Source organism: Streptomyces sp. NPDC059371, assembly GCF_042751995.1.
GTDB lineage: Bacteria > Actinomycetota > Actinomycetes > Streptomycetales > Streptomycetaceae > Streptomyces.
Window position 1 is genome coordinate 1 of sequence record NZ_JBHYXD010000017.1, and the last position, 97,527, is coordinate 97,527.

Consider the following 97,527-nt stretch of genomic DNA (forward strand, 5'->3'; position numbering starts at 1 on the left):
TTTCCTCCGGGCGCTTCCCTTCGGTCTTGCGTTTCCGACTCTATCAGACCGTTTCCGTATCCGATTTCCTCGGTGCTTTCCAGGTTCTCGCTTTCGCGTTTCCCTTTCCGGCGAGTCCGACTCTATCAGATCCTTTCGGGCCTGACTCCCAGTCAGCGGGGCTTGTCTTCCCGGCCGTTGGGCCGTTCCGACGAGTGAGACATTAGCGGATTCGCGGCTCCCGAGCTAATCGGGGTGGCGCTCTTTCGAACGCGGAATCCTCATTTCGCAAACATGCATGAAAACGAGCCGACGACGAGTCGTCGATCGTTGAATGCTGGTGCGGAATGGCTGTCCGGGGACCGACCGGAGTCGACGCTCACGTCGGACAACTCGGAGAACACTACGGATGGGCCCGAGTCGTGTCAACTGCGGTCCGGGCGGGCCGGCCGAGGCGTACGCTGACGTGCATGACTACGCGTACGTGCACCCAGCAGTGGTGGGCCGCCTGAAGGCGGCCGTACACACGTATGTACCCAACGGCCGCCGCCTCGGCGGCCGTTTTTGTTGCCCCTCCTGGGGAGCCGGCCGGCGAACGCGGCGGCCTCGACCAGGAGGTTGAGAGATGACGCGGATCTTCAGTGGGGTCAAGCCGACCGGGCATCTGACGCTGGGGAACTATCTGGGCGCCGTACGCCGCTGGGCGGAGGTCGACCAGCACCGGGCCGAGGCCTTGTTCTGCATCGTCGATCTGCACGCGCTGACCGTGGACCACGATCCGGGGCGCGTCCGCAGGCTCAGCAGGCAGGCGGCGACCTTGTTGCTGGCCTCGGGACTCGATCCCGAGCTGTGCACCGTGTTCGTACAGAGTCATGTGGACGAGCACGCGCGGCTGTCGTATCTGCTGGAGTGCGTCGCGACCGACGGCGAGATGCGGCGGATGATCCAGTACAAGGAGAAGGCCGCCCTGGAGCGGAGACGTGGTGGGAGCGTGCGGCTGTCGCTGCTGACCTATCCCGTGCTGATGGCGGCCGACATCCTGGCGTACGGGAGCGACGAGGTGCCGGTCGGGGACGACCAGACGCAGCACGTCGAGCTGACCCGGGATCTGGCGGTGCGGTTCAACCAGCGCTACGGGCACACGTTCGTGGTGCCTCGGGCCACCCGGCCGGAGGTCGCGGCGCGCGTCATGAACCTTCAGGAGCCGACGTCGAAGATGGGGAAGAGCGACGATGTCGGACCGGGTGTCGTCTATCTGCTCGACGAACCGGAAGCCGTCCGGAAGAAGATCATGCGCGCGGTGACGGACAGCGGGCAGGACGTCGCGTACGACCCGGAGGCGCGGCCCGGGGTCTCGAATCTGCTGGAGATCCTCGCGGCGTGCGAGGGCGGCGACCCCGAAGTCCTGAGCGGCGGATACGCGTCGTACGGGGCTTTGAAGAAGGACACCGCCGACGCCGTGGTCGAGCTCCTCAGGCCCGTACAGGAGAGGCACAAGGAGCTGTGCGCGGATCCCGCCCATGTGGAGGGGGTGTTGCGGGAGGGTGCTCGGCGGGCCAGGGAGATGGCCCGGCCGACGGTGGACTCGGCGTACGACGCCATCGGGTTGCTGCCGCCCTCGGCCGGTTGACCGAGGGCCGGTTGGAGCGGGGCCGGCTCAGCTGTTGCCGGAAGCGAGTTCGCGGCTGCGGTCGCGGGCCGCTTCCAGTGCCGCGATGAGTGCGGCGCGTACGCCGTGGTTCTCGAGTTCGCGGATGGCGTTGATCGTGGTGCCCGCGGGAGACGTGACGTTCTCGCGGAGCTTCACGGGGTGCTCGCCGCTGTCGCGGAGCATCACGGCGGCGCCGATCGCGGACTGGACGATCAGGTCGTGCGCCTTGTCGCGGGGCAGGCCGAGCAGGATGCCCGCGTCCGTCATGGCCTCGACGAGATAGAAGAAGTACGCCGGTCCCGAACCGGAAAGGGCGGTGCAGGCGTCCTGCTGCGACTCGGGGACGAGAAGCGTCTTCCCGACCGCGCCGAAGACCTCCTCGGCGTACGCCACGTGCTCGGCGGTGGCGTGGCTGCCGGCGGAGATGACGGACATGGCCTCGTCGACGAGAGCGGGGGTGTTCGTCATGACGCGGACGACGGGGGTGCCGGGGGCCAGGCGCTCCTCGAAGAAGGAGGTCGGGATACCCGCCGCGCCGCTGATGATCAGCCGGTCGGCGGGAATGTGCGGGGCGAGTTCGTCGAGGAGGGCGCCCATGTCCTGCGGCTTGACCGTGAGGATCAGGGTGTCGGCGGTCTTCGCCGCCTCCGCGTTGCTGACCGGGGTGACGCCGTGGCGTTCCCGGAGTTCCCGGGCCCGCTCCGGGCGGCGGGCGGTGACCAGGAGATCGGTGGGGGCCCAGCCGGCTCGGATCATTCCGCTGAGCAGGGCTTCACCGATCTTGCCGGTGCCGAGGACTGCGACTTTCTGAGGCATGGTTGCGGGTGCCCTCCGGGGGTTGAGTCGTCCGCGTTCATCCTCCCACCGGGTTCATGGGGGCGGGTGGGATGTCCGGTGGGCGGACGGCTCCCGGTCCGTCCGTCCGCCCGTCCGTCCGCCCGATCGTCCGCTCGTCCGCTCGCGGGGACCTGCGTGTCGTACGGCCTTGCGGGGCTCGTACGACGTCCACGGGTGCTACGGCTTCGCATGGCTCGTACGAGGTCTACGGCGTCCTGCGTCGCAGGGTCGCCGCTCCGAGTCCCAGCACCAGCAGCGCGCTCCCGGCGACGATCAGCGCGTCGCGCACGAAGGTCGCGGTCATGTCGGTGTGGTGGAGGACCTCGTTCATGGCGTCGACCGCGTACGACATCGGGAGGACGTCGGAGACGGCCTCCAGGACGGGGTGCATGTTCGAGCGCGGGGTGAACAGGCCGCACAGGAGGAGCTGCGGGAAGATCACCGCCGGCATGAACTGGACGGCCTGGAACTCGGAGGCGGCGAACGCCGAGACGAAGAGGCCGAGGGCCGTTCCGAGGAGGGCGTCGAGGAGGGCGACCAGCAGGAGCAGCCAGGGGGAGCCCGTGACGTCCAGGCCGAGGAGCCAGACCGCGAGTCCGGTGGCCAGGGCGGACTGGACGATGGCGATCGCGCCGAAGGCGAGGGCGTATCCGGCGATCAGGTCGCCCTTGCCCAGGGGCATGGCGAGGAGGCGTTCGAGGGTGCCGGAGGTGCGCTCGCGCAGGGTCGCGATCGAGGTGACAAGGAACATCGTGATCATCGGGAAGATCCCGAGGAGGGACGCGCCGATGGAGTCGAAGGTGTGCGGGCTGCCGTCGAAGACGTAGCGGAGCAGGACCAGCATCACGCAGGGCACGAGGATCATCAGCGCGATGGTGCGCGGGTCGTGCCGCAGTTGGCGCAGGGCGCGGGCCGCGGTGGCCGTCGTGCGGGAGAGGTTGAGCGCGCTGGGGCGGGACGCCGGTGCGGGCGCCTCCGGGGTGCCGGGGGCCATGGGCGCGGTGGGCGGGGTGGGGCTCGTGGCCGCGGTGGAACTCATCGGGCGGTCTCCTCGCGGGAGTCGGGGCCGGTGGCCGGGGACTGCGCGGCCGGTGACGTCTCGGTCGTGGTCGTCGCGGGTTCGCGCGCGGCGGCGACCGCCTCGTCGACGAGGTGGAGAAAGGCGGCTTCGACGGTGTCCGAGCCGGTCCGTTCGCGGAGGGCGTCGGGGGTGTCGTCGGCGAGGAGTCCGCCCTCGCGCATCAGGAGGAGCCGGTGACAGCGTTCGGCCTCGTCCATGACGTGGGACGAGATCAGGAGGGTGGTCCCGCGCTGCTCGGCGATGGAGTGGAAGAGGTTCCACAGGTCGCGGCGCAGGACGGGGTCGAGGCCGACGGTCGGTTCGTCGAGGACGAGGAGTTCCGGGGCGCCGAGGAGGGCGACGGCGAGCGAGACGCGGCTGCGCTGGCCGCCCGAGAGGTTGCCGGCGAGGGAGTCGGCGTGGGATGCGAGGTCGACGTCGTCGATGACGCGGGTGACGTCCGCGTGGCGGCGTTCCGCGGCCGCCCGGCCCGGGTCGAGGATCGCGGCGAAGTAGGTGAGGTTCTGGCGGACGCTCAGGTCGTCGTAGACGGAGGGCGCCTGGGTGACGTAGCCGATGCGGGAGCGGAGCGCGGCGTCGCCGGCGGGGCGGCCGAGGACGTCGAGGGTGCCGCCGACCTTGGCCTGGGTGCCGACCGTCGCGCGCATCAGGGTGGATTTGCCGCAGCCGGAGGGGCCGAGGAGGCCGGTGATCTGGCCGCGCGGGACGGTGAAGTCGAGTCCGTGCAGGACGGTGCGGGTGCCGCGGACGACCGTGAGGCCTTCGGCGCGGACGGCGGGCGGGGAAAGAGGCACGGGGGTTCCTGTGGGGTGGGACGGGGCGGACGTGGACGAATAATCATCGCGTGATGAATATTCCTCCCGTGCGGTGCGCCGGTCAAGGGCCATGCGGTCCCCGCCGTACGGCCGGAGCGCCGGGCGGCGCGGGCGCTCGGCGGCGCGCGTCGGCGCCCGTCGGCGCGACGGAAGGAGATCGTCCGCGGCGTCGCCGAACCATGCGCTCCCGCGTTCGCGTGACAGCGGCCCGGAGGGGCTGCGCGATCAACGGGCTTACCTGACAATGGATTTCACTGTGCGAAACGGCTTCGTGCCGGGTCGCCCGGGTCCGTCGTGCCCTCCCCCGGCACGGCACCCACGCATCTCCCGCTGTCGACCGGAGGTGCTGTCGTGTTGCGCAAAGCCGATCTGTTCGCGTCCATCGTCGTCTTTCTGGTGGCGCTGCCCCTGTGTGTCGGGGTCGCCATAGCGTCCGGTGTGCCCGCCGAGCTGGGGCTGGTGACCGGAATCGTCGGTGGGCTGGTCGCCGGGACACTGCCCGGAAGCAGTCTGCAGGTGAGCGGGCCCGCGGCCGGGCTGACCGTGCTGGTGTACGAGGCCGTGCAGTCGTACGGGGTCCAGGCGCTGGGCGTGCTGGTCCTCGGGGCCGGTCTCGTGCAGCTCGGGCTCGGGGTTCTCCGGCTCGGCCGGTGGTTCCGGGCCGTGTCCGTGGCCGTCGTGCACGGGATGCTCGCCGGGATCGGACTCGTGCTGATCGCGGGTCAGGTGTACGCCATGGGCGACGCGGCCGCGCCCTCCGGCGGGCTCGGGAAGATCGCCGGGATCGTCTCGCTGGCGGGTGCCGCCGATCCCGTGGCGCTGGCGATCGGCGGCGCCACCGTGGCCGTACTCCTGTTGTGGCCGCGGTGGCGGCGAGGGGCCAAGCTGGTACCGGCGCCGCTGCTGGCGGTGGGGCTCGCCTCGGCCGTGACCGGGGCCTTCGATCTCGCGGTGCGACGGGTCGAGGTTCAGGGGCTGTTCGATGCCGTGCGGACGCCGTCGGTCACGGATCTGGGCCGGCTCTCGGAAGTCGGCGTGATCGGGACCGTGCTGGCGTTCGCGCTGATCGCTTCGGCGGAGTCGCTGTTCAGTGCGGCGGCGGTGGACCGGCTGCATCGGGGGCCGCGTACCGACTACGACCGCGAGCTCATCGCGCAGGGCGCCGGGAACACCGTGTGCGGGATCCTCGGGGCGCTGCCCATGACCGCCGTGATCGTGCGGAGCGCGGCCAATGTGCACGCGGGGGCGCAGACCAAGGCGTCGCGGGTGCTGCACGGGGTGTGGCTGCTGCTCTTCACCGCCGTGGTGCCCGCGGTCCTCGGGCTGATTCCGGTGGCGGCGCTGGCGGCGTTGCTGGTGCACGCGGGATGCAAGCTCGTGCCGGTGCGGGAGCTGCGGACGCTCTGGCGCGGGCATCGCGGTGAGGTGGTCGTCCTCGCGGTGACCGCGGTGACGATCGTGGTCGGGAACCTGTTCGAGGGGGTGCTGGTCGGGCTCGCGCTCGCCGTGGCCAAGACCGCCTGGGACATCAGTCATGTGCACGTGGAGACCGAGGACAGGGGGGCCGCGGGAATGGTCGTACGGGTCATCGGCAACGCCACGTTCCTGCGGCTGCCGAAGCTGCTGGACGCCTTGGAGGCGTTGCCGCACGACCGTGTCGTACGGCTGGAGCTGGGCGGACTGCGGCACGTGGATCACGCGTGTGCGGCGGCCCTCGACGCGTGGGCCGCCGGGCGGGGTCACGAACGGATCGCCACCAGCAGCTCCACGACGTAGGTCTCCTCCACGAACCCCTCCGGGAAGGCCTGGAGAAGGTGGTTCCGTTCCTCGGCGAAGAACGGGCCGGTGGTCTCCTCGCCGAGGACCAGGAACTGCGAGTGGCTGCCGATGTTGGCGAGCCGGGTGTCGACCGGGACGCGCCGGCTCCAGCGGACCTGGCGGTGGTCGAAGGAGAGGCCCCCGCTGGGGTCGGCGGCGAGGGAGCGGGCGGGACGGTCGGAACTGGGGCTCTGCTCGGCCTTCCGGGCCTTCTCGTCCAGGCCGAGGAAGCGCTCGGCCCGGCGGGCCGCCGCCTCGATCCACGGGACGTCGAGCGCCTCGGTGTTCCACCACAGGGCCAGCGCGCCGCCGGGGCGCAGCACGCGCAAGGCCTCCGGAACCGAGTGGCTCGGCTCGGTCCAGTGCCAGGACTGGGCGTAGGTGAGGAAGTCCATGGAGGCGGTGGCGAGGGGCAGGGCGTCGCCGCTGCCCCGCACGATCGGGATGCCGGGGTGGACGCGCCGGAACTCCGCGGCCATGCCGGGGCCGGGCTCCACGGCGAGGACGTCCGCACCGCGGCTGTGCAGGAGTCCGGTCGAGATGCCGGTACCCGCTCCCACGTCGGCGGCCTTGGCACCGCTCAGGGACCGGCCCGCGAGTGCCTCGACGGCGTCGAAGAGGGCGGGCGGGTACGAGGGGCGGTTGGCCGCGTACTGTGCCGCGGCGGCGTTGAAGGAGTGGGCACGCGCGGCGTGTCGGGCGGCTCCGGGAGGAGTGGAGGGGGAGGGCGACGAGGAGGGCGTCATGGGGTCATGATCGCGGGTGCGCGCGGGGTCGGGGTAGAGGGTTTCCTGCCGTGCGGGGTCGCTGTGTCGGCGTTCGCGGGCTGGGGCGGCCGGGGCGGGGCTGTGCGGGTTCGCTGTGCCGACCGTCGCGGGTTCCGCGGGTGAGAGTGCGGGGCGTGCCGGTTCGCTGTGCCGGCCGTCGCGGGTGCGGTCCGGTGGGCGGTCGGGGCCGTGCCGGTACATCCGCCCGTCGCCGTTGGGTGAGGTGTGGTCGTCGGTGGCGACGGGCATGTGATGTACCGGCACGGCCCCTTCCGTGCGCTCCCGGGTGCGGGTGCGTCGTGGCTTGGGAGCTGTCAGGTGCGGTGGCGCTTCTTCGCGGGGTTGCCGGCACGGCGCTTGGTGCGGCGGAGGTACTGCGCCTTCGCCGTCTCGTACTCCTCGCGGTGGAGCTTCTCGCCCGGGGCCTCGGAGAGGGAGCGGAAGAAGTAGGCGAGGAGGGAGCCGACGAAACCGATGGCGAGGAGGCCGCGCAGGGACGCCTGGCGGTCGGGGTCGGGGCGCTTGGAGAAGGCGCCCGAGGTGTGGCCGAACGCCAGCGCGCTGCACACCGCGAACATCACCACGACCAGCACGGTCACGAGCGTGCCCACGTCCGCGATGGCCAGGCCCTGGTAGGCGAAGCGGAGCACGAAGCAGGCGGCCACCGCGGCGGCGAGGGAGCCGACGGCCACACCGATCCGCCGGCCGGTGTAGCCGCCGTCGTGCTCCACCCAGGTCGTCCCGAAGAAACGCAGGGGCTCGGGCTGGGGGCCCGCGGGCGTGCCGGATCCGGTTCCGTCGTCGGTGCCGGTTCCGGTGCTGGTGGCACCGCCGGTTCCCATGCTGGTCTTGTCACTCACCCGACGATTATCGCCCGACCGCCGCCGCGGCGGCCGTCACGGTTCCGTCGGCCGCCGCGGGTGCCCTTGGGCGAGGGTGTCGGTCAGGAGCACTTCGGGGCGACGTAGCCGTCGGTGCCCGTCTGGACGTACGCGTCGGACACGAACTGGCCGTTCGAGATGTTGTCCCAGATCGAGCTCGTGCCGTAGGGGCCGCTGACGGACTCCCCGGGGCACTGGCAGTAGATCGGGACGCGCGAACCCGCGGCGAGGGTGCGGACGATGCCGAAGTGGGTCCCGGGGCCGCTGCGGACGTTGACGTTGTGACCCGGTGCGAGCGGGTACGTACGGAGCGCCTGCGCGGTCAGCGGCTCGGCTTCCGCGACGTCCGCCGAATCCGTGACGGCTATCTCTTCCGTGGCCATTTCGATCTCCCCCATTGATTGGTTCGCGCCAAACTCATGACGCGCGCCGAGGCTAGCAAGCCGCCGGGGTTTCGTACGAAGGATCGACTAGGCTCTGCGCGTCGCGCATGCGGTCGAACCCACGGGGGTGAGTGATGCCGCCACAGCGCAGCACTGGTACGGAATCGGAAGCGGAGCAACCGCGTTACGCCGGCCAGTATCTGCTGGAGTCCAGACTCGGCTCCGGTGGCATGGGAATCGTGCATCTGGCGCGTTCTGCCTCCGGGTTGCGGCTGGCCGTCAAAGTCGTACACGCCGAGTTCTCCCAAGACCCCGAGTTCCGGGGACGGTTCCGTCAGGAGGTCGCGGCCGCGCGCCGGGTCAGCGGTGCCTTCACCGCACCCGTCGTGGACGCCGACCCCGGGGCCGAACGCCCGTGGATGGCAACGCTGTTCATCCCCGGACCGACCCTCGCCGAGCACGTGAAGCGGAACGGCGCGATGTCGACCGTCAGGCTGCGCCATCTGATGGCCGGACTCGCCGAGGCTCTGCGGGACATCCATCGGGCGGGCGTCGTCCACCGTGACCTCAAGCCCAGCAACGTCCTGCTGGCGGATGACGGGCCGAAGGTCATCGACTTCGGCATCTCCCGCCCCGCCGACAGTGAACTCCGCACGGAGACGGGCAAATTGATCGGCACTCCGCCGTTCATGGCGCCGGAGCAGTTCAGCAGGCCGCGGCATGTCGGGCCGGCCGCGGACGTGTTCGCGCTCGGGTCGGTGATCGTGCACGCGGCCACCGGGAGCGGGCCCTTCGACTCGGACAGCCCGTATTTGGTCGCGTATCAAGTCGTGCACGACGAGCCGGACTTGACCGGAGTGCCGGAGGAACTGCTCGATCTGGTGACGCGCTGTCTCGCCAAGGAGCCCGAGGACCGGCCCACTCCGGACGAGCTGATGGGCGCGCTGCGTTCGGTCTCGGCCTCGTACGAGACGCGGACCTTCATTCCCGAACAGCGCACCGGCAGCGGGGGGTCGGTCCCGCCGGGGCGGAAGCCGCGACCGCGGAACGAGCGGCCCGAGGGTGCCGAGGACCGTACCCATGTGGCGGCCCGAAAGAGGGGCGGGCGACGCCGACGTCTGCCCGCGCTCGTCGCGGCCGCCGGGCTCGCCGTCGTCGCAGGTGTCGTCGGCGTCTTCGGCCTCCCGGGCGGCTCGCAGAGCCCGGCCGCCGAACACCACACCGCTCCACCGTCCGGGAGCGCCTTCCGGCCCTGGAGTCTCGACCTGAAGGTCTCCGGCTCCAGAGCCGGAGGTCAGCCGCGGTGCGCGTACACGCCCCGAGCCCTGCTGTGTGTCCGGCCCGGTGTCCTCGCCGCGGCGGTCGATCCGGACGACGGCAAGGTGCTGTGGTCGCGGAGCGATCCGGGCACCGCGAGCGCGTTCAGCACCCCGGCTCCGGTCCTCTCCGGGGGACTCCTGCTGGTCGGCAGCGAGAACGGGCTCCGGCTGACCGCGCTGGATCCCGCCACGGGCGCCACGCGCTGGAGCCGCGACATCTCGCGCTACTCGGGCGGCTTCGTCCCGGTCGCCGGCGTCGTCCTGCTCACCGGCTCCGACTCGCGGGTCACCGCCCTGGACGCCACCACCGGGAAGGAGAAGTGGCGGCACGTCATCCCGGATATGACCACGCCTCAGTTCCACACGTACGGCGACGGGTTCGCCTATGCCGTGGCTCCGGCCACCGGAACAGAAACGCGGGTGGCCGCGGTGGATCCGGAGACCGGTGCCGTGAAGTGGCAGCGCCGCGTCGAGGGGAGGCTGGACCTGGTGGCCGCCCGCGACGGGAGCGCGTGGTTCACCACGGCCACGGTCGACCTGTACACCGACGCCGTCCTGCGCTACGACGTGGCGACCCGCACGCTCCACCGCACCGCGCTGCGCATCCCGCAGGCACAGGCACAGACGGTGCTCCGCGGGGACACGGCCTACCTGCTGGGGAGTGAGGGTTCACTGGTCGCCGTGGACACCCGTACCTCGAAGCAGCTCTGGCGGGTGGAGACGTCCGTCACCAAGGCGTCGGCGCCGGTCGTGTCAGGCCACCGTCTCTACCTCAGCGCGGTGGACGGGCGTCTCATCGCGGTCGACACGGACAAGGGCGTCCTGCTCGGGCAGACGAAGGCCCGCCTCGGCGACCGGCGCGGCTCACTCGTCGGCGCGCTCCCGGCCCCGCTCCCCGCCGGCGGCAAGATCTTCACCACCTCTCCCGACGGCACCCTCTTCACCGTCGACGGGCGGGATCCCTCGGGCTGGTGAGACGGGAAGGGGCCGCCCCGGCAGGGACGGCCCCTTCGCGCAGCTTCACCGGCCCGGGCCGGGCGGGCTAGCCCAGCTTCGAGACGTCGCGCACCGCGCCCTTGTCCGCGCTCGTCGCCATCGCGGCGTAGGCGCGCAGGGCGGCGGTCACCTTGCGCTCGCGGTTGGCCGGGGCGTAGACGCCGTTCAGGGACTCGCGGCGCGTGGCCAACTCCTCGTCGGACACGAGCAGTTCGATCGAGCGGTTCGGGATGTCGATGCGGATGCGGTCGCCGTCGCGGACGAGGGCGATGGTGCCGCCGGACGCGGCCTCCGGGGACGCGTGGCCGATCGACAGGCCCGAAGTCCCGCCGGAGAAGCGGCCGTCGGTGATCAGGGCGCAGGTCTTGCCGAGGCCGCGGCCCTTGAGGAACGAGGTCGGGTAGAGCATCTCCTGCATACCGGGGCCGCCCTTGGGACCCTCGTAGCGGATGACCACGACGTCGCCGTGCGTGATCTGCTTCTTGAGGATCTTGTCGACGGCCTCGTCCTGGGACTCGCAGACGACCGCCGGGCCCTCGAAGGTCCAGATGGACTCGTCGACGCCGGCCGTCTTCACGACGCAGCCGTCGACGGCGAGGTTGCCCTTGAGGACCGCGAGGCCGCCGTCCTTGGAGTAGGCGTGCTCGGCGGAGCGGATGCAGCCGCCCTCGGCGTCCTCGTCGAGCGCCTCCCAGCGCTCGGACTGGGAGAACGCCTCGGACGAGCGGACGCAGCCGGGGGCCGCGTGCCACAGTTCGATGGCCTCGGGCGACGGGGAGCCGGCGCGCACGTCCCACGTCTTGAGCCAGTCGGAGAGGGACGGGCTGTGGACGGTGTGGACGTCCTCGTTGAGCAGGCCCGCGCGGTGCAGTTCGCCGAGGAGGGCGGGGATGCCGCCGGCGCGGTGCACGTCCTCCATGTAGTACGTGCGGTCCTTGGCGACGTTCGGGGCGACCTTGGCGAGGCACGGCACCCGGCGCGAGACCGCGTTGATCTCGTCCAGGCCGAACGGGACGCCCGCCTCCTGGGCCGCGGCCAGCAGGTGCAAGATCGTGTTGGTGGAGCCGCCCATGGCGATGTCGAGGGCCATGGCGTTCTCGAACGCCGCGTGGGTCGCGATGTTGCGCGGGAGGACCGACTCGTCGTCCTGGTCGTAGTAGCGGCGCGTGATGTCGACGACCGTGCGGCCCGCGTCCTCGTACAGGCCCTTGCGGGCGGTGTGGGTGGCGAGGACCGAGCCGTTGCCGGGCAGGCTCAGGCCGATGGCCTCGGTCAGGCAGTTCATCGAGTTGGCGGTGAACATGCCGGAACAGGAGCCGCAGGTCGGACAGGCGTTCTCCTCGATACGGAGGATGTCCTCGTCCGAGATCTTGTCGTTCACGGCGTCGGAGATCGCGTCGACCAGGTCGAGGGTGCGGACCGTGCCGTCGACCAGGGTGGCGCGGCCGGACTCCATCGGGCCGCCGGAGACGAAGACCGTCGGGATGTTCAGGCGCAGGGCGGCCATGAGCATGCCGGGCGTGATCTTGTCGCAGTTCGAGATGCAGATCAGGGCGTCGGCGCAGTGCGCCTCGACCATGTACTCCACGGAGTCCGCGATCAGATCGCGGGAGGGCAGGGAGTACAGCATGCCGCCGTGGCCCATCGCGATGCCGTCGTCGACCGCGATCGTGTTGAACTCGCGGGCGATGCCGCCGGCGGCCGTGATGGCCTCGCTGACGATCCGGCCGACGGGCTGGAGGTGGGTGTGTCCCGGCACGAACTCCGTGAAGGAGTTGGCGACCGCGATGATCGGCTTCCGTCCGATGTCCGCACCCGGTACACCGGAGGCGCGCATAAGGGCGCGTGCGCCCGCCATATTGCGGCCGTGGGTGACTGTGCGGGACCTCAGCTCGGGCATCGTCGCTCGCTCCTTCGGAGAGTTAAGACTGAAGTCGAGCGTACGCCGGTGCTCCAGGATCCGGACAGGCCGTCCGCATCCCGGGACGTACGTCTCGCCCAGCGGCTGTCCCGGCAGGGCGTCCGCGCAGGTCGGCGGCGTCCGCCGAGGTGAGGTCGCCGCGACGGACGCCTCACTCGCTCATGGGTTCGTCAGGTGTCCCTGCACCACGGGCGCCACTCTGTCCACGATGCGCTCCAGGTCCGCCGAGGCAAGCGGCTCGACCTTGATGACGTAGCGCAGCATCGCGACCCCGACGAGCTGGGCCGCCGCGAGTTCCGCGCGCAGCTCCGCGTCCGGGACGTCGAGCCCGGCCGCGATGCGGCGCAGGAGCTGGGCGGCGACGAGACGGCGGAAGACGGCGGCCGCGGTGTCGTTGTTCACCGCCGAGCGGACGATCGCGAGCAGCGGGGTACGGCTCGTGGGGTTCTCCCAGATGCCGAGGACGAAGCGGGTCAGGCGTTCGCCGACGCCGTCGAGGGGGCCGTCGACGACCTTCTCGGGTGCGTCGAGCGCGGGGGCGAAGGCGACTTCGATGGCCGCCTCGAAGACCTGTTCCTTGGTGCCGAAGTAGTGGTGCACGAGGGCCGAGTCCACGCCGGCGGACTTGGCGATGCCGCGGATCGACGTCTTCTCGTAGCCGCGCTCGGAGAACTCCTCGCGGGCCGCCTCCAGGATGCGGTCACGGGTGGCGGGGCCGGCCTCGGTCTGGGTACGGGTGGGGCGTCCCCGGCCGCGGCGGGGGGCGGCGTCCGTCATCCGCGGGGCACCTTCACGGCCGAGGCGAGGTGGAGCCGGGTGAAGGCGAGGGCCTCGGCGAGGTCTGCCTCGCGTTCGGCGCTGGACATCGCCCGGCGGGTGTTGACCTCGATGACGACATGGCCGTCGAAGCCGGAGAGCGCGAGGCGGTCCAGGAGTTCCGCGCAGGGCTGGGTGCCGCGGCCGGGGACCAGGTGCTCGTCCTTGCTCGATCCGTTGCCGTCGGCGAGGTGGACGTGTCCGAGGCGGTCGCCCATGCGGTCGATCATCTGCAGGGCGTCGGTGCGGGCGGTCGCGGTGTGGCTGAGGTCGATCGTGAAGTGGCGGTAGTCGTCCTTCGTCACGTCCCAGTCGGGGGCGTACGCGAGCATCTCGCGGTCGCGGTAGCGCCACGGGTACATGTTCTCGACGGCGAATCGCACGTCCGTCTCGTCGGCCATGCGCCAGATGCCGGTGACGAAGTCACGGGCGTACTGGCGCTGCCAGCGGAACGGGGGGTGGACCACGACGGTGCTCGCGCCGAGCTTGTCGGCGGCGGCCTTCGCGCGCTGGAGCTTGGTCCACGGGTCGGTGGACCAGACCCGCTGGGTGATCAGCAGGCAGGGGGCGTGGACGGCGAGGATCGGCATCCGGTGGTAGTCGCTGAGGCGGCGCAGCGCGTCGATGTCCTGGCTGACGGGGTCGGTCCACACCATGACCTCGACGCCGTCGTATCCGAGGCGCGCGGCGATCTCGAAGGCCGTCGCGGTCGACTCCGGGTACACGGACGCCGTGGACAGCGCGACCTTCGCATCCGGGATCCGCACGACTGGTTCTGCCACGAGGGACAGCGTACGGGGTGCCTTCGGCGGTCGGGCGGGGGTGGCGGGCTTGGCCGAGGGGCTCCTGTCGGGCCCAGGTGGGGGTTTCCCGGGCCTGCCGCCCGGGGGTGCACGGGCCGTGTACGGGCCCGCCGGCCTGGGACGCTCCGGCCTCCGGCCGGGGGCGGGGTTCGGCTCCCGGCGGTGGGGGTGGGGGGCTTGGGGTGGGGCGGGCTTGTGATCGATGCCACGGCCCTGCCGGGCGTTCCGGGGGGTGCCCCGTCGCCGTCGGGGTCTGCGTTGGTGGGCGGGCTTCCCTTGCAGGGGGCTGAGCGCGCCGTTCCCCGCGCCCCTTCAGGGGGTCTGCCCTCGGGGCGTTCCTAAGGGGCCCGGCGCGGGGGCGGTCATCGCCGTCGGGGTCTGCGTTGGTGGGCGGGCTTCCCTTGCAGGGGGCTGGGCGCGCCGTTCCCCGCGCCCCTTCAGGGCGTCTGCCCTCGGGGCGTTTCTATCGACCCGGCGCGGGGGCCGGTCATCGCCGTGGGGGCCGGGGGCGTCGGTGGGCTTCCCTTGCAGGGGGCTGGGCGTGCCGGTCCCCGCGTCTCTTTCGGGGGGCCGGGCTCTCCTCTTTACTCCGACGCCATCTGGTCCAGGCGGCGCAGGATGACGCCCTCCCTCAGGGCCCAGGGGCAGATTTCCAGGGTTTCCACGCCGAAGAGGTCCATGGCGGCCTCGGCGACCAGCGCGCCGGCGAGGAGCTGGCCGGAGCGGCCCGGGGAGACGCCCGGCAGCTCGGCGCGTTCGTCGGCCGTCATGGACACGAGGCGGGGGACCCAGTCCTCCAGCGAGCGGCGCTTGAGCTCGCGCTGGACGTACAGGCCGTCGGTGGAGCGGGCGGCGCCGGCGATCCGGGCGAGCTGCTTGAACGTCTTGGAGGTGGCGACCACGTGGTCCGGGGCGCCGAAGCGGCTGAACTCCCCGACCGTCCGAGCGATCTGGGCCCGCACATGCCGGCGCAGCACCCGCACGGCCGACGGGTCCGCCGGGTCGGTGGGCAGCCAGCCCGCGGTGAGCCGGCCCGCACCGAGCGGCAGCGACACCGCGGCGTCCGGCTCCTCGTCCATGCCGTACGCGATCTCCAGGGAGCCGCCGCCGATGTCGAGGACGAGCAGCTTGCCCGCGGACCAGCCGAACCAGCGGCGGGCCGCCAGGAAGGTGAGCCGTGCCTCCTCGGCGCCGGTGAGGACCTGGAGCTCGACGTCGGTCTCGGCCTTCACCCGGGCGAGAACCTCGTCGGCGTTGCCCGCCTCGCGCACGGCGGATGTGGCGAACGGGAGCAGGGCCTCGACACCCTTGTCCTCGGCGGCCTCCAGGGCGTCCTGGACGGTCTCGATCAGCTTGTCGACGCCCTCGGGGTCGATCGCGCCGTTCTCGTCGAGCAGTTGGGCAAGCCGCAAATCGGCCTTGTGCGAATGCGCGGGCAGCGGTCGGGCGCCGGGGTGGGCGTCCACCACCAGCAGATGCACCGTGTTCGAACCCACGTCGAGGACACCGAGTCTCATGTACGGAACGCTACTGCCAGCACCGCCGTTCACGTGGGGCGGGGCGAAAGCCCACGTCGAACGGTGACCTGTGGGTGACCACGAGGGCGTCCGGAGCGGTCCGAAGCGACTTACCCTGGACGCGTGCCAAAGACGAAAAAGGCGAAGTCCGACAAATCGGCCACAAGCTCCGCGCAGGCGAAGGCCGCCAAGCCCAGGAAGCCCGAGAAGAAGGGCGACGAGAAGGGGCTCGACTTCGCTCGCGCGTGGGTGGAGTTCCCCGATCCCGCCGATGACGAGCAGGTCTTCCGGTGCGATCTGACCTGGCTGACCTCCCGGTGGAACTGCATCTTCGGGAGCGGCTGCCAGGGCATCCAGGCGGGCCGCGCAGACGACGGCTGCTGCACGCTGGGCGCGCACTTCTCCGACGAGGACGACGAGAAGCGGGTGGCCGAGCACGTGGCCCGGCTCACGCCGGAGATCTGGCAGCACCATGACGTGGGCACGGAGACGGGCTGGGTGTCCAAGGACGAGGACGGCGACCGCCAGACCCGCCCGTACGAGGGCTCCTGCATCTTCCAGAACCGTCCCGGCTTCGCCGGTGGCGCGGGCTGCTCGCTGCACATCCTGGCCGTCAAGGAGGGACGCGAGCCGCTGGAGACCAAGCCGGACGTCTGCTGGCAACTCCCGGTGCGGCGCACGTACGAGTGGATCGACCGGCCCGACGACACCCGGGTGCTCCAGGTCTCCATCGGCGAGTACGACCGCCGCGGCTGGGGACCGGGCGGCCACGACCTGCACTGGTGGTGCACGTCGGCGACCTCGGCACACGGTGCCGGCGACCCGGTGTACGTCTCGTACCGTCCGGAGCTGATCGAGCTGATGGGCGAGGCGGGATACGAGCGCCTGGCCCAGCTCTGCGAGGAGCGGCTGGCCTCGCAGCTCCCGCTGCTGGCCCCGCACCCCGCGGATCCGGTGGACTGAGCCCGGTCGCTACGGCGTGCCCGTTCCCGGGTCGCCGCCCTCGCCCGGCGGCGCCGAAGAGGTTCCCGGGTCCGGGGAGGGCGTGTCGGTGGCGGTGTCCGTCGGTGTCGGGTCGGTCGGTGTCGGTGACGGGTCCTGGCTGGGGGTGGCGGCCGGTGTGGAACCCGGTCCCGAGGGGGTCGGGGTGCTCGCCGCGGGGTCCGGCTTCCCGCCGGGGTGGGTCGCGCCCGCCTTGCCGTACCCGGTGATCGTGACCACCGCGCCCGCCGGGGCGATCGCCACCCGCGCGGTCCAGTGACCCACCGGCTCGCGCAGGTGATCGACGTACACCTTGACCGTCAGCGACTCGCCCGGATCGAGGGTTCCCGAGGACTGGCTGAGGTAGAGCCAGGCCGCGCCGGTGCGCGCGGACCAGCGGACCGGGGAGCTGCCGGACGCGGTCAGCTTGACCAGGGTCGTGTCGCCGCTGGTCCCGGCCGCCACCGCCAGATGTCCCGGGGTCGCTCCGCGGGCGCTGACGACCTCGACGGACACGTCCGAGGACCCGCCGCGCGCGGCGGAGCGGGCGCCGGGTCCCGCGCTGGCGTTTCCGGCGTTCTCGTAGCCGCCGGACTGCCCACCGTCCAGACCCTCGGAGTCCTGGGCCCCGCTCGTGCTGGCCGGGCGGCCGTCCACGTCCTCGCCGGTCAGGGGAGCGCCGCGGTAGGCGGCCCAGAGGGCGAGAACGGGTGCGGCGACCACGGTGGCGACGATCGTCGTCGTGACGGCCCGCGCGCGCAGGCGGTCTCTTCGGGCGGCGTGGTCCTTGGGGTCCATCGGAAAGCCGCGCCGGTCGAAGCGCGGGGCGCTGCTCCGCGCGCGGGGGGCGTGCGCCATCGCGGTGCGCAGGGCCGCTTGCGGGGCCTGGAGCACGGGAAGGGCCGCGGGCGTGACGCTGGTGCCGGGCCAGGCGCCGGGGACCGCGCGTTCGGCGGTGCGGCGGCAGCGGGGGCAGTCGTCGACGTGGCGGACCAGCTCGCCGCGCAGGGTGGTGCTCAGCACGAGCCTGCTGTCGCCGGTGAGCCGGGCGACGCTGGGGCAGGCGCCGGTCTCCACGACGGCGAGGGCCGCCCGGGTGCGTTCGACCTCGCAGGCGGCGGAGGCGAGCAGCTCGCGCGCCACGGCGAGGTCGATACCGAGGACGGCGGCGACCTCGTGGGCGGCGAGCTGGTGGCGCACCGCGAGTTCGAGCGCCTCGCGCTGCTCCGGGGTGGTCCCGGCGGCCTCCGGCCAGGCCAGCAGGGAGAGTTCGCGACGGCGGTGGTCCTGGACCTCCTCGGGCACGGGAGCGGCGCTCAGCACCTCGGCCGCGCGCCGGTCGGCGGCGGCCTTGTGCGCCGCGTCCAGGGCTGCCCCTTCACGGGCTCCGCCCGCGGCTCCTTGAGGGGTGCCCGTCCGGGGTGTGTGCCGCCCGGAGGCACGCGCCGCCTGGCGCTTGCGCCGGGCTTCCGTGAGCTTGCGCAGACAGGACCAGCGGGCGAGCGCGTAGAGCCAGGCCCTGCGGTCGCCCGCGGCCTCGGGGCCGCGCGGGCCGCGCCGCTCGGCGAGCGCGAGGGCGTCCCCCAGGGCGGCGGTGGCCGCGTCGTGGTCGCACAGCACGGACAGGCAGTAGGTGAACAGGCCGTCCAGATAGGGCTCGTACCGCGCGGGGGGACGCTGGACCAGGGTGCGGGGGGTCGCGCCACGGGGCGCGGCCGTCCGCTTGCGCGCGGCTCCGTGCGCCCGGTGTGCGCCGGTGGTGTGCGTGGAGGTCTCCGGACTGCTGCTCATCACCCGTGCGACCGTAGGTGCCCGGGGCCAGGCCCTTCCTCCCCCTTGAGCACATTTAATCCGTACGGGTGAAACGATCCCTCATAAGGGGACAGGAACCCTCGACCCCTGGCCTGGGCCGTCACCGGCGGCGATGGCAGTCCATGGCAGATGGGACGGCGCCGGGCCCGCTCCAGGACCGGTCGCGCGGGGGTGGGAACGGGGCACGGGGGCTCGCGGCCCGGTTCCGGGGGAGCGGCGACAAGAGCGGGCGCGGGGCAGGGGACGGGGCCGAACCGGGGCCGGGGCCGAGCCCCTGAGCCGGGGAGCGGGTGGGTTCGTACCGTCGCGTGCCGGGTTGTCAGTGGCTCCGGCTACGGTTCGGTCATGGTTGCCCGTACGAAATCCGCGAAGGACCGCCCGTCCTACCGCTGCACCGAGTGCGGCTGGCAGACGGCCAAATGGCTCGGCCGCTGCGCCGAATGCCAGGCATGGGGGACGGTCGAGGAGTACGGCGCGCCCGCCGTCCGTACGACGGCACCGGGCCGGGTCACCACGTCCGCGGTGCCCATCGGGCAGGTCGACGGCCGTCAGGCCACCGCCCGCAGCACCGGCGTGCCCGAGCTGGACCGCGTCCTCGGCGGTGGTCTCGTGCCCGGAGCCGTCGTCCTCGTCGCGGGCGAGCCCGGCGTCGGCAAGTCCACGCTGCTCCTGGACGTGGCGGCCAAGTCGGCGAGTGACGAACACCGCACTCTGTATGTGACGGGCGAGGAGTCGGCGAGCCAGGTGCGGCTGCGCGCGGACCGCATCAAGGCGATCGACGACCACCTCTATCTGGCCGCGGAGACCGACCTGTCGGCCGTCCTCGGTCATTTGGACGCGGTGAAGCCGTCGCTGCTCATCCTGGACTCCGTCCAGACCATCGCCTCCCCGGAGATCGACGGCGCCCCCGGCGGCATGGCCCAGGTCCGGGAAGTCGCCGGCGCGCTCATCCGCGCCTCCAAGGAGCGCGGCATGTCCACCCTGCTCGTGGGCCATGTCACCAAGGACGGCGCGATCGCCGGACCCCGGCTGCTCGAACACCTCGTGGACGTCGTCCTGTCCTTCGAGGGCGACCGGCACGCGCGCCTGAGACTCGTCCGAGGGGTCAAGAACCGCTACGGCACGACGGACGAGGTCGGCTGTTTCGAGCTGCACGACGAGGGCATCACGGGGCTCACCGACCCGTCGGGGCTCTTCCTGACGCGCCGCGCCGAGCCCGTCCCGGGCACCTGTCTGACCGTCACCCTCGAAGGCCGCCGTCCGCTGGTCGCCGAGGTCCAGGCGCTCACGGTGGACTCCCAGATCCCCTCCCCGCGCCGTACGACCTCCGGTCTGGAGACCTCTCGCGTCTCGATGATGCTCGCCGTCCTGGAGCAGCGCGGCCGGATCAGCGCCCTCGGCAAGCGGGACATCTACTCGGCGACGGTCGGCGGTGTGAAGCTCACCGAGCCCGCCGCGGACCTCGCCGTCGCGCTGGCGCTGGCGTCCGCCGCCAGTGACGTCCCGCTGCCGAAGAACCTCGTCGCGATCGGCGAGGTGGGGCTCGCGGGCGAGGTCAGGCGGGTCACGGGCGTCCAGCGCCGGCTGGCCGAAGCCCATCGTCTGGGCTTCACCCACGCCCTCGTACCGACCGATCCGGGCAAGGTCCCCGCCGGTATGAAGGTCCTGGAAGTGGCCGACATCGGCGCGGCTCTGAGTGTCCTTCCGCGCTCGCGTCGCAGAGAGGCCCCACGGGACGAGGAGCAGCGCCGGTAGACTTTGCCCTGGTCTCGCCCGTCCGTACGAACCGAGCGCGACCGGAAACCCGCGACCGGAGGAGTGCAGTGGCAGCCAACGACCGGGCAGCAGCTCCCGGAAAGTCCGGCGGGAGCTCCGGTGCCGATGGCCTGATGCGCGCCGCACTCAGCGCCGTGGCACCCGGTACGGCACTGCGCGACGGGCTGGAGCGGATTCTCCGCGGCAACACGGGCGGACTCATCGTGCTCGGCTCGGACAAGACCGTCGAAGCGATGTGCACGGGTGGTTTCGTCCTGGATGTCGAGTTCACCGCGACCCGCCTGCGTGAACTGTGCAAGCTCGACGGCGGCATCGTGCTCGACAAGGACATCACCAAGATCCTTCGGGCGGGCGTGCAGCTGGTACCCGACCCGACGATCCCGACGGAGGAGACGGGCACCCGGCACCGCACCGCGGACCGGGTGAGCAAGCAGGTCGGCTACCCCATCGTGTCGGTCTCCCAGTCGATGCGTCTGATCGCCCTGTACGTCGACGGCCAGCGCCGCGTGCTGGAGGACTCCGCCGCGATCCTCTCCCGCGCCAACCAGGCCCTCGCCACCCTGGAGCGGTACAAGCTCCGTCTCGACGAGGTCGCGGGGACGCTGTCGGCGCTGGAGATCGAGGATCTCGTCACGGTCCGGGACGTCTCCGCGGTCGCCCAGCGTCTGGAGATGGTGCGCCGCATCGCCACCGAGATCGCCGAGTACGTCGTGGAACTGGGCACGGACGGACGGCTGCTGACCCTCCAGCTCGACGAGCTGATCGCCGGCGTCGAGCCCGACCGCGAACTGGTCGTCCGGGACTACGTGCCCGAGCCGACCGCCAAGCGTTCCCGCACGGTCGACGAGGCGCTGTCCGAGCTGGACGCGCTCGCCCACGGCGAGCTGCTCGAACTCTCCACGGTGGCCAAGGCGTTGGGGTACACCGGCTCTCCCGAGGCACTCGACTCCGCGGTCTCCCCTCGCGGCTTCCGGCTCCTCGCCAAGGTGCCCCGGCTGCCCGGCGCGATCATCGACCGGCTCGTGGAGCACTTCGGCGGGCTCCAGAAGCTGCTCGCCGCGAGCGTGGACGATCTCCAGACGGTCGACGGCGTGGGCGAGGCGCGGGCCCGCAGCGTCCGCGAGGGTCTGTCCCGACTCGCGGAGTCCTCGATCCTGGAGCGTTACGTCTAGTCCTGGACGTTACGTCTAACCCTGGAGCGTTACGTCTAGTCCTGGGGCGTTACGTCTGGACCCTGGAGCGCCGCGTCCGGGAGTTCTTCGGGAGTCCTCGTCGCGGACCGTTACGGCGTCCGCCGCGATCCGGCGCGGGCGGTCGGTCCGGGCCCCGGGTTCACCGGGGCCCGCTCCCGTCGGTGGAGGGTGCCGCTCAGTCCTTGGACAGGACGAACGACGCCTGCGCCTTCCCCAGCCCGGGGGCCTTCGCCTCGACCAGGTAGGTGCCCGCGGGCGCCGACCCCGAAGGAGGCGTGGCGCACGCGGGGGCGCCGGGCTTGCGGTCCCACTTCACCGTGTGGACGGCCTGGCCGCCGGCCGGTACGCGCAGGAAGAAGCCCGCGGCGTCCTTCGGGCAGTCGTCCGAGGCCCAGATGTCATCGTCGGCGCCCGCCTGAGTGATCGTCAGAACCGCGTTCTTCGGGCCGACATCGACCTTGCAGTCGCTGCCCGAGCTGTTCCTGGCGACGATCTCGATCTCGGGCTGCTCGCCGGGCGCGTAGGTGTTGCGCACGCTCTTGAGCGTCAACTTGACGTTTGCCGGGGTGCAGTTGGGGACGGTGGAACCGGCCGGGAGCCGGTCGGCCGCCTCGCCGCCGTTCTTGGACCCGCCGTCGGAACCGCCGCCGGCGCTGCCGCCGGATCCCGTGGAGCCGTCGCCCGAACCGTCGCCCGAACCGTCACCGGAACCGCCGCCCGACGCCCCGGCGCTGCCACTTCCGCTCCCGCCGCCGTCACCTCCGCCGCTCGACTCGTCGCGGCCGCCCGGGTGTTGGCTGATCGCGGGGCCCGAACCGGAGGGGCCCGGCGTGATCGAGGGAGCCGGGTTCTTGCCGTTCGAACCGCCGGCGCCGTTGTTGCCGGCGCCGCCTCCGGTGCCGACCACCCAGACGGTGAGGATCGCCAACAGCCCTAGTACGGACAGCAGAACGGCCCTCCGACGCCAGTAGATGGTGGAGGGTAGCGGCCCGACCGGATTGCGCAGAGATCCCACGGCGCAAACTGTACGAGAGATCGGCGGTGCCGCAGGCCCCACCCGCCGCCCCCGCACCAACTTTTCCGGATCATCATCCCGGCAGACATCCGTTCCGGCGCCGTGGCGGTCACCGGATGCGGTCTTTCACCACCACCCGCCCCGGCGTCGTCCCCGCATCGTCACCGCCGCATGGCAGGATCGACAGTGCCATGACTGCACCCACCAAGCCCACCGGGCCCACCCGGAACGCCCCCGGCGAGGACCTCCACACCCCCGTCATCGCCTGGTTCGACGAGCACGCCCGCGATCTGCCCTGGCGGCATCCCGATGCCGGCCCCTGGGCGGTGATGGTCAGCGAGTTCATGCTCCAGCAGACCCCGGTCAACCGCGTCCTGCCCGTGTACGAGCAGTGGCTGGCGCGCTGGCCGCGCCCCGCCGATCTGTCGAAGGACGCGCCCGGGGAGGCGGTCCGGGCCTGGGGGCGGCTCGGCTATCCGCGCCGCGCCCTGCGGCTGCACGGCGCCGCGGTGGCCATAACGGAACGGCACGGCGGCGACGTACCGACGGACCACGCGCAGTTGCTGGCGCTGCCCGGCATCGGGGAGTACACGGCGGCGGCGGTCGCGTCGTTCGCGTACGGCCAGCGCCATCCCGTGCTGGACACGAACGTCCGCAGGGTCTTCGCGCGGGCCGTCACCGGCGTGCAGTACCCGCCGAACGCCACCACGGCCGCCGAGCGCAGGCTCGCCCGTGCCCTGCTGCCCGAGAGCGAGAGCACGGCGGCGCGCTGGGCCGCCGCCTCGATGGAGCTCGGCGCGCTGGTCTGCACGGCGAGGAACGAGACGTGCCACCGCTGCCCGATCGCCGCGCAGTGCGCCTGGCGGCTGGCCGGCAAGCCCGAGCACGACGGGCCGCCGCGCAAGGGGCAGACGTACGCGGGCACGGACCGCCAGGTGCGCGGCAAGCTGCTGGCCGTCCTGCGGGAGGCGCATGTGCCGGTCCCGCAGACCGCGCTGGACCGGGTGTGGGACGAACCGGTGCAGCGGGGCCGCGCGCTCGACGGGCTCGTCGCCGACGGACTGGTCGAACCGCTCCCCGGCGGTCTGTATCGGTTGCCCCTCACCTGAGACGGGCGCCATAGCCGGATCAACCAGGGCATAGAGCCACCTTCCTCTACCCCGCACCTACAGCCGTTACACAACCGACGGACAGCCGAGTGCTGGCCGCAGGCTGTCTCGGACAACCCCGTGACAACGCCTCCGTAGCTTCAGTGCCGTACCGCAGGAGTGCCGCCCCACCAGAGGCGGCGGTGGTGCACAGGCAACGGACAACCGGCAGCGGTCAGGTCGGAAACGGGGACGGAGGCGGTTGATCATGGCGCAGGGCGAGGTGCTCGAATTCGAGGAGTACGTCCGAACCCGGCAGGACGCGCTGCTGCGCAGTGCCCGCCGCCTGGTCCCCGATCCGGTCGACGCCCAGGACCTCCTCCAGACGGCGCTCGTGCGGACGTACGGCCGCTGGGAGGGCATCGCGGACAAGCGTCTCGCCGACGCCTATCTGCGCCGTGTGATGATCAATACGCGGACCGAGTGGTGGCGGGCCCGCAAGCTCGAAGAGGTGCCCACGGAGCAACTGCCGGACGCGTCGGTGGAGGACGCCACCGAGCAGCACGCGGACCGCGCGCTGCTGATGGACATCATGAAGGTGCTGGCACCCAAGCAGCGCAGTGTCGTGGTCCTGCGACACTGGGAGCAGATGTCCACGGAGGAGACGGCCGCCGCGCTCGGCATGTCGGCCGGAACGGTCAAGAGCACGCTGCACCGGGCGCTGGCCCGGCTCCGCGAGGAGCTGGAGAGCCGCGACCTGGACGCACGCGCGCTCGAACGTGAGGAGCGGGAGCGTTGCGCGGCGTAGGAGCCCGGGCCAGAACGGCCCTGAAGGCGGGGAGTTCGGCGGCGGCCGGGCTCGCCGCCCTCGGCCTTTTCGTGACCGCGTGCGCCACCGGCGGCACCGGTGCCCGCGACGAGGGTCCGGCGGGCAGCGACGCGGTGGCCAAGGGCAGCATCAAGCCCGTCGTCTCCGGCACTCCGTCCAAGGCCCCGAAGCGCGTGGACGCGGTCAAGCTCGTCAAGACCGATCCGGAGGTCAGCGCGGCGGTCAAGCGCGACCTGAAGCCGTGTGTCGCCGACGAGTACCCGGTCGACGTGTCGTACGGGGACCTGACCGGCGGGGCCTCGAACGACATCGTGATCAACGTGATGACCTGTGCCGACGCCGTGGGTGTCGGCAGTTACGTCTATCGCGAGGAGAACGGCCGGTACGAGAACGTCTTCAAGGCCGAGGAGCCTCCGGTCTACGCCGAGATCGACCGGGGCGATCTCGTGGTCACCCAGCAGCTCTACGAGAAGGGCGACCCGGTGTCGTACCCGTCGAGCGAAGAAGTGATCACCTACCGCTGGACCTCGGCGCGCTTCGTCGAACAGTCCAGGATCCACAACGACTACAGCAACGCGGTGGGCGGCTCCGGTTCGCCCGCCCCGGACGCGAACTGAGAACGCGGAGCAGCCGGATGGCAGAGCAGACCCACGTCCTGTTCGTCGAGGACGACGACGTCATCCGCGAGGCCACACAACTCGCCCTGGAGCGCGACGGCTTCGCGGTCACGGCCATGCCCGACGGACTCTCGGGCCTGGAGGCGTTCCGCGCCGACCGTCCCGACATCGCCCTGCTGGACGTGATGGTCCCCGGGCTCGACGGTGTGTCGCTGTGCCGTCGTATCCGGGACGAGTCGACCGTGCCGGTCATCATGCTGTCCGCGCGCGCCGACTCGATCGACGTCGTGCTCGGTCTGGAGGCCGGCGCCGACGACTATGTGACCAAGCCCTTCGACGGCGCCGTGCTGGTCGCCCGGATCCGCGCGGTGCTGCGCCGGTTCGGGCACGCGAGCGGCGGCGCGGGCGCGGCGGCCGACGGCGGTGCGCCGGTGGAGGGCGGAGTGCTCGTCTTCGGTGAGCTGGAGATCGACACCGAGGGCATGGAGGTGACCCGGGGCGGTACGCCGGTGGCGCTGACGCCCACCGAGATGCGGCTGCTCCTGGAGTTCTCGTCCGCGCCGGGGACGGTGCTGAGCCGCGACAAGCTGCTGGAGCGGGTGTGGGACTACGGCTGGGGCGGGGACACCCGGGTGGTCGACGTCCATGTGCAGCGGCTGCGTACGAAGATCGGCCAGGACCGTATCGAGACGGTCCGCGGCTTCGGCTACAAGTTGAAGGCCTGAGCACGCCATGCGGGGGATATTTCAGCGCTCTGCTCCGGGGAGGCCTCCGGCCGTGGGGCGGGTTCCGGTTCCGGGCGGGCGTGCGGAAACGGGGGGTGGCGTGGGCAGGGGTGCGCGCGAGGGAGCGGGTGCCGGCGGGGGCGAGGTGCTCGGCGGGGGCCGGAGACCGGGCAGGGCCGGCGGGCGGGGCATCGGCATAGGGATCGACCGGTGCGCGGATTCGGGTACGAGTATCCGTACGGGCATCCGCTGGAAGCTCAGCACGGCGATCGCCCTGGTCGGCGCGCTGGTCGCCGTCGCGCTGAGCCTGGTCGTGCACAACGCGGCCCGCGTCTCGATGCTGGACAACTCGCGCGACCTCGCCGACGAGCGCATCCAGCTCGCCGAGCGCATGTACGGACCGGGCCGGCCGCCGCCGTTCGGCGCCAAGATAGACGACCCCTCCATTCCGGCGGATCTGATCGCGAAGGTCTCGGAGGGGCGGCGGGCGACCTACGTCTCCGACAGTTCGAACGGCGTGCCGGACATCTGGGCGGCCGTCCCGCTCAGGAACGGCCAGGTGCTGTCCTGGCACGAGCGCTTCACGGACCGCAACGCGGACGTGATGAAGGACCTCGACCAGGCGCTGATCATCGGCTCGATCGCGGTCGTCCTCGGCGGCAGCGCGCTCGGCGTGCTGATCGGCGGGCAGCTCTCGCGCCGGCTGCGCAAGGCGGCGGCCGCGGCGAACCGGGTCGCCAAGGGCGAGCCGGACGTCCGGGTGCGGGACGCGATCGGCGGTGTCGTGCTCGACGAGACCGATGATCTGGCGCGGGCCGTGGACGCCATGGCCGACGCGCTCCAGCAGCGCCTGGAGGCCGAGCGCCGGGTGACCGCCGACATCGCCCATGAACTGCGCACCCCGGTGACCGGGCTGCTCACGGCGGCCGAACTCCTGCCGCCCGGTCGGCCCACCGAGCTCGTACGGGACCGCGCGCAGGCCATGCGCACGCTCGTCGAGGACGTCCTGGAGGTCGCCCGGCTCGACGGTGCCTCCGAGCGGGCCGAGCTGCAGGACATCTTGCTCGGCGAGTTCGTGGCCCGGCGGATCGCCGCCAGGGGGGCGGACGTCGAGGTGCGGGTGGTGCACGAGTCGGAGGTCACGACGGACCCGCGCCGGCTGGAGCGTGTCCTGCTCAACCTGCTGGCGAACGCGGCCCGGCACGGCAGGCCGCCGATCGAGGTCACGGTCGAGGGCCGGGTCATCCGCGTCCGCGACCACGGCCCGGGTTTCCCCGAGAAGCTCCTCGCCGAGGGGCCGAGCCGGTTCCGCACGGGCAGCACCGACCGCGCGGGCGACGGCCACGGGCTCGGTCTGACCATCGCCGCGGGCCAGGCCCGGGTGCTCGGCGCACGGCTGACCTTCCGCAACGTCCGGCCCGCCGGGGCTCCGGAAGGCGTGCCCGCCGAAGGCGCTGTCGCGGTGCTGTGGCTGCCGGAGCACGCGCCGACGAGCACCGGGAGCTACCCGGTGCTGCCGATGTCCGGGAAGTAGACACCGCGGTCACCAGGCCTGTCGCCACCTCGGCGGACGACCGGCCCCGCGCACAGGAGAAGGCCCCCGGGGCGGACAACGCCGGGGGCCTTCGGTGTGAGGAGTTCAGGGGCCGGGTGGACCGGCCCCGCGATCAGGTCAGACCGGCTCGGCGAGCTGGACCTGGGGTGCGTCGTCCGACGCGCCACCCTCGCCGGGCTTGGGCGCGCCCGCCCCCTTGAGGGCGACCTCCTTGACGAACACCGACGAGATCATCACGATCACGGCCACCGACGCGCCCAGCAGGAAGGCGGAATGCGTACCGGCCGACACCGCGTGCTGGTAGGCCTCGCGCGCCGCCGCCGGCAGCTTCGCCAGGCTCGCCGCGTCGAGCTGCGGGGACTGCTCGGTGATCTTCGAGCCCAGTGCGCCGGCCTTCTCGGCCATGACGTCCTTGACGCGGTTGTTGAACAGCGCGCCCATGATGGCGACACCGAACGACGAGCCGAGCGTACGGAACAGGGTGGTGGAGGAGGACGCGACGCCCATGTCCTTCATCTCCACGCTGTTCTGCGCCACCAGCATGGTGACCTGCATCAGGCAGCCCATGCCCAGGCCGAGGACGGCCATGTAGACGCCGGACATGAAACGGGTGGTGTCCGTGTCCATCGTCGACAGCAGGTAGAGGCCGATCACCATCAGCACACCGCCGATGACGGGGAAGATCTTGTAGCGGCCGGTGGCGGTGGTGACCCGGCCGGCGACCATCGACGTCACGAGCATCGCGCCGAGCATGGGCAGCAGGAGCAGACCGGAGTTGGTCGCGGACGCGCCCTGTACCGCCTGCTGGTAGAGCGGCAGGAACAGCGTGGCACCGAACATGGCGAAGCCGGTGACGAAACCGATGATCGACATCAGGGTGAAGTTGCGGCTGCGGAAGATGTGCAGCGGCACGATCGGCTCGGCGGCCTTGGTCTGCCAGTACACGAACCCGGCCAGCGCGGCGACGCCGAGGCCGATCAGCTCCATGATCCTCGCGGACGACCAGGCGTACTCCGTGCCGCCCCAGGTGGTGACGAGGACGATGGAGGTGATGCCGATGGTCAGCAGCGCGGCACCGAGGTAGTCGATGCGCGTCTCGGACCGCTTCTTCGGCAGGTGCAGGACGATGCTGATCGCGGCGAGCGCGACCGCGCCGAGCGGCAGGTTGATGTAGAAGGACCAGCGCCAGCCCCAGTTGTCGGTGATGGTGCCGCCGATCAGCGGACCGCCGATCATCGCCAGCGCCATGATGCCGGCCATCATGCCCTGGTACTTGCCGCGCTCACGGGGCGGGATCAGGTCGCCGATGATCGCCATGACACCGACCATGAGACCGCCGGCGCCGAGTCCCTGAATGGCCCGGAATCCGATCAGCTCACCCATGTTCTGGGCCATGCCGCTCAGCGCGGAGCCGATCAGGAAGATCACGATCGACGTCATGAAGGAGCCCTTGCGGCCGTACATGTCGCCGAGCTTGCCCCAGATCGGGGTGGAGGCCGCGGTGGCGAGGGTGTACGCCGTCACGACCCAGGAAAGGTGTTCGAGTCCGCCGAGCTCGCCCACGATGGTCGGCATGGCCGTGCCGACGATCATGTTGTCGAGCATCGCCAGCATCATCGTGAGCATCAGCGCGAGCAGGACCACGCGCACGCTGCGCTGCCGCTTCTCGCCCTCGGCCGGTTTCCCGGTCTGCTCGGCGGCCGGTTCGGCCGCCTTCGTCGTGTCCGCCATCGTTCCCACTCCCCTGAGTACCTCTGCCGTCGGACCGGCTACTTACTTGCCGACCGGCAAGCTCATCACATCCGGGAAAATAGTCCTCTAACTAGCCGGGCGTCAAGTAAGTAGGGCTAGTTTTACCTGCCGGTCGACAGGTAAGTTTCCAAGGAGCGTGAGGGAGACGAGGATGGGCGGCACCATGGACGGCATCAAGCGGCAGCGCCGAGGCGACACCCGGCAGCGCATCCAGGACGTAGCCCTCGAACTCTTCTCCGAGCACGGCTACGAGAAGACCTCGCTGCGCGAGATCGCCGAGCACCTGGACGTCACGAAGGCGGCACTCTACTACCACTTCAAGACCAAGGAAGAGATCCTGATCAGCCTCTTCCAGGATCTGACCCGGCCGCTCGACGAGCTGATCGAATGGGGCAGGCAGCAGCCGCACACCCTGGAGACCAAGCAGGAGGTGCTGCGCCGCTACAGCGAGGCCCTCGGCGGCGCGTCCCCGCTCTTCCGCTTCATGCAGGAGAACCAGGCGACGGTACGCGAGCTGAGCATCGGCGAGACCTTCAAGGACCGCATGATCAGCATGCTGGAGATCATCAAGGAGCCCGAGGCGCCGCTGACCGACCAGGTCCGCTGCATCAGCGCGCTCTTCACGATGCACGCCGGAATGTTCGTGCTCAAGGAAGTCGAAGGCGACCCCGAGGACAAGCGCAAGGCCGTCCTGGAGGTCGCGATCGATCTGGTGACACAGGCCCACGGGGGCGGAGCCTCCTAGGACCCGGCGCCCGTCAGGCGGGTCAGACCTTGACGCCCATGTTGTGGAGGAACGTCACGGGGTTGACGGCCGAACCGTAGTTGGGGGTCGTACGGATCTCGAAGTGCAGGTGCGGGCCGCTGGAGTTACCGGTGTTGCCCGACAGGGCTATGTGCTGACCGGTGGAGACGACCTGACCGATGCGCACATCGATGCGCGACAGGTGGGCGTACTGGGAGTACGTGCCGTTGGCGTGCTTGATCACGACGGCGTTGCCGTACGCCGGACCGTCACCGGCGCCGTTGCCGCCCGCCTTGACGACGGTGCCGCCGTGGGCGGCCATGACGTTGGTGCCCGTCGGCACGGCGAAGTCCTGGCCGGAGTGCTTGTGGGCCCACATGCCGCCGGCCTGGTTGAAGCTGGCGGACAGGGAGTACTTCGCGACCGGGTCGATCCAGGAAGCGGCCTTCTTCTTCGCGGCGGCCTTCTTCACGACGGCCGCCTTGGTGACGGCGGCCTTCTTCGCGGCGGCGGCCTTGGCCTGAGCGGCGGCCTGGGTGTGAACGGCGTTGGCCGCGGTCACGGTGGCGCTGCTGCTGACGCCCGTTTCGGCGGCGGTCGCGACCCCTGCGCCCAGCACGACCGAGGCGCCCAGACCGACGGTCAGAACGGCCGCCCGAGTGCGAGCCAGGGACGTAAGGGACTTGCGGGACGTGACGCGCTTCGACATGAAAACCTCGTGGAGACGGGGACAAGGGACTGAACAACCACTCCGGCGGACTGCCTGGTGCCGTGTGGGCCATTCATTGGTAACCCGCGCCCCCAGCCGCACTCAAACCCCCCATCTACGGTGCGAAGTAGTACTTCATCCCAAAACTTCCCGAACCTTGACACCTCGGACATCCGGCGAGGGATCTTGTCCCTTTGGCCCGGAAAACAGGGTTTAACCCCACTTCAGGCCTGCACATCCCTTGCCAAACCTGCTCGTGGCCCACCCGTCGGGACGACCTGCCGACAGTCCTCCCCACCCTGGACCAAAGGTCCTTTTTGTCCGTTTTCGCGTATCCACTATTCGCCCTAGTACCGGACAAACCGCCTGTGCGTCATGTCACCGGGGCACCGCCTCCGGGCTCCCCGGAATGTGACGCGGGCTACGCCGCCTGCCCCTGTTTTCAAGGGTCTTGGGGCGTCGCCGGACCCTTCACGGGCACCCCGCGGCAGTGCTGCGCGGATCGGCTGCCGGACCATACGGTTGTCCTTCCGGCCCAACGCTCTCCGGGGGAACGTCATGGACCCAGTAACCGTCGGCGCACGCCTGGCCTCGAGCGTGGCCGCGCCGCTGGTCAGGAAGCTCTTCGTGGCCGAGGGGCCGGGAGCGGGGCTCGTGGACAAGCCCGTACGGATCTCGGCGCTCGTCTCCTTCAAGGGCGAGAAACGGGTCGTGGGAGAGAGAGAACTGGCCAATCTCTCGGCCGCCCTGGTCGGACGGGCGCTGCACGGCGGGGAGCGCCCCTTCCCCGCCGACGAGGAACAGGCCGTCGTCCACGCCCTCGGCCGGACGCTGCACGCCCTGGGCGACCTCACCATGACGGACGTCCAGGCGGTGGAGCTCGGCCACCGGACGCTCGCTGTGCGGCTGCGCACGGCCGCCGGGGACCCCGGACGGGACCTGTCCTTCGACGCGACCCTGTTCTACGAGGGGCTGCTCGACACCGCCTGCCTCCACATCCTGCACTTCTTCACCCAGCGCTCGACGTTCGTCCCCCGCACCCTCGTGGAGCAGAGCCGCAGACAGCGCGAGCTCATCGCCAAGGTGGACGAGCTGATCGCCCGCACCCCCCTGACGGGCGGCACCGACCAGGCCTTCGAGCAGCGCTATCTCGCCCATGCCGCCACCCGGCACGGCCACCTCACCATCTACGGCATCGACCTCGTCAACTCCCCGGAACGCTGGCCGCTGGACGCCGCCTACCTCAGCCTCCAGGCCCTGCGCCCCCTGGAGGACGAGGAGACCGCCGCCCCGGAGGGCGTGGGCATCGCCGGCGCCTCGCTGCCCGCCGAACAGGCCCTCGCGGAACAGGACCTCGTCCTCCTGCGCGGGGTGGCCGGTTCCGGCAAGACCACGCTGGTGCAGTGGCTGGCGGTGACCGCGGCGCGCGGGGAGCGGGGCGACCGCGTCCCCTTCGTCCTCCCGCTGCGCACCCTCGTCCGCCGTCCCGACGGCCTGCCGGCCCCCGACGCGTTCCTGTCCGCCGTCCGGATCCCCTTCCACGCGGCCCAGCCGGACGGCTGGAGCGACAGGGTGCTCCGCCACGGCCGCGGCCTGCTGCTCGTCGACGGGCTCGACGAGATCCCCGAGCGTGACCGCGAACACACCCGCCGCTGGCTGCGTGAGCTCCTCGACGCCTACCCCGGCAACCAGTGGCTCGTCACGTCCCGCCCCTCGGCCGTACGCGAGGACTGGCTCACCCCCGACGGATTCACCGAACTCGTCCTCTCGCCCATGACCGGCGACGACGTGGCCGCCTTCATCCGCCGCTGGCACGCCGCGGCACGCCTGGACGCCCCCGACACGGACCGCCTCGACGGCTACGAGCGTTCCCTCCTCGACGCCGTGCGCACCAAGCCGGACCTCGGCCGCCTCGCCACCAACCCCCTGATGTGCGGCCTGATCTGCGCGCTGCACCGTGACCGGCGGGGCTATCTGCCGCACGGCAGACAGGAGTTGTACGACGCCGCGCTCTCCATGCTGCTCTCGCGTCGTGACGAGGAGCGCGACATGTTCGTCACCGGAGGCGGCCACGACGGCGTCCACCTCACCGAACTCCCGCAGATCCAGCTTCTGCAACGGCTCGCCTACTGGCTCATCCGCAACAACCGGTCGGAGATGGACAGGGACCGCGCCGAACGCATCGTCGCCGACGTCCTGCCCTCACTCCCGGCCGCCGCCCGGCAGGGCGACGCCGAGCGGATCCTGCGCCACCTCGTCGTGCGCAGCGGCCTGCTGCGTGAACCCGCCCCGGGAACCGTGGAGTTCGTCCACCGCACCTTCCAGGACTACCTGGGCGCCAAAGCCGCCGTGGAGGAAGGGGACTTCGGACTCCTGGTGCGCAACGCCGGGGAGTCCCAGTGGGCCGATGTGGTCCGGATGGCCGTCGCCCACGCCCGGCCCCGCGAACGGGCCGAACTGCTCGGCTCCATGACCGGCGCCGCGGCCCGGCTCGACGGCGCGGCGGCGACCCGTGTACGGCTGCTCGCCCTCGCCTCGCTGGAGCACGCCACGCAGCTCGCGCCCGAGGTGCGGGCGGCCGTGGAGGGCGACGCGGCCACGCTCATCCCGCCGAGGACGTCGACTGAGGCCCGCGCCCTGGCCGAGGCCGGCCCCCTCGTCCTGGAACTGCTGCCCGGACCGGAGGGGCTGACCGACGCCGAGGCCCACGGCGTCGTGGTCACCGCGTCCCTGATCGGCACCGGCGCGGCCATCCCCGTACTGGCGCGCTTCCGCTCGCATCCGGCCCGTTCCGTACGAGCCCAACTCGCCTGGGGATGGCACAGGTTCGACACCGAGCGGTACGCGTCCGAGATCATCGCCCGGCTGGACCCGGCCGGCCTGTACTTCTCCGCGCACTCGACCGCCCAGCTCCAGGTGCTGCGCGACCTGGGCGGCCGGCCCCGGCTGCAGATCGTGGGAGACATGGACCCGGGGGAGCTGCGCACCTGCCTGCTCCCGGACCAGGTGACCCGGCTGATGCTGCGGCACAACAACCGCCTGCGGGATCTGGGCTTCCTGACGGCACAGCGGCGGCTGGAGCAGCTCAACCTCGATCAGTGCACGGGGATCGGTGATCTCGGGCCGCTCGCGGAGCTGCCGCTGCGGGGGCTGTACCTGATGTCCGATTCAGGACGGCCCTTGGTCCCCGACGGTCTGGCGGGGCTGACCTCGCTGCGGGAACTGAACGTCGGACACCGGCTCCCCGGCCGGTCGCTGAGTGAGACGCTCCCCCTGGACGCGCCGCTGGAAGTCATCTGCTTCGGGCGGGACGTCCTCCGCGACACAGGGATGCGGGGACTGCGCCACTGGAGGTCCCTGCACACCCTGTGGCTGAGCCGGGAGCCGGGCGAGCTCACCCCCGACGACTGGTCCGAGGTCGCCGCGCTGCCGGCGCTCAGGGAACTGCGGATCCACCGGGCCGCTCTCGGATCCCTCGTGTCGGCGCCGCCGCTGCCGTCCGTCGAACACCTGGAACTGAGGAAACCGGCGGGGAACGAGGACCTCTCCGGACTCCGAGCCCTGCTGCCGAATCTGCGGACCGTCAATTTCGCCCTCAATTCGGACACCGGCACCGTGCCGGAACGGCTCGCGGATCAGTTGCCGGGCGAACACACGACAACTACCACCCACAACGTTCTGTGACTCCTCCCCGCCGAATTCCGGGACTTCTCCCGGACGCGGAAAAGGGGCTGCCCCGGGACCGAAGTCCCGGGGCAGCCCCTTTTCAGGCGGACCCGGAGGTCACGCCTCCTTGCTCAGGTTCGGACCGGCACCGCCGGCGGCCTGCTCGATCGGCGGGACGTCGGGAAGCGCCGACTTCTCCTCACCCCGGAAGGTGAAGGCCTTGGCCTCGCCCTCGCCCTCCGTGTCGACGACCACGATGTGGCCGGGACGGAGCTCGCCGAAGAGGATCTTCTCCGAGAGGATGTCCTCGATCTCGCGCTGGATGGTCCGGCGCAGCGGCCGGGCACCCAGGACGGGGTCGTAGCCCTTCTTCGCGAGGAGCGACTTGGCGGTCGGGCTGAGCTCGATGCCCATGTCCCGGTCCTTCAGACGCTCGTCGACCTTGGCGATCATGAGGTCGACGATCTGGATGATGTCTTCCTCGGTGAGCTGGTGGAAGACCACCGTGTCGTCGACACGGTTCAGGAACTCGGGGCGGAAGTGCTGCTTCAGCTCCTCGTTGACCTTGGCCTTCATCCGGTCGTAGTTCGTCTTGACGTCGCCCACGGCCGCGAAGCCGAGGTTGAAGCCCTTGGAGATGTCCCGGGTGCCGAGGTTGGTCGTCATGATGATGACCGTGTTCTTGAAGTCCACGACCCGGCCCTGGGAGTCGGTCAGACGACCGTCCTCCAGGATCTGCAGCAGCGAGTTGAAGATGTCCGGGTGGGCCTTCTCGACCTCGTCGAAGAGGACGACGGAGAACGGCTTGCGGCGGACCTTCTCGGTGAGCTGGCCGCCCTCTTCGTAGCCCACGTAGCCGGGGGGCGAACCGAAGAGACGCGAGACCGTGTGCTTCTCGCTGAACTCCGACATGTCGAGGGAGATCAGCGCGTCCTCGTCACCGAAGAGGAACTCCGCGAGGGTCTTCGACAGCTCCGTCTTACCGACACCCGAGGGGCCGGCGAAGATGAAGGAACCACCGGGACGCTTCGGGTCCTTCAGACCCGCTCGCGTACGGCGGATCGCCTGCGAGAGCGCCTTGATGGCGTCCTTCTGGCCGATGACCCGCTTGTGGAGCTCGTCCTCCATGCGCAGCAGACGCGAGGACTCCTCCTCGGTCAGCTTGAAGACCGGGATGCCGGTGGCGGTGGCCAGGACCTCGGCGATGAGCTCGCCGTCGACCTCGGCCACGACGTCCATGTCGCCGGCCTTCCACTCCTTCTCGCGCTTGGCCTTCGCCGCCAGGAGCTGCTTCTCCTTGTCGCGGAGGGAAGCCGCCTTCTCGAAGTCCTGGGAGTCGATGGCCGACTCCTTGTCGCGGCGCACGCCCGCGATCTTCTCGTCGAACTCGCGGAGGTCCGGCGGCGCGGTCATCCGGCGGATGCGCATCCGGGAGCCCGCCTCGTCGATCAGGTCGATCGCCTTGTCGGGCAGGAAGCGGTCCGAGATGTACCGGTCGGCGAGCGTCGCCGCCTGCACCAGGGCCTCGTCGGTGATGGACACACGGTGGTGGGCCTCGTACCGGTCGCGCAGACCCTTGAGGATCTCGATCGTGTGGGGGAGGGAAGGCTCCGCCACCTGGATCGGCTGGAAGCGGCGCTCGAGGGCCGCGTCCTTCTCGAGGTGCTTGCGGTACTCGTCCAGGGTGGTCGCGCCGATGGTCTGGAGCTCACCGCGGGCCAGCATGGGCTTCAGGATCGAAGCGGCGTCGATGGCGCCCTCGGCGGCACCCGCACCGACCAGCGTGTGCAGCTCGTCGATGAACAGGATGATGTCGCCGCGGGTGCGGATCTCCTTGAGGACCTTCTTGAGGCGTTCCTCGAAGTCACCGCGGTAGCGGGAGCCGGCGACCAGCGCGCCGAGGTCGAGGGTGTAGAGGTGCTTGTCCTTGAGGGTCTCGGGCACCTCGCCCTTGACGATGGCCTGGGCGAGGCCCTCGACGACGGCGGTCTTGCCGACGCCGGGCTCGCCGATGAGCACCGGGTTGTTCTTCGTACGGCGGGACAGCACCTGCATGACCCGCTCGATCTCCTTCTCGCGCCCGATGACCGGGTCGAGCTTGGACTCACGAGCGGCCTGGGTGAGGTTCCGGCCGAACTGGTCGAGGACCAGGGACGTGGAGGGAGTGCCCTCAGCAGGACCGCCACTGGCGCCGGCGGTCTCCTTGCCCTGGTAGCCGGAGAGCAGCTGGATGACCTGCTGCCGCACCCGGTTGAGGTCTGCGCCCAGCTTGACGAGGACCTGGGCGGCGACGCCCTCGCCCTCGCGGATCAGGCCGAGCAGGATGTGCTCCGTGCCGATGTAGTTGTGGCCCAGCTGAAGGGCCTCGCGGAGCGACAGCTCCAGGACCTTCTTGGCACGGGGGGTGAAGGGGATGTGGCCTGACGGGGCCTGCTGGCCCTGTCCGATGATCTCCTCCACCTGCTGGCGGACCGCCTCGAGCGAAATCCCGAGGCTCTCCAGGGCCTTAGCGGCGACACCCTCACCCTCGTGGATCAGGCCCAGGAGGATGTGCTCGGTGCCGATGTAGTTGTGGTTGAGCATCCGGGCTTCTTCCTGAGCCAGGACGACAACCCGCCGCGCGCGGTCGGTGAACCTCTCGAACATCGTTAATCGCTCCTCAGAGCGGTCAGGCAGTAAGGGGACGCTCCCCTCCCTGTCCTTCCGCAGCTTAGTCCCGCAAGCGGGGACCGCTCATTCCAACTGCCGACACCGTCCTTGGCCTCCTGACCCCGAACGCCGACATCTGCTCCAACCTGATGGTGCGAGACGATGTTCCCGCAGGCCAGGCAGATACCCTCTCCCGCTGTACGCCGATGGCGAACGTGAGATGCCCGAGCCCTGCGTGTCGCCCCTCCCACTAGGCATGTCTTACCCGTGCGCACTGACAGTCCATGCCGCGCGCACCGGTTCCCTCCGCTACGGGCGAACACCAATGCCCGGCGGAACGCTCCCGCACGCCCCATTTCCCGGAACTCTGCGTGCTCAAGGAAATGCCCAGCGTAACTCCGGGGGTCTTCCGGCTGTTGCTCCTTGCATGGTTCCCACCGTCCCTGTCCCCCGTCGGCCGTCCGATCCGGGTGATCCCGTCGATCCGGTGTGCCAGTGGTACGAGAACGAACTGGGCTGGGCGGCAGTGCCCGGAACGCCGGTACGGCTGGTCACGGGGCTGCGCTTCGACGTCCTGGAGGTGCCGGCGGAGGCGGGATTCCCGGCGCTGCGGCATCTGGGTCCCGCGTCCCCGGTGGCTCTGCACGGGGAGCGGATGCGGCTGCTGGTCGCCGCGGGGAGCGCGGAGGAGCTGCCGGGGCTGCTCGACTGGCTGGAGTGGGGCGCTCTCGCGCTGGATCTCACGGCGGTCGGCGCGGGCGGAAGCGTAGAGGCTCCCCCGCCCACGGCCGGTCCGGAAACGGGGAGTGGCCCACGAGGGGCCGCCCGCTGGCTGCGGCCCCCGGAGCCCGGCCGCGCGGTGGAACCGGCGTTGCCGACACTGTCGGCGCTGGGCGGCGGGGCCGCCGGCGGGGGCGTTGGGGGCGCCCCCGATCTCGTACGACTGGTGCAGACGATGGCGACACACTGCCACCGCGTGAGGCTGCGGCGAGCGTGCGCTCAGCCGTTGGCCTTCTCGTAGGCCTCGCGAATGGACGCGGGAACACGGCCGCGGTCGTTGACCTCCAGGCCGTTCTCCTTTGCCCAGGCGCGGATCTGCGCGGTGTCCTGGCTGCCACCGGAAGCGACGCGGGCCTTTCCGCGTCCGCCCGAAGCACGGCCTCCGGTACGGCGGCCACCCTTGACGTAGGCGTCGAGAAGGCCACGGAGCTTGTCCGCATTGGCTGTCGTGAGATCGATTTCGTACGTCTTGCCGTCCAACGCGAACGTCACGGTCTCGTCCGCCTCGCCACCGTCGAGGTCGTCGACAAGAAGGACCTGAACCTTCTGTGCCACCGGATTTCCTTTCATCGATAACTTCAGGGCAAGGAGGGCCTCGCGGCGTCCGCCGTTTCGCCGTCCCTTGTTATATGCAGTACTGCAGTACGTCGGAAAGCAAACCGCTTTTGCCGGAAAAACACAAACCCCTGGCAGAGACTCACTGGACTCCGCCCGCACGGAAACATGCGCGTTTCGGACATAGGGAACGTGGGCAACCCACTCCGCCGGAATAGCCGGTCGCGATCACAGATGCAGAAGCATCCGGCTGTTGCCCAAGGTGTTCGGTTTCACTCGTTCGAGACCGAGGAACTCAGCGACGCCCTCGTCATAGGAACGCAGGAGCTCGGCGTACACATCGGTGTCGACGGGTGTCTCACCGATCTCCACGAAGCCGTGCTTCGCGAAGAAGCCGACTTCGAAGGTCAGACAGAAAACCCGTCGAACACCGAGCCAGCGGGCGGTCTGGAGCAACTTCTCCAGCAACTGATGACCGACGCCCAGGCCCTTGACCGTGGGGTTCACCGCGAGAGTGCGGACTTCCGCGAGGTCTTCCCACATCACGTGGAGGGCGCCGCAGCCGACCACCTCGGCGTTGTCGTCGCGTTCCGCGACCCAGAACTCCTGGATGTCCTCGTAAAGGGTGACGGTGGGTTTGTCGAGCAGGATACGGCGGCGCACGTTCGCGTCGAGGAGTCCGCGTACGGCCGCGACATCGCTGGTCCTGGCCCGCCGGACGGTGACGGCTTTTGCGCTGACTTCGGGATGCTCCGCCGGAAGCTCTGCCGGAACCTCCGCGGGATGCTCTGCTGACATGAGCGGACGCTATCGCCCGGAGGCGTCCCCGTCGGCGGCGGGGTTCTCCTCGGTGGGCTCGGGCGCCGGTGGCCTTTCGGCGGCTTCGGGGGCTCGCGGTTCGGGCCCTTGCACGATGCGTACGGCATCGCTGAGGGCCACGCGCTGTTCCTCGCTCATCATCCCGAAGAAGGCGACGAGAGCGGCTGCCGGGTTGTCGCTCTGCGACCAGGCGTCGTTCATCAGGGCCGCCGAGTAGGCGGCGCGTGTGGAGACCGCCTCATATCGATAGGCCCGGCCTTCCGCCTCGCGGCGCACCCAGCCCTTCTGATGGAGATTGTCCAGAACGGTCATCACCGTGGTGTACGCGATGGACCGTTCCTGTTGAAGGTCTTCCAGGACTTCCCGAACGGTCACAGGGCGGTTCCACTTCCACACCCGCGTCATGACCGCGTCTTCGAGTTCTCCCAATGGGCGAGGCACAGTTCAGAACAATAGTGGGAGATGGTCAACAAAAAGGGCGTACGACTCGAAGGACGCAGGAAACGTCCGAGTCGTACGCCGGTGACGGCGCGGCGGCCTGGTGCGCGGCGGGCCCGCGCCGAGGGGGCTCGGCGGGAGCCGCGCGCGGCCGCCCGGGGTTCAGGCCCCGGCGTCCTTGGGGGCCGAGGCCTGCTGGGCGGCCTCCACGCGCGCGAGGGCGGCGTCGACGACCCCGTCCTCCTTGGCCTTGTTGGCCCCGCCCTGACTCTTCACGATCGTCACGATGAGCCCGATGAAGAACACGGCCATCACTACCGGGGGCACGAGCGCGGAGACGTAGTCCATGCCTCCAGAGTAGCCAGGGGGCGCCGTTGGGCTCAGCCGGGGTCCGCGACAGCCACTAGGCCGTGTCCGCAAAGTCGCGCCTGCCCAGCGACGCCTGGCACGCACTCTCGCCGCAGACGCCGCCGGACCCGCCCTCCGGGCGAACGACGCGACTTTCCGGACACGACCTAGCCCGCCGCGAGTTGCTGCGGCGGGTCGGCCGGAGGGGGGCCGGGCTTGCGCCGGGGCGGGAAGACCTCGCCCGGGGTGGGGATCGGCCGGTCCGGGCGGGGGGAGCGGACCGGCGGCTGGGGCTGGGGTTTCGGCTCGGACCTCCGGTCGGGCTCCTCTGCGGCCCGGCCACCGGGGAGGGCCAGCAGACGGGTGCGGGACGGGGGCACCGAGGCGATCGCGCGGCCCGCGAGCCGGGCCCGCACGTCCTGCTCGGCGAGGCCCCGGCAGCGCTCCAGGAGAACCGCCGCGACGGGGTTGCCGCGCAGCGCGCCGAGCGCGGCCAGGTCGTCGGGGTTCGGCCGGTATCCGGAGACGAGGACCTCCTCCAGAAGCGCCAGATAGCCGGCGGCGGTGCCCGGCAGGGCAGCCCGGTAGCGGGCGAGGTCGGCCAGCAGGAAGGCCCGGAGCCTGGCCCCCTCGTAGGCCGCCTCGTCGAGGGACTCGGCGAGGCGGAGGCAGTCCTGGACGTCCTCGGCCGAGACGGGGCAGGGGTGCAGGGCGAGGGCGAGGGCACGGCGGAGCACACGCAGCTCCTCCGCACCGAACGCCATGCCGCCGTGGGATCCGTAGGGCGTGGGCATGGGGCGACGATACGTGCTAATCAGACAAAATCCGCATAGCGGAAGAAATGTGGCGCGTCCTGCTTTCGCCGGACGCCGGGTGCCGGCCGGGGAATTCCGTCCCGGATTCCGGATGCGCGCCGGGGGCCGCGGTCCCGGATTCCGGATGCGCGTCCGGCGCCGCGGTCCCGGATTCCGGATGCGCATCCGGCGCCGCCGCGGTCCCGCCGGAGGGGCTCCCCGTTCGCGGGCCCCGAACGCACGAAGGGGCCCCGCGAACGCGGAGCCCCTTCGGTGCCGGCTGCCCGCATCGGGCGGCCGGAGGTCACATGCGCGAGACGTTCCGCTCGTACACCAGACGCAGCCCGATCAGCGTCAGCCACGGCTCGTGCTCGTCGATCACCGAGGACTCGCCGAGGACCATCGGAGCCAGTCCGCCGGTCGCGATGACGGTGACGTCCTCGGGGTCGTCGGCGAGCTCGCGCGCCATCCGGTTCACGACCCCGTCGACCTGGCCCGCGAACCCGTAGATGATGCCGGACTGCATCGCCTCGACGGTGTTCTTGCCGATCACCGCGCGCGGCCGGGCCACCTCGATCTTGCGGAGCTGCGCGCCCTTGACGCCGAGCGCCTCGACGGAGATCTCGATGCCGGGGGCGATGACGCCGCCGATGTACTCGCCCCGCGCGCTGACCGCGTCGAAGGTGGTCGCCGTACCGAAGTCGACCACGATCGCCGGTCCCCCGTACAGCTCGACGGCCGCCACGGCGTTGATGATCCGGTCGGCGCCGACCTCCTTGGGGTTGTCCGTGAGGATCGGCACGCCCGTCTTGACGCCGGGTTCGACGAGGACGGCGGGGACATCGCCGTAGTAGCGCCGCGTCACCTCGCGCAGTTCGTGCAGCACGGACGGCACGGTCGCGCAGATCGCGATGCCGTCGATGCCGTCACCGAGTTCCTCGCCGAGCAGCGGGTGCATGCCCATGAGGCCCTGCAGCAGCACGGCGAGTTCGTCGGCGGTGCGGCGCGCGTCGGTGGAGATGCGCCAGTGCTCGACGATCTCCTCCCCGTCGAAGAGGCCGAGGACCGTGTGGGTGTTGCCTACGTCGATGGTCAGCAGCATGGCCGGGGTTACTCCGCCGCTCGCAGGTCGAGGCCGATGTCGAGGATCGGGGAGGAGTGCGTGAGCGCGCCCACCGCCAGGAAGTCGACGCCCGTCTTCGCGTAGGCCGCGGCGTTGGCGAGGGTGAGCCGGCCGGACGCCTCCAGCAGGGCACGGCCGGCGACGAGGGCGACCGCCTCCTCGCACTCGACCGGCGTGAAGTTGTCCAGCAGGATCAGATCGGCGCCCGCGTCGACGACGTCACGCAACTGGTGCAGGGTGTCGACCTCCACCTCGACGGGGACCTCCGGGAACATCTCCCGTACGGCCTTGAAGGCCTCGGCCACACCGCCCGCGGCGACCACGTGGTTGTCCTTGACCAGCGCCGCGTCGGACAGCGACATGCGGTGGTTGACGCCACCCCCGCAGCGCACCGCGAACTTCTCCAGGGAGCGCAGGCCCGGCGTGGTCTTGCGGGTGTCCCGAACCTTCGCCTCGGTGCCCTCCAGGGCGTCCGCCCACGCGCGCGTGGCGGTCGCGATGCCGGACAGGCGGCACAGGAGGTTGAGGGCGCTGCGTTCGGCCGTCAGCAGGTCGCGGGTGCGCGTGGTGACGCTCAGCAGCTTCTGGCCGGCCTCGACGGTGTCGCCGTCCTCGACGTGCCGCTCGACCTCGAACTCGTCGGTGCAGACCACCGACAGGACGGCCTCGGCGACGCGCAGGCCCGCGACGACGCCCGCGTCCCGGGCCGTGAAGTCGGCGGTGGAGACGGCGTCCTCGGGGATGGTCGCGACCGTCGTCACGTCCACGCCGTGGTCGAGGTCCTCCTGGATCGCCACGTTCGCGATGTCCTCGACCTCCAGGGGGTCGAGACCGGCGTCGGCCAGGAGCTGGGCCAGAGCGGGATCGAGGCCGCACTCCATGTACGCCTCGTCCATGTCTGCGCCACAGCCGCAGCCGTCGCCGCAGCCGCCGCTCTCGGCGAGGGGAAGGTCGTGGGTGCTCACTTCGGTCACTGCTCCTGGGGACGGGACGGGGGCGCCGGGTGGGGCTGCCGGGATGTCGGGGGGAAGTCTGCGGTATCGGTGGTGCGGAGGGCGAGGGTCCGGTCGGGATTCAGCCGTACGACGATGTGGCGGCGCCACTGGTCGTCGTCGCGGTCGGCGTGGTCCTCCCGCCAGTGGCAGCCGCGGGTCTCCTCGCGCAGCAGGGCGGCGGCGACCAGGACGCGGGCCACGCACAGCAGGTTGGTGGCCTCCCAGGTGTCGACGCCGGGCTCGGAGGTCTTGCCGTTCTCGTCGAGGGCGTCCCGCGCGTCGGTGTGCAGCCGCTGGAGCTGCTCGGCCGCGGCCGCGAGGGACTCGGCGGAGCGCAGCACACCGGCGCCGACCGTCATGATCCGCTGGATCGCGAAGCGGGTCTCGGGGGCGAGCAGCGGGTGCGCGGGCGTCTCGGGGTGCGGCACCGGCTGGGGCACGCGCGCGTGCGGACCGTTCTCGGCGTGGCTCGCCGCGATGTCGGCGGCGATCCGCTCGGCGTAGACGAGGCCTTCCAGCAGGGAGTTGGAGGCGAGCCGGTTGGCGCCGTGGACGCCCGTGCAGGCGACCTCCCCGCACGCGTACAGGCCGGGGACCGTGGTGCGGCCCCGGGCGTCGGTGCGGACGCCGCCGGAGGCGTAGTGGGCGGCCGGGGCGACCGGGACGGGCTCGGTCACCGGGTCGATGCCGTTGGCGCGGCAGGCGGCGAGGATCGTGGGGAAGCGGTGTTCCCACATGTCGGCGCCGAAGTGCCGGGCGTCGAGGTACATGTGCTCGGCGTCCTGCTCCTGCATGCGGCGCGTGATGCCCTTGGCGACGATGTCCCGGGGCGCCAGTTCGGCCAGCTCGTGCTGTCCCACCATGAAGCGCACGCCGTCGGCGTCGACGAGGTGGGCGCCCTCGCCGCGTACCGCCTCGGAGACCAGCGGCTGCTGGCCCTCCGCGTCGGGGCCGAGGAAGAGCACGGTCGGGTGGAACTGGACGAATTCGAGGTCGGAGATCTCGGCGCCCGCGCGCAGGGCGAGGGCCACGCCGTCGCCCGTGGAGACGGACGGGTTGGTGGTCGCGGAGTACACCTGGCCCATGCCGCCGGTCGCGAGGACCACGGTGGGGGCGTGGACGGCGCCCACGCCGTCGTGCTGGCCCTCTCCCATGACGTGCAGGGTCACACCCGCGGTGCGGCCCTCGGCGTCCGTCAGGAGGTCGAGGACGAGCGCGTTCTCGACCGTGCGCAGACCGCGCGCGCGGACCGCCTCGACGAGGGCCCGGGAGATCTCGGCGCCGGTCGCGTCACCGCCCGCGTGCGCGATGCGGCGGCGGTGGTGGCCGCCCTCGCGGGTGAGTTCGAGGCGGCCCTCGGAGGACTCGTCGAAGTGGGCGCCGGTCGCGATGAGCCGGCGGACGGCGTCCGGGCCCTCGGTGACGAGGATGCGCACGGCCTCCTCGTCGCACAGGCCCGCGCCCGCGACCAGGGTGTCGTCGAGGTGCTCCTCGGGGGTGTCGCCCTCGCCGAGAGCGGCGGCGATGCCGCCCTGCGCCCAGCGGGTGGAGCCGTCGTCCAGGCGGGCCTTGGTGACCACGACGGTACGCAGCCCCGCGGCCTCGCAGCGCAGCGCGGCGGTGAGCCCGGCGACGCCGGAGCCGACGACCACGACGTCCGCGGTCAGGGCCCAGCCCGGGGCGGGCGCGTGCAGGCGTATGCCGGTGCCAGTGGCGGTCTCTGAACCTGTGCCTTTGCCGGTCACGAGGCGGCTCCGAAGGTGAGGGGAATGTTGTCGATCAGGCGGGTCGTCCCGACCCGGGCGGCGACGGCGAGGACCGCCTCGCCGGTGAAGTCGTCCGGGATCTCCGTGAAGTCGTCCGGGTCGACGAGAGCGAGATAGTCCAGGACCAGCGGCGGCCGCAGGCGGGCCGCCTCGTCGAGGACCAGCCGGGCGGCCGAGCGGACGCCGCCGGGCCAGCCGGGGACGGCCTTGGCGACGGCGTGCGCGTCGGCCGCGGCCCGGGACTCCCCTATGGCGCTGAGGGCCTCGGCGCGCTCGCGCGTGGCGGGCACCTCCAGGGCCCGCGCGCGCAGCGCCTCCTGGGCGGCGTGCCGGTCACGGCCGGCGAACAGGGCCTGCGAGAGGGCGAGCGCGGTGCGCCGCTCCTCGGCCGAGAGGTAGCGGTTGCGGCTGGAGAGGGCGAGCCCGTCCTCCTCGCGCACGGTGGGGACGGCGGTGATCTCCACGCCGAAGTTCAGGTCGCGTGCCATGCGCCGGATCAGGGCGAGCTGCTGGGCGTCCTTCTGGCCGAACAGGGCCACGTCCGGCCGGGTCAGGTGCAGCAGTTTGGCGACGACGGTGAGCATGCCGTCGAAGTGGCCGGGCCGCACGGAGCCCTCCAGGCGCTCGCCCATCGGTCCCGCGGAGATCCGGACCTGGGGTTCGCCGCCGGGGTAGACCTCGTCGGCGGAGGGCGCGAACACGACGTCCGCGCCCGCCTGTTCGGCGATCTTCAGGTCGGCGTCGAGGGTGCGCGGGTAGCGGTCGAGGTCCTCGCCCTGGCCGAACTGGAGGGGGTTCACGAAGACGGTGACGACCACCTCGCCCGCCTCTCCCGCGATCTCGCGGGCGGTGCGGATCAGGGTGGCGTGGCCCTCGTGGAGGGCGCCCATGGTCATCACGACGGCTCTGCGGCCGGTCCGGGTCCGCGCGGACAGTTCGCCGGCGGTGCGCAGCAGGGCGGTGGTCATCGGGTGTCTCCCTCGGTCCCCTGGGTCGCGTCCGTCCCGTCGGCGAGTACTCCCAGGAGGTCCTCGGCGAGTTCCGGCTTGAGCAGCCCGTGGGCGAGCGCGCGGTCGGCGGTCGCGCGGGCCATCGCCAGATAGCCGGCGACGGTCCCCGGGGCGTGCCGGCGCAGTTCGGCGACGTGCGCGGCGACCGTGCCCGCGTCCCCGCGCGCGACGGGTCCGGTCAGGGCCGCGTCGCCCGACCTGAGCGCGTTGTCCAGGGCGGCGCCGAGGAGCGGGCCGAGCATGCGGTCGGGGGCCTCGACACCGGCGGTGCGCAGCAGTTCCATCGACTCGGCGACGAGGGTCACCAGGTGGTTGGCGCCGAGCGCGAGGGCCGCGTGGTAGAGCGGCCGGGACTCCTCGGCGATCCACTCGGGCTCGCCGCCCATCTCGATCACGAGGGCCTCGGCGGCCAGCCGGAGCTGGTCGGGGGCGGTGACGCCGAAGGAGCATCCGGCGAGCCGCTGGACGTCCACCGCGGTGCCCGTGAACGTCATCGCGGGGTGCAGGGCGAGCGGCAGGGCGCCCGCCCTGAGGGCCGGGTCGAGCACGCGCGCGCCGTACCGTCCGGAGGTGTGCACCAGGAGCTGTCCCGGGCGGACGGCGCCCGTGTCGGCGAGTCCTTCGACGAGCCCGGGGAGCGCGTCGTCGGGAACGGTCAGCAGGACGAGGTCGGCGCGGTCCAGGACCTCGGCCGGGGACACCAGCGGGACGTCGGGCAGGAGTTGCGCGGCGCGCCGCCTGGAGGCGTCGGAGACGCCGGAGACGGCCACCGGGCGGTGTCCGGCGAGCTGGAGCGCGGCGGCGAGCGCGGGACCGACACGGCCGGCGCCGACGACGCCGACGGTCAGCCGCGCGGGGCGGTCCTTGGGCTCTGGCTGGGGATACGTACTCACGCGACGGCGGCCTTCCGTTCCAGTCCGCTCGGGGTACCGGACGATTTCTCGTCATGTTAACGCGATTGGTCCGGGGGGAGTCCGGCCGTCCACAGGCTGTGGGTTTCCGCGCGCCGCGACGCCGGTGAGGACCCTGGCCGGGTGAACGGGATTTCCACAGGTCACCGGCGTGCGGAATTCGAGGTGACCGGCCGGGCCCGCCCGGGACATGATCCTGGAATGAGTGATACGACGGCACGCAGCGGTACGGACCCGGCGGAGCGGGGCGGTACGGAGCCCGCGGAGCAGGGCGGGGAGGGGACGGCGGGACTGTCTCCCGAGGAACGGTTCGAGCGGCGCGTGGTGGCCTGGAAGGCGGCCGGGCGGGTGCTGTGGCGCCCCGGCTACCAGTTGTCGCTCCGCGAGCACCTGGCCTGGCTGAACGAGGGCGCCGGTGACGTGTGCGACCTCGACGAACGGGTCGACATGTACGGCGGCGGCCTCGTCGAGACCCTGGAGGAGCGCGTCGCCGAACTGCTGGGCACGGAGGCGGCGGTCTTCTTCCCGACCGGGACCATGGCCCAGCAGGTCGTCCTGCGCTGCTGGGCGGGCCGGACCGGCGACGCGACCGTGGCCCTGCACGGGCTCAGTCACCCGGAGGTCCATGAACGGCAGGCGTTCAGCCAGGTCAGCGGCCTGCGCCCGGTCCGTCTGACGAACGAGCCCCGGATGCCGACCGCCGAGGAGGTGCGGGACTTCCCCGAGCCGTTCGGCGCGCTGCTGCTGGAGCTGCCGCTCCGGGACGCCGGTTTCGTCCTGCCCACCTGGGAGGAGCTCACCGAGGTCGTGGAGGCGGCCCGGGAGCGGGACGCCGTGGTGCACATCGACGGGGCCCGGCTGTGGGAGTGCACCCCGCACTTCGGCCGCCCTCTGGAGGAGATCGCCGGCCTCGCGGACAGCGTGTACGTCTCGTTCTACAAGTCGCTCGGCGGGTTCGGCGGTGCCGCCGTCGCGGGGCCGAAGACGCTCGTGGACGAGGCGAAGACCTGGCGGCACCGGTACGGCGGCATGATCATCCACCAGTTCCCGACCGTCCTGTCGGCGCTGATCGGCCTGGAGCGGGAGCTGCCCCGGCTGCCGGAGTACGTCGCCCACGCGCGCGTGGTGGCCGGCGCGCTGCGCGAGGGCTTCACGGAGGCGGGGGTCCCCTGGGTCCGTGTCCACCCGGAGGAGCCGCACACCCACCAGTTCCAGGTCTGGCTGCCGTACGACCCCGACGTCCTCGGGGACGCGGCGCTGCGGCAGGTCGAGGAGACGAAGACGGGCCTGTTCGCCCAGGGCTGGAACCGGGGCGGCCCGGGACTCGCGTACACGGAGGTCACCGTGGCCGAACCGGGTCTGGAGTGGACGGCGGACGACGTGAGGGCGGCGGTCCGCACGTTCGTGGAGAGGCTGCCGGACCGGAACGCCTCGTAGTCCGGGGGCGTGCACGGCGGCCCCGCGTGGGACGGAAGCCCGCGCGACCCCTCGTAGGACGGGAGCCCGCGCGACCCCTCGTAGGACGGGAGCCCGCGCGACCTCTCGTAGGACGGGAGCCCGCGCGGCCCGCCGCACTACGGGAGCCAGCGCGGCCCCTCGCGGGACGGGAGCCCGAGCGGTCACGGCGCGGGGTCCGGGGAGGCCGGGCGGGGCGGGTCTCAGCGGGCCGGCCGGCCGGGCCCGCCGTGCAGCCACCGGCCCAGGGCTCCGAGCAGGCGGCCATGGGCCGGACGTCCGGCCATGACGGCCCGGAAGCGCCGGTAGTCGCGCACCTCCCGCGCGGTCTCCCAGTCGTGGCTGCCGGGTGCCGGAGGAGCGGCCTCCCCGTGCTGCGAAGACCGGTAGCTGTCCAGGATGTACTGCTGGGTGATGCTCATGGCCGACCGCCTCTCGGGAGAGGGATGGGATCCGAAGGACCCGTGCGAGCCGCCCCGGTCGTCCCAGGTTGCGCCTGATCACAGCGGCTGTCGCTCCGATTGACGGCCGCCGTCAATCGACGGCGGCCGCTGTCGGTGGCGGGGTGCACCATGGGGGCATGAGCGTGCACATCGACATCGGCGGCCTGCGGCCGGAGCGGGTCGCCGTCGTGCCGTCGCCGCTGGCCGAGCTGGGGATGGCGCTGCACGCGCTGGCGGAACCGGGGCACCACCCCGGGCTGCAGGGCTGGACGACGGGAGTGACCGCCGGACTCGACGCCCATCTCGCGGACCGGATGTGCGAGGCGGACTTCCTTTGGCGCACGACGTTCTCGGATCTGTTCCTGCCGTGCGCCGGCGTCCCGGGCGGGGCCTCGATGCCGGGCGGGACGCTGGCCGAGGACCTAGACCTGCTGGACAAGCTCACCGACGAGCAGTTCGTGGACGCGGCCCTGGAGTTCACGTGTGCGCTGGCGTACGGCACCGAGGGGCCGCACGCCCTCTCCGACCCCGAGGTGCGGCGCCGCGCCGTGGATCTGGCCGCCTCGCGGGGGCCGCAGCAGACCCGGTTCACCGAGCGGCTGCTGGTGGACCCGCCGGGCGTGCGGGCCTGGCTGCGGCAGTTCCTTGAGGACTGCGACGAGGCCTTCTTCGCGGAGACCTGGGCCCGGCTGCGCCACCCGCTGGCCGCGGAGGCCCGTCACAAGACGGATCTGCTGCGGCACAAGGGCCTGTCCGAGGCACTGGCCTCCGTCTCCTCCGCCCTGTCCCTGGACGAGGCGGCGCGGATCATCACCGTCGACAAGCTGACCGAGGGCAGCACGACGGTCACGGCGGACGGCGGTCTGTTGCTGGTGCCGACCAGCCTCGGCCGCCCGCACCTGATGGTGCTGCACCGCTATCAGTGGCAGCCGGTGCTGCACTACCCGGTCAGCTCCCCCGAGCTCGCCGCCCCGCCCTCCGTCGAGCAGCTCACCCTGCGGATGGCCGCCCTGTCGCACCCGGTCCGGATGCGCATCTGCCGCCATCTGGCCCGCAGCGCGTACACCACCGGCGAGCTCGCCCAGGTGCACGGCATGACCGCGCCGGAGATATCCCGGCACCTGAGCGTGCTCAAGAAGGCGGGGCTGATCACCACGCGGCGGCGCGGCCGCTATGTGCTGCACCAGCTCGACGTCGGCGTGGTGGCCCGGCTGGGCAGCGATTTCCTGGAGGGGATCCTGCGCTGAGCCCATGAGCGGCCCGGCTGGTGGGTGGGTCGGGGCCGTGCCGGTGCATCAGCCCGTCGCCGTTGGGTGAGGGGTGGGCGTCGGTGGCGACGGGCATCGATGTACCGGCACGTCCCCTCGCGCCGGATCCCGGCTGCGGGTGCATCGTGGCTGGGCTGAGATTCAGCCCCTCCGGCGATTGAGGAGCGGGGGCTGGGGCGGAGCCCCAGGGTGGGACGGGTAGGGGTGGAAGCGGCGAGGAAACCCCCTACGACCGGAGCGCCGTGGGCGGGTCAGTCGAAGCGGATGTGGCGCACGCTCGTCCGCGCCCGCCGCAGGCGCCCGCGCAGAGCACCGTCGCGGTTCGGCGTGAGCGTCAGCCCCGCGAGGACCGCTATGCGGTCGGCGGTCCTGGCGACCGTCGTCCCGTCGGTCCACAGATGCTCGGCGAACTCCGGCTCGCGCAGCCGCTCCAGACAGTGGTCGAGCTGCCCCACGGCCCAGCTCTCGCGCCGCAACGGGGCGTCCTTCCCGGCGACATGGCCCACGAAGTGCCCGAAGCCGCGTTCACGCAGCCGCCTCAGGACGGTCTCGCGCTCGGCCAGCAGCGTGAAGTGCCGTACGTCGTGGCCCCGTTCACGCAGCCGCCCGACCGTCTCCGCGAAGTACGCGGGGTTCGTGATCGTCATGGGGGCGATGACCACACCGTCCCGTTTGCCGAGCGCGAGGTCGAGCACCTCGACCACGCCCTGCCGCCAGGACACCAAGTCCTGGAAATCTCCCCGGAGTTCGGGCGGAAGCATGCGATGCAGGCCGAAACCGGCGTGTTCCGGATCGCAGATGACGCCGCCGGGCAGCCGGCGCCTGATCTCGTGTGCGGTCTGTGTCTTGCCGCCCCCGAAGGGCCCGTTGATCCACAGGAGCATGCGCAGACCCTAGTGCGCGCCGGTCACGTCCCGGTCACGTCTCCGTGCCCCACCCCGGCCGCCGGCCGGACGGCACGCGGACCACGGCCGGACGGCACGCGGGCCGCGGAGCACGGAATCTCACGTCAGCCGAGGCCGCCCGCCCGGACGATTCCCGTCTCATAGGCGAGGACGACCACCTGGACCCGGTCACGCAGTCCCAGCTTGGTGAGAATGCGCCCGACATGGGTCTTCACGGTGGCCTCCGAGAGGACGAGACGGGCCGCGATCTCCCCGTTGGACAGGCCCTGCGCGACGAGGATCATGACCTCGCGCTCGCGCTCGGTGAGCCGTTCGAGCCCCTTGTGCCGGGGCTCCTTGCCCGCGTTGGGCAGCAGCGGCGCGAACCGGTCGAGCAGCCGCCGGGTGGTGGACGGCGCGACCACGGCGTCGCCGCTGTGCACGGAACGGATGGCGGCGAGCAGCTCGCCCGGGGGCACGTCCTTGAGCATGAAGCCGGAGGCGCCCGCCTTCAGTCCGGAGAACGCGTACTCGTCGAGGTCGAAGGTGGTCAGGATCAGCACCTTCGGCGGGTTCGGGTCCGAGCAGATGCGGCGGGTGGTCTCCACACCGTCGAGCTTCGGCATGCGTACGTCCATGAGGACCACGTCGACCTCGGTGGCCGCCAGCACCTGCAGGGCCTCGACGCCGTCGCCCGCCTCGGCCACGACCTCCATGTCCGGCTGGGCGGCGAGCACCATCCGGAAGCCGGTGCGCAGCAGCACCTGGTCGTCGACGAGCATCACGCGGATCGCCATCGGGGGCCTTTCACAAAGTCGGGGCCGGTCGTCGGACCGGGTGTGTACAGGTGTCAGTGGGCCGCTTTGAGCGGCAGCAGGGCGCTGATGCGGAAACCCCCGCCGGGGCGCGGCCCCGCGTCAAGGGTGCCGCCGACCATGCCGACGCGCTCCCGCATGCCGATCAGGCCGTGGCCCTGCCCGTCGGCGCCGCCGTCCTCGTACAGCTCGTGGGGGGCTCCCTTGCCGTCGTCCTCGACGAGCAGACCGAGGCCGTCGTCGAAGTAGACCAGACGCACGCTCGCGCCCGCGTTCGGGCCTCCGTGCTTGCGGGTGTTGGTGAGCGCCTCCTGGACGATGCGGTACGCCGTGAGCTCGACCCCGCTGGGCAGCGGGCGCGGGGTGCCCTCCACCTTGAAGTCGACGGGCAGGCCCGAGGTGCGGCACTGCTCGATGAGGTCGTCGAGCTGCTCGACGTCGGGCTGCGGCACGTACTCGCCGACCTCCTGGTGCTCGCCCGTGCGCAGCACGCCGAGCAGCCGGCGCATCTCGGCGAGGGCCTGCCTGCCGGTCCCCGAGATGGTCTCCAGCGCCTTCCTGGCCTGCTCCGGGGCGGTGTCCATGACGTACGCGGCGCCGTCGGCCTGAACCACCATCACCGAGACGTTGTGCGCGACGACGTCGTGCAGCTCGCGCGCGATCCGGGCGCGCTCGGCGGCGACCGCGACCTTGGCCTGCGCCTCGCGCTCCTTCTCCAGACGGGCGGCCCGCTCCTCCAGTTGCGCGAGGTAGGCGCGGCGGGTGCGGATCGAGTCGCCGAGCACCCAGGCGAGCGCGAACGGAACGGTCTGGAAGATCGCTATGAAGACACCGCCCGGTCCGCTGGCCTCGTGCGCGGGCCAGCGGAGCTGCGCGAGCGTGCCCGCGCACAGGCCGCCGACCAGCGCGAGCCGGGAGGCCCAGCGGGCTCCGTTCGCGGCGACCGTGTAGATGATCACCAGCATCGCGAAGTCCTCGGGCGCCGAGGGGACGTCCAGGACGAGCTGGGCGAGGCCCGCGGCCACGGCCAGGAGCAGCATCTTCTCGGGCATGCGTCGGCGCAGCGCGACGACCGCGCTCAGCGCGACGGCGATCGGGAGCGCCACCGCGGTCGGCTGTGGCCCCTCCGCGGCGCCGTTGACATTGCTGATGCTCACCCAGGAGATCCCGAGCAGGGCGACGGCCCAGAAGCTGTCGACCCATGTCGGGTACCTGCGGAGAAGGTCATAGAGGCGCTGCACGTAACCCAGAGTAGGGAGGCGTGCGGTGTGCCCGGGTCAACCGGAGGACCGATCCGGGACCGCTCCTCGTACTCCCCAAGGTGGATGTCCCCCGCTCCGGGGCCGCTGGGAAGCCGCCCGAAAGGCCCCGAGGGCGTGGCCTAGCCTGGCCCGGTGGACGGTGCGGCGGCGGGTGAGTGGCGTGGGTGGCGCGAGGCGACGGAGGAGGCCCTGTACGGGCCCCGCGGCTTCTATCGGCGGCCCGAGGGACCGGCGGGGCATTTCCGGACCTCGGTGCACGCCTCCCCGCTGTTCGCGGGTGCCGTGGCGCGGCTGCTGTGCCGCCTCGACGCGGCGCTCGGCCACCCGGACCCGCTGGCCTTCGTGGACATGGCGGCCGGCCGCGGCGAGCTGGTGACCGGCGTCCTCGCCGCCCTCCCCGCCGACGTGGCCGGCCGTGTGCGCGCGTACGCCGTCGAGCGGGCGGACCGGCCGGAGGGCCTCGACCGGCGGATCTCGTGGCTCGGCGAGCCGCCCCGGGGGGTCACCGGGCTGCTGTTCGCCAACGAGTGGCTGGACAACGTGCCCGTGGACGTCGCCGAGATCGGTCCGGACGGAGCGCCGCGGCGGGTCCTCGTCCGGGCCGACGGAACCGAACGCCTCGGGGAGCCGGTCGCCGGGGAGGACGCCCGATGGCTGCGGACCTGGTGGTGGCCCCGGCCCGGCGACGGCCCCGACCCGGGAGCGGAACCGGACCTCACGCCGGGAACAGGGCCGGACCTCGGAACAGGGCCGGACCTCACGCCGGGACGGCGCCAGGACTCCGCTTCGGGCGGTCGGCCGGAACCCGAGCCGGAAGGTGTGCCGGACCCCGCGCCCCAAGGGCGGCTCGGCCCCGTATCGCCACAAGATGCACCCCACTCGCCGGGGGCGGGCGCGGCTCCCGAGGCGCCCTCGGCTCCCGTCGGGGGCGCGCGTGCCGAGATCGGGCTCCCCCGGGATCTCGCCTGGGCCTCCGCCGTGGCCGCGCTCGACCGGGGACTCGCCGTCGCCGTCGACTACGCGCACTTCGCGGGCGGACGTCCGCCCTTCGGGACCCTCACCGGCTTCCGGGAGGGACGCGAGACGGCACCGGTGCCGGACGGCTCGTGCGACATCACCGCGCACGTGGCGCTCGACGCGTGCGCGGTGCCCGGGGGCCGCGTGGTGACCCAGCGCGCGGCGCTGCGCGCGCTGGGCGTGAGCGGCGCCCGCCCCCCGCTCGCCCTCGCGTCGACGGACCCCGCCGCCTATGTGCGCGCCCTCGCGGCCGCCGGGCAGGCGGCGGAACTCACCGCGCCGGGCGGGCTGGGCGGCTTCGGCTGGCTGCTCCGGCCCGTCGGCCTCCCCGACGGGCTCCGGGACTCCCCCGACACCGTCCTGCGGGAGGCCCTACTTGTCGATGTCCCCGACCACGAAGAACAGTGACCCGAGGATCGCCACCATGTCGGCGACGAGCGTCCCGGGCAGCAGCTCGGTGAGCGCCTGGATGTTGTTGAAGGACGCGGAGCGCAGCTTCAGCCGGTACGGGGTCTTCTCGCCCTTGCTGACGAGGTAGTAGCCGTTGATGCCGAGCGGGTTCTCGGTCCAGGCGTACGTGTGTCCCTCGGGCGCCTTGAGGACCTTCGGCAGGCGCTGGTTGACCGGGCCGGGCGGCAGCTCGGCGAGCCGGTCCAGACAGGCGTCCGCGAGGTCCAGGGCGTTGTGCGTCTGCTCCAGGAGGCACTCGAAGCGGGCCAGGCAGTCGCCCTCCTCGCGCGTGACGACCTTCAGCGTGTCCTGGAGCTCCCCATAGGCGAGGTAGGGCTCGTCGCGGCGCAGGTCGAAGTCGACGCCGGAGGCCCGCGCGATGGGGCCGCTCACCCCGTACGCGTGCACGGCCCCCGGAGCGAGCACGCCCACCCCGCGCGTACGCCCCCGGAAGATCTCGTTGCCGAGCACCAGGTCGTCGTACACGCCCATCCGCGTGCGCAGAGCGGCGACGCAGGCACGCGCGCGTGTGGTCCATCCGGCCGGAAGGTCCTCCTTGAGGCCGCCGACGCGGTTGAACATGTAGTGCATGCGCCCGCCGGAGACCTCCTCCATGACGTGCTGGAGCTCCTCGCGCTCCGTGAAGGCGTAGAAGATCGGGGTGATCCCGCCCAGTTCCAGGGGATAGGAGCCGAGGAACATCAAGTGGTTGAGGACCCGGTTGAGCTCCGCGAGCAGCGTGCGCGTCCACACCGCGCGCGCGGGGACCTCCATGCCGAGCATCCGCTCCACGGCGAGGACGACGCCCAGTTCGTTCGAGAAGGCCGACAGCCAGTCGTGGCGGTTGGCGAGCATGATGATCTGGCGGTAGTCGCGTGCCTCGAAGAGCTTCTCGGCGCCGCGGTGCATGTAGCCGATGACCGGCTCCACGTGCTGGATCCGCTCACCGTCGAGTACGAGCCGCAGTCGCAGCACGCCATGGGTCGAGGGGTGCTGGGGGCCGATGTTGAGCACCATGTCGGTGCTCTCGGCAGCGCCGCCGATGCCGACCATGGTCTCCGTCGTGGGAGTCATGGCCACAGTCTCTCGTACGTACGCTTACCGCATGGAGACGGGGAGCGCGCGGACCGAGGAGAGCGTCCCGGGGGAGCCGGTCTGGACCGGACTGCCTCCGGGGCTGCTACGTATGCGACGGCTGTTGCTGGTGGTGTGGCTGGGGCTCCTGACGATCGCCGTCGGGCTGTTCCTCGCCCTGTTCGCAGGTCAGGGCTGGGCGGCCTTCGCCCTGCTGCCGCTCGCCCTCATCGCGTGGGGCTGGCGCATGCTGGGGCGCAACTGGCGCTCCTGGCGGTACGCGGAGCGCGCGGACGACCTGCTGATCAGCCGGGGGGTGCTGTGGCGTGAGGAGACCGTGGTGCCGTACGGGCGCATGCAGCTCGTCGAGGTGACCTCCGGGCCGCTGGAACGTCACTTCGGGCTCGCCAGTGTGCAGCTCCACACGGCCGCCGCGGCCACCGACGCGTGCATCCCGGGTCTCGACCCGGCCGAGGCCGAGCGGTTGCGGGACCGGCTGACCGAACTGGGCGAGGCACGATCGGCGGGCCTGTGAGCACGGCCTCCCCGGACTCCTCGGGGCCCCCGTCCGCCGCGTCCGGCGCCCTCCCCGGCCCACCGGCCGGGCCGGGCGACGGCATGTCCGTAGCGGAGGAGAAGCCGCTGTCCGAGCGGCGGCTGCACCCCGTGACCCCGTTCCGGCGGGCCTGGGCCCCGGTCGCGGTCCTCGCCGGCTGGGCCGTCCACGACCCGGGCCAGGCGCAGGAGCAGATCTCCCGGCTCACGACGACCGCGCTGCTGCTGGGGCTCGTGGTGATCGTGCCGGGCGCCGCTCTCTACGGCTTCCTGAGCTGGTGGTTCACCCACTTCGCGGTGACCGACACCGAACTGCGCATCCGTACCGGCCTGTTGTTCCGCCGCACCGCGCACATCCGGCTCGAACGGCTCCAGGCCGTCGACATCACGCAGCCGCTGCTGGCCCGCGTCGCGGGCGTCGCCAAGCTCAAGCTCGATGTGGTCGGCGCCGACCGGAAGGACGAGCTGGCCTATCTGGGCGAGGGCGAGGCCCGGCGGCTGCGTGCCGAACTCCTCGCCCGCGCGGCCGGGTTCGCGCCCGAGTCCGCCCACGAGGTCGGCGAGGCGCCGGTCCGGCGGCTGCTGCACGTCCCGCCCGCCGTCCTCGCCGCCTCCCTGCTGCTCACCGGTGCCACCTGGGCGTCCCTGGTCGCCGCGCTCGTCGTGCCGACGCTGCTGTGGTTCGCCACGCACAGCGCCTGGACGGTCCTCGCGACCGGACTGCCCCTGCTCGGCGCGGCGGGCGCGAGCAGCGTCGGACGGTTCGTCGGCGAGTACGACTGGACGGTGGGCGAGTCGCCCGACGGCCTGCGCATCGACCACGGGCTCCTGGACCGTACGCACGAGACGGTGCCGCCCGGACGCGTGCAGACCGTGCGGATCGTCGAACCCCTGCTGTGGCGCGGCCGATGGGTGCGTGTGGAGCTGGACGTGGCCGGGTCGTCGAACTCGGTCCTCGTGCCCGTCGCTCCGCGCGAGGTCGCCGAGGCCGTGATCGCCGCCGTGCTGCCCGGCGTGACCGTTCCCGCGTTCCTGGACCGGCCGCCGCGGCGGGCCGGCTGGTGCGTGCCGTTCTGGTGGCGCGGGTACGGACTCGCCGTCACCGGCGCCGTGTTCGCCGCGCGCCGCGGGCTGCTGCGCCGCCGCCTCCATCTCGTCCCGCACGCCAAGGTGCAGAGCGTCCGGCTGACGCAGGGGCCCTGGGAGCGCTTCAAGGGGCTCGCCGACGTCCACATCGACGCCGGCGCCGGCAAGACGGTGACGGCGCGGCTGCGGGACGCCGAGGAGGCGGCGGCCCTCCTCCAGGCACAGGCGGACCGGTCCCGCACGGGGCGCCGGGAGGCCAGGCCGGACCGCTGGATGGCCTGAGGCCCCGCGCCGAGGGGGTGGAAACGGGTGAGGGGGTGGAAACGGGAAAGGGCAGTGGCACGAAGCCACTGCCCTCATTCGGTGACGCCTGCTCGGCCCCGGTCACGCCTGCTCGGCGGCCCCGCGGATCAGGAGGCCGCGCTCCGCAGCCCCGTCATGTCGATGTGCTCGGTCTCGTCGTGCTCGGTCAGGTCGATGACCTGGCGGTCGGCACCCTCCGAAGCCTCGCTCCCGGGCCTGGCCCCGGACGCGCCGGCCTCGGCCTCGTGCTCGGCGAGCGCCTCCTGACCGACCACGTCGGCGAGGTCCTCGTTCTGCACGGCTTCCACAGCGGCGGCTTCGGACTCCTCCTTCTGCGTACCGAAGAAGTCGAAGCCTCCCTCGACCGAGGGGCGGCGCACCGGCGCGGACTGCGGGACGACGGCCACCGCGGTCGGCACGGTGAAGTGCCCGGAGCGCTGGGCGGACTTGGCGGGCGGCAGCGCCGCGCGCGCCGGAGGCGCCGTCACGGCCCGGCGGGCCCGCTCGGGCGCGGCGGGCGACGGCTCGGCGTCGGCGGCCGCGCGCTGGTGCTCGCGGGCCGCCTCGGGCTTCCCCTGCGCCCCACCCGCCTCCGCGACGGAGTCCGCGGACGGACCCGTCCGGGCGGCCGGAGCGCTCTTCGGGGCGGCCTCGCCGTTCGCGGCCGTGTCCCGCTCGGCCACCCGGTCCCTGGTGGCGACCAGGTCCTTCGTGGCGGCCGCGCCCTTCTGGAGCGCCGCGCGCTTCCTCGCCGCCGCGTCCCGCTCGACGGCCGCGTCCAGCGCGGACCCGCCCGGAGCGGGCACGTCGTTCAGGGACCTGGCGATCGCGGAGCGGGTCTCGGGAGCCTCGGCCGAGGCGGTGCCGGGGGCGGCGGTCTCGCGGTCCGTGTCCGGCAGCGCGAGCGCCACGGACGTCGATGCCGTCCCGGCCCGGGCGCCCTCCGCCTGCGGGGCGTCGCCCGCTATCCGGTTCAACGCCGCTCCGGCCCGTAGGAAGAGCGACGACCCGGCCGGGGAGAAGGCCTCGGGGGACTCGTCGGTCCCGGCACCGGCCTGCGCCTTCGCGTCCTCGTCGTCCTCCGCCTCGGAGACCGAGTCGTCGTCGGGCGCGATGAAAGCCTCGATGGCGTCCGACCCGCTCACGGACGCGGACCCGCCGCTCCCGGAACCCTCGGACGGTGCCGTCTCCTCGGACGCCTCCGACGGTGCCGGGCCCTCGGTCGCGTCCGGTTCCCCGGACGTCTCGACCGTCTCGGCCGTGTCCTGCTCGTCCACCGCTCCGGGGGAGTCCGGGAAGTCCTGGGAGTCCGTCGTGTCGCCCGGGTCCGGCGTGCCGGAGGAGTCCTGGGTCTCGATCCCGTCCGGGGCCGTCCGCGCGGCCGGCAGGGCTCGGGCCGGCACCGAAGCCTCTATGGCGAGCTGCCGGCGCCCCTCCAGGGCGGTGGCCCGCTCCGTCTCGGCCGTGGCGTACCGCCGCAGCAGCGCCGCGTGCTCGTTGCGCAGGCCGGCCAGCTCGGTGCGCTTGGCGCGCAGCTTCTGCTCCAGCTTGGCGCGCAGTTCGCGCGACTCGTCAAGGTCCGTCTCCAGTTCGGCGACGCGCTCCTCGTGACGCCACTCGTCGCTCGCCCGCGCGCGCGTGAGGTCGGCGACACGTTTGCCCGCCGCGGTGTCCCAGCGGCGCAGGACGACCGCGCTGACGACCGCCGTCGCCGCGGCACCCGCGGCCAGGACACGGAGCGCGAACGCGTCCGTGAACAGCCAGGGTCCTATGGCGCAGACGAGCGACACACCGGCGATCGCCGAAGAAGGCAGCACCCTGTGCAAGGGCGGGGAATGGCGGTGGCGTCCACGTGGCATGGCCAGAAACTTACCGCGCGTAGGCGAATCTTGGTGCCCCGCCCGGTAAAAACCCAGTGTCCCCGGAAGCTTTGTCCTGTACCAGGCACCTACAGGGCACACGGCTTGTCCCACAAAGCCCGTCCCGCCCCCCGACCGCACCGGCTCCACGATCAATTCCGCGGGCTCCGAACAGTTCCCGGATCGTCATCGCCGGGTGCGGCATTCCTCCTGGGGACGGCATTTCCCGGCGCCGGACAACCCCATTCGTCCGCGGGGCACGAGGGCGTGTCCTGGCCCGGCCCCGGCAGGGCTCAGCGGTCGCTCAGACGTCCGCTGAGCCACTGGAGGGCACCCGGGATCTCCCGCCGCCAGGTGTTGAAGTTGTGGCCGCCGCTGTCGAGGATGATCGACGAGATCCGGGTGGGCTTCCTGGATTTCACGAGGTCTATGAAGTCGAGCGTGGCCTTGTAGTTGGATTCGCCCGCCTTGCTGCTCGTGACGAGGAGCGAGGTGTCCGGGGCGGGCCTGTTCTTCAGGAACCAGCGCAGATCGGCGCTGTCGCGCAGGGTCTTGTCGCCCCGGAAGAGGTCGCCCGTCGTCCGGTCGATCGGCGCCTTGTAGTACGGCGACAGGCCGGCGCCCGCCGCGTACACCCCGGGGTGGTGAACGGCGAGTTTCAGCGCGCAGTACCCGCCCGTCGAGTCGCCGACGATGCCCCAGCTCCGGGGATTTCCGCCCACGCGGTAATGCGCCGACACCGCCTCGGGCAGGTCCTTGGCGAAGAAGGACTCGGTCTGCGGACCGCCGGGGATGTCCACGCACTCGGTGTCCCGCGGCGGAGCGACGGTCGGCCGCAGCATCACCAGGATCATCGGCTGGGTCCTGCCCTCCTTGACCAAACGATTCGCCGTCTGCGGGAAGTGCAGGGCCTTGACGAGCGCCTTGGCCGTTCCGGGATAGCCGGTCAGCACGGTGACCGCCGGGAACGTACGGGTGCGGTACCGCGGCTGGAAGTACTCGGGCGGCAGATAGACGTACGCCGGTGTGGCGATCCGGGTCGTACGGCCGACGATGTCGATCTTCTGGATCTGGCCGCCGGTCTGCGGCCGCGCACCGCCCGAGACGGCCACCTGCTCGGTGTCCACGACCTGGAGGGGGCCACCGCCCGGCCCGTTCGCGCCGTCGTGGTCGACGACCACACCCTCGCCTCGCTCCCGGCCGAGGAGATCCGCCCAGCTCGCGTAGAACCCGAACGCCTGGTTGGCGCACAGCCCGATGGAGGCGAACAGCATCACCTGGGTGGCCAGCAGCAGCCCGACACGCCCGCTGACGGACCGCCAGGTACGCCTGGAGAGGCGGGGCCACCACCACACCGTGCCGACGAAAAGCAGTACGGCGAGCAGGACCGCCAATGCCAGCATCTTGTTGCTCGTGAGACCCATGGGGTGCACCGCCTGCGCTTTCCGTCCGGGTCCGTCCCACCCATTGGCGAGGCCTTGCCCTGGACTTTCCTTGCCTTTTGAACCGGCTTTCCGGAAGGGAGTGAACCTGTCCCCCCAAGACACCGTCCTAGAGGGCGCAATGTCGCCGGATGCCGGAATGGCACCGGATTCAAGGTCTCTCGCGGAACCACGGGATGCGATGTCTGTCAGGGTAGATGGGGAATTGTCGGGTGGGGTTCCGGGCCGGACAGGCCGGACACGGCGCGTACTGCGCGGTCCGAGCGCGGAGGTGGTCCCCGCCCTGATCGCCAGGGCCTGCACACTCGTAGGTCTCCTGGACGTCGCCGCGGGCGTCTTCCCGCGCTTCCGTCACAGCCGTATGCACGCCCTGGCCGAGGTGCTGCCCGGCTCGTTCGGGCCCTTCGCCGCGGCGCTGTCGCTCAGCGCCGGCGTGCTCCTGCTGCTGCTCGCCCACGGGCTGCGGCGCCGCAAGCGCCGGGCGTGGCGTGCCGCGGTACTGCTGCTGCCCGCGGGCGCCGCCGCGCAGTTCGCGTACCGCCACTCGGTGATCGGCGTCGTCATCTCGGCCGCGCTGCTCCTGCCGCTGCTGCGCCACCGCGACGAGTTCGCCGCGCTGCCCGATCCACGCAGCCGCTGGCGCGCGCTCGCCAACTTCGTTCTCATGGGCGCCGGTTCCCTCGTCCTCGGACTCGTCATCGTCAGCGTCCACGAGGACCGCATGATCGGCGACCCGAGCCTGGCCGACCGGATCAGTCACGTCCTGTACGGCCTGGTCGGCTTCGAGGGCCCCGTCGACTACGCGGGACCCACCTCCTGGACCGTCGCCTTCTCCCTCGGCGCGCTCGGCTGGCTCACCGCCGTCACCACCGTCTACCTCGCCTTCCGGCCCGAACACCCCGCCGCCCGCCTCACGGAGGACGACGAGGCCCGGCTGCGCGTCCTCCTGGACAAACACGGCGGCCGCGACTCCCTCGGCCACTTCGCGCTCCGCCGCGACAAGGCGGTCGTCTTCTCGCCCAGCGGCAAGGCGGCGGTCACCTACCGGGTCGTCTCCGGGGTGATGCTCGCCAGCGGTGACCCCATCGGCGACGTGGAGGCCTGGCCCGGCGCGATCGAGCGCTTCATGGACGAGGCCAGGGCGCACTCCTGGACGCCCGCCGTCATGGGCTGCTCGGAGACGGGCGGCGAGGTGTGGACGCGTGAGACCGGCCTCGACGCCCTCGAACTCGGGGACGAGGCGGTGGTGGACGTCGCGGATTTCTCCCTGTCCGGGCGCGCGATGCGCAACGTGCGCCAGATGGTCAAGCGCATCGAACGCGCCGGCTACGAGACCCGGGTACGGCGCATCCGTGACCTCGGCGAAGGCGAGCTGGAGCGGATACGGCGCGCGGCCGAGGACTGGCGCGGCACCGACACCGAACGCGGCTTCTCCATGGCGCTCGGCCGGATCGGTGACCCGTCCGACGGCGACTGTCTGATCGCCACGGCGCACAAGGCCGACGATCCGCCCGGCCCGTACGGCGACCTGAAGGCGGTCCTGCACTTCGTCCCGTGGGGCGCGGACGGCGCGTCGCTCGACCTCATGCGCCGCGACCGCGCCGCCGACCCCGGCATGAACGAACTCCTCATCGTGGCGGCGCTCCAGGCCGCACCCCGGCTCGGCATCGACCGGATCTCGCTCAACTTCGCGATGTTCCGCTCGGCGCTCGCGCGCGGCGAGAAGATCGGCGCGGGGCCGGTGCTGCGCGCCTGGCGCGGACTGCTCGTGTTCCTGTCGCGCTGGTTCCAGATCGAGTCGCTGTACAAGTTCAACGCCAAGTTCCGTCCGCGCTGGGAGCCGCGCTTCGTGGTCTACGCCTCCTCCCGCGACCTCCCCCGCATCGGCTTCGCCGCCATGCAGGCCGAGGGCTTCGTGAACCTCGCCCTGCCCCGGATCCTGCGCCGCCGCGCACCGGCCCCGCGCCCCTGCGCCCACGCGGTACCGGAACGGGGGGTCAGGGCGGTGTAGCCGGGAGCGCGGAGACCGGCGGAGGCGACGGGGCACGTGCGGGGGCGATGACGCCTCCTCCGGGAGGCCTAGGCTGGACGTATGAGTATTGAGCGCGGGCGCGGCCGAGTCGCGGGACTGCCGACGTGGGACCGCTGCGCGGTCATGGGGGTCGTGAACGTCACCCCCGATTCCTTCTCCGACGGCGGCCGCTGGTTCGACACGACGGCCGCGGTCAAACACGGTCTCGGCCTGGTCGCCGAGGGCGCCGACCTCGTGGACGTGGGCGGCGAGTCCACCCGCCCCGGCGCCACGCGCGTGGACGAGGCCGAGGAGCTCAAGCGGGTCATCCCCGTCGTCCGCGGCCTCGCCTCGGAGGGCGTCGCCGTCTCGGTGGACACGATGCGCGCCTCCGTCGCCGAGCAGTCGCTCGCCGCGGGCGCCGCCCTCGTCAACGACGTCAGCGGCGGCCTCGCCGACCCCGCGATGATCCCGGCGGTGGCGGCCGCGGGCGCCCCCTTCGTGGTCATGCACTGGCGCGGCTTCCTGGCCGGCGGGAACGTCCAGGGGGCGTACGAGAACGTCGTCACCGAAGTCCTCGACGAACTCCACGCGCGCGTGGAGGCCGTCCTGGCGGGCGGCATCGCCCCCGACCGCATCGTCGTCGACCCCGGGCTCGGCTTCTCCAAGGACCCCGAGCACGACCTGGCCCTCCTGGCCCACCTCGACCGCCTCCGCGCGCTCGGCCACCCCCTGCTGGTCGCCGCCTCCCGCAAGCGTTTCCTCGGCCGGGTCCTGGCCGGCCCCGAGGGCGCCCCGCCGCCCGCGCGCGAGCGCGACGCCGCCACCGCCGCCGTCTCGGCGATAGCCGCCCAGCAGGGCGCGTGGGCGGTCCGCGTGCACGAGGTACGGGCCACGGCCGACGCCGTACGGGTCGCCCGCGCCGTCGAGGGCGCGCGGACCGGCGGGGTCACGGACACCGCCGGCGGCCCGGCCGCAGAGGGAGCCCGGTGAGCACACCGCGTACCGACGTCGAGCAGGTCGAACTCGCCAACACGGCGTACTACGAGGCGATGGAACGGGGTGACTTCGAGGAACTGACCTCGCTGTGGCTCGCCCCGCTGGACACGTCCGACGACGACTTCGAGGGCGAGGGCGCGGTCGTGTCCTGCGTCCACCCCGGCTGGCCCGTCCTGAACGGCCGCGGCGAGGTACTCCGCTCGTACGCGCTGATCATGGCGAACACGGAGTACATCCAGTTCTTCCTCACCGATGTGCGCGTGTCCGTGTCCGGCGACACGGCCCTGGTGACCTGCACCGAGAACATCCTCAGCGGCGGTCCCGCACCCGACGACGGCGAGGAGCTCGGCCCGCTCGTGGGCCAGCTCGTCGTCGCCACGAACGTGTTCCGCCGCACGGCCGACGGCTGGAAGCTCTGGTCCCACCACGCCTCCCCCGTGCTGGCCGAGTCCGGCGAGGAAGAGGACGAGGACACCGCCGGTTGAGTGGGACAAGGCCCTCGGGGACGGACGGGTGATTGGAATCCCCGGTCCGGGGTAGGGGCGGCTACCAACCCGTGAGTCGCCGTGTTCCCCAGGGGAAACACCCGGTGAAGCCTCGTGGCCTTCACCGGGACGCCCGTCCCGGTGGGCGAGCGTTGTCAGTGCCCGCGGGTAGATTCGTTCGAGGCCGGTGTGCCGACCGCATTCGGCGTACGACGGCCCAAACCGACAATTGCAGGAGTGATTCGCGTGGATCGTGTCGCGCTGCGCGGCCTCAAGGCCCGCGGGCACCACGGCGTCTTCGAGAAGGAACGCGAGGAGGGCCAGACCTTCATCGTGGACCTGACGCTTGGCCTGGACACCCGCCCGGCCGCGGCCGACGACGACCTGACGAAGACCGTGCACTACGGCATCGTGGCGGAGGAGGTCGTCGCCGTCGTCGAGGGCGAGCCGGTCGACCTCATCGAGACACTCGCCGCGCGCATCGCCCAGACGTGTCTCAAGCACGAAGGCGTCCAGGAGGTCGAGGTCTGCGTCCACAAACCGGACGCGCCCATCACGGTCCCCTTCGACGACGTGACCGTCACCATCATCCGGAGCCGAGTATGACCGCGTCCTTCACCGAGGGTCAGAGCGACCCGACCGTCCAGCCGGTGCCCGCCTCCGTGGTCGAGCGAGTCGACGCCGCCGACACGACGCTGAGCAACCCCAAGCGCGCGGTGATCTCCCTCGGCTCGAACCTGGGCAACCGCCTGGAGAACCTCCAGGGCGCCGTCGACGCCCTGGAGGACACCCCGGGCGTCCGCGTCAAAGCGGTCTCCCCCGTCTACGAGACGGAGCCGTGGGGCGTCGAACCGGGCAGCCAGCCCTCGTACTTCAACGCGGTCGTGGTGCTCAGGACCACCCTCCCGCCGTCCTCGCTCCTGGAGCGGGCCCACGCGGTCGAGGAGGCCTTCCACCGCGTGCGGGACGAACGCTGGGGCCCGCGCACGATCGACGTGGACATCGTGGCGTACGCCGATGTCGTCTCCGACGACCCGGTCCTGACCCTCCCTCACCCGCGCGCGCACGAGCGGGCCTTCGTCCTCGCCCCCTGGCACGACGTGGATCCCGAGGCGAAGCTCCCCGGCCACGGCGCCGTCGCCGGGCTCCTCGACGCCCTCACCCGGGACGGTGTCGCGGCCCGCGCCGACCTGGAACTCCGGCTGCCCGAGTAGTCGTTAAGGTCAAGACGACCACTGGCCGGCCCGACACGGGCCCCGGCCGCAGGCGGCTATCGAAGGGGCAACGTGAAAGAGCTGCGGATCAGGACACTGGCTGCCGTGTTCGTGGTCGCCGGAGTGCTGTCCTGGGCGGGCGCCCGCCTGTGGAACGCCGTGGGCACACTGCCCCGGGTGCCACTGGCCGCCCCCATCGTCCTCGCCCTGATCGCGATCGTCCTCCTCGCGACGGCCCTGTCGCTGCGCGCTCGCCTCAAGGCCCAGCGCGAGCGCCGCCCCGGCGCCAAGGGCGTCGATCCGCTGATGGCCGCCCGCGCGGTCGTCTTCGGCCAGGCGAGCGCTCTGGTGGCCGCCCTGGTGGCGGGCATGTACGGCGGCACCGGCGTGTTCCTCCTGGAATCCCTGGAGGTCCCCGCCCGCCGTGACCAGGCCATCTACGCCGGCTTCTCCGTGCTCGCCGGAATCGGCGTGATAGCGGCCGCCTTCTTCCTGGAGCGCGTCTGCAAGCTCCCGGAGGACGACAACGAACACCACGGTGGCGGCGCGGCCCCGGTGGCGTAGCCACGGCGACGCGGCCCGGCACCGGGCCGCAGGTTCTAGCGGGCCATGATGAGGCTCATCGCCTCGTTGCGGGTCGCGGCGTCCCGGAGCTGTCCGCGCACCGCCGAGGTGATGGTCTTCGCGCCGGGCTTGCGGATGCCCCGCATGGACATGCACATGTGCTCGCACTCGACGACCACGATCACACCGCGCGGCTCCAGGATCTCCATCAGGGAGTCGGCGATCTGCGTCGTCAGCCGCTCCTGGACCTGGGGGCGCCGGGCGTAGACGTCGACGAGACGGGCCAGCTTCGACAGGCCGGTGATCTTGCCGCTCGTGGACGGGATGTAGCCGACGTGCGCGACCCCCCTGAACGGGACAAGGTGATGTTCACACGTGCTGAACACCTCGATGTCCTTCACCAGGACCATCTCGTCGTGGCCCAGGTCGAACGTCGTCGTCAGCACGTCCTCGGGTCGCTGGATCAGGCCCGCGAATATCTCCTTGTACGCCCGCGCGACCCGCGCCGGCGTCTCCCGCAGACCCTCTCGGTCCGGGTCCTCGCCGACCGCGATCAGGAGCTCTCGTACGGCGTTCTCGGCGCGCTTCTCGTCGAACTCGCCGATCTCGCCCTCGCCGTCCAGCGTCACGGGGTCGGTCATGTGGTCCTCGTTCCTGTGGAGCCTGCGCGTGCCTCGACGCGTCCAAAAGGTGCGGGCACACGAAAATGCCGCGCCCCCCAGGCTAGAACCTGGGGGGCGCGGCATCCATTCCGGGCCTGTGGAGGCCGCCCGGAGCCGAGCGGGCTCAGCTTTCGGTGCGGTCCTCCGGGGCCGTCTCCGTGACCGGGACGGACTCCGTCGCGGTGGCGATGGCCGCCGTCGAGCCGTTCGCCCCGTTCGTCAGTGACAGCTCCTTGGGGGAGAGCACCGGCGGGCGGGTGGACGGGGTACGACGGGAGGAGCCGGTCCACGCGGGGCGGGCCGGGCGCTTCACGATCGGAGCGAAGACCTCGGCGATCTGCTCCTTGCTCAGCGTCTCCTTCTCCAGCAGCTGGAGCACGAGCTGATCGAGCACGTCACGGTTCTCGACCAGGATTTCCCAGGCCTCGTTGTGCGCGTTCTCGATGAGCTTCTTGACCTCTTCGTCGACGAGCGCGGCAACCTCTTCCGAGTAGTCGCGCGGGTGCGACATCTCCCGGCCCAGGAAGGGCTCGGTGTTGTCGCCGCCGAACTTGATCGCGCCGAGACGCTCGGTCATGCCGTACTGCGTGACCATCGAGCGAGCGGTGGCCGTGGCCTTCTCGATGTCGTTCGCGGCACCGGTGGTCGGGTCGTGGAAGACGAGCTCCTCCGCCGCGCGGCCACCCAGCATGTACGCGAGCTGGTCCAGCATCTCGTTGCGCGTGGTGGAGTACCGGTCCTCGTCCGGCAGGACCATCGTGTAGCCGAGGGCACGGCCGCGCGACAGGATCGTGATCTTGTGGACCGGGTCGGAGTTCGGAGAAGCCGCCGCGACCAGGGCGTGTCCGCCCTCGTGGTACGCGGTGATCTTCTTCTCCTTGTCCGACATGATCCGGGTCCGCTTCTGCGGGCCCGCGACCACGCGGTCGATCGCCTCGTCCAGCATGCTGTTGTCGATCAGCTTCTGGTTGCTGCGCGCGGTGAGCAGCGCAGCTTCGTTCAGCACGTTCGCCAGGTCGGCACCGGTGAAGCCGGGGGTCCGACGGGACACCGCCGACAGGTCGACGTCCGGAGCGACCGGCTTGCCCTTCTGGTGAACCTTGAGGATCTCCAGACGGCCCTGCATGTCCGGGCGGTCGACCGCGATCTGGCGGTCGAAGCGGCCGGGGCGCAGGAGAGCCGGGTCGAGGATGTCGGGCCGGTTCGTGGCGGCGATCAGGATGACGCCGCCCTTCACGTCGAAGCCGTCCATCTCGACGAGGAGCTGGTTCAGCGTCTGCTCGCGCTCGTCGTGACCGCCGCCGAGGCCGGCGCCGCGATGGCGGCCGACCGCGTCGATCTCGTCGACGAAGACGATCGCCGGAGCGTTCGCCTTGGCCTGCTCGAACAGGTCACGGACTCGGGAGGCACCGACACCGACGAACATCTCGACGAAGTCGGAACCCGAGATCGAGTAGAAGGGAACGCCCGCTTCGCCCGCGACGGCGCGTGCGAGGAGCGTCTTGCCCGTACCGGGAGGCCCGTAGAGCAGGACGCCCTTGGGGATCTTCGCGCCGACGGCCTGGAACTTCGCCGGCTCCTGGAGGAACTCCTTGATCTCCTGGAGCTCCTCGACGGCCTCGTCCGAGCCCGCGACGTCCGAGAACGTCGTCTTCGGGGTGTCCTTGGTGATGAGCTTCGCCTTGGACTTCCCGAAGTTCATGACCCGGGAGCCGCCGCCCTGCATCTGGTTCATCAGGAACAGGAAGACGACGACGATGAGGACGAAGGGGAGCAGGGAGAGCAGGATCCCGACGAAAGCGTTCTGCTTGGTCGGCGAGACCGTGTAGCCGTCGGGGATCTGCTTGTTCTGGTACTTGTCCTGCAGGGTGTTGGCCAGGGCCACGCCCTGGTCGCCGATGTAGCTCGCCTGGATCTTCGAGCTGCCGTCAACCTTCTCGCCGTCCTTCAGCGAGACCTTGATGACCTGCTCGTCGCCAGTGGTGATCTTGGCTGACTCGACCTTGTTGTCATTGATCGCCTGGACGACCTGGCCTGTGTCCACCGTCTTGTAGCCGCCGGACGAACCGACGACCTGCATCAACACGACCACGGCAAGGACGGCCAGCACGATCCACATGACCGGCCCACGGAAGTATCGCTTCACGTCCATCCATACGGAGCGGAGTCGCCCCGTCCCTCCTGCCATAGTGAGTTTGATAAAGACTGTTCTTCGGACGGTACCCCAGCATTGTCACCCGAAGCCGCAGGGGACTGCTGGCAATCCCGTCCACGCATGCTCCAACGGCGGGAAACCCGCTGGGGTTCCCGATCGTCCTACAAGGACTGAGCCGCCCTCAGGAAGAGGACGCTCAGCCGCCGTAGACGTGAGGCGCGAGCGTACCGACGAACGGGAGGTTGCGGTACTTCTCGGCGTAGTCCAGGCCGTAGCCGATGACGAACTCGTTCGGGATGTCGAAGCCGACCCACTCGACGTCGATCGCGACCTTGGCCGCGTCCGGCTTGCGCAGCAGCGTGCACACCTTGAGCGAGGCGGGCTCGCGCGAGCCGAGGTTGGAAATCAGCCACGACAGGGTCAGCCCGGAGTCGATGATGTCCTCGACGATCAGGACGTGCTTGCCCTTGATGTCGGTGTCCAGGTCCTTGAGGATCCGCACCACGCCGGAGGACTGGGTGCCGGCGCCGTACGACGACACGGCCATCCAGTCCATGGTGACGGGGGTGGACAGCGCACGCGCGAGGTCCGCCATGACCATCACGGCACCCTTGAGCACTCCGACGATCAGCAGGTCCTTGCCCGCGTACTCCGCGTCGATCTTCGCGGCCAGCTCAACCAGCTTCGCGTCGATCTCTTCCTTGGTGATGAGCACCGACTTGAGGTCGGTGCCCATGTCTTTCGCGTCCACCCGCATCACTTTCGGTCGTCCGTCCCACTTTTTTGGGCTCGTCACCTACAGGGCGCCATGTAACCGGCGACGGTCCCCTTCGGCACGCCCGCGCGGCCGTTCGGACCGCCCGCGCCCCGAGTCGAGGGGTCCCGGAGAGCCGCGCGAGCGGCCCCGGTGCGGGGTCCGGTTTCAGCCTTGCCGAATCACCAGTCTGCCACCCTGGCGCTGGGCGACGACTTTGCCCGGGAGATTGATGGCCCCCTGACCGCGCCATCCGGTGATCAGCCGGTCGATCTCCTCGATGTGCCGGGCGAACAGCGAACCGGCCGGAGCGCCCGCCTCGATGGCCGCGCGGCGCAGGATCCGGCGGCGTACGGCGGGCGGCAGGGCGTAGAGCTTGGCGCACTCCAGGAGGCCGGCCGCGTCCCGTACGGACGCCTCCGCCTGACTGGCCCACGCGTCGAGCGCGTCGGCGTCGTCCCGGGAGAGCTGGGCCGTACGGGCGAGAGCCTCGACGACCCCTTTGCCGAGGGCCTTCTCGAGGGCGGGCAGACCCTCGTGGCGGAGCCGGGAGCGGGTGTAGGCCGGATCGGCGTTGTGCGGGTCGTCCCAGACGGGCAGCGACTGGACCATGCACGCCTTGCGGGCGGTCTGCCGGTCCAGGTGCAGGAAGGGACGGCGGTAGCGGCCGTCGGCCCCCGAGACCGCGGCCATTCCGGAGAGGGAGCGGATGCCGGAGCCGCGGGCGAGGCCGAGCAGGACCGTCTCGGCCTGGTCGTCACGGGTGTGGCCGAGGAGGATCGCGGTGGCGCCGTGGCGCTCGGCGGCGGAGTCCAGGGCGGCGTACCGGGCGTCGCGTGCGGCGGCCTCGGGGCCTCCGTCGCGGCCGACGGTGACGGCGATCGACTCGGCCGGGGAGAGCCCGAGCTCGGTGAGGCGCACCACGACCTCGTCGGCGCGCAGCTCGGAGCCGGGCTGCAGACCGTGGTCGACGGTGATGCCACCGGCGCGGAAGCCGAGTTTGGGGGCTTCGAAGGCGAGGGCGGAGGCGAGCGCCATGGAGTCGGCGCCGCCGGAGCAGGCGACGAGCACGAGCGGCGCCGGGGGGCCGCCCTCGCCCGGCCGGGGCCGGGAGCTCGCGTGGACCTGGTCGTGCGCGGCGCGCGCGGGCGCGGCGACGCTGCGGCGCGTCCCGGGGGCGGGGACGCGTTCCGCGTCGGGCGCGCAGGGGCGCGCGGCACCGCGTGCGGGCGTGCGCCGGGTGTCGTGGGCGGGCGGTTGCTCGGTCAGGATGTCGTGGAGTACGCGGCGGACCGCCAGGCGTATCGCCGCGACCGCAGGATGGGGACCCATGTCCGGTTCCCTTCATGAAGTTTTCGGGGGGTTAGCCCGGGGATCTGTCACTCAGAGTGTGTAGATGGTGACAGAACCGGGGCGTTCCCCGAGCATTGCACGCCTACCCATGCTCCACGGTCCCTCGGACGGGTGATAGCAGGAGCGTTTGCCTGCCATCGGCCGGATTCGTTTCACGACCGTCCCGTAGGGTTCACGACTCCGCCTTGCGGTGCACCCGCGCGACCCAGTCCGCCGGTTTGGCGATCTCCGCCTTGGTCGGGAGCGTGTTCGGAGAGGTCCACACACGGTTGAAGCCGTCCATGCCGACCTCCTCGACGACGGCCCGCACGAACCGCTCGCCGTCCCTGTACTGCCTGAGCTTGGCGTCCAGGCCCAGCAGTTTGCGCAGGGCCATGTCGAGACGGGAGGCGCCCTTGGCGCGGCGCTGCTGGAACTTCTCGCGGATCTCGGCGACCGAGGGGACCACGGCGGGTCCGACTCCGTCCATCACGAAGTCGGCGTGTCCCTCCAGGAGGGACATCACGGCGGTGAGCCGGCCGAGGATCTCGCGCTGGGCGGGTGTCTGCACGATTTCCACGAGGGAACGTCCCCCGTCGTCCTCCTCGGTGTCGGGGCGGGAGCCGGCGAGCGACTGGGCGGCCTCCCTGATGCGCTCCAGGACGGTCATGGGGTCGACCTCGGTCTCCGCCAAGAACGACTGGATTTCGCCCTCCAGGTGGTCGCGCAGCCAGGGCACGGCCGAGAACTGGGTGCGGTGCGTCTCCTCGTGGAGGCACACCCACAGGCGGAAGTCGTGGGGCTGGACGTCGAGTTCGCGCTCCACGTGCACGATGTTCGGGGCGACCAGCAGAAGCCTTCCGCCGCCCTTGCCTGAGGCGGAGGGCGCCCCCGCGGGCAGGTCCCGGGTCGCGGGCGCGAACGTCTCGTACTGCCCGAGGACCCTCGACGACAGGAAGGACAGCAGCATGCCCAGTTCGACGCCGGTGACCTTGCCGCCGACGGCGCCGAGGACGGCTCCGCCCGGGCTGCTCCCGCGCCGCTCCTGCATCTTGTCCAGCAGGGGCTTGAGGATCTCCCGGAACCCGGCGACGTTCGCCCGGACCCAGCCGGGGCGGTCGACGACGAGGACGGGGGTGTCGTGAAGGACGTCGTCACCCATGCGAGTGAAGCCCCTGACGTGTTCCTCCGAGGCTTTCGCGTGCCGGCGCAGCTCGGCGACGATGGCCCTGGCCTCGTCGCGGCTCACCTCCGGACCAGGCCGTACAAGCCGTGTCGCGGTCGCCACCGCGAGATTCCAGTCGACCATCCCAGTAGATGCAGCACCACCGATGCTCGTCATGCGTCAACCGTACGTGAGCGGGTCCGGCTGCGGTGAGGGTCCGACACCGTCCGTGTCCCGGCCGAGGGGTCGGTGGTGCTTCTGGTTCACAAGGGCCGGGAGGGGTCGCTTTCCCGGCCTCCGAGGACCGGAAGGGGGCCGGGTCCCGGTCCGGTCGGTCCCGTCGGTCCGCTCGGTCCGCTCGGTCCGCTCGGTCCGCTCGGTCGGGTCGGCCGGGTCCCGGCACGGACGGTCGGTGCTACCGGCAGCCGCACGCCACCAGTGCCGTCGCCGCGTGGTCCAACGCGGCCCGGGCCTCCAGGGGGTTCGGGGGATGGGCGGCGTCGGAGCTCAGGAAGGCGAAGGCCAGCAGGCGGCCGTCCTTGTCGACGACGGTGCCGGCGAGGGTGTTGACCCCGGTAAGTGTGCCCGTCTTGGCGCGGACGACCCCGGTGGCGGTGGGGGCGTCGGTGTACCGGGTGCTGAGGGTGCCGGTGAAGCCGGCGACGGGCAGGCCGGTGAGGACCGGACGGAGTTCGGGGTGGGCCGGGTCGCCGGCCTTGGCCAGCAGGGCGGCGAGCAGGTCGGCGGAGAGCCGGTCGGCGCGGTTCAGGCCGCTGCCGTCCGCGAACTGCGCTCCGGTCAGCGGGAGTCCGAGCTTCTTGAGCTGGGCACGGATCGCCTTCGCGTCGCCGTCGAAGCTCGCTTCCTCGCCGGACGCGAGGGCGACCTGGCGGGCCAGGGCCTCGGCGATGTCGTTGTCACTGTTGGTCAGCATCCGCTCGACCAGGGCGGACAGCGGCGGCGAGGAGACGGAGGCGAGGGCCTGGGAGCGGCTCGTCGCCTTCGAGGGACCGGGCGCGGTGGCGGTGATGCCGTGGTCGTGCAGCAGGTCGGCGAACTTCCGCGCGGCGTCCGCGGCCGGGTCCGGGGCGCGCCCGGCAGTCCCGCTGGTCGAGCGGTCCAGGCGGCCCTCGTCGGCCATCAGCGGGGTGACCGTCGCGATGTTGTCGTTGACTCCGATGGGGTGAAGGGCGGGGCCGGAGTACAGCGAGGTGTCGTAGGAGAGCGTCACGTGGTCCATGTGACGGGCCTTCAGGGCGGTGGCCGTCTTCTCGGCGAGGGTGCCCAGGTCGGCCCAGCCGTCCGCGGGCTTGCGGGCGGTCAGCGTGGGGTCGCCGCCGCCGACGAGCACGACCTCCTTGGTGTCGGGCTCCAGGACCGTACGCGTCTCGATGCGGTGGTCGGGCCCCAGCGCCGTGAGGGCGGCGACGGCGGTCGCGATCTTCGTGGTGGAGGCCGGCGTCTGGACCTGCTCGGCGCCCTTGCCGTAGAGCCGCTTGCCGGCCGCCACGTCGATCACGACGGCGGTACGCACCGAACCGAGAACGGGGTTGGCCAGCAGCGGGTCGAGGACGTCCGCGAGCGCCTTTCCGGTGGGCGCGGGCCCGGTGCCCGCCTCGCCGCCGAGCCCGGCGAGGACGGAGGCGGCGCTGGGAGCGGGCCGGGGGGACGTTCGGTGCGTACCGGACGTACGTGCGTGATGTGTGCCACCCTCCGGCGCCCGCGATGCGGCCCAGTCACGCTCGGCCGTACGCTGACCGGTGGAGTCCCAGGGGCCGGCCACGGTCACGGCCCCGGCCGCGAGTGCCAGGCCGGCGGTCGCGGCAACGGCTGTGAGCTGCGGTGTCGTCATTCGTCCGGCACGCGGCCGCACGGCTCGAGTGACCCGCATCACATGCGGTCTCACCATCCGCGCGACCCGCACCACATGCGGTCTCGCGGCCCGCCAAGCCCTCAGCTCTGGCACGACCACCAGCCCCTTTCGCGATCACCCACCTGCGTGAGGGACACTTAATCACCAGAACTATGTGCTGATCATGGAGGAGCCACCGGTGGAGTTCGACGTCACGATCGAGATTCCGAAGGGTTCACGGAACAAGTACGAGGTGGACCACGAGACCGGTCGGATCCGTCTGGACCGTCGACTCTTCACCTCGACCAGCTACCCGGCCGACTACGGCTTCGTCGAGAACACCCTCGGCGAGGACGGCGACCCGCTGGACGCCCTGGTCATCCTGGACGAGCCGACCTTCCCGGGCTGCCTTATCCAGTGCCGCGCGATCGGCATGTTCCGTATGACGGACGAGGCCGGCGGCGACGACAAGCTGCTGTGCGTCCCGGCGCACGACCCGCGCGTGGAGCACCTGCGGGACATCCACCACGTGTCGGAGTTCGACCGCCTGGAGATCCAGCACTTCTTCGAGGTCTACAAGGACCTGGAGCCGGGCAAGTCCGTCGAGGGCGCCGACTGGGTCGGCCGCGCGGACGCCGAGGCCGAGATCGAGCGGTCCTACAAGCGCCTCAAGGACCAGGGCGGTCACTGACCCTCCTGCGGGCGGTCGCCGACCTCCCCACTCTTCCGATCGGGCCGCGTGACCCCCAGGGGTGACGCGGCCCGTTCGTGTGTCCGTACGCATACTGAGGCATACGGAAGGCAAGAAGGACAACCACACAGACGGGAAAGGCGAGGCTGGAGTTGGTGGCGGACCCGGAAGCGGAAGACCGCAAGCCGCACTCGGACGAGGCGAGGAGTGCTTTCAGCCCGCCCACGGGTGTCGCACCGCCGGGACCGGCGGCGGCCGACGACGAATCCTCGACGACATCGGAGTTCGCGCTCCCCCAGGGCCTCGACGCACCGCAGCCCGCCGGACCCGAACAGGAGGGCTCGGCGTTCAGCACGCCGCGCACCTACAGCGCCCGGCACGCGCCTCCCGCCTTCACGCCCGCGACCGGCGTCCCCGTGGTCAGCCTGACCAAGGACGCGCCGTGGCAGGACCGCATGCGCACGATGCTGCGCATGCCGGTGACCGAACGGCCCGCGCCCGAGCCCGTGCACAAGGAGGACGAGCCGGGGCCCGCCGTCCCGCGCGTCCTCGACCTGACCCTGCGCATCGGCGAACTGCTCCTCGCGGGCGGCGAGGGCGCCGAGGACGTGGAGACGGCGATGTTCGCCGTGTGCCGCTCCTACGGCCTCGACCGCTGCGAACCCACCGTCACCTTCACCCTGCTGTCGGTCTCACACCAGCCGTCCCTGGTGGACGACCCGGTGACCGCGTCACGGACCGTACGCCGCCGGGGCACCGACTACACGCGCCTCGCGGCCGTCTACCGGCTCGTCGACGACCTCAGCGACCCGGAGACCGCGATCCCGCTGGAGGAGGCCTACAGGCGGCTCGCGGAGATGCGGCGCAACCGGCACCCCTACCCCGGCTGGGTGCTGACGGCCTCCGGAGGGCTGCTGGCCGGCGCGGCCTCGGTGCTCGTCGGCGGTGACGCGATCGTGTTCGTCGCCGCAGCGCTCGGCGCGATGCTCGGCGACCGGCTGGCCTGGCTGTTCGCGGGACGCGGGCTGCCGGAGTTCTACCAGTTCACGGCCGCCGCGATGCCGCCCGCCGCGATAGGGGTGGCGCTGACGGTGGCGCACGTCGATGTGAAGGCGTCCGCCGTGATCACCGGTGGGCTCTTCGCCCTGCTGCCGGGGCGGGCACTCGTCGCCGGGGTGCAGGACGGACTGACCGGCTTCTACATCACCGCGTCCGCGCGGCTGCTCGAAGTCATGTACTTCTTCGTGGGCATCGTCGTCGGCGTCCTGGTGGTGCTCTATTTCGGCGTGAAGCTGGGCGCGCAGCTCAACCCGGACGCGGCGCTGAGCATCTCGGAGCGGCCGCTGCTCCAGATCGCCGCGTCGATGCTGCTGTCGCTCACCTTCGCGGTCCTGCTCCAGCAGGAACGTTCCACCGTCCTGGCGGTGACCCTCAACGGGGGTGTGGCCTGGTCGGTGTACGGGGCGATGCACTACGCGGGCGGGATATCGCCGGTGGCCTCCACGGCCGTCGCGGCGGGCCTGGTGGGCCTCTTCGGGCAGTTGCTCTCGCGCTACCGGTTCGCTTCCGCGCTGCCCTACACGACGGCCGCGATCGGGCCCCTGCTGCCCGGTTCGGCGACCTACTTCGGACTGCTGTCGATCGCGCAGAACAACGTCGACAAGGGACTGGTGTCGCTCACCAAGGCCGCGGCCCTCGCCATGGCCATCGCGATCGGAGTGAACCTGGGTTCGGAGATCTCGCGGCTGTTCCTGCGTCTGCCGGGCGGCTCCGCCGGCGGGCGGCGGGCCGCCAAGCGGACACGCGGGTTCTGAGGACAGGTCCCGGCGGCCCGGTCCGGGGAGGCCCGGTCCGGGGCGCACCGGGCGGGTGCCTCAGTTCTGCGCGGGGCCCTGGCCGTACGGGTACTGGTCGGCGTCGTACTGAGGGCGGGGGTGGCCCTGGGGGTGCTGCTGCGGGTCGGCCTGACCCTGGTCGTAGCCCTGCTGGTAGCCCTGGTCGTACTGCTGCTGGTCGTAGCCGTAGCCCTGGTCCGAGCCGTACGGCGGTTGGGGCTGCTGGGGCTGGGGCTGGGGCTGCTGGTACTGCTGCTGGGGCTGCCGGGGCTGGTGCTGGGACGGCTGCGGGTGCTGGGGCTGCTGGTACTGCTGCTGAGCCGGGTACGGGTCACCCTGGCGGCCGTAGCCCTGGCCCTGGTTTCCGTACGACTGGTCCTGGCCCTGGTTCCCGTACGACTGGCCCTGGTTTCCGTACGACTGGTCCTGGTTTCCGTACGACTGGTCCTGGCCCGGGTTCCCGTACGGCTGACCCTGGCCCTGGTTTCCGTGGGACGGGCCCTGACCCTGATGGCCGTACGACTGGTCCTGGCCCTGGTTGCCGTACGGACGGGCGTGGTTCCGGCCGCCGTACGGCGAGTCCTGGCCCTCGTGGACCGGCGGCACGCGCAGCGGCCTCGTCGCGTCGTCCATGACGGGCGCGGCGGGGCGGGTGCGGGCGGCCTCGGAGGGGGCCGGGAAGGGCTCCTGGAAGTCCTGCGGCTCCTCGGCCTGCCGCGACGGGTTCTTCTTGGTCTGGGAACGGGCGCGCAGGAACTCGATGATGATCGGGACGACCGAGACGAGCACGATCAGGATCAGGATGACTTCGATGTGCTGGTTGACGAACTCGATCTTGCCGAGCCAGGAGCCGAGCAGCGTCACGCCCGCGCCCCACAGGACGCCGCCGATGATGTTGAAGGTGAGGAACGGGCGGTACCGCATGCCGCTGACGCCCGCGATGATCGGCGTGAACGTGCGCACGACGGGCACGAAGCGGGCCAGCACCAGGGACTTGGGGCCGTACTTCTCGAAGAACTCGTTGGCCTTCACCACGTTCTCCTGCTTGAACAGGCGGGAGTTCGGGCGGGTGAACAGCGAGGGGCCGACCTTCTTGCCGAAGAGGTAGCCCGCCTGGTCGCCGAGGATCGCGGCGAGGCAGATCAGCGGGACCGCCGCCCACAGCGGGAAGTCCATGGCGTCCGTGGCGATCAGCAGACCGCAGGTGAACAGCAGCGAGTCACCCGGCAGGAAGAAGCCGATGAGCAGGCCGGACTCGGCGAAGACCACCAGCAGCAGGCCCCAGATGCCGAAATTGTCGAGGAGCGTGTTCGGATCCAGCCAGCTGGGACCGAGGGCAAGCGTCATCACGGGTCCGGGCTCCTGAGGGGTGAAGGGAGGTACGGCGGTCCTGTACGGCCGGCCAAAGCTATCAACGCAATGTGTCAACGCCAGGTTCCACCCGTGACTCCAGGATGCACTGTGCGACGACTGGGACAAAGCTGTGGACCATGGGCATCGATGAATACGGCGGCGGCCAGAGTCCCCACGCGGACGTCCTGGTCGTGACGACGAACGACGTTCCCGGCCACCGCGTCTCGCAGGTCATCGGCGAGGTCTTCGGCCTCACGGTCCGCTCTCGCCATCTGGGCAGCCAGATCGGCGCGGGCCTGAAGTCGATGATCGGCGGTGAGCTCAAGGGACTAACCAAGACACTGGTGGAAACCCGTAACCAGGCCATGGAGCGGCTCGTCGAACAGGCACGCACGCGTGGCGCCAACGGCGTACTCATGTTCCGCTTCGACGTCTCCGAGGCGGCGGACGTGGGCACGGAGGTCTGCGCCTACGGCACGGCCGTGGTCCTGGTGAAGGAGTAGGCACGGCCCGCGACGCCCGGCATCGGCAGGGGGCACGCGTCGGTAAGGGCGTGTGTCGGTAAGAGCACACGTCGGTAAGGGGCGCCCGCAGTGGCGGACGCCCCTTACCGATCAGGCTTCCCCGGGGTGCCGGGCGGCGTTCGCGATGATCGCGTCCCTCAGGTGTTCGGCCAGCCCCGGCCGCATGGAGTCGTAGAACGCCTTGAACCGTTCGTCCGCGACGTACATCTCACCGAGTCCCCGGTGGATCTCGTACGTGCAGGTGTAGAACCACTTGGTGATGTGCTGCCGGTGATCCTCGGCCATGTCCATGGCCCGTGCGTCGTCCGGCCGCTCCCCGTCCGCCATCAGGGCGTCGTACCGCTCGCCCCAGGAGGCGACCTCGGCCTGCATGCGCTTCCAGTCGTCCTTGGTGTAGCGGGCGGCGCGGCGCTGCGACTCGGCGTACGTCTCCGTGCCGCCCCAGCGGCGTTCGGCCTCCTCCGCGTGCTCCTCGGGATCCTTGTCGCCGAAGACCTCGAACTTCTCCTCGGGCGTGAGATTGATGCCCATCGTGCGTGCCTCCATGGCGTGCTCCACGGCCGCGGCCATCTTCTGCAGCTTCTCGATCCGGGCGGTCAGCAGTTCGTGCTGGCGGCGCAGATGCGCGCGCGGGTCCGCTTCCGGGTCGTCGAGCAGGGCGGCGACCTCGTCGAGCGGGAAGCCGAGCTCCCGGTAGAACAGGATCTGCTGCAGCCGGTCGAGATCGGCGTCGCTGTAGCGCCGGTGGCCCGCGTGACTGCGTTCGCCCGGCGCGAGCAGACGGATCTCGTCGTAGTGGTGCAGCGTGCGCACCGTGACTCCGGCGAATCCGGCGACCTGGCCCACTGAGTAGCCCACTTCCGCTCCTTCCTCGGTACGCCCTTCACGATGGGGCCTGACGTGACGTGAGGTGCAAGCCCGAAGCGCCGGGCCGGGCCGCGCCGGTGGCGTCGCCCGGGATGTTATGTCCGATTCGCGCGTTTAGGGTGAGCCCGTGACCCACGAAGCGGCTCCCCCGGGACCGGCCCCCGCCGGGGCGACGCCCGCACGGACGCTGCTTCCGCTGTTCCTCCCCGCCATGGTCGTCGGCGGGGTCTCCAGCCTTCTCTACGTCGGGGTGAGCAAGCTCGCCGACCAGCTCAAGGACGTGTTGTGGACCGACCTGCCGGACGCGCTCGGCATCGGCGGATACTCCTCGCTCTGGATGATCGTCATGCTCACCGCCACCGGCGTCCTGGTCGGTCTGGTGGTGTGGAAGGCGCCGGGGCACGCGGGCCCCGACCCCGCCACGCTGGGCCTCCAGGCGGAGCCGATGGCCCCCTTCATCCTGCCCGGCCTGCTGGTGGCGACCGCGCTGATGCTGGCGGGCGGCCCGAGCCTCGGCCCCGAGAACCCGATCATCGCCACCAACGTCGCGCTGGCGTTCTGGGCGGGCCGCCGGTTCGCGCCCGCGGCGCCCGGCGTGCTGTGGGTGACCCTGGCCGAGGCGGGGACGATCGGCGCCCTGTTCGGTACGCCGGTCGCGGCCGCCCTGGTCATCTCCGAGGCGCTCGCCGGGCGGCAGGTGAAGGGTCTGCTGTGGGACAACCTCTTCGCGCCGCTGACGGCCGCCGCGGTGGGCTCGATCACTACGGCACTGCTGGGACACGCGAGTTTCGACCTGGATCTGCCCCCGCTCGGGAGCCCGGGCTGGGCCGATGTGCTGTCCGCGCTGGTGGTCGCCTCCGTCGCTGCGGTGCTCGGCATGGCCGGGGTCCACTCCTTCCCCTACGTCCACAAGGCCTTCGGCCTGCTGCGCCACCCCATGGCGGCCCTCCCTGTCGGCGGGCTCGTCCTCGGCCTGCTGGGCTGCCTGGGCGGGCCGCTGACGCTGTTCAAGGGCCTGGACCAGGTCGCCGAGATCGCCCATGACCCGGACGGCTGGTCGGCGGGCCGGTTCGCCCTGATGGCCGTGGTGAAGCTGGCCGCACTCGTCGTCGCGGCGTCCTGCGGATTCCGCGGCGGCCGGATCTTCCCCGCCGTCTTCATCGGCGCCGCGTTCGGTCTGTGCGCCCACGCGCTGGTGCCGGCGGTCGAGCCGTCGCTGGGACTGGCCGCTGGGGTTCTGGGCACGCTTCTCGCGATCACCCGGCAGGGCTGGGTGAGCCTGTTCACGGCAGCCGTCCTGGTGGCCTCGCCGTCGATCATCGCCCTGCTCTGCATCGCCTCGCTGCCGGCCTGGCTGCTGGTGACCGGGCGGCCGCAGATGCAACTGCGCAAGGACGGGAGCCCGGTCCGGTGAACCGCCGGGGCGCCCTCATCCGATGAAGAAATGGGACGCCCGTCCCGCAGACCGTTGGGAGAAGCCCGTGCCGCTCCACCAGGGCCAGCAGCAGCCCGATGCCCACCCCCACTCCGTCAACCCCTTCTACGGCGAGGCCAACCCGGTCAGCGGCATGGTCGAGGCACCGCCCAAGCATCGTCTCCCGGACGGCCCGCTGCCGCCGACGACCGCGCTCCAGCTCGTCCACGACGAGCTCATGCTGGACGGGAACTCCCGGCTGAACCTCGCCACCTTCGTCACCACCTGGATGGAACCGCAGGCGGGCGTCCTGATGGCGGAGTGCCGGGACAAGAACATGATCGACAAGGACGAGTACCCCCGGACGGCCGAACTGGAGCGGCGCTGTGTGTCGATGCTCGCCGACCTGTGGAACGCGCCGGATCCGTCGGCCGCGGTGGGCTGTTCCACGACCGGGTCGAGCGAGGCGTGCATGCTCGCCGGCATGGCGCTGAAGCGACGCTGGGCCCTGCGCAACGCGGACCGTTACCCGAGCGTCCGGCCCAACCTCGTCATGGGCGTCAACGTCCAGGTGTGCTGGGAGAAGTTCTGCAACTTCTGGGAGGTCGAGGCGCGCCAGATCCCCATGGAGGGCGACCGGTTCCACCTCGACCCCGAGGCGGCGGCAGCGCTGTGCGACGAGAACACGATCGGGGTCGTCGGCATCCTGGGCTCCACCTTCGACGGGTCCTACGAACCGATCGAGGAACTGTGCGCGGCGCTGGACCGGCTCCAGGAGCGCACCGGACTCGACATCCCGGTCCATGTCGACGGCGCGTCCGGCGCGATGATCGCGCCGTTCCTGGACGAGGACCTGGTCTGGGACTTCCGGCTGCCGAGGGTGTCGTCGATCAACACCTCGGGCCACAAGTACGGCCTGGTCTACCCCGGCGTCGGCTGGGCGCTGTGGCGGACGGCGGATGAGCTGCCGGAGGAACTGGTCTTCCGGGTGAACTACCTGGGCGGCGACATGCCGACGTTCGCGCTCAACTTCTCCCGCCCCGGCGCCCAGGTCGTCGCGCAGTACTACACGTTCCTGCGGCTGGGCAGGGAGGGCTACCGGGCCGTTCAGCAGACGACCAGGGACGTGGCACGCGCCCTCGCCGAACGGGTGGACTGCCTGGGCGACTTCCGGCTCCTCACCCGAGGGGACGAACTGCCGGTGTTCGCCTTCACGACGGCGCCCGAGGTGAAGGCGTTCGACGTGTTCGACGTGTCCCGGAGAATGCGCGAGAAAGGCTGGCTGCTGCCCGCGTACACCTTCCCCGAGAACCGCGAGGACCTGTCCGTGCTGCGCGTGGTGTGCCGCAACGGCTTCTCGTCCGACCTCGCCGACCTCTTCATCGAGGACCTGACCCGGCTGCTGCCCGAGCTGCGCCGCCAGCCCCACCCGCTGACCCACGACAAGGAGGCGGAGACGAGCTTCCATCACTGAAGCCCGGTCCGGACACCTGAAACCCGGCCCGGACACGTTCCGGGGCGGCCGGCTCCGGGCCGGGCCACCCGGGGCCGGGATGTCCCAGGCAGCCCGGCGGCCCGGTCCCGTGGCCTTCCGTCAGCGGCTCAGGCGGGCGAAGCGCCGTACCGCCAGGGGGAAGAAGACCGCGAGCAGGGCGAGGGGCCACAGGATCGCGGGGCCGATGTGGCCCGGCTCGGCGCCCGGTCCGCCGAGCAGTTCACGGACGGCCGTCGCCGTCCGTGACATGGGGTTCCAGCCGACCACCGTGCCCAGCCAGCCGGGCATGGAGCCGGGGGAGGCGAAGACGTTGGACAGGAAGCCGACGGGCCAGACCAGGATCTGCACGGCCTGCACCAGTTCCGGCTTGCCGGCCACCATCGCCAGGTGGATGCCGATCCACAGCATGGCGAAGCGGAGGAGCAGGAGCAGTCCCATCGCTCCGAGGAAGGCTCCGGGGGTGCTGTCGGGGCGCCAGCCGAGCGCGTAACCGACCCCGGTCAGCACGGCCAGGCTCACGGCCGACTGGACCATGTCGGCGGCCGAACGGCCCACGAGGACGGCCCCGTTGGCCATCGGCAGGGAGCGGAAGCGGTCGATGACGCCCTTGCCGAGGTCCTGGGTGACGGCCAGCATCGTGCCCTCCAGGCCGAACGCCATGGTCAGGGCGAGCATGCCCGGCACCAGGTAGTCGACGTAGTCGCCCTCGACGTCCCGGCCGCCGCCGACCAGATAACCGAACATCAGGAGCAGCATCACGGGGAAGACCAGGCCGACCGCCGCCTGGACGGGCTGCCGTGCCCAGCGTGCGAATTCGCGGCGGGTCATGGTCCAGCAGTCGGAGAACAGCCTTGCTCCCGCGCCGGGTTCGCGCGGCCCACCGGGTCCTCCCGGCCGCCCGGATCCCCGGTTCCCTTCGCGGACGGTGTCGTACGTCGTGCTCACACGGCCTCCTTGGTTCGCGATGTCTCCCCGGTGAGGTGCAGGAACACCTCGTCCAGCGTCGGGCGCCGCAGCGCGATGTCCTCCGCCTCGATCCCGGCCTCCTCCAGAGCGCGTACGGTCGCGGCGAGGGCCGCCATGCGGTCGGTGACCGGAGCGCTGAGCAGCCGGCGGTCCGCGTCGACCGAGACCCCCTCCCCCGCGAACGGCAGCAGGGCCACGGCGGCGCCCAGCAGGCCCGCGTCGCGCAGCACCACGTCGATGCGGTCGCCGCCTGTCCGGGACTTCAGTTCGTCGGCCGTGCCGTCCGCGATGAGCCGTCCGCGGTCGACGACCGAGATGCGGTCGGCGAGCTGGTCCGCCTCCTCCAGGTACTGGGTGGTGAGCAGCACCGTCGTGCCGCCGCCGGCCAGGGAGCGCACCGCCGCCCACACCTCCGCCCGGCCGCGCGGGTCGAGCCCGGTCGTCGGCTCGTCCAGGAACAGGACCTCGGGGTCGGTGATGAGCGACGCGGCCAGGTCCAGGCGACGGCGCATGCCGCCGCTGTACGCGCGGACCGCCTTGCGGCCGGTGCCGGCGAGACCGAAACGCTCCAGGAGTTCGTCGGCCCGTGTCCGCGCGGCGCGGGAGCCCAGATGGTGAAGGCGTCCGAACATCTCCAGGTTCTGCCGGCCGCCGAGCTCCTCGTCGAGCGCGGCGTGCTGGCCGAGCAGGCCGATGCGCGACCGCACCCGTCGGGCCTCGCGCACCACGTCGTGTCCGGCGACCTCCACCCGGCCGCCGTCCGGGCGCAGCAGCGTCGACAGGACCCGGACCAGGGTCGTCTTGCCCGCGCCGTTGGGGCCGAGCACCGCGTGCACCGTGCCGCGCCCCACCAGCAGGTCCAGTCCGTCCAGCGCGTGATGGTCCCCGTACCGCTTGCGTACGCCTTCGACGACGATCGCTCCGGTCATCCCGCTCCCTCCGTCCGGCCCGTTTCCGAGCCGGTCTCCAGCCGGTCCTCCGTGCCAGTAATCAAACTTGACTACCGACTCACGCCAACGGAGAGTAAGCCCGGCCAAGGCATTAGTCAAACTTGATGAGTGACGGACCGGCGCGGGTCAGCGCGCGTCCTCCGGGTGCCGCTCCCCCGTCGCGTACGGGTTCTCCTGGTCGTCGCGGAGGACCCCGACGAACGGCTCACCCTCCCCGGCGAAGGTGTAGGCGCCCCCCTCGACACGGGCGATCAGGCCCCGGGTCCACGCCGCGTCGGCGTCGGCGGAGTGGACCCAGAGGTCCATGATCTCGCCGATGTGCCCGAGCTGGGCGGGGCCGTCCTCGGGCACGTAGTGCTCGGTGACGGCCGTACGCCACTGCTCGATCCCGCGGATCCGCTCCTTCAGGAGAGCCACCGCCTCGTCCCTCGGCAGGTCGACGATGAAGCCGATGCCCGCCGAGCGGACGTCCATCTTCTGGTCGTACGACGTCAGGGACTCGCGCAGCAGCGCCAGGAACTCCTCGGTCCCCGCGGCCGTGATCTCGTACTCGGTGCGCGGCGGCCCCCCGGCGGTGGACGGCGCGATCTCGTGGGCGCGCAGCAGTCCCTGCTTGGCCATCTGCTTGAGCGCGTGGTAGATCGAGCCGGGCTTGGCGTTGGACCACTCGTGCGCGCCCCAGTACTCCAGGTCGTTGCGCACCTGATAGCCGTGGGCCCGCCCGTGCTGACGGACCGCGCCGAGCACGAGGAGACGGATCGCTGACATGCCGTCCAGCCTAGGGGTGCCACGGTCAGCCCCAGGTGGAGCCCTGCTCCAGTGCCACGAGTTCGAAGGCCGTCTTGCCGTCCAGGGACTCGCGGATGATGTCCGCGTGCCCGGCGTGCCGGGCCGTCTCGCGGATCAGGTGGAGGGCCAGCCAGCGCATCGAGACGCGTCCCTCGGGCGGGAACCAGGGGTCCGGCGGAAGCGCGAAGGTGTCGTCGAGGCTCGGCACCGAGCGCAGGAAGGCCTCCGTCTCGGCGGCGACCTTCTCCCAGTGGGCGAGCTGCGAGGCGACCGTCTCGCCGTCGGCGAGGACGAAGCACTCGTGCCAGTTCGACTCGTCGCGCTTCACGGCCGGCGGCTCGCCCTTGGCCCGCGCGATCCAGCCCTGCTCGACCTCGGCGACATGCTTGAGCAGTCCGCCCAGGGACAGTTCACTGGCGCTCGGCCGGCTCACGGCCTGCTCCTCCGTCAGCCCGATGAGCGACCGGCGGATGCCGCCGCGCTGCTCCTCGATGAACGCGAGCAGTGCCCCGCACTCGTCGCCCCGCTCTTCCGCTCGCACATGCGTGACCATGACCGGCCGCCTTTCATCGGGTCCTTCCGGCTGACACCGACGACGCTACGGACCCTTGCGGTCAGTTCCTGTCCGCAAGGGTCCGGGCACGCTGAACGATCACGCGAAGGCGGCTCACGCGAAGCCGGATCAGAAGGGGAAGCGGCTCCGCTCGTGCTGCACCGAGATCCACTTCGTCGTGGTGAAGGAGTCGACCGTCGTCTCGCCGTTCAGGCGGCCGATGCCGGAGTGCTTCTCGCCGCCGAAGGGGACGAGGGGTTCGTCGTGGACGGTGCCGTCGTTGACGTGGAACATGCCGGTGTCGATCTGCTTGGCGAAGTTCACGCCGCGCTCGATGTCAGCCGTGTGGACGGCGCCCGAGAGGCCGTACGGGGTGTCGTTGACGATCCGGACCGCCTCCTCCTCGCCGTCGAACGGGACGAGGAAGACGACCGGGCCGAAGACCTCCTGGCGCAGCAGGTCCGAGTCGGCGGGGACACCGGTCAGGACGGAGGGCTCGACCAGGTTGTCCGTGGTGGTGCCGTGCACCAGGGCGGTGGCGCCCTCGGTGATCGCCTGCTCGACGACGCCCGCCAGCGCGTCCGCCTGGGAGGAGTTGATGACCGGGCCGATGACCGTCTGCGGGTCCCTCGGGTCGCCGGTCTTCAGCGTCCTGACCTTGGCGACGAACTTCTCGGTGAACTCGGCCTCGACCGAGCGGTCCACGAGGACGCGGTTGGCGGCCATGCAGACCTGGCCCTGGTGGACGAAACGGCTGAAGACCGCCGCGTCGACCGCGTAGTCGATGTCCGCGTCCTCCAGGACCACCAGGGCGCTGTTGCCGCCCAGTTCGAGCACCGAGCGCTTGAAGTTGGCGGCGCAGACCGTGGCGACGTGCCGGCCGACCTTGTCGGAGCCGGTGAAGGAGATGACCTTCGGGACCGGGTGCTCGATGAAGGCGTCGCCGATCTCGGCGATGTCGGTGATGACGACGTTGAGGAGGCCGCCGGGCAGACCCGCCTCCTCGAAGATCTTCGCGACCAGCGAGCCGCCGGCGATCGGGGTGTTCTGGTGCGGCTTCAGGACCACGCCGTTGCCGAGCGCGAGCGCGGGGGCGACGGACTTGACCGACAGCAGGAACGGGAAGTTGAAGGGGCTGATGACGCCGACGACACCGACCGGGACGCGGTAGAGGCGGTTCTCCTTGCCGTCGACCGGCGAGGGGATGATCTTCCCCTCGGGGCGCAGCGCGAGCTGGACCGACTCGCGCAGGAACTCCCGGACGAGGTGCAGCTCGAAGGCCGCCTTGAGACGGGTGCCGCCGAGCTCGGCGATGATCACATCGGTGATCTCCGCCTCGCGTTCGTCGATGACGGCGAGCGCCTTCTCGAAGACCGCGCGGCGCGCGTACGCGTTCGTCGCGCCCCACTTCTTCTGGGCGCGCTCGGCGGCGCGGTAGGCGTCATCGACCTCTTCGACCGTGGCTATCGTGATCGACGCCAGTTTCTCGCCGTCGTACGGGTTGAAATCGATGATGTCCCAGGAGCCCGTTCCCGGGCGCCACTCGCCGTCGATGTACTGCTGGGCCAGGTCGGTGAAGTAGGACGACATGTGCTCCCTCAATCCCTGTGCTGCCGAGGCAGTCCTTGGCCCGGGTCAGCAGACATCCGATCACGGTCTGATCACATGTCATCGTACTTGTGTTTCAAGGGAGTTGAGGGTGACCGGAGAAGTCCGTGGCCGCTCTCGGGAGAGTCAGGAGAGCTGGAGCAGCCCGCGCAGCAGATCACGGCTCTCGGCCGGCCCGGGGCTGTCCTGCTGGAGCTGCTTGAGCGCGCCCTCGTACTGGTTGACGTCCTCGCGCTTGTCCAGATAGAGCGCGCTGGTGAGCTGCTCCAGATAGACGACGTCCGACAGATCGGACTCGGGGAAGCTCAGGATGGTGAACGCGCCGCTCTCGCCGGAGTGCCCGCCGAAGCTGAACGGCATGACCTGGAGCCGCACGTTGGGCCGCTCGGAGACGTCGATCAGGTGCTGGAGCTGTCCGCGCATCACCTCGCGGTCGCCGTACGGGCGGCGCAGCGCGGCCTCGTCGAGGACGATGTGGAACTCGGGGGCGTTCTCGGAGACGAGGTACTTCTGGCGCTCCAGCCGCAGGGCCACACGCCGGTCGACGTCGGCGGCGGAGGCACCCTTCATCCCGCGCCGGACGACGGCGTGCGCGTACGCCTCGGTCTGGAGCAGGCCGTGCACGAACTGCACCTCGTAGACCCGGATCAGGTGGGCCGCGCCTTCCAGACCGACGTAGGTGGGGAACCAGCTCGGCAGGATGTCGGAGTAACTGTGCCACCAGCCCGCGACGTTGGCCTCCTTGGCGAGCGAGACCAGGGAGGTGCGCTCGGCCTCGTCCGTGATGCCGTAGAGCGTCAGCAGGTCCTCGACGTCGCGGGTCTTGAAGCTCACCCTTCCCAACTCCATACGGCTGATCTTCGATTCGGAGGCGCGGATCGAGTAGCCGGCCGCTTCACGGGTGATGCCACGCGCCTCACGCAGGCGCCGCAGGTGTGACCCCAGCAGCATGCGCCGCACCACCGAGCCGCTCGACTCACCAGCGCTCACGTTCGTCAGCCTCCCCAACCGTCTTCCAGACGCCGCAGTCTGCCACTAAAACACTTCAAGCAGTACTCGTTCAGTTACGGAAACGGAAAGCAGCCAAAGCAGAAGCACAGGAAAGGATCAATGAAGCGTCGACTGCTGAGAATAAGGTGAAGGAAGAAATGAGCAAGAAGTAGCAGAGGAAGGTCCAATTCGGGCGCGTGCACGTGCATCTGCCCTTGCATCTGCTGTACGCATTCGGAACCATGGTCCCCGCGCCACCGCTGCATCGCAACGACCGCGAACACCCGGGAGTGCCTCGCATGGGGACGAATGGATCGACCATGCTCGAACCCTTACGGCAGGGACTTCCGCCTCTCGATCCCGCGGCCGTGTCCAGCGCCGCTTCGTGCGCTCTGCCCGCCCGCTACGAAGCGGTGCGCGAGGCACGGCAGTTCACCCGCGGAACCTTGGACCAGTGGGAGATCGGCGACCGTTTCGACGATGTCTGTCTGGTGGTCTCCGAGCTCGTCACCAACGCCCTGCGGCACGCGCTGCCCGCGGACACGCCCCGCAAGGACGACCAAGGGCCGCCCGTGCGGCTGCACTTGATGCGGTGGACCTCACGACTGGTGTGCGCGGTGCGCGACCCCAGCCACGAGAGTCCGGTCGCCGGCGACTCGGACGACTTCGCGGCGGAGTCGGGGCGCGGCCTCTTCCTGGTCGACTCGTTCTCGGACAGCTGGGGCTGGCACCCGCTCGCCGGAACGCTCAGCGGCAAGGTCGTATGGGCGCTGTTCCGGCTGGGAGCGCAGCCGGACACGGCCGCACTCTCCTCCGAATAGCAACCGCGGCGCCTTTTGGCGCCGCGGTTCTACGCGCGTTACGGAACGCAGAGTGAAGTTCACCCTCGGATTACGCCGCCCGCACCGTCGTCGGCCTCCCGTGACCCATCGGTTCCGGACAGCTCGGTTCGGGACAGCTCGGGATCACGGCCGTCAGCCCGCGATCAGGTGGTCGAACTCGCCGTCCTTGATGCCCAGGAGCATGGCTTCGATCTCGGCGCGCGTGTAGACGAGCGCGGGCCCCTCGGGGAACCGCGAGTTCCGCACGGCCACGTCACCGCCGGGCAGCCGCGCGAACTCCACGCAGGAACCCTGTGAGTTGCTGTGCCGGCTCTTCTGCCAGGCGACGCCGTCGAGCTCGGTGGCGGCCATGCCGTTGTACACGAATTCAGCCATACCGTCGTACACGTCATCCACGTCGAACACGTCGTGGTCCACAGGTCGCTCCCCGGTCGTGCAGTGGCTGAGGTGGCCATAGATGCAGTAGTCAACTGACTCGGATCATAGCTCTGTTCATGTGCAGATGCATGGGCAGATGCACGTGCACGCGGGGTGGTCCTGCGGTTACAGCTTTTACCGGCCCTTGACTACCGGTTGTCGTTCGCCCGACTACGGTCCGCACCTCACCGGAGTGCCGTGCGGGCCCACATTCGGTCCAGCGCATTCCCCGGAGATCGCATCACATGCGAACTCCAGCCCCCGTCCATGATCTTCCACGCCATCATCTGTGTGGGATCGTCCGGATCGGATCCCTCGTGTACTAGGAAGAGACGCGTACCGCGCCCTTCCTGTTCCAGTGTCCAGGTAATGGTCCAGTCCGCGGACCGCCGCGCGTTCGCGCCGGCCCGGCGGACGCTCGGCATCCGCTCGGACTCGAAGGCGAGAACGCGCACGTCGACGGTGCCGGAGACGTTCGCCTCGGAACCCGGGACGGCGGTCGGCGTGTACCGGTGACCGACCTCGGGCCGGAAGTTCTCGGACCCCGGAATCTGTCACCGCACGAGCAGTCCGGGCTCGGTGAGCGCGCACCGCGCGAGCGGTCCGGGCTCGGCGAGCGCCCGCCAGGCGCCTTGGCGGGCGCTCACGGCAGGACCCGGGCGACGCGGATGGTCGCCGGATTCCCGGAGGGGGTCCCCAGGTCCTCCTGATAGCTTGCTGCGATCCGTCCGGGCGACCCGCATCCATCCCACCCTTGGGGGCTTCAGTGACTACGGCGACCTTCCCGTCCCGCCACGCGCGTATCGCGGCCGCGGCCGCGGGACTGGCGGCGGCGGCCGTGCTGACCGGCTGCAGCAGCGGCAGCGACGACTCCGGGGAGCCGTCGGCGACCCCGAGCGCGTCCGCGACGGACGGCGCCGGTACGGGCGGCGGTTCCGGGAGCACGTCCGCGGCGAGCGGCAAGCTCCAGGGGAGCTGGCTCACGACCGCGGGCGGCAAGGCCGTGGTGCTCATGATCAACGGTAAGCAGGCCGGCCTCTTCGCGACGGGCGGCACGGTGTGCAGCGGCACCTCGTCCGACGAGGCGAGCATGCAGATGATCCGCCTGGCCTGCACGGACGGCAGCAAGAAGCGTGCCGTCGGCATGGTCGACTCCGTCACCGGTACAACGCTGACGGTCACCTGGCAGGGCGGCGGCGGCAAGGAGACGTACACCAAGAGCCAGGGTGGAAAGCTGCCCACGGGTCTGCCGACGGCGGGCCTGGGTTCCTGATCGCCGGATCGGCCGCGATCGCTCGTTCGCGAACCCCACGGGCTCGTGTCGGCCATCCCGACAAGGTGGGAACGTCCGCGGACAATATCGGGCGATACCGGTCCCGTGCGGGTGAACAGCGAGGGGTGGGCAACCTCGGTGGACCCGGGTGCGTGATGATCCATGCACATCGTCACGACTCCCAGGGGAACCCATGCGCGCTCTGCCCATCGCCGTCACCGTCCTCGCGGCGGCCCTCGCCCTGACCTCCTGCGACGGCGGCGGCTCCGGCAGCACCGGCAGTTCCGAGAAGTCCGGTGCCACGGCCGGCTCGGCGAAGAAGGCGACGGTCGCGGCCTGTGCGATCGGTGACACCGCGATCCAGGTCGGCCCCGCGAACGCCGCCACGGCCGCCGGGGACACGGGCAACATCCCCGTCACCCTCACCGGCAAGGGCGCCCGGTGCACCCTGAAGGGCTTCCCCGGACTCACCGTGGAAGCGGGCGGCGCCTCCGCGGACATCGAAGGGGACAAGTCCGCGGCACCGGAGCCGCTGACCCTCGCCAAGGGCGACACCGCGACCTTCACCATCACGTACGTACGGGGTGCGGAGGGCGACGCCAAGACCCTCGCCGTGAAGACGCTGAAGATCACCCTGCCCGGCGCCGACACCGCGCAGAGCTTCCCGTGGTCGTACGGCCCGGTCGCCGGTAAGGGATCGGCGAGCGAGCCGAACGCCTCCGTGACGCCGTTCCAGCACGCGGGCGACTGACGCGTACGGCACGCCTTCGCAGGCGCCTGCCGACGACCGCCTCCCCCATCCGGGACGGGGTGCCCCGACGACGACCCCTGCCGTACACGGGAGCGCGCAACCCTCCGACCACCTCGGCCGTACGTGGGAGCGCGCGGCCCGTCGACCACCGCTGCCGTACATGGGAGCGCGCGGCCCGTCGACCACCTCGGCCGTGCGCGGAAGCGCCCAGCCCCGTCGGCGGCCACGGCTCGGTCCTAAGGGAGCGGGCGTCTGCCCCGGACCTGGGCACGGTCCGCCGCCGCGGCGCCCTCGTGCCATCCGGCCTCGTCGGTGATCCCGCGCATCCGGGTCGTCACCGTCTGCGGGAACATCTGGTCCAGGTGGTCCGCGACGGCCACGTCCCGGGCCGCCAGGACCGGCAGCAGCGCCCCCTCCGTCTCCGCGGCGGTCACCTGCTCCTCGGCGACCGACGCGAGCCGGTCGCCGATCCGGTGCGCGTACGCGGCCAGGAACGACTGCCGGAAGGTCTTCGTGCGCTTGCGGCCGCCCGCCCGCTGCGCGGCCTCCGCCTTCGCCATCGCCGCCGTGGCCTGCACGAGAAGCGAGGTGTAGAGGAGCTCGACCGCCTCCAGGTCGGGTTCGAAGCCCACGACGGTCGAGAAGCAGAGGGCGTCGTTCCACACGGCCCGGCAACGGTTCGCCCCCGCGACCGCGTCCAGGAGCACCGCCTTGGCCGTCTCGTAGGGCGGCTCGACGCCGATACGGCAGGCACCCGGCGCGTCCTTCGCGTGGGTCCGGGCAGCCAGCAGCGCCTCGTCGATGGTGTGCCGCGCCATCAGCTCCTGCGCCTTGGCGCTCAGCGCCTCGGCCTCCTCCGGGAAGCCGGTCGCCTCCGCCTTCGCGAGGAGGGCGCGGATGCGGGTGAGCATGCGCGTCTCCCGCGGGGCACGGGCCGTCGCCGGCGCCCGGGGCGGGTCCAGGGGCTCGATGGAGGGCAGGCGCAGGAGCAGACGGTAGAGCTCCAGGGTCGCGGTGGCGCGTGAGAAACGGTCGGTCCGGAGGTCGTGGGCTTCGGCCCCCAGCTCGTCGAGCTGGGCCGCCCAGCGTGCGCCCCGGGGCTCGCGGTCGCCCTCCCGCTCCCCGAGGATCGAGGAGATCACCAGGTGTACGTGTACGTCGTCCAGGTCGCGCCGCACGATCCGTACGACATCGGCGGGCTGCCAGCCGCGCCGCCAGGCCGCCGCCACGAACTCCGCACCACGCCGGGCGAGTTCGGCGTCGGAGGCCGGGTCGGCCGCGAGCACGGAGGCTCCGGTGTCGAGCGCCGTGTCGGTGTCGGCGTAGAGGGCGGCCGCGAAGGCGCGCTCCACGGTGCTGGACGTACTCATCCCACGATCGTGTCACGGGCGGACCGGGGTCCGGTGTCCGCCTCGGCGCCGCGGCCGCCGACTCGTCCACACCCTGTGGACAGTGTTTCTGTCTTCGGCATCGGGGTCGCCCGGAAACAGCGCGGACACCGGGCCGACGACTGTCAACCCCGGGTTGACACCCCTGGACTGTCAACCTACCGTTGACACATGACGACGAACTCTCCCGGCAAGGCAACCGTGCGTCTCGACGACCTCATCGAGGCCATCAAGAAGGTGCACAGCGACGCGCTCGACCAGCTCCAGGACGCGGTGATCGCGGCGGACCACCTGGGCGAGGTGGCCGACCATCTGATCGGGCACTTCGTGGACCAGGCACGGCGTTCCGGGGCGTCCTGGACGGACATCGGCAGGAGCATGGGCGTCACCCGGCAGGCCGCGCAGAAGCGGTTCGTGCCGAAGGCGGAGGCGGACCTCGACCCCAGCCAGGGCTTCGGCCGTTACACCGACCGGGCCAGGAAGGCCGTCGTGGTCGCGCACGAGCGGTGCAAGGCGCTGGGCGGGACCGAGGGGCTGCCCGAGCACCTCGTCCTCGGCCTGCTCAGCGAGCCCGACGCGCTCGGCGCACGGGCCATCACCGCGCAGGGAGTCTCCCTGGACGCCGTACGCGAGGCGGCCGTCGCCGCGCTCCCGCCGGCCGCCGCCGAGGTCCCCGAACTGGTCCCGTACGGACCGGCCGCCAAGAAGGTCCTGGAGCTCACGTTCCGCGAGGCGCTCCGCCTCGGCCACAACTACGTCGGCACCGAGCACATCCTGCTCGCCCTGCTGGAGTTCGAGAACGGCGAGGGCGTGCTCAGCGGCGCGGGCGTCGACAAGACGGCAGCCGAAGCGCACATCGGACGCATGATCACTGAGCTGGTGAAGGAGAAGACGGAGGCGGAGGCGAAGACAGCGGAGGAGGCAGCGGCGAAGACGGAGGGCGCGTCCTAAAGCGTGTTGCAGAAACCTGCGACACGCTTTAGGGGAGCAGCGGTCGGAGCGCCTCTCGGAGGGGATGCCCGATGAGCAGCCGCGGCAACGCCGGCGCCGGCAGGAAGGCACGGCGCGATCCCGGGGGTGACCGGGGGTGCCCGCGTCGGCGGCGGCAGTACCGGAACAACCTGGCCGAGACGGACTGGCCGAGACGGCTGGTCGAAACGGCTGGTCGAAACGGCGTTGTCAGACCCTCCTGCGAGACTCGGAGGCATGACCGAGCGCTGGGCTCTCGCGCCGGCCGAGGACGGTGGCGTGGAGCTCGCCGCCCTCGGCCCGGACGGGCTGCCCACGGGAGGGGTCCGCCGGGAGGCGGACCTCGCGGAGGCCGTACGGGCCCGGCCGGACGTGAGCCGGTGGGTCTGGCGGTCGACGGCCGATGTCTATCCGCGACTGCTCGCCACGGGGGTGCGAGTGGAGCGGTGTTATGACATGGAGGCCGCCGAGACCCTGCTGCTCGGACACGAGGGGCGGCTCGGCGAGCCCCGGTCGGCGGCCGCCGCGCTGGCGAGACTGCGCGGCGGCCCCGTGCCGCCGGACCCGCCGCAGCGTTCCGCCGAGCCCGGTTCGCAGTCCTCCCTCTTCGAACCCCGCCCGGTGCACGTGCCGCTGGCGGACCTCCTCGCGGTCTACGCCGACCAGCAGCGTCGGCACGACGCGGCCGCGCATCCGGACCGGATGCGGCTGCTGACGGCCGCCGAGTCCGCGGGGATGCTGGTCGCCGCCGAGATGAACCGGGCGGGGCTGCCGTGGAGCGCGGACGTCCACCGGGACGTGCTGCACGAACTGCTCGGCGAGCGGTACACCGGCGGCGGTGAGCCCCGGCGCCTCGCCGAGCTCACCGACGAGGTGTCCGCCGCTTTCGGACGACGGGTCAGACCCGATCTGCCGGCCGATGTCGTCAAGGCGTTCGCGCAGGCCGGGATCAAGGTCAAGTCCACCCGGCGGTGGGAGATCGAGACGATCGACCATCCGGCCGTGAAACCGCTCATCGAGTACAAGAAGCTGTATCGGATCTGGGTCGCCCACGGCTGGTCCTGGCTCCAGGACTGGGTGCGCGACGGGCGGTTCCGGCCCGAGTACCTGCCGGGCGGGACCGTCACCGGACGCTGGGTGACCAACGGCGGCGGCGCGCTCCAGATCCCCAAGGTGATCCGGCGTGCCGTCGTCGCCGACCCCGGCTGGCGGCTGGTCGTCGCCGACGCCGACCAGATGGAGCCGCGCGTCCTCGCGGCCATCTCCCGTGATCCCGGCCTGATGGAGGTCGCGGGCCGGGAGAGCGACCTCTATCAGTCGGTCTCGGACCGGGCGTTCTCCGGCGACCGGGCGCAGGCCAAACTCGCCGTGCTCGGCGCCGTCTACGGCCAGACCTCCGGCGACGGCCTGAAGAACCTCGCCCTGCTCCGCCGCCGTTTCCCCAAGGCGGTCGCGTACGTGGACGACGCGGCCCGCGCGGGCGAGGAGGGGCGGCTGGTGCGGACCTGGCTGGGGCGGACCTGCCCTCCGGCCGCCGGGTCGGACGACGGCGGCGGGGAGGAGGCGGGCATCCCGCAGGACGATCCCGTGGACACCGCCGCCGACCAGGGCTGGGTGCCGGGATACGCGTCCTCCGACTCCCGCGCCCGCGGACGGTTCGCGCGCAACTTCGTCGTGCAGGGCAGCGCCGCCGACTGGGCCCTGCTGATGCTGGCGGCACTGCGCCGCACCTGCTCCGGGCTCGCCGCCGAGCTGGTCTTCTTCCAGCACGACGAGGTGATGGTGCACTGCCCGGCCGAGGAGGCCGACACCGTGGCGGCCGCCATCCGCGACGCGGCCGAACTCGCGGGCCGTCTCACGTTCGGACAGACGCCGGTGCGTTTTCCGTTCACGACGGCGGTCGTACGGTGCTACGCGGACGCGAAGTGACCCGGTCCGCCCGTCGCCGGACGCTCTGGGGCGCCTGCGCCTCGCTCCGGGGTGCCTGCGCCGGGGCCTACCGGGGCGCCGGCAGACTTCCCGGTCCGCCCGCCACCACCCTGTCCGCTCCACCTGCCTTGCCCGGTCCATCCGCCCTGCCCGGTCCATCTACTCTGCCTGTTCTGTCCGCTCTGTCTGCCAGCAGGTTTCGCAGTTCGCCCGTCACCGGGCTGTCCGTCTCCGCCAGGGCCTCCAGAGCCGACGCCCACTCCGCGTAGGCCGCCTCGGCGTCGCCGCGTTCCCGCAGCAGCAGGCCCGCCTGGTGCCGGGCGAGGCCTCCGGTGTACCGGTCGGCACGGCGCTCGGCACGGCACCGCAGCAGATCGCACTCGCGCGCGGCGCGTTCCCGGTGACCGACACCGCGCAGGGCCCGCACCAGGCCGAGCCGGGTCTGTGACTCGCCGTGCCAGTCGCCGTGGCCGCCGAGGATGCGCAGGCTCTCCTCGAAGTGCGGTACGGCGGCGGCCGGTTCGCCGAGCGTGAGATGGGCGTAGCCGATGTTGCAGTGCGCCGAGTGCCGGATGATCACGTCCTGCACGGCGTCGCCGATCGCGAGACTGCGCTTGTGGTGATCGATGGCGGCCCGCGGGTCGGTGTGCTCGTACAGGTTGCCGAGGTGGCTGTAGGTGATGGCCTCCATGTGCGGATCGCCCAGCTCCCGTGAGAACTGAAGACTTCGCAGCAGTGCCTCACCGGATTCGGCATGACGGCCGAGGGATTCGAGGAGCATGCCCCGGTTGTTCAGGGCCCGCCGCTGGCAGGAGCGCACTCCGAGGCGGCTCCAGATCGCGAGCGCCTCGTCGTTCAGGGTGAGGGCTTCGCCCACGCGGCCCGTCACGAAGTGCAGTCCTCCGAGGTCGCCGAGCGCGTACGCCTCGGCGGCCTCGTCGCCGAGCAGGCGCGCCACGTCGAGCGCGGCCCGCTGAAGGACCTCCACCTCGGACACCCGGCCACTGCGTTGGACGTACGGGTTGAGCAGGCGGGCCAGCAGGGGAAAGTACGGCGAGGCGTGCGCGTGCCGCTGCGCGAGCGCGACCACGTTCGCCAGTTCCGTGTCGCCCCAGGTGAAGGCCTCCCGCCCGGAACAGAACGGGGGTGTGGCCGCCACGTCCGCCGCGTGCCCGGCCGGCTGCGAGGCGGTCGGCCTGCTCCGGTCCTCCCTGTCGAGACCGGGTTCGAGAATCGCCTCCAGGGAGCGGGCGGCGACACCGGCGTACCAGCGCAGGGCGCGCTCGGCGACGGCGGCGTCGTGACCGAGAGGTACGGGTCCGGTCGCCACGGGGCCCGCGCCGATGGCGGCCTCGGCGTGGGCGTCGGCGTGGGTGTGGGTGGCCATGGGCGTTGTCGCGAGGACGCACTCCGCCTCGCCCGCGATCTCCCGGGCGAAATCCCGTACGAGGTCGTGCGGCGCGTACCGCCCGTACGCGGTCTCCTCCAGGAGGGCGACGTCGACGAGGCGGTCGAGCGCGGCCTCGGCGCGACGCTCGTCGGTGCCGGTGAGGCGGGCGACGAGGGCGGCTCCGTACGCGGGCAGGTCGAGCGCGCCGATACGGCACAGGGCGAGCGCCGCGTCCCGGTCGGCCTCGCGCTCGGAGGCGCGCAGCGCGTCGTGCGCGACCGCGAGCGAACGGCGCACACTCAGGTCGTCGTACTCCAGGTGATGCAACCGGCCTTCCGTGGCCGCCAGTTGACCGGCGAGAACATCGGGGGTCAGCGCGCGGCGGGCGGCGAGACGGGCCGCGACGACCCGGAGGGCCAGCGGCAGCCTGCCGGTGAGTTCGACGAGAGGGTGACTTCCGTCGAGTCCGTCCTGGCGGCCGGAGACCGCGCGGAGCAGGGCCGCGCTGTCCTCGTCCGTCAGCGGCGCGAGCGGGAAACGGTCGGCGCCGTCCAGGGCGGTGAGCGGCGAGCGGCTCGTCACGATCACCGCGCAGCCCGCACCGGCCGGCAGCAGCGGGCGCACCTGGGCCGCGTGGGCCGCGTCGTCCAGCACCATGAGGGTGCGGGTGGGCGCGAGCATCGACCGGAGCAACGCCGCCGCCGCGTCGGGGTGTTCGGGGATACGACGGGGTTCCGTCCCCAGGTCGCGCAGGAGCGCGGCGAGCGCCTGACCGGCGGTGAGCGGGGTCATGCCGGGGGTGGCGCCGTGCAGGTTGACGTACAACTGGCCGTCGGTGAATCGTTCCCGCAGTCCGTGCGCGACGTGCAGCGCGAGCGCGCTCTTGCCGACGCCCGCCATGCCGCTGATCACCGCGACACGCGGCAGCACGGTGGCGGGGTCACCGCCGAAGGGCCGGCCGTACGCATCGCCCCGGGCGCCGTCGCCGGACCCACCGGCGGAGGCCCCAACGTCATTTGCCCGGCCGGCAGTTGCCCGGCCAACAGTTGCCCGGTCGTCGGCCGTCCGGTTTTCGGCCGTCCGGCCGGTCGCCCGGCCTGTTGTGCGGGGGGGTGTGCGGGCGGTCGTGCCGGGCGTCGTGGATGCGGCGGGTTTACCGCTGTGCGCACGATGGGTTGGCACGGCGAACGCG

At 71.5% G+C, this 97,527-nt stretch carries 84 protein-coding genes and 1 pseudogene; 35 read left to right on the forward strand and 50 right to left on the reverse strand.

The window, feature by feature from the left end:
• Positions 1-604 precede the first annotated feature (604 nt).
• Entirely contained in the window at positions 605-1,609 is a 1,005-nt protein-coding gene (trpS, locus tag ACFXGX_RS12635; RefSeq protein ID WP_384788842.1) for a tryptophan--tRNA ligase, read from the forward strand.
• Positions 1,610-1,636: 27 nt separating this feature from the next.
• Here trpS and proC read toward each other — a convergent pair whose 3' ends face one another.
• From proC to ACFXGX_RS12650, 3 genes are all read right to left on the reverse strand, one after another.
• Entirely contained in the window at positions 1,637-2,446 is an 810-nt protein-coding gene (gene proC, locus ACFXGX_RS12640; protein ID WP_355766105.1) for a pyrroline-5-carboxylate reductase, read from the reverse strand.
• Positions 2,447-2,672: 226 nt separating this feature from the next.
• Positions 2,673-3,461: an ABC transporter permease gene (locus ACFXGX_RS12645; RefSeq protein ID WP_384789104.1), complete on the reverse strand. Its 789-nt coding sequence runs from the start codon at positions 3,459-3,461 to the stop codon at positions 2,673-2,675.
• A gap of 41 nt (positions 3,462-3,502) precedes the next feature.
• Positions 3,503-4,342, reverse strand: a complete 840-nt coding sequence (locus ACFXGX_RS12650; protein ID WP_384788845.1) for an ABC transporter ATP-binding protein — start codon at positions 4,340-4,342, stop codon at positions 3,503-3,505.
• A gap of 375 nt (positions 4,343-4,717) precedes the next feature.
• Between ACFXGX_RS12650 and ACFXGX_RS12655 the strand changes: the two genes are divergently transcribed.
• Positions 4,718-6,139 carry a SulP family inorganic anion transporter gene (locus tag ACFXGX_RS12655; RefSeq protein WP_384789107.1) on the forward strand — a complete coding sequence of 474 codons (1,422 nt, stop codon included), beginning with the start codon at positions 4,718-4,720 and terminating at the stop codon, positions 6,137-6,139.
• On the opposite strand, the gene ACFXGX_RS12660 is transcribed toward ACFXGX_RS12655, so the two are convergent.
• The 3 genes from ACFXGX_RS12660 to ACFXGX_RS12670 all read right to left on the reverse strand — a co-directional run bounded on the left by ACFXGX_RS12660 (position 6,103) and on the right by ACFXGX_RS12670 (position 8,212).
• Positions 6,103-6,927 (reverse strand): class I SAM-dependent methyltransferase, encoded by an 825-nt coding sequence (locus tag ACFXGX_RS12660; protein WP_384789110.1) that lies wholly within the window; start codon positions 6,925-6,927, stop codon positions 6,103-6,105. The genes ACFXGX_RS12655 and ACFXGX_RS12660 overlap by 37 nt on opposite strands.
• A gap of 335 nt (positions 6,928-7,262) precedes the next feature.
• Positions 7,263-7,790, reverse strand: a complete 528-nt coding sequence (locus ACFXGX_RS12665) for an EamA/RhaT family transporter (RefSeq protein WP_384789113.1) — start codon at positions 7,788-7,790, stop codon at positions 7,263-7,265.
• Between the two features lie 101 nt (positions 7,791-7,891).
• Entirely contained in the window at positions 7,892-8,212 is a 321-nt protein-coding gene (locus ACFXGX_RS12670; RefSeq protein WP_384788848.1) for a peptidase, read from the reverse strand.
• Between the two features lie 134 nt (positions 8,213-8,346).
• Between ACFXGX_RS12670 and ACFXGX_RS12675 the strand changes: the two genes are divergently transcribed.
• On the forward strand, positions 8,347-10,506 hold the full coding sequence (locus tag ACFXGX_RS12675) for a PQQ-binding-like beta-propeller repeat protein (RefSeq protein ID WP_384788851.1): 2,160 nt from the start codon (positions 8,347-8,349) through the stop codon (positions 10,504-10,506).
• Positions 10,507-10,573: 67 nt separating this feature from the next.
• On the opposite strand, the gene ilvD is transcribed toward ACFXGX_RS12675, so the two are convergent.
• From ilvD to ACFXGX_RS12695, 4 genes are all read right to left on the reverse strand, one after another.
• The gene (gene ilvD, locus ACFXGX_RS12680; protein WP_384788854.1) at positions 10,574-12,427 is read right to left on the reverse strand and encodes a dihydroxy-acid dehydratase; all 1,854 of its coding nucleotides are present in this window, start codon (positions 12,425-12,427) and stop codon (positions 10,574-10,576) included.
• A gap of 180 nt (positions 12,428-12,607) precedes the next feature.
• Positions 12,608-13,225, reverse strand: coding sequence for a TetR family transcriptional regulator (locus ACFXGX_RS12685; protein ID WP_384788857.1), 618 nt, complete (start codon positions 13,223-13,225; stop codon positions 12,608-12,610).
• Positions 13,222-14,046, reverse strand: a complete 825-nt coding sequence (locus ACFXGX_RS12690; RefSeq protein ID WP_384788865.1) for a sugar phosphate isomerase/epimerase family protein — start codon at positions 14,044-14,046, stop codon at positions 13,222-13,224. The genes ACFXGX_RS12685 and ACFXGX_RS12690 overlap by 4 nt, the downstream gene beginning before the upstream one ends.
• Before the next feature lie 605 nt (positions 14,047-14,651).
• The gene (locus ACFXGX_RS12695; protein ID WP_384788868.1) at positions 14,652-15,584 is read right to left on the reverse strand and encodes a Ppx/GppA family phosphatase; all 933 of its coding nucleotides are present in this window, start codon (positions 15,582-15,584) and stop codon (positions 14,652-14,654) included.
• Between the two features lie 123 nt (positions 15,585-15,707).
• Here ACFXGX_RS12695 and ACFXGX_RS12700 point away from each other — a divergent pair, with 123 nt between their 5' ends.
• Positions 15,708-16,547 (forward strand): hypothetical protein, encoded by an 840-nt coding sequence (locus tag ACFXGX_RS12700; RefSeq protein WP_384788871.1) that lies wholly within the window; start codon positions 15,708-15,710, stop codon positions 16,545-16,547.
• A 9-nt stretch (positions 16,548-16,556) separates the two neighbouring features.
• On the opposite strand, the gene ACFXGX_RS12705 is transcribed toward ACFXGX_RS12700, so the two are convergent.
• On the reverse strand, positions 16,557-18,356 hold the full coding sequence (locus tag ACFXGX_RS12705; protein WP_384788874.1) for a hypothetical protein: 1,800 nt from the start codon (positions 18,354-18,356) through the stop codon (positions 16,557-16,559).
• Between the two features lie 366 nt (positions 18,357-18,722).
• On the opposite strand from ACFXGX_RS12705, the gene radA reads away from it, so the two are divergent.
• The gene (radA, locus tag ACFXGX_RS12710; RefSeq protein WP_384788877.1) at positions 18,723-20,132 is read left to right on the forward strand and encodes a DNA repair protein RadA; all 1,410 of its coding nucleotides are present in this window, start codon (positions 18,723-18,725) and stop codon (positions 20,130-20,132) included.
• A gap of 68 nt (positions 20,133-20,200) precedes the next feature.
• A complete protein-coding gene (disA, locus tag ACFXGX_RS12715) occupies positions 20,201-21,325 on the forward strand; it encodes a DNA integrity scanning diadenylate cyclase DisA (RefSeq protein WP_384788879.1) in 1,125 nt (374 codons plus the stop codon).
• A gap of 196 nt (positions 21,326-21,521) precedes the next feature.
• Here the strand turns inward: disA and ACFXGX_RS12720 are convergent, their stop codons facing one another.
• Positions 21,522-22,361 (reverse strand): hypothetical protein, encoded by an 840-nt coding sequence (locus ACFXGX_RS12720; protein ID WP_384788882.1) that lies wholly within the window; start codon positions 22,359-22,361, stop codon positions 21,522-21,524.
• Positions 22,362-22,552: 191 nt separating this feature from the next.
• On the opposite strand from ACFXGX_RS12720, the gene ACFXGX_RS12725 reads away from it, so the two are divergent.
• From ACFXGX_RS12725 to cseC, 5 genes are all read left to right on the forward strand, one after another.
• Positions 22,553-23,470, forward strand: a complete 918-nt coding sequence (locus ACFXGX_RS12725) for an A/G-specific adenine glycosylase (RefSeq protein ID WP_384788885.1) — start codon at positions 22,553-22,555, stop codon at positions 23,468-23,470.
• Between the two features lie 247 nt (positions 23,471-23,717).
• Positions 23,718-24,257 carry a SigE family RNA polymerase sigma factor gene (locus ACFXGX_RS12730; protein ID WP_355766061.1) on the forward strand — a complete coding sequence of 180 codons (540 nt, stop codon included), beginning with the start codon at positions 23,718-23,720 and terminating at the stop codon, positions 24,255-24,257.
• Positions 24,245-24,895: a hypothetical protein gene (locus tag ACFXGX_RS12735; RefSeq protein WP_384788888.1), complete on the forward strand. Its 651-nt coding sequence runs from the start codon at positions 24,245-24,247 to the stop codon at positions 24,893-24,895. Before ACFXGX_RS12730 ends, ACFXGX_RS12735 begins: the two co-directional genes overlap by 13 nt.
• 17 nt (positions 24,896-24,912) lie before the next feature.
• Positions 24,913-25,620, forward strand: coding sequence for a two-component system response regulator CseB (gene cseB, locus ACFXGX_RS12740; protein ID WP_384788891.1), 708 nt, complete (start codon positions 24,913-24,915; stop codon positions 25,618-25,620).
• Positions 25,621-25,627: 7 nt separating this feature from the next.
• Positions 25,628-27,154, forward strand: a complete 1,527-nt coding sequence (gene cseC, locus ACFXGX_RS12745) for a two-component system sensor histidine kinase CseC (RefSeq protein WP_384788894.1) — start codon at positions 25,628-25,630, stop codon at positions 27,152-27,154.
• A 138-nt stretch (positions 27,155-27,292) separates the two neighbouring features.
• On the opposite strand, the gene ACFXGX_RS12750 is transcribed toward cseC, so the two are convergent.
• On the reverse strand, positions 27,293-28,906 hold the full coding sequence (locus tag ACFXGX_RS12750; protein ID WP_384788897.1) for an MDR family MFS transporter: 1,614 nt from the start codon (positions 28,904-28,906) through the stop codon (positions 27,293-27,295).
• Positions 28,907-29,078: 172 nt separating this feature from the next.
• On the opposite strand from ACFXGX_RS12750, the gene ACFXGX_RS12755 reads away from it, so the two are divergent.
• A complete protein-coding gene (locus ACFXGX_RS12755; RefSeq protein ID WP_384789116.1) occupies positions 29,079-29,672 on the forward strand; it encodes a TetR/AcrR family transcriptional regulator in 594 nt (197 codons plus the stop codon).
• A 22-nt stretch (positions 29,673-29,694) separates the two neighbouring features.
• On the opposite strand, the gene ACFXGX_RS12760 is transcribed toward ACFXGX_RS12755, so the two are convergent.
• The gene (locus ACFXGX_RS12760) at positions 29,695-30,381 is read right to left on the reverse strand and encodes a M23 family metallopeptidase (RefSeq protein ID WP_384788900.1); all 687 of its coding nucleotides are present in this window, start codon (positions 30,379-30,381) and stop codon (positions 29,695-29,697) included.
• Between the two features lie 558 nt (positions 30,382-30,939).
• Between ACFXGX_RS12760 and ACFXGX_RS12765 the strand changes: the two genes are divergently transcribed.
• Entirely contained in the window at positions 30,940-34,065 is a 3,126-nt protein-coding gene (locus ACFXGX_RS12765; protein ID WP_384788903.1) for an NACHT domain-containing protein, read from the forward strand.
• A 99-nt stretch (positions 34,066-34,164) separates the two neighbouring features.
• Here the strand turns inward: ACFXGX_RS12765 and ACFXGX_RS12770 are convergent, their stop codons facing one another.
• On the reverse strand, positions 34,165-36,693 hold the full coding sequence (locus ACFXGX_RS12770) for an ATP-dependent Clp protease ATP-binding subunit (protein WP_384788906.1): 2,529 nt from the start codon (positions 36,691-36,693) through the stop codon (positions 34,165-34,167).
• A gap of 430 nt (positions 36,694-37,123) precedes the next feature.
• Between ACFXGX_RS12770 and ACFXGX_RS12775 the strand changes: the two genes are divergently transcribed.
• Complete coding sequence (locus ACFXGX_RS12775) at positions 37,124-37,717, forward strand: SCO3374 family protein (RefSeq protein WP_384788909.1); 594 nt, start codon at positions 37,124-37,126, stop codon at positions 37,715-37,717.
• Here the strand turns inward: ACFXGX_RS12775 and ACFXGX_RS12780 are convergent.
• From ACFXGX_RS12780 to ACFXGX_RS12825, 10 genes are all read right to left on the reverse strand, one after another.
• The gene (locus ACFXGX_RS12780; protein ID WP_355770543.1) at positions 37,696-38,031 is read right to left on the reverse strand and encodes an Lsr2 family protein; all 336 of its coding nucleotides are present in this window, start codon (positions 38,029-38,031) and stop codon (positions 37,696-37,698) included. The genes ACFXGX_RS12775 and ACFXGX_RS12780 overlap by 22 nt on opposite strands.
• A 228-nt stretch (positions 38,032-38,259) precedes the next feature.
• Positions 38,260-38,829 carry an amino-acid N-acetyltransferase gene (locus ACFXGX_RS12785; protein ID WP_355770540.1) on the reverse strand — a complete coding sequence of 190 codons (570 nt, stop codon included), beginning with the start codon at positions 38,827-38,829 and terminating at the stop codon, positions 38,260-38,262.
• 9 nt (positions 38,830-38,838) lie between these two features.
• Positions 38,839-39,255, reverse strand: a complete 417-nt coding sequence (locus ACFXGX_RS12790; protein ID WP_384789119.1) for a BlaI/MecI/CopY family transcriptional regulator — start codon at positions 39,253-39,255, stop codon at positions 38,839-38,841.
• Positions 39,256-39,450: 195 nt separating this feature from the next.
• Positions 39,451-39,636, reverse strand: a complete 186-nt coding sequence (locus ACFXGX_RS12795) for a hypothetical protein (protein ID WP_328554209.1) — start codon at positions 39,634-39,636, stop codon at positions 39,451-39,453.
• 167 nt (positions 39,637-39,803) lie between these two features.
• Positions 39,804-40,400, reverse strand: a complete 597-nt coding sequence (locus ACFXGX_RS12800; RefSeq protein ID WP_384789122.1) for a hypothetical protein — start codon at positions 40,398-40,400, stop codon at positions 39,804-39,806.
• Between the two features lie 334 nt (positions 40,401-40,734).
• Positions 40,735-41,532: a type III pantothenate kinase gene (locus tag ACFXGX_RS12805; protein ID WP_384788914.1), complete on the reverse strand. Its 798-nt coding sequence runs from the start codon at positions 41,530-41,532 to the stop codon at positions 40,735-40,737.
• Between the two features lie 8 nt (positions 41,533-41,540).
• A complete protein-coding gene (gene nadC, locus ACFXGX_RS12810; protein ID WP_384788917.1) occupies positions 41,541-42,518 on the reverse strand; it encodes a carboxylating nicotinate-nucleotide diphosphorylase in 978 nt (325 codons plus the stop codon).
• A 5-nt stretch (positions 42,519-42,523) separates the two neighbouring features.
• On the reverse strand, positions 42,524-44,293 hold the full coding sequence (locus ACFXGX_RS12815) for an L-aspartate oxidase (protein WP_384788921.1): 1,770 nt from the start codon (positions 44,291-44,293) through the stop codon (positions 42,524-42,526).
• Positions 44,290-45,282 carry a pantoate--beta-alanine ligase gene (panC, locus tag ACFXGX_RS12820; RefSeq protein ID WP_355770527.1) on the reverse strand — a complete coding sequence of 331 codons (993 nt, stop codon included), beginning with the start codon at positions 45,280-45,282 and terminating at the stop codon, positions 44,290-44,292. The genes ACFXGX_RS12815 and panC overlap by 4 nt, the downstream gene beginning before the upstream one ends.
• On the reverse strand, positions 45,279-46,217 hold the full coding sequence (locus tag ACFXGX_RS12825; RefSeq protein WP_384788924.1) for a Rossmann-like and DUF2520 domain-containing protein: 939 nt from the start codon (positions 46,215-46,217) through the stop codon (positions 45,279-45,281). The genes panC and ACFXGX_RS12825 overlap by 4 nt, the downstream gene beginning before the upstream one ends.
• A 219-nt stretch (positions 46,218-46,436) precedes the next feature.
• Between ACFXGX_RS12825 and ACFXGX_RS12830 the strand changes: the two genes are divergently transcribed.
• Positions 46,437-47,672, forward strand: a complete 1,236-nt coding sequence (locus tag ACFXGX_RS12830; RefSeq protein ID WP_384788926.1) for a threonine aldolase family protein — start codon at positions 46,437-46,439, stop codon at positions 47,670-47,672.
• Positions 47,673-47,893: 221 nt separating this feature from the next.
• Here ACFXGX_RS12830 and ACFXGX_RS12835 read toward each other — a convergent pair whose 3' ends face one another.
• On the reverse strand, positions 47,894-48,112 hold the full coding sequence (locus ACFXGX_RS12835; RefSeq protein WP_384788929.1) for a hypothetical protein: 219 nt from the start codon (positions 48,110-48,112) through the stop codon (positions 47,894-47,896).
• A 158-nt stretch (positions 48,113-48,270) separates the two neighbouring features.
• Here ACFXGX_RS12835 and ACFXGX_RS12840 point away from each other — a divergent pair, with 158 nt between their 5' ends.
• Entirely contained in the window at positions 48,271-49,380 is a 1,110-nt protein-coding gene (locus ACFXGX_RS12840; RefSeq protein WP_384788931.1) for a DUF5937 family protein, read from the forward strand.
• A gap of 272 nt (positions 49,381-49,652) precedes the next feature.
• Here the strand turns inward: ACFXGX_RS12840 and ACFXGX_RS12845 are convergent, their stop codons facing one another.
• From ACFXGX_RS12845 to ACFXGX_RS12855, 3 genes are all read right to left on the reverse strand, one after another.
• Positions 49,653-50,285 (reverse strand): AAA family ATPase, encoded by a 633-nt coding sequence (locus ACFXGX_RS12845; RefSeq protein ID WP_384788934.1) that lies wholly within the window; start codon positions 50,283-50,285, stop codon positions 49,653-49,655.
• A 125-nt stretch (positions 50,286-50,410) separates the two neighbouring features.
• Positions 50,411-51,082, reverse strand: a complete 672-nt coding sequence (locus ACFXGX_RS12850) for a response regulator (protein ID WP_384788937.1) — start codon at positions 51,080-51,082, stop codon at positions 50,411-50,413.
• A 53-nt stretch (positions 51,083-51,135) separates the two neighbouring features.
• Positions 51,136-52,341 (reverse strand): sensor histidine kinase, encoded by a 1,206-nt coding sequence (locus ACFXGX_RS12855; protein WP_384788941.1) that lies wholly within the window; start codon positions 52,339-52,341, stop codon positions 51,136-51,138.
• Between the two features lie 153 nt (positions 52,342-52,494).
• On the opposite strand from ACFXGX_RS12855, the gene ACFXGX_RS12860 reads away from it, so the two are divergent.
• Positions 52,495-53,787 (forward strand): SAM-dependent methyltransferase, encoded by a 1,293-nt coding sequence (locus ACFXGX_RS12860; RefSeq protein WP_384788944.1) that lies wholly within the window; start codon positions 52,495-52,497, stop codon positions 53,785-53,787.
• On the opposite strand, the gene ACFXGX_RS12865 is transcribed toward ACFXGX_RS12860, so the two are convergent.
• Complete coding sequence (locus ACFXGX_RS12865) at positions 53,752-54,903, reverse strand: NADH-quinone oxidoreductase subunit D (protein ID WP_384788947.1); 1,152 nt, start codon at positions 54,901-54,903, stop codon at positions 53,752-53,754. The genes ACFXGX_RS12860 and ACFXGX_RS12865 overlap by 36 nt on opposite strands.
• Before the next feature lie 31 nt (positions 54,904-54,934).
• Here ACFXGX_RS12865 and ACFXGX_RS12870 point away from each other — a divergent pair, with 31 nt between their 5' ends.
• Positions 54,935-55,438, forward strand: a complete 504-nt coding sequence (locus ACFXGX_RS12870; protein WP_384788950.1) for a PH domain-containing protein — start codon at positions 54,935-54,937, stop codon at positions 55,436-55,438.
• 83 nt (positions 55,439-55,521) lie between these two features.
• Positions 55,522-56,826, forward strand: a complete 1,305-nt coding sequence (locus tag ACFXGX_RS12875; protein WP_384789125.1) for a PH domain-containing protein — start codon at positions 55,522-55,524, stop codon at positions 56,824-56,826.
• A 128-nt stretch (positions 56,827-56,954) separates the two neighbouring features.
• Here ACFXGX_RS12875 and ACFXGX_RS12880 read toward each other — a convergent pair whose 3' ends face one another.
• Together ACFXGX_RS12880 and ACFXGX_RS12885 are read right to left on the reverse strand one after the other, a co-directional pair.
• Complete coding sequence (locus ACFXGX_RS12880; RefSeq protein WP_384788953.1) at positions 56,955-58,706, reverse strand: hypothetical protein; 1,752 nt, start codon at positions 58,704-58,706, stop codon at positions 56,955-56,957.
• A 293-nt stretch (positions 58,707-58,999) separates the two neighbouring features.
• Positions 59,000-60,130, reverse strand: a complete 1,131-nt coding sequence (locus ACFXGX_RS12885; protein WP_384788956.1) for an alpha/beta hydrolase — start codon at positions 60,128-60,130, stop codon at positions 59,000-59,002.
• 199 nt (positions 60,131-60,329) lie between these two features.
• On the opposite strand from ACFXGX_RS12885, the gene ACFXGX_RS12890 reads away from it, so the two are divergent.
• The 6 genes from ACFXGX_RS12890 (at position 60,330) to ACFXGX_RS12915 (ending at position 65,421) form a co-directional block, all read left to right on the forward strand.
• Positions 60,330-62,159, forward strand: a complete 1,830-nt coding sequence (locus tag ACFXGX_RS12890) for a phosphatidylglycerol lysyltransferase domain-containing protein (protein ID WP_384788958.1) — start codon at positions 60,330-60,332, stop codon at positions 62,157-62,159.
• Positions 62,160-62,240: 81 nt separating this feature from the next.
• Positions 62,241-63,152, forward strand: a complete 912-nt coding sequence (gene folP / locus ACFXGX_RS12895) for a dihydropteroate synthase (RefSeq protein ID WP_384788961.1) — start codon at positions 62,241-62,243, stop codon at positions 63,150-63,152.
• Positions 63,149-63,643 (forward strand): nuclear transport factor 2 family protein, encoded by a 495-nt coding sequence (locus ACFXGX_RS12900; RefSeq protein ID WP_384788964.1) that lies wholly within the window; start codon positions 63,149-63,151, stop codon positions 63,641-63,643. Before folP ends, ACFXGX_RS12900 begins: the two co-directional genes overlap by 4 nt.
• A gap of 246 nt (positions 63,644-63,889) precedes the next feature.
• Positions 63,890-64,249 (forward strand): dihydroneopterin aldolase, encoded by a 360-nt coding sequence (gene folB / locus ACFXGX_RS12905; protein WP_384788967.1) that lies wholly within the window; start codon positions 63,890-63,892, stop codon positions 64,247-64,249.
• Positions 64,246-64,857 carry a 2-amino-4-hydroxy-6-hydroxymethyldihydropteridine diphosphokinase gene (folK, locus tag ACFXGX_RS12910; RefSeq protein WP_384788970.1) on the forward strand — a complete coding sequence of 204 codons (612 nt, stop codon included), beginning with the start codon at positions 64,246-64,248 and terminating at the stop codon, positions 64,855-64,857. The genes folB and folK overlap by 4 nt, the downstream gene beginning before the upstream one ends.
• Positions 64,858-64,929: 72 nt before the next feature.
• On the forward strand, positions 64,930-65,421 hold the full coding sequence (locus ACFXGX_RS12915; protein WP_384788973.1) for a DUF3180 domain-containing protein: 492 nt from the start codon (positions 64,930-64,932) through the stop codon (positions 65,419-65,421).
• Between the two features lie 35 nt (positions 65,422-65,456).
• Here the strand turns inward: ACFXGX_RS12915 and folE are convergent, their stop codons facing one another.
• The 6 genes from folE to dacB all read right to left on the reverse strand — a co-directional run bounded on the left by folE (position 65,457) and on the right by dacB (position 73,461).
• Positions 65,457-66,062: a GTP cyclohydrolase I FolE gene (folE, locus tag ACFXGX_RS12920; protein ID WP_384788976.1), complete on the reverse strand. Its 606-nt coding sequence runs from the start codon at positions 66,060-66,062 to the stop codon at positions 65,457-65,459.
• Positions 66,063-66,207: 145 nt separating this feature from the next.
• A complete protein-coding gene (gene ftsH, locus ACFXGX_RS12925) occupies positions 66,208-68,235 on the reverse strand; it encodes an ATP-dependent zinc metalloprotease FtsH (RefSeq protein WP_384788980.1) in 2,028 nt (675 codons plus the stop codon).
• Positions 68,236-68,434: 199 nt separating this feature from the next.
• On the reverse strand, positions 68,435-68,995 hold the full coding sequence (gene hpt, locus ACFXGX_RS12930; RefSeq protein ID WP_261704688.1) for a hypoxanthine phosphoribosyltransferase: 561 nt from the start codon (positions 68,993-68,995) through the stop codon (positions 68,435-68,437).
• Between the two features lie 165 nt (positions 68,996-69,160).
• Positions 69,161-70,324, reverse strand: a complete 1,164-nt coding sequence (gene tilS, locus ACFXGX_RS12935; protein ID WP_384788984.1) for a tRNA lysidine(34) synthetase TilS — start codon at positions 70,322-70,324, stop codon at positions 69,161-69,163.
• Positions 70,325-70,517: 193 nt separating this feature from the next.
• Entirely contained in the window at positions 70,518-71,666 is a 1,149-nt protein-coding gene (locus ACFXGX_RS12940) for a zinc-dependent metalloprotease (RefSeq protein ID WP_384788987.1), read from the reverse strand.
• A gap of 238 nt (positions 71,667-71,904) precedes the next feature.
• Complete coding sequence (dacB, locus tag ACFXGX_RS12945; RefSeq protein ID WP_384788990.1) at positions 71,905-73,461, reverse strand: D-alanyl-D-alanine carboxypeptidase/D-alanyl-D-alanine-endopeptidase; 1,557 nt, start codon at positions 73,459-73,461, stop codon at positions 71,905-71,907.
• Positions 73,462-73,540: 79 nt separating this feature from the next.
• Between dacB and ACFXGX_RS12950 the strand changes: the two genes are divergently transcribed.
• Positions 73,541-74,032, forward strand: coding sequence for an inorganic diphosphatase (locus ACFXGX_RS12950; protein ID WP_328449784.1), 492 nt, complete (start codon positions 73,541-73,543; stop codon positions 74,030-74,032).
• A gap of 155 nt (positions 74,033-74,187) precedes the next feature.
• On the forward strand, positions 74,188-75,846 hold the full coding sequence (locus ACFXGX_RS12955; protein ID WP_384788994.1) for a threonine/serine exporter ThrE family protein: 1,659 nt from the start codon (positions 74,188-74,190) through the stop codon (positions 75,844-75,846).
• 60 nt (positions 75,847-75,906) lie between these two features.
• Here the strand turns inward: ACFXGX_RS12955 and ACFXGX_RS12960 are convergent, their stop codons facing one another.
• Positions 75,907-77,217 carry a DedA family protein gene (locus ACFXGX_RS12960; RefSeq protein WP_384788997.1) on the reverse strand — a complete coding sequence of 437 codons (1,311 nt, stop codon included), beginning with the start codon at positions 77,215-77,217 and terminating at the stop codon, positions 75,907-75,909.
• Between the two features lie 140 nt (positions 77,218-77,357).
• Here ACFXGX_RS12960 and ACFXGX_RS12965 point away from each other — a divergent pair, with 140 nt between their 5' ends.
• Positions 77,358-77,723: a YbjQ family protein gene (locus ACFXGX_RS12965; protein ID WP_384789000.1), complete on the forward strand. Its 366-nt coding sequence runs from the start codon at positions 77,358-77,360 to the stop codon at positions 77,721-77,723.
• A gap of 111 nt (positions 77,724-77,834) precedes the next feature.
• On the opposite strand, the gene ACFXGX_RS12970 is transcribed toward ACFXGX_RS12965, so the two are convergent.
• Positions 77,835-78,602 carry a MerR family transcriptional regulator gene (locus ACFXGX_RS12970; protein ID WP_384789003.1) on the reverse strand — a complete coding sequence of 256 codons (768 nt, stop codon included), beginning with the start codon at positions 78,600-78,602 and terminating at the stop codon, positions 77,835-77,837.
• Between the two features lie 136 nt (positions 78,603-78,738).
• On the opposite strand from ACFXGX_RS12970, the gene ACFXGX_RS12975 reads away from it, so the two are divergent.
• Together ACFXGX_RS12975 and ACFXGX_RS12980 are read left to right on the forward strand one after the other, a co-directional pair.
• Positions 78,739-80,025, forward strand: a complete 1,287-nt coding sequence (locus ACFXGX_RS12975) for an ion channel protein (RefSeq protein ID WP_384789006.1) — start codon at positions 78,739-78,741, stop codon at positions 80,023-80,025.
• Between the two features lie 67 nt (positions 80,026-80,092).
• Positions 80,093-81,499: a glutamate decarboxylase gene (locus ACFXGX_RS12980; RefSeq protein WP_384789009.1), complete on the forward strand. Its 1,407-nt coding sequence runs from the start codon at positions 80,093-80,095 to the stop codon at positions 81,497-81,499.
• A 120-nt stretch (positions 81,500-81,619) separates the two neighbouring features.
• Here the strand turns inward: ACFXGX_RS12980 and ACFXGX_RS12985 are convergent, their stop codons facing one another.
• From ACFXGX_RS12985 to ACFXGX_RS13010, 6 genes are all read right to left on the reverse strand, one after another.
• Complete coding sequence (locus tag ACFXGX_RS12985) at positions 81,620-82,348, reverse strand: ABC transporter permease (RefSeq protein WP_384789128.1); 729 nt, start codon at positions 82,346-82,348, stop codon at positions 81,620-81,622.
• Positions 82,349-82,461: 113 nt separating this feature from the next.
• On the reverse strand, positions 82,462-83,415 hold the full coding sequence (locus ACFXGX_RS12990) for an ATP-binding cassette domain-containing protein (protein ID WP_384789012.1): 954 nt from the start codon (positions 83,413-83,415) through the stop codon (positions 82,462-82,464).
• A gap of 147 nt (positions 83,416-83,562) precedes the next feature.
• Positions 83,563-84,204 carry a PadR family transcriptional regulator gene (locus ACFXGX_RS12995; protein ID WP_384789015.1) on the reverse strand — a complete coding sequence of 214 codons (642 nt, stop codon included), beginning with the start codon at positions 84,202-84,204 and terminating at the stop codon, positions 83,563-83,565.
• A 25-nt stretch (positions 84,205-84,229) separates the two neighbouring features.
• On the reverse strand, positions 84,230-84,778 hold the full coding sequence (locus ACFXGX_RS13000; protein ID WP_384789018.1) for a DinB family protein: 549 nt from the start codon (positions 84,776-84,778) through the stop codon (positions 84,230-84,232).
• A 129-nt stretch (positions 84,779-84,907) separates the two neighbouring features.
• Entirely contained in the window at positions 84,908-86,368 is a 1,461-nt protein-coding gene (locus ACFXGX_RS13005; protein WP_384789021.1) for an aldehyde dehydrogenase family protein, read from the reverse strand.
• A 144-nt stretch (positions 86,369-86,512) separates the two neighbouring features.
• Complete coding sequence (locus ACFXGX_RS13010) at positions 86,513-87,337, reverse strand: helix-turn-helix domain-containing protein (protein ID WP_384789131.1); 825 nt, start codon at positions 87,335-87,337, stop codon at positions 86,513-86,515.
• Between the two features lie 338 nt (positions 87,338-87,675).
• Between ACFXGX_RS13010 and ACFXGX_RS13015 the strand changes: the two genes are divergently transcribed.
• Entirely contained in the window at positions 87,676-88,197 is a 522-nt protein-coding gene (locus ACFXGX_RS13015; RefSeq protein ID WP_384789024.1) for an ATP-binding protein, read from the forward strand.
• A 153-nt stretch (positions 88,198-88,350) separates the two neighbouring features.
• Here the strand turns inward: ACFXGX_RS13015 and ACFXGX_RS13020 are convergent, their stop codons facing one another.
• Both ACFXGX_RS13020 and ACFXGX_RS13025 read right to left on the reverse strand, forming a co-directional pair.
• On the reverse strand, positions 88,351-88,635 hold the full coding sequence (locus tag ACFXGX_RS13020) for a DUF397 domain-containing protein (RefSeq protein ID WP_037625978.1): 285 nt from the start codon (positions 88,633-88,635) through the stop codon (positions 88,351-88,353).
• A gap of 185 nt (positions 88,636-88,820) precedes the next feature.
• A complete protein-coding gene (locus ACFXGX_RS13025; RefSeq protein WP_384789134.1) occupies positions 88,821-89,186 on the reverse strand; it encodes an SRPBCC domain-containing protein in 366 nt (121 codons plus the stop codon).
• A gap of 215 nt (positions 89,187-89,401) precedes the next feature.
• On the opposite strand from ACFXGX_RS13025, the gene ACFXGX_RS13030 reads away from it, so the two are divergent.
• On the forward strand, positions 89,402-89,908 hold the full coding sequence (locus ACFXGX_RS13030; protein WP_384789027.1) for a hypothetical protein: 507 nt from the start codon (positions 89,402-89,404) through the stop codon (positions 89,906-89,908).
• 193 nt (positions 89,909-90,101) lie between these two features.
• Positions 90,102-90,659 (forward strand): DUF4232 domain-containing protein, encoded by a 558-nt coding sequence (locus ACFXGX_RS13035; RefSeq protein WP_384789030.1) that lies wholly within the window; start codon positions 90,102-90,104, stop codon positions 90,657-90,659.
• A 236-nt stretch (positions 90,660-90,895) separates the two neighbouring features.
• Here the strand turns inward: ACFXGX_RS13035 and ACFXGX_RS13040 are convergent, their stop codons facing one another.
• Positions 90,896-92,029: a DUF2786 domain-containing protein gene (locus tag ACFXGX_RS13040; RefSeq protein ID WP_384789033.1), complete on the reverse strand. Its 1,134-nt coding sequence runs from the start codon at positions 92,027-92,029 to the stop codon at positions 90,896-90,898.
• 189 nt (positions 92,030-92,218) lie between these two features.
• On the opposite strand from ACFXGX_RS13040, the gene ACFXGX_RS13045 reads away from it, so the two are divergent.
• Positions 92,219-92,998 carry a Clp protease N-terminal domain-containing protein gene (locus ACFXGX_RS13045; RefSeq protein WP_384789036.1) on the forward strand — a complete coding sequence of 260 codons (780 nt, stop codon included), beginning with the start codon at positions 92,219-92,221 and terminating at the stop codon, positions 92,996-92,998.
• Positions 92,999-93,253: 255 nt separating this feature from the next.
• Positions 93,254-94,945 carry a bifunctional 3'-5' exonuclease/DNA polymerase gene (locus ACFXGX_RS13050; protein ID WP_384789039.1) on the forward strand — a complete coding sequence of 564 codons (1,692 nt, stop codon included), beginning with the start codon at positions 93,254-93,256 and terminating at the stop codon, positions 94,943-94,945.
• A gap of 184 nt (positions 94,946-95,129) precedes the next feature.
• On the opposite strand, the pseudogene ACFXGX_RS13055 reads toward ACFXGX_RS13050, so the two are convergent.
• Positions 95,130-97,527 (reverse strand): annotated as a pseudogene (locus ACFXGX_RS13055) (tetratricopeptide repeat protein); the annotation flags it as partial.

Excerpts from the sequence above, each read along its gene's own strand:
- trpS (WP_384788842.1), top strand. The coding sequence starts at position 605 with ATGACGCGGATCTTCAGTGGGGTCAAGCCGACCGGGCATCTGACGCTG.
- proC (WP_355766105.1), bottom strand. The coding sequence starts at position 2,446 with ATGCCTCAGAAAGTCGCAGTCCTCGGCACCGGCAAGATCGGTGAAGCC.
- ACFXGX_RS12645 (WP_384789104.1), bottom strand. The coding sequence starts at position 3,461 with ATGGCCCCCGGCACCCCGGAGGCGCCCGCACCGGCGTCCCGCCCCAGC.
- ACFXGX_RS12660 (WP_384789110.1), bottom strand. The coding sequence starts at position 6,927 with ATGACGCCCTCCTCGTCGCCCTCCCCCTCCACTCCTCCCGGAGCCGCC.
- ACFXGX_RS12665 (WP_384789113.1), bottom strand. The coding sequence starts at position 7,790 with ATGGGAACCGGCGGTGCCACCAGCACCGGAACCGGCACCGACGACGGA.
- ACFXGX_RS12670 (WP_384788848.1), bottom strand. The coding sequence starts at position 8,212 with ATGGCCACGGAAGAGATAGCCGTCACGGATTCGGCGGACGTCGCGGAA.
- ACFXGX_RS12675 (WP_384788851.1), top strand. The coding sequence starts at position 8,347 with ATGCCGCCACAGCGCAGCACTGGTACGGAATCGGAAGCGGAGCAACCG.
- ilvD (WP_384788854.1), bottom strand. The coding sequence starts at position 12,427 with ATGCCCGAGCTGAGGTCCCGCACAGTCACCCACGGCCGCAATATGGCG.
- ACFXGX_RS12685 (WP_384788857.1), bottom strand. The coding sequence starts at position 13,225 with ATGACGGACGCCGCCCCCCGCCGCGGCCGGGGACGCCCCACCCGTACC.
- ACFXGX_RS12695 (WP_384788868.1), bottom strand. The coding sequence starts at position 15,584 with ATGAGACTCGGTGTCCTCGACGTGGGTTCGAACACGGTGCATCTGCTG.
- ACFXGX_RS12705 (WP_384788874.1), bottom strand. The coding sequence starts at position 18,356 with ATGAGCAGCAGTCCGGAGACCTCCACGCACACCACCGGCGCACACCGG.
- radA (WP_384788877.1), top strand. The coding sequence starts at position 18,723 with ATGGTTGCCCGTACGAAATCCGCGAAGGACCGCCCGTCCTACCGCTGC.
- ACFXGX_RS12725 (WP_384788885.1), top strand. The coding sequence starts at position 22,553 with ATGACTGCACCCACCAAGCCCACCGGGCCCACCCGGAACGCCCCCGGC.
- ACFXGX_RS12730 (WP_355766061.1), top strand. The coding sequence starts at position 23,718 with ATGGCGCAGGGCGAGGTGCTCGAATTCGAGGAGTACGTCCGAACCCGG.
- cseB (WP_384788891.1), top strand. The coding sequence starts at position 24,913 with ATGGCAGAGCAGACCCACGTCCTGTTCGTCGAGGACGACGACGTCATC.
- cseC (WP_384788894.1), top strand. The coding sequence starts at position 25,628 with ATGCGGGGGATATTTCAGCGCTCTGCTCCGGGGAGGCCTCCGGCCGTG.
- ACFXGX_RS12750 (WP_384788897.1), bottom strand. The coding sequence starts at position 28,906 with ATGGCGGACACGACGAAGGCGGCCGAACCGGCCGCCGAGCAGACCGGG.
- ACFXGX_RS12755 (WP_384789116.1), top strand. The coding sequence starts at position 29,079 with ATGGGCGGCACCATGGACGGCATCAAGCGGCAGCGCCGAGGCGACACC.
- ACFXGX_RS12760 (WP_384788900.1), bottom strand. The coding sequence starts at position 30,381 with ATGTCGAAGCGCGTCACGTCCCGCAAGTCCCTTACGTCCCTGGCTCGC.
- ACFXGX_RS12765 (WP_384788903.1), top strand. The coding sequence starts at position 30,940 with ATGGACCCAGTAACCGTCGGCGCACGCCTGGCCTCGAGCGTGGCCGCG.
- ACFXGX_RS12770 (WP_384788906.1), bottom strand. The coding sequence starts at position 36,693 with ATGTTCGAGAGGTTCACCGACCGCGCGCGGCGGGTTGTCGTCCTGGCT.
- ACFXGX_RS12775 (WP_384788909.1), top strand. The coding sequence starts at position 37,124 with ATGGTTCCCACCGTCCCTGTCCCCCGTCGGCCGTCCGATCCGGGTGAT.
- ACFXGX_RS12785 (WP_355770540.1), bottom strand. The coding sequence starts at position 38,829 with ATGTCAGCAGAGCATCCCGCGGAGGTTCCGGCAGAGCTTCCGGCGGAG.
- ACFXGX_RS12790 (WP_384789119.1), bottom strand. The coding sequence starts at position 39,255 with ATGACGCGGGTGTGGAAGTGGAACCGCCCTGTGACCGTTCGGGAAGTC.
- ACFXGX_RS12795 (WP_328554209.1), bottom strand. The coding sequence starts at position 39,636 with ATGGACTACGTCTCCGCGCTCGTGCCCCCGGTAGTGATGGCCGTGTTC.
- ACFXGX_RS12800 (WP_384789122.1), bottom strand. The coding sequence starts at position 40,400 with ATGGCGTTCGGTGCGGAGGAGCTGCGTGTGCTCCGCCGTGCCCTCGCC.
- ACFXGX_RS12805 (WP_384788914.1), bottom strand. The coding sequence starts at position 41,532 with ATGCTGCTGACCATCGACGTAGGCAACACCCACACGGTCCTCGGCCTC.
- panC (WP_355770527.1), bottom strand. The coding sequence starts at position 45,282 with ATGACCACCGCCCTGCTGCGCACCGCCGGCGAACTGTCCGCGCGGACC.
- ACFXGX_RS12830 (WP_384788926.1), top strand. The coding sequence starts at position 46,437 with ATGAGTGATACGACGGCACGCAGCGGTACGGACCCGGCGGAGCGGGGC.
- ACFXGX_RS12835 (WP_384788929.1), bottom strand. The coding sequence starts at position 48,112 with ATGAGCATCACCCAGCAGTACATCCTGGACAGCTACCGGTCTTCGCAG.
- ACFXGX_RS12840 (WP_384788931.1), top strand. The coding sequence starts at position 48,271 with ATGAGCGTGCACATCGACATCGGCGGCCTGCGGCCGGAGCGGGTCGCC.
- ACFXGX_RS12845 (WP_384788934.1), bottom strand. The coding sequence starts at position 50,285 with ATGCTCCTGTGGATCAACGGGCCCTTCGGGGGCGGCAAGACACAGACC.
- ACFXGX_RS12850 (WP_384788937.1), bottom strand. The coding sequence starts at position 51,082 with ATGGCGATCCGCGTGATGCTCGTCGACGACCAGGTGCTGCTGCGCACC.
- ACFXGX_RS12865 (WP_384788947.1), bottom strand. The coding sequence starts at position 54,903 with ATGACTCCCACGACGGAGACCATGGTCGGCATCGGCGGCGCTGCCGAG.
- ACFXGX_RS12870 (WP_384788950.1), top strand. The coding sequence starts at position 54,935 with ATGGAGACGGGGAGCGCGCGGACCGAGGAGAGCGTCCCGGGGGAGCCG.
- ACFXGX_RS12875 (WP_384789125.1), top strand. The coding sequence starts at position 55,522 with ATGTCCGTAGCGGAGGAGAAGCCGCTGTCCGAGCGGCGGCTGCACCCC.
- ACFXGX_RS12880 (WP_384788953.1), bottom strand. The coding sequence starts at position 58,706 with ATGCCACGTGGACGCCACCGCCATTCCCCGCCCTTGCACAGGGTGCTG.
- ACFXGX_RS12885 (WP_384788956.1), bottom strand. The coding sequence starts at position 60,130 with ATGGGTCTCACGAGCAACAAGATGCTGGCATTGGCGGTCCTGCTCGCC.
- ACFXGX_RS12890 (WP_384788958.1), top strand. The coding sequence starts at position 60,330 with ATGTCTGTCAGGGTAGATGGGGAATTGTCGGGTGGGGTTCCGGGCCGG.
- folP (WP_384788961.1), top strand. The coding sequence starts at position 62,241 with ATGAGTATTGAGCGCGGGCGCGGCCGAGTCGCGGGACTGCCGACGTGG.
- folK (WP_384788970.1), top strand. The coding sequence starts at position 64,246 with ATGACCGCGTCCTTCACCGAGGGTCAGAGCGACCCGACCGTCCAGCCG.
- folE (WP_384788976.1), bottom strand. The coding sequence starts at position 66,062 with ATGACCGACCCCGTGACGCTGGACGGCGAGGGCGAGATCGGCGAGTTC.
- ftsH (WP_384788980.1), bottom strand. The coding sequence starts at position 68,235 with ATGGACGTGAAGCGATACTTCCGTGGGCCGGTCATGTGGATCGTGCTG.
- hpt (WP_261704688.1), bottom strand. The coding sequence starts at position 68,995 with ATGCGGGTGGACGCGAAAGACATGGGCACCGACCTCAAGTCGGTGCTC.
- tilS (WP_384788984.1), bottom strand. The coding sequence starts at position 70,324 with ATGGGTCCCCATCCTGCGGTCGCGGCGATACGCCTGGCGGTCCGCCGC.
- ACFXGX_RS12940 (WP_384788987.1), bottom strand. The coding sequence starts at position 71,666 with ATGACGAGCATCGGTGGTGCTGCATCTACTGGGATGGTCGACTGGAAT.
- ACFXGX_RS12965 (WP_384789000.1), top strand. The coding sequence starts at position 77,358 with ATGGGCATCGATGAATACGGCGGCGGCCAGAGTCCCCACGCGGACGTC.
- ACFXGX_RS12985 (WP_384789128.1), bottom strand. The coding sequence starts at position 82,348 with ATGACCCGCCGCGAATTCGCACGCTGGGCACGGCAGCCCGTCCAGGCG.
- ACFXGX_RS12990 (WP_384789012.1), bottom strand. The coding sequence starts at position 83,415 with ATGACCGGAGCGATCGTCGTCGAAGGCGTACGCAAGCGGTACGGGGAC.
- ACFXGX_RS12995 (WP_384789015.1), bottom strand. The coding sequence starts at position 84,204 with ATGTCAGCGATCCGTCTCCTCGTGCTCGGCGCGGTCCGTCAGCACGGG.
- ACFXGX_RS13000 (WP_384789018.1), bottom strand. The coding sequence starts at position 84,778 with ATGGTCACGCATGTGCGAGCGGAAGAGCGGGGCGACGAGTGCGGGGCA.
- ACFXGX_RS13005 (WP_384789021.1), bottom strand. The coding sequence starts at position 86,368 with ATGTCGTCCTACTTCACCGACCTGGCCCAGCAGTACATCGACGGCGAG.
- ACFXGX_RS13010 (WP_384789131.1), bottom strand. The coding sequence starts at position 87,337 with ATGCTGCTGGGGTCACACCTGCGGCGCCTGCGTGAGGCGCGTGGCATC.
- ACFXGX_RS13015 (WP_384789024.1), top strand. The coding sequence starts at position 87,676 with ATGGGGACGAATGGATCGACCATGCTCGAACCCTTACGGCAGGGACTT.
- ACFXGX_RS13035 (WP_384789030.1), top strand. The coding sequence starts at position 90,102 with ATGCGCGCTCTGCCCATCGCCGTCACCGTCCTCGCGGCGGCCCTCGCC.
- ACFXGX_RS13040 (WP_384789033.1), bottom strand. The coding sequence starts at position 92,029 with ATGAGTACGTCCAGCACCGTGGAGCGCGCCTTCGCGGCCGCCCTCTAC.
- ACFXGX_RS13045 (WP_384789036.1), top strand. The coding sequence starts at position 92,219 with ATGACGACGAACTCTCCCGGCAAGGCAACCGTGCGTCTCGACGACCTC.
- ACFXGX_RS13050 (WP_384789039.1), top strand. The coding sequence starts at position 93,254 with ATGACCGAGCGCTGGGCTCTCGCGCCGGCCGAGGACGGTGGCGTGGAG.